Raw genomic sequence first — 113,572 nt, forward strand, 5'->3', positions numbered from 1 at the left:
CGCCCCACTGGCTCCATTGCGTCAACGGCAGCTTGTTGGTGCGTCCCGTCTGCTCCCACGGCAAGTTGTCGGGCACACGGACTTCCTCGATCCAGGGCTGGTCGCGCTTCCAGCCGCGCGACCGGATCTTGCTGGCCGTGCTCATGATCACGTCCGGCGCGCTGCCGCGCAGGTCGACCAGGCCATCCCCGTCGCCGTCGACGCCGTGGCCGAGATAGTCGGAAGGCAACATCTGCGTCTGGCCGATCTCGCCGGCCCAGGCACCGGTCACGTCGGCCGGCACCACACCGCGATCGATCAAGATCAGCAGCGGCACGATCTGCGGCCGGAACAACTGCGGGCGGCGGCAGTCATACGAGAGGCTCACCAGCGCATTCAGTGTGTGAAAAGCGCCTTGCACGGCGCCAAAATCGGTTTCCAGGGCCCAGAAGGCGGCAATGACCGGCGCCTGGACGCCGTATTCGCGATCCGCGCGGGCAAAGACCTCGGCATGTTTTTGCAGATTGGCCGCACCCTGCTTCAGCCGATGCGACGAGATCATGCGGTTCGAGAATTCGATGAAGGTCTGGGTGAAGACGCCCTGGGCGCGGTCGCGTGCCAACGTCTTCTCATCGAGGGTGGCGTTTTCCAGCGCGTCAAGGCCGGCAGCGCCGACGCCGGCTGCCCTGGCCTCCGCCGCCACGCCCTGCTTCCATGCCTCGAAATCGCCGCCGCATTGCTGTGCCGCGGCCGGCACGGCGCTCAGGAGCAGCGCCGCGAGAAGTCCAAAGCGCAATCGCATCGCCATCCTTCCGAAAAGATTACCAGCGGTTGCAGGCATTTGTTATTGGCTGTGTCGAAAAGCAGGCGGCAGGCCCGGTGTCAACGGGTGTTCTGCCGCAACCACTTCTTCCACGCGGCTTCGGAGCCGTTGAAGACGTTGATGTCGGCGTTTCCGGCCATGCCCGGCACGACGCCCGTTCCGGTATACTGCCAGAAGGTGAAGGGATGGCTGCCGTATTTCTGGCGCGGATGCCCGGCGACGGAGCGCAGCCAATAGGGGTAGCCGCGGAAACCCGACAAACCATTATCTTCGAAGAAGTCGACCGACGTGTAGATGATCGGCTTCTTGCCGTAGTGTTTTTCGACGATTTCGAGGAACGTGCTCATCTCGCTGCGTACCGTGGCAGGATCGGGCCGCAGCTTGCAGGTCGGCGATTTCGGGTTCCATTCCATGTCGAGAACTGGCGGCATCGCCGAGCTGTCTTTGGGCACGTTCTGGATAAACCAGCGCGCCTGGGTCGCGGCCGGCGTGCAAAAGTAGAAGAAGTGATAGGCGGAGCGGGGGATGCCCGAGGCCTTGGTGCGGCTCCAATGCTCGTTGAAAGCTTCATCGAACCGGTCTCCGCCCTCGGTTGCCTTGATGAAGGCGAAGGAGATGCCGCCGGCCCTGGCCGCCGGCCAGTCGATCGAGGTCTGGTATTTGGAGACGTCGGTGCCGTGGACGGCATAGCTCCACGGTGCGCCGCTGTCCCATTCATGCGGGTCGGAATCGGCAAAACGCGGCGCGCGTACCGCAACCGTCGGGGCACTGGACGACGATGGCGTCAGATCCTCGACCGTCGAGCAGGCACCAAGCAGCATCAGCGTGATGAGGACCGCGAAACGGCGCATCGCTACTTCCCGAGCCGGTTTCAGCCGGCCGCTGATGGGTCTTTCCGCGGGTGGCCCCTCGACCGGGCGCAGCGTGTCTGAAACCGACTTACGCGACGCGCCTGGATCTTCGTTTCATGCATTTCCCAAACCCTTGCGCAGTTTTGGGACGCATGCATTCAAGCCCCGCCGGACGGTCACCCCACAGGATCGCCCGGTCTGTCCAAGCGCGTCGCTTCGACGCGCTTGGCTCTTTTGTCTGTGCATGTCGTGGTCCCAAAACCGCTGCGCGCTTTTGGGCGACATGCACCTGTGATCGCCGATCATGGTTGATATTCGGTTGACGGCGCTCGACAGGAGCCGCGATTTTGCCGAAACAATGGCGGCAAATCGATGACATAGATCGAGCGCGCCGGGGGAACTCAAAATGCAGATCCTTTTGAAGTTCATCAAATGGCTGCTCGGCCTGGCTATGCTGGCCGCCGCGATACTCGCCGGCTGGCTGTATTTCGCGCCGCCGGAACTGATCCGCGTCGGTTCCGGCTATGCGGCCAAGATCGTCTGCTCGAACGTCTTCATCGCCGGGCGCGACGCCAACGACGTGCTCGCCGTCGATGTGCAGGCGCCGGGTCATCCGCTGCTGAAGCTGATGAGGGTGTCGGTGGACAAGGAGAAGGGAACGGTTTCGGCGGGCCTGTTCGGCGCGCTCGGCAAAAGTGTCGCGGTCGCTCGCGAGGGGCTCGGCTGCGCCTCGGTTCCCGACGGGGATATTGCCGCCGCCAAGGCTATCGCCGGCGCTCCACCGACGCCGGCGCCGCTGCCCGATGCGATGTGGCCGGAAGGCGACGATGTCGGTGCCTCCCAGGATCTCGAGGTCGTGAAGGTCCTCGACGATCCAGCAATGACCGGCGCCGGGATGCGGGCGGTGGTGGTGGTCAAGAGCGGCCGCATCGTCGCTGAGCGCTATGGCGACGGCTTTTCCGAGAAGACGCCACTATTGGGCTGGTCGATGACCAAGACGGTGAATGCGGCGATCGTCGGCACGCTGGTGAAGGGCGGCAAGCTGGCGATGACCAACCAGGGCCTGTTCGGTCCCTGGAAGGGAGATGGCCGCGCCATGATCAGCCTCGCCGACATGATGGCGATGTCGAGCGGGCTGGAATTCAACGAGGATTATGGCGACGTCGCCGATGTGACGCGTATGCTCTATCTCGAACCGGACATGGCGGGCTTTGCCGGATCCAAGCCGCTGACCGGCGAGGTCGGCAGGGTGTTTTCCTATTCGAGCGGCACGGCGGTGATGCTGTCCCGATTGTGGCAGGACGCGATCGGCGACAAGGACAAGGCGCTGGCCTGGCCGAGGGCCGCGCTGTTCGATCCGCTCGGCATGCACAGCGCGGTGCTTGAAGCCGACGAGCACGGCACCTTCGTCGGCTCGTCCTATCTCTATGCCACGGCACGCGATTGGGCGCGCTTCGGCCAGTTCCTGCTGCAGGGCGGCGTCTGGAACGGCAAAGAGATACTGCCCGCCGGCTTCGTCGACTGGATGCGGGAACCGGCAACTGCCTCGAAGGTCTACGGCAAGGGGCAATTATGGATCGAAGGACCGGGCGACGAAGAAAACCCCGGCGCCGGCATTGCCGCCGGCCTGCCCAAGGACACCTATTGGATGGAGGGGCATGACGGGCAAACGGTCGCCATCGTCCCCTCGGAGCAGTTGGTTGTGGTGCGGCTCGGCCTGACGCCGGCCAGGCTCGGCTACCGGCCGCAGGCAATGGTGGCGGCGCTGGTCAAGGCGCTGCATTAGGCTGTATCGATATTCAGGTCAGGCCAAGTCGAAAACGGCGGTTTCCTGCGCTTGCGGCCTTCGCCGGCCAAAGCACTCATGAGCGGTCGTGGCAGTTAAGGCTACGGCCGGCGTAGGCCGGTGCTCACGTACCCAAAAGGACGCTCCGCTCCGGTTCTCGGAACCCCCGTTTTCGACTTGGCCTGACCTGAATCTCAACACATCCTGGCTATCGACCTGGGCCGATCACGGCGAGCCACGCATAGCCGCGACAAAGCGTTTGGAAACGGAAGCTTGCGCCGGTTCTTCCAGATTCCGAATCCAGAACCGCGCGCAACGATTCACGCGGCTCGACGTGGAATTTTTTCAGCCAGCCGCGCAACAGCGTGCGGAACCAGCTGGGCAAGGTTTCCTGCTGGCCAAAATCGACGACGTGCAGCGAGCCACCCGGTGACAGGGCAGCAAGTGCCGCAGACACCGTCTTCTCCCAGCCGGGAATCATCGACAGCGAATACGAGATAAAGACGCGGTCGAAACTTTTGACGCCGAACAGCGCCTTTGCGTCGAAATCAGTGGCGTCGCCGCGCGCCAGGGTGACGCGGCCGGAGAGGCCTTCGCGCGCGAGGGCGGCGGTGGCCGTCTCCAGCATCTCGGCCGAAATATCGAGGCCGAAGAAGCGCGCGCCGGGATAGCGGCGGGCAGCGAGGACAATGTTGCGGCCGGTGCCGCAGCCAAGCTCGAGCACCGTGCTGCCGGCCGGCACATCCAGTCCGGCGATAAGCCGGTCGCGGCCAAGCAGATAATATTTGCGGGTCAGGTCGTAGATATGACGCTGCCAGCGGTAGACACCGTCCATCAGTTCGGCATGGCTGGCCGGCAATTCGGTCGTGCTCATGCGGACCGCTTCACATAGAGATGGAAGCCGCCATAGATGGCCGAGCGATCGCAGGCCGAAAACTCGCGCGAGGCGTCGTTCTCGTAGCGCCACTGGTCGAGCAGCGAATTCGAGACGCGGCCGGGCAGCAGGCTGGGTTCCGCTGCGGTGCGGAAGATGACGCGGGCGCCTGTCGAGGCGGTTCGGGTGATCTCGGCCCACAACCCGTTGAGCTGGCCGTCGGTCATCCAGTCCTGTGCATCGAGCAGCACGAAGCGGTCGACCGAGCCGGCATCCTTGCCGGCAAGGAACTCGATCAGATTGGCGTGGTGGATGGCAACGCGATCGACATTGTTGCGGATCGTCTTGTAGTTGCGCTTTTCGAGGTAGGTGGGCAGGGCGGCTTCGCCCGGATTAGGGTAGCGGCGGGCGAAAGCCTGCCAGGCGAAATAATTGGTCTTCAGCGGAAAATCGCAGGCGAGCTTTTCCAGTCGTGCCTTCAGCACGCTGGCCATGGTGCCGTCACCCGAGGTGATCAGCGAATCGTACTGGGCCGGCGGAATGCCGAGGCCGAACAGCGAGGCTTTTCGCGAGGTCGCCCATTTCAGCAGCGGTTTTTCGAAGACCGGCGCCAGCTCTTCGTCGAAGAAGCGGCGCTGATCGGCGATGCTCTTGGCGTCCATGATGCCGGCCGGGTCGACGCCGAAGAATTTTGCGGTGCGGTGGCCCATGGCGATGAACAGGCCAAGCAGGCCGGTCTGGTAGAAATTGCGGTCGAAGACAGCGATGCGGCGACGACCGCGCCAGTTGCGGCGCTCCCAATAATGGCGGCTGACGGGGTCGAGATGCGGTGCGATGAAGCGATCATAGGCCTGCGAATTGTGCCCGGTCCCAGCCGCACCGAAGAAACGGAACAGGTCGCCCTGCGACGGCAGGTGACGCACCGCTGCGAGCTTCATGCGGTTCAGCGCAATATGCGCGGCGTTGAGGTCGACGGCATCGATCCTTTCTGGCGACCGGGTGAGATAGGAGAGGATGTTACAGCCGCCGGAGGCAATGGTGACGATGCGGTGGCCCTTGCCGAGTTGCATCGCGTCCATGTCGATTTCGGGGTCTTCCCAGATCTGCGGGTAGACAAGGCCGGAGAACAGGAAGGCGAACAAGCGCTCGGAGATGCCAGCTTTCGACAGCGGGCGGTTCTGGTAGACGGCCTTGCCGACCTCCTTGCCGCGGCGAAAAACCAGTTCCCCAGAAATGTCCGTCATGGCAACGCGATTCCCCGTTTGCTTTGCCGCAAGCGGGTAACGCAGGTGGATGACAGGCCGGTGACAACCTGTTGAAGCGAGTTCAGGCCTCGCCAAATCCGCCTGCGGTGGGTGTCGTCACAATGACTGCCTCGCCGGCGTCGAGCACTGTTTGATCGCAGGCTTTCAGCGTCTCGATCGCGCCGGTCTTGCGGCGGACCTTGGTCGAACCGGTCTCGCCATCACCGCCGCCGTCCAGCCCCCGCGGCGGGTGGCTGCGATGCGAGGACAGGATCGCGCATTCCATCTTTTCGAGGAAGCGGATGATGCGCTTGGTGCCGTCGCCGGCATTCCATTTGCCTTTGCCGCCGGAGCCTTCGCGGATATGGAAATCCTCGAGCAATACCGGGAAACGCAGTTCCAGCACTTCCGGATCGGTCAGGCGCGAATTGGTCATATGGGTGTGGACGCCGGAGGTGCCGGCAAAGCCGCGTCCGTCGTTCATCCGGCCGGCCGGCGAGCCCGAGCAGATCGTCTCGTAATACTGGTACTGCTTGTTGCCGAAGGTGAGATTGTTCATCGTGCCTTGCGCATTGGCCATCGCCTTCATGGCGCCGAACAGCGCGTTGGTGACATGTTGCGAGGTCTCGACATTACCGGCCACGACTGCCGCGGGATAGGTGGGCCTAAGCATCGAGCCGTCGGGAATGATGATGTTGATCGGCCGCAGACATCCGGCATTCATCGGGATGTTGTCTTCGACCATGACGCGGAAGGCATAAAGCACCGCGGCTCGGGCGACCGGCTCTGGCGCATTGAAATTGTTCTTCATGACCGGCGACGTGCCGGTGAAGTCGACGGTGGCTTCGCGCTTCCGCCGGTCGATAGTGATCTTCACTGTGATCTTTTGCCCGGTGTCGGTCGGATATTCGTATTCGGAACTGTCGGGCAGCCGCTCCAGCACGCGGCGCACGCTTTCGGCGGCATTGTCCTGAACATGGCCCATGTAGGCTTCGACCACATCGAGGCCGAAATGCGCGACCATCTTGCGCAGCTCGGCGACGCCCTTTTCGTTCGCGGCGATCTGCGCCTTGAGGTCGGCGATGTTCTGGTGCGGATTGCGCGCCGGGTAGGGGTGGTCGGTGAGCAGCGTCTCCAGGTCCTTCTCGCGGAACCGGCCGCGATCGACGATGCGGAAATTGTCAAACAGCACGCCTTCCTCGTCGACGGTGGTGGCAAGCGGCGTCATCGACCCGGGCGCGGTGCCCCCGATGTCGGCGTGGTGGCCACGCGAGGCGACGTAGAAGAGGATGAGGGGTTCCTCCCCCTTTGAGGGGGAGGTGCCGCCGAAGGCGGCGGAGGAGGTCGCCGCGGCAGTGCTCGACACTCTTGTGGTGCCTCCTGAGATGACCCCACCGGGCCGCTCCGCGGCCATCCTCCCCTCAAGCGGGAGGGAAAAAACAGGCGTCACCACGGTGATATCAGGCAGATGCGTGCCGCCATTGTAAGGCGCGTTCAGCGCAAAGACGTCGCCGGGGTGAATGTCGCCGGCATTGAGCCGGATGATGGTCTCCACCGAGCGATCCATGGAACCGAGATGCACCGGCATGTGCGGTGCATTGGCGACCAGCGCGCCGTTCCGGTCGAAGACGGCGCAGGAGAAATCAAGCCGCTCCTTGATGTTGACGGAATAGGCAGTGTTTTGCAGCGTTACGCCCATCTGTTCGGCGATCGACATGAACAGGTTGTTGAAGACCTCCAGCATCACTGGATCGGCTTCGGTGCCGAGTGCGGCGTGCCGGCGCTTCTTCTCGACGCGCCGCATCAATACGTGGTCCTTGGCGGTGATCTCGGCCTGCCAGCCCGGCTCGACGACAATGGTCTGGTTCGGCTCGATGATCAAAGCAGGGCCGGCGATCTTGTTACCAGGCTTCAGCGTTTCGCGAGGGAAGATGCCAGCGTCGCGCCAGACGCCGTCGACAAAGATTTTCCGGTTCCCGGAAGGACTTGCGGCCATATCTGCAACAACTGAATCGCTTTCATCGCGGCCGGTGCCGCCGGTATCGGTACCTTCGACGCCGATCGATTCGACGATCATCGGCTTGTCGTCGTAGACAAAGCCGAACTGCGCCTTGTGCGCCGATTCGAAGTCCGTCTTGGCTTGCGCGATCGAGCCGTGACCAAAGTTCACAGGCAGCGCGGTATCGGTGCCGTCATAGCGGACCTGCAGCACCGGCTTCGAGGCGACCGCGTCTTCGGCGATGCCTTGTGCGGCGAGTTCGTCGATGACGGCTTTGCGCAGCGTTGCGATGAGTTCATCGATCGCCGCCCCGGAGTCCTCCACCAGCGGCTTCAGCAGCGCCTGCTGGCGTGACGCAAATACAGAGGACAGGCCGATGCCGTATGCCGATAGCAGGCCGGAGAACGGATGGATCAGCACCGCCTCCATGCCCAGCGCATCGGCAACCAGGCAAGCGTGCTGGCCGCCGGCGCCGCCGAAACAGTTCAGGAGGTATTCGGTGACGTCGTAGCCGCGCTGCACGGAAATCTTCTTGATGGCGTTGGCCATGTTTTCGACGGCGACGGTGACGAACCCCTCCGCGACGGCTTCCGGCGAGCGGCCGTCGCCGATCTCGGCGGCAAGCGCGGTGAATTTTTCGCGAACCGTCTGCACGTCGAGCGGTTCGTCCTGCCCTGGTCCAAAAATAGCCGGGAAGAACTCGGGCTGCAGCTTGCCCAGCATGACATTGGCGTCAGTGACGGCCAACGGGCCCCCGCGCCTATAGGCGGCCGGGCCGGGGTTGGCGCCGGCCGAATCCGGCCCGGCGCGAAAGCGGCCGGCCTCGTAATGCAGGATCGAGCCGCCGCCGGCGGCGACGGTGTGGATGCGCATCATCGGCGCACGGATGCGCACGCCGGCGACCTCGGTGTCGAAGGCGCGCTCGTAGTCGCCATCATAGTGGGCGACATCGGTGGAGGTGCCGCCCATGTCGAAGCCGATGACCTTGCCGAAACCGGCGAGTTTTGCCGTCTCGACCATGCCGACGACGCCGCCGGCCGGGCCGGATAACAGCGCGTCCTTGCCTTGGAACATGTCGGCGGCGGTGAGGCCGCCCGACGACATCATGAACATGAGGCGAGGGCTTTCCCTCCCCCCCGAGGGGAGGGTGGCGGCGAAGCCGCCGGGTGGGGTCGTTGCGGCAGTGCTCAACGTTCTGGCGGTGCCTTCTGAGATGACCCCCTCTGGCCGCTGCGCGGCCATCTCCCCCTCGAGGGGGGAGAGGACGCCGAGCTCCTTCGCCACCTTCTGCACATATCTTGACAGAATGGGCGACAGGTAGGCGTCGACCACCGTGGTGTCGCCGCGGCCGACCAGCTTGATCAGCGGCGAGACCTCGTGGCTGACCGAGACCTGGGAGAATCCGAGCTTTCGACAGACTTTGGCGACGGCCTTTTCGTGCTCGGGGTGTTTCCAGGCATGCATGAAGACGATCGCGACCGCATCGATGCCGTCCGCCTTGGCTTGCTCAATAGCCGGGCGTACGGAAGCAATGTCGAGCAGGCGCTCGATACTGCCGTCGGCGCGAACCCGTTCGTCGATTTCGACGACACGCTCATAGAGCTGTTCGGGAAGGATGATCTGCTTGGCAAAGATATCGGGCCTGGCCTGATAGGCGATCCTCAGCGCATCGCGGAAGCCTTTGGTGATGAGCAGCAGCACGCGGTCGCCTTTGCGCTCGAGAAGCGCATTGGTGGCGACCGTGGTGCCCATCTTGACATCGCCGATCAGCGCGGAGGGGATCGGGGCGCCGGGCTGGACGCCGAGCAGTTCGCGAATGCCCTGGATGGCTGCATCGGCATAGGCTTCGGGATTTTCCGAAAGGAGTTTCCTTGGATGCAGCCCGCCTTGCGGGTCCCGGCCGATGACGTCGGTGAAGGTACCGCCGCGGTCGATCCAGAAATCCCATTTTGCGGTCATGGCAGCGCCTCCGGGCATTTTCATTTAGGCATCCTGTTAGTGCTCAACGCTTTGTACTGCCAAGCGCTTGATGTTACACGCGGAAACGCAACGTTACGAAACTCATCATGCGCTGATGCATTGTGCCCTCGATCGTCGCCGGCAACGGTGGCGTGATTAGAGGAGAGATAATCATGAAGAAACTCATTCTTGCGTCGGTCTCGGCGCTTGCCTTGCTTGGCGTTGCGGCCTGCAGCGACAGCGGCACCGACAACACCACGACGCAGAGCACCAACCCGCCGGCATCCGACCAGACGATGAAGCCGGCTGCTCCTGACGCCAACAAGCCTGCCGAGCCGGCTCCGGCTCCGGCACCTGCGCCGGCTGCCCCGGCGCAGTAGTCAACGTGACAACCAAGAAAGGCCGGCCTCACACGCCGGCCTTTCTGCTGCTTACGATACCCGCGCATTGTGGCCGAGTGCGACGACGCGGGTTTGCGTGCAGCGGTTTCCGTCTGCCGATTTCCATGGGCAAGCACTAGCGCTAGCCGTCTCAGGCATTCCGCCAAATCGATTGGGCCAGCCCTGCGGCACTGTCTTGGCTTGATAGCGATGGGTGGTTGGTCCTATGAAGCCCCCATGTCGATTTGGGACCGCCTCGGCGACTTCGTCACACGCGTTTCATCTTCAGCGTCGTCAGGCGTCGCCGAAGTGGTCGAAGCCGTGCGTACGGTTTTCTCCGGCGATGCCGATTTGCGCCGGCGTGTCGCCTTCTCGGTGGCGATGATCGCGCTTTCGGCCAAGATGGCCAAGGCCGACGGCATCGTCACGCAAGACGAGGTGCGCGCCTTCCAGGAAATATTCGAGGTGCCGAAGGAACAGAGGCGCAATGTGGCGCGGCTCTACGATTTGGCCAAACGCGACATTGCCGGTTTCGAAACCTATGCCGAGCGGATGGCGCAGCTTTGCGGTTCGGGCCATACCAACTGCCTGATGCTGGAGGATATACTCGACGGGCTGTTCCACATCGCCAAGGCCGACGGGCTGGTGCATGAGCGCGAGGGCCAATTCCTGCACCGGATCGCCGAGATCTTCCGCATCGATGAGGCGCATTACCAGAGCATCCTGGCGCGGCATGTCAATCTGGGTGCCGCCGACCCCTATGTCGTGCTCGGCATCGAGCGTGGGAAGCCGTTCGAGGAGGTCCGCAGGCGCTACCGCAAGCTGGTTTCCGACAATCATCCGGACCGGCTGATCGCACGCGGCCTGCCGCAGGAATTCATCAAGATCGCGACGACCAGGCTGGCGGCGATCAACGCGGCCTATGAAATGATCGAGCGAGGCCTGCGGCACGCATGAGCGGCTTTCCGCCCGACGAGCCGAGCGCCGAGGTCAGGGTATCGCCGAATTTCGGACCAAGACGCGGGATGCCCGGACCCGATATGATCGTGCTGCACTACACCGGCATGGCAACCGGGGCCGCTGCCGAGGCATGGCTGTGCGATCCGGCCAGCGAGGTGTCGTCGCACTATCTGGTCCATGAGGACGGCCGCATTGTTCAGATGGTGAGGGAAAGCGACCGCGCCTGGCATGCCGGCAAGAGCTCGTGGTTCGGACAGAGCGACATCAACTCCTGCTCGATCGGCATCGAGATCGTCAATCCGGGGCATACGCTCGGCTATCGCAACTTTCCAAAACCGCAGACCGACGCGGTGATCGGCCTGTGTGCCGGCATCGTCGAGCGCTATTCCATTCCGGCCCAGCGGGTGCTCGCCCATTCCGACGTGGCACCCGGGCGCAAGGTCGATCCGGGCGAGAAATTTCCATGGAAGACCTTGTTTGCCGCCGGCATCGGCCATGTTGTGCCGGCAGCACCGATCCGGCGCGGCGCCGTGCTGAGGCCAGGCGATACCGGCGCCGATATTGAGGCACTGCAGTCGATGCTGGCGCTTTATGGTTATGGCGTCGAGATCACCGGCGCTTTCGACCGGCAGACCGAAATCGTGGTCGAGGCATTTCAACGGCATTTCCGGCAGCGCTTGGTCGACGGCGTGGCTGACGGATCGACGATCCGCACGCTGGAAAGGCTGCTTGCTTCCGTAAGGATAGCCTCTCTCAAATAACCTTTTGCCAGATTAAAAGTTACAATCTGTTACTCAAAGTGACTTGCGTCGCCTTCTTTGGCGCCAATTCCGTCGTCAAAGGCGATCCGTACAGATTGTCGGACGTCTATCCCCCCAGATGTTCCGATGTTGATTGAGGGTATCTGCGCGAAGTTCTTTGTGCGGATCAAACAGAACAGGATCACATGCAGAAATTGACCGTTTTAACGGCAGCCATTGCTGCCGGCGTAATGACTTTTGCCTTCAGTGCGGCAAACAGCGCACCGCTGAGCCAGCGGGCCGATCAGGGCTTCAGTGCCGCAGCCGGCAAAACCGCCATGCCGAAGGGTGGTGCAAAAGTAGAGAAGACCGCCATCGCGAAAGTGGAAAAAGCGGCCGCGGTAAGGACGAAAAAGCCAGTCTCCGCGAAAAGGCCAACCGCTGCGAGAAAGACAATCGCCAAACAGCATGTGAAGCGTAACCGCAAACGCATCGACCGCATGGCAACGGCGTCAGTCGCTCCGAAGAGCAGGCCAGCGCCCCAGGCGGCGGTTGTCGGCGACAGCGGACAGTATTCGGCGATCATTGCGCGTTATGCCGCCAGCTATGGCGTGCCGGTGTCGCTCGCCAATGCCGTCATCAAGATCGAAAGCAACTACCAGCCGAACCAGGTCGGCAGCGCTGGCGAGATCGGCCTGATGCAGATCAAGCCGGCGACGGCAAGAATGATGGGCTATAGCGGTTCGGTTCAGGGTCTCTACGATCCCGATACCAACATCAAATACGGCATGAAGTACCTTGCCATGGCGCGGGATCTCGGCGGCGGCACGACCTGCGGCACGATCCTGAAATACAATGCCGGCCACGCCGCCACACGGATGAACCCGGTGTCCGCAGCCTATTGCGGCAAGGTCAAGGTGCAACTGGCAGCGCTTGGAGCGCCCGCCTGACAAGGGATAACTTGCTTTTTCGTTTGCGTTTTTGGGCCCGAACCCCTTTATACGCCTTGCCAGCTGGCCGGGCGGCCGCACCCGCGAAGCCGAAAGGCTGCGGGTGAGGAAAGTCCGGGCTCCATGGAGACACGGTGCCGGTTAATGGCCGGCGGGGGCGACCCCAGGGAAAGTGCCACAGAAAGCAAACCGCCACGATCCAATCGTGGCAAGGGTGAAAGGGTGGGGTAAGAGCCCACCGCGCGACTGGCAACAGGAGCGGCACGGTAAACCCCACCGGGAGCAAGACCGAATAGGGACGGTGCGAGGGGAAACCCTCGAGGGCTGTTTCCGGCTCACCGTCCGGGTAGGTTGCGTGAGGCGCATGGCAACATGCGCCCAAGATGAATGGCCGCCGCGTTCTCGCCCCGCAAGGGGCGAGGGCCATACAGAACCCGGCTTACAGGCCAGCTGGCAGTTTTCTACCCATGTCGCGCAAGACAGCGAGGCTGCGGCCGATCGGTTGCTCGATCAAATCGAAGCCCGCTGGCAGCAAGTGGCCACTTATCCCTTCTCAGCTGCGCCGCGCGAAGACATCGCGCCCGGCATCCGTCACCTGATCGTCGGCGAATACCTCACCCTGTATCGTGTCGTCGAAGAGGCGACCGAAATCGTTCGCATCCTCCACGGCCGGCGCAAGATCGACGCCGGCTCAGCCACCGATTGCATCTAGCGACGCCTCGATCGCTTGCCAAAGCTCTTCCACCGGCTCGCAGCCGACCGACAGGCGAACGAAGCCGGGCGGAACGGCATCTCCCCTTTTTGATCGCCGTTCGGCCGAGGTGTGCACGCCGCCGAACGATGTCGCGGCCTGCATCAAGGCGCAATTGTTGATGAAATCCTCGGCCTTGTCCTCCGAGGCGAGCACGAACGAGATGAGAAAGCCGAAGCGCTCCATCTGGGCGCGGGCAAGATTGTGCGATGGGTCGCTCTCCAGTCCCGGAAAGCGCAAGCCGCTGATCGCGCGATGGTTTTTCAGCTGTCGCGCTATCATTTCGGCGGAAGTGCACATGCGGTCGAAGCGCACGTCCAGCGTTTCGAGACCGCGATGCACCAGCCATGCCTCGAACGGCCCGGGGATGGCGCCCGACGTCTCGCGCCAGTCTGTCACCCTCGAGATAATGTCCGCGTCGCGGCTGGCGACATGGCCGAACAGCACATCGGAATGGCCGTTTGGTGCCTTGGTGTCGGCAGCAATGACGATATCGGCGCCGAGATCGAGCGGGCGCTGGCCGAAAGGTGTCATCGTCGTGTTGTCGACCACAAGCACCGCACCCGCTCTATGCACGGCTTCGGCGACGGCTGCGATGTCGCATATGTCCAGGCCTGGGTTGGCGGGTGTTTCGACGAAGGCAAGCCGATAGCCGTCGAAGCCGCCTTCGAGGAAGCTCGACGTCGGCCGGACATCGTAGGCAACGCCGAAGGATTTCAGAAAACGGTCTGCCAGCGCTCGCGTCGTATGATAACCGTCGGACGGCAGCAGGATACGGTCGCCGGCTTTGAGCAGGCCGAAAAATACCGCCGAGATGGCAGCCATTCCCGAGGGAAAGGCGACGCATGGGGCGTCTTCCAAATGCGCCAGCATCTGCTCGACCGCATCCCAGGTCGGATTGCTGAAGCGGCCATATTGATCGAAGCCGGTGGCGTCGCCGGGCGCATGAAAGATGGCGGCCATGGTCAGGGGCAAGGGGATCGGGTCGCCCTTGGCCAGCCCGCCGCGGCGCAGATGGGGAAGTGCTGCGGCGCGTGACTTGGCTGTATCGGACATGATTTCAAACCTCGTTACTGACCGGAAAAGGAGATGCCGAGGCTATGCGCGGCAGCGATCCGCAGCAAGTCGGCTCCGGTGGGCCACACGGCTCTAAACGCTTCGTTAGGCTTAATAGACGATAAAGACGGGAGTGCCGTCAAAGCTGCTCTCCCCAGTTGTGGCAGGCGCGTTTTGAAGACTGTTCCCGTTGACGCCCATAACACCCCATGATATCCCATTCCGATACTCAAGCCTTCGTTCCGTGTCAGGGTGAAGCGTACGCCAATCGGGCAGCCGCGGCGGCTGCGCGTTTGCCTGCGTTCGCCCGTCATAACGAAGTGGGTTTTGGACGCCGACCGGGCTGGGGCGGCGCGGACAGGAAGATGCAGAGGGGTGCGGCGGCGCAAGCGGCCGTAACGCGTAATGGACCGGTTTCTGTCGAACGCGGTGAACAGGATCGATGCGAAGGGACGGGTGTCCGTGCCGGCGCATTTCCGTGCCGTTGTGCAGAAACGCGGCTATTCGGAACTTTATGCGCTACGCTGCCTGGATCGCCCGGCGATGGATGTCGGTGGGCTCGACCTGCTCGATCGCTACGAGCAGCGCATCGCCCAGGAAGACCCGTTCCTGCAGACGGCGGACGACATGTCGTTCTTCTGCCATGGCGATGGAACGTTTCTGAAGCTCGACCGGGACGGCCGTATCACGATGACCGATTTCATTCGCGAGCATACCGGCATTTCAGCGGAAGTGGCCTTCGTTGGCCGCGGCAATTTCTTTCAGATCTGGGAGCCCGGACGGCTCAGCGCCTATGGGACGGAAACACGCGCCCGGCTTTTGCGGCTTCGGCAGGGGACGAAGCCCGGGGAGCGGCCGGAATGATGGCGGGCGACGGCGATGAAGTTCATGCCGCTGGCGGACCAGCCCGCCACATTCCGGTCCTCCTTGCCGAAGTTCTGGAGGTGCTGGCCCCGACAAAAGGCGAGGTGATCGTCGACGGCACGTTCGGTGCCGGCGGCTACACCAAGGCCATTCTGGCAAGCGGAGCCTCGGTCGTCGCCATCGACCGCGATCCGGATGCGATCGCGGCGGGGCGGGCCCTTGAACAGCAGTCCGGCGGCAAGCTCAGGCTTGTCCAGGCACCGTTCTCGACGCTCGACGAGCAGGTTGAAAGTGCCGATGGCGTCGTGCTCGACATCGGCATCTCCTCCATGCAGATCGACCAGCCGGAGCGCGGCTTTTCGTTCCGGGCCGATGGACCGCTCGACATGCGCATGGCGCAGGCGGGCCTGAGCGCCGCCGACGTCGTCAACACCTTCAAGGTGGGCGATCTCGCCCGCATCTTCGGTTTTCTTGGCGAGGAACGCCATGCCGGGCGCATCGCCCGCATGATCGAAAGCCGTCGCGAAAAACGCCCCTTCGAGCGCACGCTCGACCTTGCCGATGCCATCGAGACGCATATCGGTCGCGCGCCGAAAGACAAGATCCATCCGGCCACCCGCGTTTTCCAGGCGCTGCGCATCTTCGTCAATGACGAACTCGGCGAACTGGCCAAGGCGCTGTTTGCCGCCGAGCGCGTGCTGAAACCGGGCGGGCGGCTTGCCGTGGTGACCTTCCATTCCCTGGAGGACCGCATTGTCAAGCGCTTCATCGCCGACAGAGCCGATTCAGCGACCGGATCGCGGCATCTGCCCGAGGCCCAGGCGCGCACCGCCACCTTCACCAAGAAGGGCGGCGGCGTGACGCCTGGCGATGCCGAGATATCAGCAAATCCGCGGGCGCGCTCGGCAAGGCTGCGCGCTGCGATCCGTACAGAGGCGCCGGCGCGTGCCGGCGATTTTTCGATTTTCGGCCTGCCAAAACTGCCTGGCCCAAAGCTTCCCGGCGCCGATCGACCGGGAGAGAGGTGAGCACGTGTTTCGTACCAGCGACATAGTCCTGATCGCCGTCATGGTTTCGGCGGCTGCCCTGACCTACAAGACCAAGCGCGAGGCCGAGGAGCAACTGGCGGCAGTGCACAAGATCCAGGCGCAGATCCGTTATGAAGAGGACACGATCGACCTGCTCAAGGCGGACTGGAGCCTGCTTACCCAGCCGTCGCGCCTGCAAAAGCTCACCGAAATCTACAAATCGCAACTCGGACTCGAGCCGGTCAATGCGCGGCAGATCGTCGGGCTGGACGATCTGCCGGCGAAGCCCGTCAACATCGAGGACCTTTCATCGCAGCGGCTGGGCGGCATGGCCGATGTCGGCGGCAAGGATCCCGTGGTGACCGGAGGCATCATCCAATGATCAGTGGATTTCCAATCGCCGCCAGATTTCCAAAGGTTGGGAGGCTGCTGAAGCGCGGTTCGAAGCCCGGTGCGGGCGGATCGATCGTGGTCGAAGGCGCCCGCAAGGCGACCGGTGGCAAGGGAAGGACCCGCATCGTCATGACGATGGCGGTGTTCTTCGGCATCTATTCTACCATTGCCGGGCGGTTGGTCTATCTGGGTTTCCAGAATCCCGACCTGTCGGGCGGCCCGCAGAGCCGGGTGACGGCATCGCGACCCGACATCGTCGACCGTAACGGCGAAGTGCTGGCGACCGACATCAAGACGGCGTCGCTGTTTGCTGAGCCGCGCCGCATCGTCGATGCCGACGAGGCGATCGAAAAACTGTCGACGGTGCTTCCCGAGATCGACTACGAGCAGACATACAACAAGCTGAAGAGCGGCGCCGGCTTCGTCTGGCTGCAGCGGCAACTGACGCCGAAGCAGCAGGCCGACATCATGCAGCTCGGCATCCCCGGCTTCGGCTTCCGCACCGAAAAGCGCCGGTTCTATCCGGCCGGCGAAACCTCGTCCTACATTGTCGGCCTCACCAACATCGACAATCAGGGCATCTCCGGCATGGAGAAATACATAGACGAACAAGGCTTGAGCGACCTTCAGGCGTCGGGCCTGGCGGTGGCCAAGGATTTGAAACCGGTGCAGCTCTCGATCGACCTGCGCGTCCAGCATGTCGTGCGCGACGAGGTCGCCACCGGCATGGAAAAGTACGACGCGATCGCGGCGGGCGCCGTCGTGCTCAACGTCAAGACCGGCGAGGTGCTGGCGATGGCCTCCGTTCCGGATTTCGATCCGAACAACCCCTATAATGCGCAGGACAAGGACCGGCTCAACCGAATGTCCGCAGGCCTCTACGAAATGGGGTCGACCTTCAAGAGCTTCACCACCGCCATGGCGCTCGATTCCGGCAAGATAACGCTGCAAAGCCGCTTCGACGCGTCGCGCCCGATCAGGATCGGCCATCAAACCATCCATGATTTCCATGCCAAGGGCCGGATACTGTCAGTTCCGGAAGTGTTCATCTACTCGTCCAATATCGGTTCTGCCAAGGAAGCCGAAGCGGTTGGCATCGACGGACACCGCGAATTCCTGCATCGCCTGGGAATCCTCGAGAAGATGCAGACCGAACTGCCGGAAGTCGCTCGGCCGACCGAGCCCAAGGTCTGGAAGCAGGTCAATTCGATCACCATCGCCTTCGGCCACGGCGTGTCGACGACTCCGCTACAGACAGCGGTCGGCTGCGCCGCGCTGATGAATGGCGGCTATCTGATGGACCCAACCTTCCTGCCTCGCACGCAGGAGCAGGCGATGGCGGTGGCCAAGAAAGTGGTCAGCGACAAGACGGTCGAGGGCATGCGCTATCTCTATGCACTCAATGCCGAAAAGGGATCCGGTCGCAATGCACGGGTGCCAGGATACCGGGTGGGCGGCAAGACGGGAACGGCGGAGAAGGTCGTCAACGGCCGCTACTCGAGGGAAAAGAATTTCAACGCCTTCGTTGCAGCTTTCCCGATGGACGATCCGCAATACATAGTGCTTACGATCGCCGACGAACCGAAGCCGGAAAAGCCCGGCATGGGTGCTACGGCCGCCTCGAACGCGGGCATCATGGCTGCAAACATCATCCGACGTGCGGCTTCCATGCTTGGCGTGAAGCCAGATTTCAGCCATGAAAATGGTGCAACGCTGGTTTCCTATCAGTGATTCTTCGGGCGCGCCGGCAACTGCGCGCTATTTTGTTGCGATGAACGGGGTTCGATGAAGCTGAAAAATCTAGCCGGTATCCTGCCTGTCGATGGGACAGCTCCCTTCGACATGGAGGTTACAGGGATTTCGTCGGATTCCCGCCAGGTAACAGAGGGCATCGTCTTTTTCGCGCTCACCGGCTCCAAGGCGGATGGCGCAGCCTATGCAGCCGACGCCGCAAGCCGCGGCGCTGCAGCGATCGTGGTCGGCAAGGGGAGTGCGGTCGCCGGGCTGCCAGTTCCGGTTCTTGTCGTAGACGATCCGCGCCTTGCGCTGGCGCAGAGTGCGGCCCGTTATTTCGGCAAGCAACCGCAAACCATGGTCGCGGTGACCGGAACCAGCGGCAAGACCTCGGTCGCCGCATTCACCCGGCAGATATGGGAGCAGGCGGGTTTCGCCGCCGCCTCGATCGGCACGACCGGCGTGGTGGCGCCGGGCCGCAACGAATATGGCTCGCTGACCACGCCGGATCCGGTGGCATTGCACAGGCTGCTCAAGGAGCTGGCGGAGGCCGGCGTCACCCACGCCGCGATGGAAGCGTCCAGCCATGGCCTCGACCAGCGCCGGCTCGACGGCGTCAAGCTTACGGCCGGCGGCTTCACCAATCTCGGCCGCGACCATATGGACTATCATCCGACGGTCGAGGACTATCATCGCGCCAAATTGCGTCTGTTCGACGCGCTGCTGCCGAAGGGCGCGCCGGCCGTCATCTTTGCCGACGACCCGTGGTCGGAGCCGACGATCAAAGCGGCGCATGCAGCGGGACTGAACGTGCTGACGGTCGGACGCCACGGCGATTTCCTGCGGCTGAAGCGGGTCGAGCACGAGCGCCACCGCCAGCGCGCCGAGGTTGAAGCGGACGGCGTTCTCCATGAAGTCGACTTGCCGCTGGCTGGCGACTTCCAGATTGCAAATGCGCTGGTGTCGGCCGGCCTCGCCATTTCGACTGGAACATCTGTTGCCAAAGCCTTGATGGCGCTGGAGAAATTGAAGGGCGCGCCGGGACGGCTCGACCTTGTCGGGACGGCCGCCAACGGGGCGCCCGTCTATGTCGACTATGCTCATAAGCCGGATGCACTGGAAAACGTGCTGGCTTCGGTGCGCCCCTTTACCACCGGCCGCGTCATCGTCGTATTCGGTTGCGGCGGCGACCGCGACCGGGGCAAGCGGCCGATCATGGGCGAGATCGCCACGAGGCTGGCCGATGTCGTCATCGTCACCGACGACAATCCCCGCTCGGAAGTCCCCGAGACGATCCGCGCCGCGATCCTGGCGGCTGCACCGGGGGCGATCGAGATCGGCGACCGGCGCAAGGCCATCCACCAGGCAGTCGGGATGCTTCACGCCGGCGATACGCTGATCGTGGCCGGCAAGGGCCATGAGGAAGGCCAGACCATCGGTGCCGAGACGCTGCATTTTTCCGATCACGAGGAAGTTCGCTCGGCGCTCAGGGAGCAAGCGGCGTGAGCTATCTGTGGACCTCCGAGGCGCTGGTTGCCGCCATGGATGGCCGGCCGCTCGGTCCGATGCCTGAAGGCATCGCCGGCATTTCCATCGACAGCCGCAGCCTGCAGCCGGGAGACGCCTTCTTCGCCGTCAAGGGCGAGGCCATGGACGGCCATGATTTCGTCACCGCCGCCATCAAGGCGGGCGCCGGCGTGCTGGTCGTCGCCGAGGGCAAGCTGCCGTCGCTGGGGCGGCTGACGGCACCGATGATCGTCGTGGAGGATGTGCTCGTCGCGCTGGAAAAGCTCGGCGTTGCGGCGCGCGCACGCTCAAAGGCGAGGGTGATTGCCGTGACCGGATCGGCGGGCAAGACCACCACCAAGGAAGCCCTGCGCCACGCTCTCTCCGCGGTCGGTACCGTGCATGCATCGGCCCAGTCGTTTAACAATCACTGGGGTGTGCCGCTGACGCTGGCGCGCATGCCGCAGGATTGCGATTTTGCCGTCTTCGAGATCGGCATGAACCATCCGGACGAGATCCGGCCTCTGGTCAAGATGGTCCGGCCGCATGTCGCCATCATTACGCTGATCGCGGCCGCTCACCTCGGCTTCTTCCGCAACCTGGATGAGATCGCCAAGGCCAAGGCAGAGGTTTTCGAGGGACTGGAACCCGGCGGTGCCGCCCTTCTCAACCGCGACGATGCGCGCTGGAAGCTGCTGGAGAAGATGGCGAAAGAGGCCGGCGTCGAGCATGTTTACGGATTCGGCGAGAATGCCCGGGCGACCTTCAAACTGATCAAATGCGAACTCGATGCCGATCATTCCGTGGTAACCGCCAAGATTGGCGGGCATGAGATCGTCGCCAGGATCGGCGCGCCGGGCCGCCATATGGTGCAGAATGTGCTGGCGGTGCTGGGTGCAGCGCATCTGGTCGGAGCCGACGTCACCAGGGTTGCGCAGGCGCTGGCCGATCTTTCGCCCGAACGCGGACGCGGCAAACGCTATATGTTGCGCCACCCCAAGGGGCCGATCACGCTGATCGACGAGAGCTACAACGCCAATCCGGCGTCGATGAGCGCTGCAATGGCGCTGCTCAACACGACGCCGGTGTCGGGCGAGGGCAGGCGCATTGCCGTGCTCGGCGATATGCTCGAGCTCGGCGGCCATTCGGCGAAATTGCATGCCGCCCTTGCGAACCTGATCGTCGGCACCGACACGCGCACAGTTTTTCTCGGCGGCCCGGAAATGCGGGCGCTGGCCGACGTTTTGCCCGGCGAGATCAGGACGGAGTACCGCGCCGGCGCGGAAGATCTGAAACCGGTGCTTCTGTCGGAGTTGAGGCCGGGCGACGTGGTTATGATCAAATCGTCGAAAGGCATCGGTTTTTCAAAACTGGTCGAGGCATTGCTCGGCAAGTTTCCGGCGGAAGCCACAAACAGCAGACAGACCTAGGATCGGTCCGGGGACGCAAGCGCATGTTAACACTGCTCGTCGAATTTGCGGACAAGATCTCGGTCTTCAACGTCTTCCGCTACATAACTTTCCGCACCGGCGGGGCGCTGATCACAGCGGCGCTGATCGTGTTCATCTTCGGACCGACCATCATCAATTCGCTGAGGCTGCGGCAAGGCAAGGGACAGCCGATCCGTGCCGACGGGCCGCAGACGCATTTCAAAAAGGCGGGAACGCCGACCATGGGCGGGCTGATGATCCTGTCCGGCATCATCGGTTCGTCACTGCTGTGGGCGAACCTGTCGAGCATCTACGTCTGGGTGGTGATGCTGGTGACGCTGGGGTTCGGCTCGATCGGCTTTTACGACGACTACCTCAAGGTGACGAAGCAATCGCATCTCGGCTTCTCCGGCAAAGCGCGGCTGGGGCTCGAATTTGTCATCGCAGGCATCGCCGCCTGGGTGATCATGCATAACGGCCAGGCGCCGTTCTCGTCATCGTTGACATTCCCTTTTGCCAAGGAGTTTCTCGTCAATCTCGGCTGGTTCTTCATCCCGTTCTCGTGCTTCGTCATCGTCGGCGCCGGCAATGCGGTGAACCTGACCGACGGCCTCGACGGACTGGCGATTGTGCCGATCATGATCGCGGCGGCGTCCTTCGGCGTCATCGCCTATCTCTCCGGCAACGCGGTATTCGCCGAATATCTTCAGATCCATTTCGTGCCCGGTACCGGCGAACTGGCGGTGGTCCTTGGAGCGGTGATCGGCGCCGGTCTCGGTTTCCTCTGGTTCAATGCGCCGCCGGCGGCGATCTTCATGGGCGACACCGGCTCGCTGGCGCTGGGTGGGCTGATCGGCACGGTCGCGGTGGCGACCAAGCACGAGATCGTGCTGGTCATCGTCGGCGGCCTGTTCGTCGTCGAGATATTCTCGGTCATCATCCAGGTCGGCTACTTCAAGATGACCGGCAAGCGCGTCTTCCTGATGGCGCCGATCCACCATCATTTCGAAAAGCTCGGCTGGACCGAAAGCCAGGTGGTGATCCGCTTCTGGATCATCGCCGTCATCCTGGCGCTGGTCGGCCTGTCGACCCTGAAGCTCAGATAGGAGGCCGCTTGATCCCCGCCGCATCCTTTTCAGGCAAGCGCGTTTCGCTCTTCGGGCTCGGTGACTCGGGGATTGCCACGGCGCGCGCGCTGATCGAGGGCGGCGCGGATGTGCTGGCCTGGGACGACAATCCCGATAGCGTCGCCAAGGCCGGCGCGGTCGGCATCACGACAGCGGACCTGCGCGGTGCGGACTGGGCGAGGTTTTCCGCCTTCGTGCTGTCGCCCGGCGTGCCGCTGACGCATCCCAAGCCGCACTGGACCGTCGAGCTGGCGCGGGGCTCAGGCGTGGAGATCATCGGCGACATCGAGCTTTTCTGCCGCGAGCGGATGCTGCTGGCACCGGCAGCACCTTTCATTGCCATTACCGGCACCAACGGCAAGTCGACGACCACGGCACTGACGGCGCACATCCTAAAATCGGCTGGGCGCGACACGCAGATGGGCGGCAATATCGGCCGCGCGGTGATGACGCTCGATCCGCCGCAGCCTGAACGGCACTATGTGGTTGAGTGCTCTTCCTACCAGATCGATCTTGCCCCTTCGATCAATCCGACGGCCGGTGTGCTGCTCAACCTGACGCCGGACCATCTCGACCGCCATGGCACGATGCAACACTACGCCTCGATCAAGGAGCGGCTGGTGGCCGGCAGCGAGACGGCAATCATCGGTGTCGACGATTCCTGGTGCGCCCAGATCGCCGATCGGCTGGAGCGGGCCGGCCGGCAGGTCATTCGGATTTCCAAGCGCCTGCCGCTGACCGACGGTTATTTCGCTGACGGCACCAACTTAATGGAAGCCGTGCACGGCCGCTACAGCCGTGTCGCCTTCCTCGAAGGCATCGGCTCGTTGCGCGGCCAGCACAATGCGCAGAACGCGCTGGCCGCCGCCGCCGCCTGCCTCAAGGTCGGGCTCGAGCTCGGCGAGATCCAATCCGGACTGGAGAGTTTCCCTGGGCTGGCGCACCGCATGGAGCAGGTCGGCCGCAAAGGGCATGTGCTGTTCGTCAACGATTCCAAGGCGACCAATGCCGATGCCGCTGCACCGGCGCTGTCGAGCTTTGCGCGTATCTACTGGATTGCCGGCGGCCTGCCGAAAGAGGGCGGCATCGAGCCGTTACGCGGCTTCTTCCCGCGCATCGCCAAGGCCTATCTGATCGGCGAAGCCGCACCGGCCTTTTCGGCGACGCTGGGCGAAGCGGTGCCCTACGAGATATCAGGCACGTTGGCGGCGGCAGTCGAACACGCCGCCCGCGATGCGGCCAGGGATAGTAGCGGCGAGGCAGTGGTGCTGCTGTCGCCGGCCTGCGCCAGTTTCGACCAGTTCAAGAATTTCGAAGTCCGCGGCGAGGCGTTCAGGCAAGCCGCAACCGCCATTGATGGCGTGAAGCCCATCGGAGGGACACGATAATGCAAAGCCGTCTCGACAAAAGCCCTGTGGCGACCTGGTGGTGGACGATCGATCGCTGGTTCCTGGCGGCGTTCCTGTCGCTGATGGGGCTCGGCATCGTTTTGTCCTTCGCCGCAAGCCCGGCGGTGGCCGAGCGCATCGGGCTCGACAGTTTCCACTTCGCGACACGCCAGATTATCTTCACCATTCCGGCGCTTGGGGTAATGCTGGCCGTCTCATTCCTTGAATCCAGGCAGATCCGGCGCATGGCGCTGGTCATGTTGTGCATCATGCTGTTTCTGATGGTGGCGGTGCTCTATATCGGCGTCGAGGTGAAGGGCGCGCGGCGCTGGGTGTCGCTAGCCGGCCTGTCGATCCAGCCGTCCGAGTTCCTGAAACCGGCCTTCGTCATCATCTGCGCCTGGCTGTTCGCCGAGCACAAGCGCCAGCCCGACATTCCGGGCAATTTGTTCGCCATGTTGCTGCTTGCACTGGTCATCTCGCTGCTGGTGGCGCAGCCTGACCTTGGGCAGACCATGCTGGTGCTCGGCACCTGGGGGGTGATGTTCTTCATGGCCGGATTGCCGTGGCTGTGGATCGTCGCGCTGGGTGCTGCAGGCGTCGGCGGCGTGTTCGCCGCCTATGCAGTGTTCCCGCACGTTGCCGGCCGTATCGACCGCTTCATGACCGGCGAGGGCGACACGTTCCAGGTCGACATGGGCCGCGAGGCGCTGATCAATGGCGGCTGGTTCGGCGTCGGGCCGGGCGAGGGCACCGTCAAACGGGTCATCCCCGACAGCCATGCCGACTTCGTCTTCTCGGTCGCCGGCGAGGAATTCGGGCTGATCATGTGCTTCTTCATCATGTCCATCTTCGGGTTCATCGTGCTGCGCGGCCTCAACACGGCACTCAAGGAGCAGGACGATTTCACACGCTATGCGGTTGGCGGCCTGGTCACGGTCTTCGGCCTGCAGTCGGTCATCAACATGGCCGTCAATCTGCAGCTGATGCCCGCCAAGGGCATGACGCTGCCGTTCATTTCCTACGGCGGTTCCTCGCAGATCGCGATCGCCATCTCGATGGGCATGGTGCTGGCGCTGACGCGCAAGCGCCCGGAAAAGCGCAAGCAGCTGGGCTTCATGCCGTCGCCGCGTGCGATGCCGGCGGAGTGAGATGGCGAAGGGGGTCATCCTTCTGGCGGCAGGCGGAACCGGCGGACATCTGTTCCCGGCCGAGGCGCTGGCGCACGAACTGACCGGGCGCGGCTGGGCGGTGCACCTGGCGACGGACGAACGCGCCGAGCGCTTTGCCGGGCAGTTCCCGGCGGCCGCCATCCATCCGATCCAGTCGGCGACGATGGGGTCGAAAAATCCTTTTGCCGTGCTCGCCGCATTTTGGAAAATCTGGCGCGGGGTGCGGCAGGCATCGGCCGTCATCGCCAGCATCAAGCCCGCCATCGTGGTCGGCTTCGGTGGTTATCCGACACTGCCGCCGCTTTACGCGGCGACCCGGCGCAAGGTGCCGACGCTGATCCACGAGCAGAACGCGGTGATGGGCCGTGCCAACCGGGCGCTCGCCGGCCGCGTCGACGCTATTGCCGGTGGTTTCCTACCGGAAGACACAAGTGCTACAGGCGTCAAGACGGTGACCACCGGCAATCCGGTCAGGCCGCAAGTGCTGGAAGCGGCGAAGACGCCTTATGCCGCATCGGCCGGTGAAGAGCCGTTCCGATTTCTGGTGTTTGGCGGCAGTCAAGGCGCGCAGTTCTTTTCCGATGCGGTGCCGGCGGCGATCGCCCGGCTTTCCGATGCACAGCGCAGGCGGCTGGCGATCACCCAGCAGGCGCGCGCCGACGATGTGCCGCGGGTGAAAGCGGCCTATGCCACGCTTGACATCGAGGCCGAGGTGTCGCCCTTCTTCACCGACATGGCGGCGCGGCTGGCGGCGGCGCATCTGGTGATGTCGCGCTCCGGCGCATCGACCGTATCGGAAATCGCGGTGATCGGCCGGCCGGCGCTGCTGGTGCCTTATCCGCACGCGCTCGACCACGACCAGGCGGCGAATGCGGCGGCCCTTGCGGCAGCGGGCGGCGCCGAGGTGCATCCGCAATCCACGCTTTCGGCGGAGCGGATCGCCGTGCTTGTCGGCGGGCTGATGGATGATCCAGGCAAGGCGGCGACAATGGCCGCGGCGGCGAAATCGTCCGGAAAACCGGATGCCGCGCGGTTGCTCGCCGATCTGACAGAGGCTATTGCGTCCAGGAAATCCGTTTCGGAATTCAGGAAGGAGACGCACGCATGAAGATGCCACAGACGATCGGCCTCGTGCATTTCATCGGCATTGGCGGCATCGGCATGAGCGGCATCGCCGAGGTGCTGCACAATCTCGGCTACAAGGTGCAAGGGTCCGACCAGGCCGACAGCGCCAATGTGCAGCGGCTGCGCGACAAGGGCATCGAATGCTTCGTCGGCCACCAGGCCGAAAACCTCGGCGAGGCCGAGGTGGTCGTCGTCTCCACCGCAATCAAGAAATCCAATCCGGAACTGAAGGCGGCGAGAGAGAAGTTGCTGCCGATCGTGCGGCGCGCCGAAATGCTGGCCGAGTTGATGCGGTTCCGCCAAGCGGTCGCGATCGGCGGCACGCATGGCAAGACGACGACGACTTCGATGGTGGCGACGCTACTCGAAGCCGGCGGGCTCGACCCGACGGTGATCAATGGCGGCATCATCAATGCCTATGGCACCAATGCCCGCATGGGCGACGGCGAATGGATGGTGGTCGAGGCCGACGAGAGCGACGGCACCTTCCTCAGGCTGCCGGCCGAGATTGCCGTCGTCACCAATATCGACCCCGAGCATCTCGATCATTACGGCTCCTTCGACAAAGTGCGCGAGGCGTTTCGTCAGTTCGTCGAGAATGTGCCGTTCTACGGCTTCGGCGTGATGTGCACCGACCATCCCGAGGTGCAGGCGCTGGTCGCCCGCATCGAGGACCGGCGCGTCATCACCTATGGCGAAAATGCGCAGGCCGACGTGCGCTTCACCAATCACCGCATGGACGGCCCGACCTCGGAATTCGACGTGGTGATCCGCGACCGCAAGACGCACGGCCAGATAACGATATCAGGTCTGCGGCTGCCCATGCCCGGACGTCACAATGTCTCCAATGCGACGGCGGCGATTGCCGTCGCGCATGAGCTCGGCCTTTCGGCTGAGGCAATCAAGAAGGGCCTGTCGTCCTTCGCCGGCGTCAAGCGGCGTTTCACCCATACCGGTTCGTGGAACGGTGTCGATGTGTTCGACGATTACGGTCATCATCCAGTCGAGATCACGGCGGTACTGAAGGCCGCGCGCAGCGCCACCAAGGGCCGCATCATCGCCGTTACCCAACCGCATCGCTTCACCCGGCTGCGCGATCTGTTCGACGAGTTTTCCGTCTGCTTCAACGACGCCGATACGGTAATGGTGGCGCCCGTCTATGCGGCCGGCGAGGAACCGATCGACGGCGTTACGTCCGACGCACTGGTGTCGCGCATCCGCTCCGGCGGCCATCGCGACGCACGCTACATCGAAGGTCCGGCGGCGATCGGGCCGATCGTTCGCGAGGTGGCGAAGCCGGGCGATTTCGTCGTTTTCCTCGGCGCCGGCAACATCACCCAATGGGCCTATGCGCTGCCCAGGGAACTCGGCGGGACCATCTCATGATGCGCGGCCAGGCGTTGATCGAGAAGCTTGGCGACCGGCTTGCCGGACTGCGCGGCCGCATCACGCCCAATGCCGAGATGGACAAGATCACCTGGTTCCGAGCCGGCGGGCTCGCCGACGCATTGTTCCAGCCGGCCGACGAGGACGATCTTGCCGCGTTCCTGAAGGCGGTGCCCGAGGAAATACCACTGACCATCGTCGGCGTCGGCTCGAACCTGCTTGTCCGTGACGGCGGCGTTGCGGGCTTCGTCATCCGGCTTTCGGCCAAAGGCTTTGGCGAGACCGAAGTGATTGCGCCGACCATGATCAAGGCGGGCGCCGCAACGCCCGACAAGCGTCTTGCGGCCGTTGCCTACGAGGCCGGCATTGGTGGCTTTCATTTCTACCACGGCATTCCCGGCGCCATTGGCGGAGCGCTGAGGATGAACGCCGGCGCCAATGGCGTCGAGACACGCGAGCGTGTGGTCGAGGTGCGGGCACTCGACCGCAAGGGCAATGTTCATACGCTGAGCAATGCCGACATGGGCTATGCCTATCGCCATTCAGCGGCGCCGTCGGGGCTGATCTTCACATCGGCGCTGCTCGAAGGCGTTCCAGAGGATAAGGCGGCGATCAAGGCCGCGATGGATGCTGTCCAGAACCATCGCGAGACCGTGCAGCCGATCCGCGAAAAAACCGGAGGCTCGACCTTCAAGAATCCCGAGGGCACCTCGGCCTGGAAGGAAATCGACAAGGCCGGCTGCCGCGGCCTGATGGTCGGCGGGGCGCAGATGTCGCCGATGCATTGCAACTTCATGATCAACACCGGAACCGCCACCGGGTACGAGCTTGAATATCTCGGTGAGACGGTGCGTGCGCGCGTGCTCGAAAAATCGGGCATCCGGCTGCAGTGGGAGATCAAGCGCATCGGTAATTTTCGGCCGGGCCATGCGGTCCAGGAATTTCTTGGGCAGTTGCTTTAGGCAAGTCGACCGCCGTTGCTTTTCGGACTCATGAATTCACATTTTGCTGCCGTTTTTGCGGAAAGTGAATCCATCGGAATCGTAAGCACTTGCCAGCGAATCAACTCTCTGATTCTCTGCCCTGAAGCGTTTCCTGATTTGAGTCGTTTCGACGCGTTGCTCGCGTTTCCGTCTGGGGGGCAACCTGCCGGGAGACTCGGACTCAATGTTGCGGAAACACGGAGCGAAGTTGCTCGGCGCGTATGAGTGTGCGCGATGCTTTTCGGGTCATGCACGATAGTGCAGGCCTGCTGCGAGAGGAAATGACGGGGAATGACAAGCAAGCACGTGGCCGTCCTTCTGGGAGGATTCTCGTCCGAGCGGCCCGTGTCCCTGTCGTCGGGCAAAGCCTGCGCCGATGCGCTCGAGGGAGAGGGCTACCAGGTCACCCGCGTCGACGTCTCGCGCGACATCGGCTCGGTGCTCAGCGCGCTCAAGCCTGACGTCGTCTTCAACGCACTGCACGGCCCTTTCGGCGAGGACGGCACCATCCAGGGCATCCTCGAGTACCTCGCCATTCCGTACACGCATTCGGGCGTGCTTGCCTCGGCGCTCGCGATGAACAAGGAACAGGCCAAGAAGGTCGCCAAGGCGGCCGGCATTCCGGTGGCGGAATCGAAGGTGGCCAATCGCTTCGCCATCCAGAACAAGCACCCGATGAAGCCGCCCTATGTGGTCAAGCCGGTCAACGAAGGGTCGAGCTTCGGTGTCGTCATCGTGCATGAAGGCCAGTCGCATCCGCCGCAGATCATCGGCTCGTCCGAGTGGAGATACGGCGATACGGTCATGGTCGAGCGTTATGTGCACGGGCGGGAATTGACCTGCGCGGTGATGGGCGATGTGGCGCTCGGTGTCTGCGAGATCATCCCGACCGGCCATTCCTTCTACGACTATGATTCAAAATACGTCGCGGGAGGATCAAAACACGAATGCCCGGCAAAACTTTCACCGAATATTTACCAAAAAATACAGACACTGGCACTCAAGGCTCATCAAGCTATCGGCTGTCGGGGCGTTTCCCGATCGGACTTCCGTTATGACGATCGTCACTCCGAAAACGGCGAAATTGTCTGGCTCGAGGTCAACACCCAGCCGGGCATGACGCCGACGTCTTTGGTGCCGGAAATCGCCGCGCAAGCGGGACACTCGTTCGGCGATTTGTTGAGTTGGATGGTGGAGGACGCTTCGTGTCTGCGTTGAAGTGGGGACAGGGCAGGAGGAAGGGCGCGGCCGGGCCGGCGCTGTTCGGCATGCCGTTGTCGTTCGACCATTTCGTGCTGCCGCGCCTGCTCCGCCGGCCGGTGCGCGTGCTGGCGCGCCTCGGCGAGGGCGACTTCGAAGCGCCGCCCTATTGCGCTGCCATGCTGTCGGCGGCGTTGCTTATTTCGAGCAGTGCCTATGGCGCCTATCTCGGCGGACATGCCGACGCCATCGTCCAGAGTGTCACCGCCCGAACCGGCTTTGCCGTCGATCAGGTCAAGGTCGTCGGCAACCGCGAAACATCCGAGATCGATATTCTCGACAGGCTGGAACTCGACGGCTGGACCTCGCTGATCGGCTTCGACGCCGAAACCGCGCGCGAACGCATCACCACGCTACCCTGGGTCGAAGCCGCGGCAGTGCGCAAGGTCTACCCGCATACGCTGGAAGTGCGCGTCGAGGAGCGCGAGCCGTTCGCGCTGTGGCAGCAAGGCAGCGCGCTTTCGGTCATCGAGAAATCCGGCGCCGTCATTGCGCCGTTCTCCGGCGGCAAGCAGATATTGCTGCCGCTGATCATCGGCACCGGCGCACCGGCCAAAGCGCCGGATTTCCTAGCGAAGATCAAGAATTATCCGGAGCTCGCCGCGCGGATCAAGGGCTATATCCGCATCGGCGAACGGCGCTGGGATCTCAAGCTTGAAAACGGCATCACGATCAAACTTCCCGAAGACGGCGAGGATCAGGCGATTGCCGACCTGGTCAGGATGGACCACGAGAACGGGCTTTTGACGCGCGACATCGCTGCCGTCGACATGCGCCTTTCCGATCGTCTGGTCGTCCAGCTGACGCCGGAGGCGGCGACACAGCGCGAGGCCGCGCTCAACGAAAAGCCCAAGATGCTGAAGCGCAAGCCGGAGACGAAAATATGAGCTGGCTTGGCGGCAATAGCGATGCTTCGGCGCGCCGGTCCGGCATCTTGACGGTGCTGGATGTCGGCTCCAGCAAGGTCTGCTGCGTGGTGGCCAAGCTCAAGCCGCGCGAGGATGGCAAGCTGCTGCGCGGACGCTCGCATCGCGTCCAGGTGATCGGCATCGGCCACCAGAAATCGCAAGGCGTGAAATCGGGCGTCGTCATCGATCTCGACCGCGCCGAGCACGCCATCCGTCTTGCCGTCGACGCCGCCGAACGCATGGCGGGACTGACGGTCGATTCGCTGATCGTCAACATGACTGCCGGCCGGTTGAAGAGCGAGGCTTTTTCGGCCACCATCAATCTCGGCGGCCATGAGGCCGACGAGGCCGACATCAAGCGCGTGCTTGCCGCCGGCGCCAAGCAGGCTCTGCGGGCCGAGCGCGAGGTGATCCATTCGCTTCCCGTAGCCTTTTCTCTGGATGCCGAGCGCGGTGTGCGCGATCCGCGCGGCATGGTTGGCGACCAGCTTGGCGTCGACATGCACGTGCTGACGGGCGACGCGGCGCCTTTGCGCAATCTTGAGCTCTGCATCAACCGCTCGCATCTGTCGGTCGAGCGCATGGTGGCGACGCCTTATGCCAGCGGGCTTGCCGCGCTGGTCGACGACGAGCTCGAAATGGGCGCGGCCTGCATCGACATGGGCGGCGGCACGACGACGATCTCGGTATTTTCGGAAGGCAAGTTCGTCCACGGCGACGCCATCGCGATCGGCGGCAACCACGTCACGCTGGATATGGCCAAGGGCCTGTCGACCTCGCTCGATGCCGCCGAAAGGCTGAAAGTGATGCATGGCTCGGCGCTGCCTGGCAGTGCCGACGACCGCGACCTGGTTTCCATCCATCCGATCGGCGAGGACGGCGAGGTGCCGTTGCAGATCCCGCGCTCGGTGATGACACGCATCATCCGCGCCCGCATCGACGAGACGCTGGAATTGCTGCGCGACCGCCTGAACAAGTCCGGCTACGGCAATGCCGTCGGCAAGCGTGTGGTGCTGACCGGCGGCGCCAGCCAGCTTGCCGGCCTGCCCGAAGCAGCACGCCGCATTCTCGGCCGCAATGTGCGCATCGGACGCCCGCTTGGCGTGGCAGGCCTGCCCGAGGCGGCCAAGGGGCCGGCTTTTTCGACGCCCGTCGGGCTTCTGATCTACCCGCAGATGGCGAGCTTCGAGAGCCGCCCGGCGAAGGGAATTTCCGGTCTTCGGATGACCGGAACAGGCGGAAAACTGCATCGAATGAGTCAGTGGTTGAGAGACAGTTTTTAATTTGACGGGGACAGCCCCATAGGCGGCCGCGGCGGCGAAGCGGCGGGAAAGGCAAAGGACGAAGACAATGACCATCAATCTGCAGAAGCCGGACATCACCGAGCTCAAGCCGCGCATCACCGTGTTCGGTGTCGGCGGCGGCGGCGGCAATGCCGTCAACAACATGATCACCGCCGGCTTGCGCGGCGTCGAATTCGTGGTGGCCAACACCGACGCACAGGCACTGACGATGTCGAAGGCCGAGCGGCTGATCCAGCTCGGCGCGCATGTCACCGAGGGTCTCGGCGCCGGATCGCAGCCTGAAGTCGGGCGCGCGGCGGCGGAAGAGTGCATCGATGAGATCATCGATCATCTCTCCAACACGCATATGTGCTTCGTCACTGCCGGCATGGGCGGCGGCACCGGCACCGGGGCGGCTCCCGTCGTTGCCCGCGCTGCCCGCGAAAAGGGTATCCTTACCGTCGGCGTCGTCACCAAGCCGTTCCACTTCGAAGGCCAGCGCCGCATGAAGACGGCCGACATGGGTATCGAGGAACTACAGAAATGCGTCGACACCCTGATCGTCATTCCCAACCAGAACCTGTTCCGGCTGGCCAATGACAAGACCACCTTCGCCGATGCCTTCGCCATGGCCGACCAGGTGCTCTATTCGGGCGTTGCCTGCATTACCGACCTGATGGTCAAGGAAGGCCTGATCAATCTCGACTTCGCCGACGTCCGCTCGGTCATGCGCGAAATGGGCAAGGCGATGATGGGAACCGGCGAGGCTTCGGGCGAGGGCCGCGCAATGGCCGCGGCTGAAGCCGCCATCGCCAACCCGCTGCTCGACGAGACCTCGATGAAGGGCGCCAAGGGCCTGCTGATCTCGATCACCGGCGGCCGCGACCTGACCCTGTTCGAAGTCGATGAGGCCGCAACCCGCATTCGCGAAGAGGTCGACCAGGACGCCAACATCATTCTGGGTGCCACCTTCGACGAGGAACTCGAAGGCGTTATCCGCGTGTCGGTGGTCGCCACCGGCATCGACAAATCGGCGGCCGAAATCGCTGCCGCGCCGATCGCCATCCGCGCGGCTCCGCCGAAGCCGGTCAGCCGCCCGGCGGCCCAGGTCACGGAAATGCGCCCGGCGCCTGTCCAGCAACCGATCTATGAACCACGTGCTGCCGATCCGGTCGCCGAGGCCATTCAGCTCGCCGAGGCGAATGCGGCAGCGATGGCGCAGGCCCGCCCGGCACCGGTCGCCCATGCGGAAGACTTCCGTCCGCAGAGCAAGATCTTCCAGGCGCCTCCCGCTCAGCCGCAGCCAATGATGCAGCCGGCGGTTCAGCAAGCGATGCAGCCCGCTCCGCATCGTGAAATGCCGCAGCCGGTTGCCGCGGCACCCCAGCGCATGCCGCGGGTCGAGGATTTCCCGCCGCAGGTGAAGGCCGAAGTGGAAGCCAAGGCCCGCCCGGCCGACCACGAGAACAGCGGCCCGATGGGCTTGCTCAAGCGCCTGACCAACGGCTTGACCCGCCGCGAAGAGGAACCTGCAAGACTGCAGCCGGCGCAGCCTCGCGAACCGAAACTGCGCCAGGCGCCGGCGGAAGTGCGCCGCCTAGCCAGCCAGGATCCGCAGCTTTACGCACCGCGTCGCGGCCAGCTGGATGAGCAGGGCCGCCTGACGCCGCAGAGCCGGGCTGTCCAGGAAGACGATCAGTTGGAGATTCCCGCCTTCCTGCGCCGACAGGCCAATTGATCTGTTAACGGTTCGTAACAGTTGTTAACAGGCGAGCAGGAAACTGTTCGCCTGTTAATATTAAAAATACTTTTAAAACAAAGACTTATGCGGCAATCCCGCGCTGGGCCGCGGTTACAACGAGTAAGAAACCGTGATTTGGAGTCTCCCCGCGGGACCATTATCTTCGCCACCGACCAAAGTCGGTTTGCTGGGAGTCTCGGGGAAGTGGCCCTGCCTGCCGATCAATTAAGAGCCGCGCCCTCAGGGCAGATGAAGCGGACCTAGGCAGTACGGGCTATGGGGATTGTTTTGCACGACTATCAGACGACACTTAAATCGCGTGCGACGCTGACCGGCATCGGCGTTCACAGTGGCAATCCGGTCACTGTCCATTTCCTGCCGGCAGACGCCGATACGGGTGTCGTCTTCCAGCTTTCGAATGCAAACGGAAGCCACGAATTTCGCGCGCTCGTTTCCGAGGTCGGTGCCACCGACCTCTGCACCATGCTCGGCGATCCGCAAGGCGAGCACATCGCCACCGTCGAGCACCTGATGGCGACGCTTTTCGGGCTTGGGATCGACAATCTCGTCATCGAAATCGATGGCCATGAGGTGCCTATCCTCGACGGCAGCGCAGTGATGTTCGTCGAGGCCATTGACCAGGCAGGCATCGAAACGCTGCCGGTCAAGCGTCGCTACATCAGGGTGGTCAAGCCGGTTCGTATCGAGAACGGCGCCTGCTGGGCGGAGTTCCGGCCCTATGACGGCACGCGCTTCGAGATCGAGATCGATTTCGAAAGCCCGGCGATCGGGCGCCAGCTTTTTGCATCCGACATGAACGCCGACATTTTCCGGCGTGACGTCGCGCGGGCCCGCACTTTCGGTTTCATGAAGGACGTCGAGCGGCTGTGGGCGGCCGGCTATGCGCTCGGCTCCTCGTTGGAAAACTCCCTGGTGATCGGCGACGACAACCGCGTGATCAACATCGGAGGCCTGCGCTATCCGAACGAGTTCGCGCGCCACAAGACCATGGATGCGATGGGCGATCTGGCGCTCGCCGGCGCCCGGTTCATCGGCTGCTTCCGCTCCTATCGTGGTGGCCACAGGCTGAACGCCGCTGCGCTGCGCCGTCTATTGTCGGACCGTTCGGCTTTCGAGATCGTCGAGACGACGCGCCGCGAGCGCGGGCGTACCGCGGAGATGAGCGCCGTCAACGCACCCCTCTATGCGCCCTGGATGATCTGATTCTTAAGGTCTTACGGCCCACGTTGCGGTCAAGCTGTGTTGCATGGATGCATCACTGGCCGGCCAAATTACACGGCTTTCCAGGTGGCGCCAAACCGCCACAAAAATGTGCGATTGGCCGGGGATAGCGTTGCCGGGCAAGGCAATTATGGTTTATGGCTGCTGCCGTCGACTGAAATGACGCCGAAAGGGCGGAATCCAAACATGTTTTTCAAGCGAGTTGGTCAATCGAAGGCGCTGCGGCGGGCTGTTTTCCTGGCGCTTTCGGTGGTCGTTCCATCGCTGTTTCTGTCGGCCTGCATGTCGTCCGAGAAGGACGTCGACCTGTCGACCTATGTCGATCAGACCGAGCCGGCCGACGTGCTCTACAATCAGGGTCTCGCCAATCTGAATGCCGGGCGACTGCAGGAGGCAAGCCGCAAGTTCGATGCCGTCGACCGCCAGCATCCATATTCCGAATTCGCCCGCAAATCGATGGTGATGGGTGCCTTTGCCGACTACCGTCAGGGCAATTACGATGAGGCGATCGGTTCGGCCAAGCGCTACCTGACCCTCTACCCGTCGACCGACGATGCAGCCTATGCCCAATATATTATCGGGCTGAGCTACTACCGCCAGATCAAGGACGTCACCCAGGACCAGAAGGAAGCGCGTCTTACCGCGCAGACGATGCAGGACCTGGTGACGCGCTGGCCGACTTCCGAATATGTCGATGATGCCAAGGAGAAGATCCGCTTCGCCAACGATCAGCTCGCAGGCAAGGAGATGCAGATCGGCCGCTACTATCTCGAGCGCCGCGAATACATCGCGGCCGTCAAACGGTTCCGCAACGTCGTGGAGAACTATTCCAACACACGCCATGTCGAGGAAGCGCTGGCGCGTCTTACCGAGAGCTACTATGCGATGGGGCTGACGTCGGAAGCACAGACCGCTGCGGCCGTGCTCGGCACCAACTATCCCGACAGCCAGTGGTACAAGGACTCCTACAAGCTCCTGCAGAGTGGTGGGCTCGAGCCGCGCGAGAATGCCGGATCGTGGATCTCCAAGGCCGGGAAGCTGATCACCGGCGCCTGAGCGGCGCGTCACCATGCTCTCCAGACTGTCGATCCGCGATATCGTTCTGATCGAAAAGCTGGACATCGACTTCTCGTCCGGCCTTTCGGTCCTTACCGGCGAAACCGGCGCCGGAAAATCTATCCTGCTCGACGCTTTGTCGCTGGCGCTTGGCGCCCGCGGCGACGCTTCGCTGGTGCGGCATGGCGCGGCACAAGGCCAGATCATCGCCGTGTTCGACGTACCGCGCAACCACGCGGCTCGCATGCTGCTTGCCGAGAATGCCATCGAGGACGACGGCGACATCATCCTGCGCCGCGTCCAGACGGCTGACGGCCGCACGCGCGTGTTCGTCAATGACCAGCCGTCCAGCGTGACGCTGATGCGCGACATCGGCCGTGCGCTGGTCGAGATCCACGGCCAGCATGACGAGCGCGCTTTGGTCGATCCCGGCGCCCATCGCGAGTTGCTCGACAGTTTCGGCGGCCATCTCGGCGCTGCTCGGGCAACCGGCGAGGCGTGGCGGCATTGGCGTACCTGCGAGCAGGAATTTTCACGGCACCGGGCCAAAGTCGAGGCAGCTGCCCGTGAGGCCGATTATCTGCGTGCTGCGGTCGCCGAATTGACCAGGCTCGATCCGCAACCGGGCGAAGAGACCGAACTGGCCGAACTGCGCGCCTCGATGATGCGTGCCGAAAAGATCGCCTCGGAAATCCACGATGCGCAGGATGTGCTCTCGGGCCCGTCCTCGCCCTTGCCGCAACTGGCCAGCCTGCTCAGGCGGCTGCAGCGAAAGGCGACCGAAGCGCCGGGGCTGCTCGAGGACGTCGTCAAATCGCTCGACGAAGCGATGCTGTCGCTCGACGCGGCGCAGTCGGGCGTCGAAGCAGCACTTCGCGCGACCGAATATGATCCGCAGCGGCTGGAGAAGGCTGAGGAGCGGCTGTTTTCGCTGCGTGCCGCCTCGCGCAAGCACAGCGTCGCCGTGGATGACCTGGCGCAATTGCGTGACACCATGGCTGCCGACCTTGCCGATCTCGACGCCGGCGAGGAGCGCCTGCATGCGCTGGAGAAACAGGCTGCAGCGGCGCGCCAGGCCTACGACATTACGGCGGCCCAGCTGTCGTCGTTTCGCCATGCGGCGGCCGTCGGGCTGACCAAGGCGGTAATGGCCGAACTGCCGGCGCTGAAGCTCGAACGGGCCGAGTTCATCGTCGAGATCGCAAGCGATGCCGAGAGCCGCATGGAAGAAGGCATCGACCAGGTCGAGTTCTGGGTGCGCACCAATCCCGGCACCAGGCCCGGCCCAATGATGAAGGTCGCTTCCGGCGGCGAGCTTTCGCGCTTCCTGCTGGCGTTGAAAGTCGCGCTGGCCGATCGCGGGTCGGCGCCGACTTTGGTCTTTGATGAGATTGACACCGGCGTCGGCGGCGCGGTTGCCGACGCCATCGGCCAGCGGCTGGCGCGGCTGGCAAAACGCGTGCAGGTCCTTTCGGTCACGCATGCACCGCAAGTGGCCGCGCGCGCGGCGACGCATTTCCTCATCTCCAAATCAGGCGGTGCCGACCGGGTCTCGACCGGCATCGCCGAGATGGACCGGGCGGCACGGCAGGAAGAGATCGCACGCATGCTCGCCGGCGCCACCATTACAGACGAGGCGCGCGCGGCGGCCGAGCGGCTGCTGCGGGAGAACACCGCGGCAGCCTAGAGCGGTTCATCCTTCCGGAAACGCCGAACCGCTCTACCTCTTTGTTTTGCGCAATTCCGGACGGAAAACCGTTTCACAGTTTTCCTGGAATTGCTCCAGACGAGTTCGTTTCCGGCGCTCGCGACCTGAGTCAGGGTATGGCGCCATCCTGCTGTTCAGGAATGATTTTCGGCGTCTGGTCTCTCCCTGACGAGAGAATCCTGTTCTATTGTGTCGCGCCACCGTGGAGGGAGCAGTGCATGGACGAAAAACCAGTCGGTTCGCTCAGCGAAAGCGAGGCGGCAAGCGAGTTGATGCGGTTGGCGCAGGAGATCGCCGAGCACGACCGGCGCTACCATGGCGAGGACGCGCCGATAATCACGGATGCGGAATATGACGCGCTGACCCGGCGCAATCTCGCCATCGAACAGCGGTTCCCGCATCTTGTGCGCGAGGATTCGCCCTCGCGCAGGGTCGGCGCGCCGCCGGCGGAAGGTTTTGCCAAGGTGCGGCACGCGGTACCGATGCTCAGCCTGGCCAAGGCCTATACCGACCAGGACGTCGCGGACTTCATAGAACGGGGCCGGCGATTCTTTGATCGCGACAAGGATCTGAACATCGCCTTCACGGCAGAGCCGAAGATCGACGGGCTATCGGCTTCCCTGCGGTATGAAGGCGGTGTGTTCGTGCAGGGGGCAACGCGCGGCGACGGCGTCGTCGGCGAGGACATCACCGCCAATCTCAAGACCATCGCCGACATTCCCAAGACCTTGAAGGGATCGGGCTGGCCCGAGGTCATCGAAATACGCGGTGAGGTCTATATGACCTACGCGGAATTCGAGGCGCTGAAGCAACGCTCGGCGGCGATCGGCGGCCAGGATTACGTCAATCCGCGAAATACGGCGGCCGGGTCGCTCCGTCAGAAGGACCCGTCCGTTACCGCCAGCCGCAACCTCAAATTCTTTGCCTACGCCTGGGGCTATACTTCGAAGGATCCAGCTCCGACCCAATACGATTCCGTGCAAAAATTCGCGGAATGGGGGTTCAAGGTCAGTCCACTGATGGTCCGGGCAAAGTCGGTCGACGAACTGATCGCGCATTATCACCTCATCGAGGCCCAGCGCTCCTCGCTTGGCTATGACATCGACGGCGTGGTCTACAAGGTCGATCAATTGGAGCTGCAGCGCAGATGGGGCTTCGTCACCGGCGAACCACGCTGGGCCATCGCTCACAAATTTCCGGCCGAACAGGCGATGACGACCGTGCGCAGGATCGACATTCAGGTCGGCCGTACCGGTACGCTGGCGCCGGTTGCCCGGCTTGCCCCCATCACGGTCGGCGGCGTCGTGGTCGAAAATGTCACGCTTCACAACGAAGACTACATCAAGGGTCTGGACAGCAACGGCCAGCCGATCCGCGACGGCAACGACATACGTATCGGCGACACGGTGGTCATCCAGCGGGCGGGGGACGTCATTCCGCAGATCGTCAGCGTCGTCGTCGACAAGCGTCCGCCAGACGCCGTGCCCTACGAATTCCCGCACAAATGCCCGATCTGCGGCTCGCCGGCAACGCGCGAGATCAACGAGAAGACCGGCAAGGAAGATTCCCGCCGACGTTGCACCGGCGAGCTGATCTGCCCCGCCCAGGCCGTGGAAGGATTGCGTCACTTCGTGTCACGCGGCGCCATGGATATCGAAGGCCTGGGCGCTGAAAACATTGACCTGTTCTTCAATGCCGGGTTGGTCAAGACAGCAGCCGATATCTTCACTCTCCGGGATCGCCGTCCCGCCGTCATCAAGGCATTGGCGGAGCGGCGGGAGGAGCAGGCCAGACAGCGTGAGGCCGCATCGGGCAAAACGCGGAAGAATGTACGCGGTGTCGAAGAACGCAACTATGAAGGTCTCGACAAGCTCTTCGCTGCCATCGACGCTCGCCGCGAACCGGAACTCGATCGCTTCATCTTTGCGCTGGGCATCCGCCATATCGGCGAAACGACGGCCGCTGTGCTCGCCCGAACCTTCTCGACGGTCGAGGAGTTGATCCGCATTGGCAAGGAGACAGCAGCGGCAGCCGATCCACACAGCGTTTTTCCTTCGATCAACGGCATCGGCGATAGCGTGATAGGCGCTCTTCGCGATTTCTTCGGCAATGAACGCAACGACGCCGTGCTTGAAGCGCTGCTCACACAGGTCCACCCGAAGCCGTACATCGTGAACGTCTCAGCCGATAGTGCGGTCGCCGGCAAGACGATCGTGTTTACAGGCACGCTCGAAAAGATGACGCGCCCCGAGGCCAAGGCGATGGCTGAACGTCTCGGCGCGAAGGTCGCCGGCTCGGTTTCCGCGAAGACCGACCTCGTCGTCGCCGGGCCCGGTGCTGGCTCCAAGCTCAAGCTGGCTGCCGAACACGGTATCGAAGTCATCGATGAGGATGCCTGGCTCGAGCGGATCGGCAAGGGCTCGTGATGCCGGCTGAATTCAATGGTTTCGGTGGCAAGGCCATTCCCTTCCTCAAGGCACTGGATTTTCATCAGAGCCGGGAGTGGTTTTTGGAAAACCGCGAGCTCTTCGAGCGGGACCTGCGCAATCGCTTCGGCGATCTGGTCGAGGCGCTCTCCGAGCGCTTCACGGCATTGGGGCTCGGCCTGCGCGGCGACCGCAAGAAGTCGCTGTTCCGGATTAATCGCGACGTGCGTTTCGCCAAGGACAAACGGCCTTACAACCGGCATCTGTCGGCGATCCTTTCGCCCGACGGCACCAAGATGGAACAGGGCGTGTTTTACATCCACATCGGGCTCGAGCGCTGCTTTGCCGCTGTTGCCTGGTGGCAGCCCGGACCGGAGCTATTGCTGGCGCTGCGCAACGCCATCGCAAAGCGGCCCGCTGAGTTCCGCACGCTCGTCGCGGCGCTGAAGAAGAATGATCTCGAGCTCGACCCGGACGGCTGTATGAAGCGCACGCCGCGCGGCTTCGAGCACGTTATCGAGCCCGATCTCGTGGCCGCCATCCGCAACCGGCATTTCGCCGTCCGGCACGCAATCGAGCCGGCGGATATCTACGGAGCTGGATTGGTCGACGAACTCGTCGACTTCGTCATGCGGGCAAAACCGCTGCTCGACTGGGGCAGGGCGATCGAAGGCAAGGCTTCGCAGCGCTAGCGGAAAAGTCAGACGGTCAGCTGCGCCGCGCAGTGTAGAGGCTGGTGGTCATGTTGCGGGTTATGGAGCCTTGGAACTCGTCGCGGACGATGCGACCCAGCTCCGCCAGGATTGCTTCGCGGTCACTGCGGATGTTGATATTGGAAAAAGTGGCATAGAGGGCGACCGTCTGGTCAGGATCGAGGACGAGCGACCAGACACTTGTCCGATGTTCGATGGCATCGAACGCGCCGGTTCGCTCCAGTGCCGCCACGCGGGCCTCGGCATCAAGGGCGAACGGAATACCATTTGAGCCCGCCGACGGGCTCGAAGGCCCGTCAAGCAGCGCCTTGGTCGCATCATGAAAGGGATCGGGGCGACTGTCGTCGCCGAATACATTCCAGACCATTGCCCACCAGCCGCCCGGCCGAAGCAGCTCTGCGACCTTGATCAGCGCCGTGTCCTCATCCAGCCAATGAAAGGCAGTGGCGCTGACACCGAGATCAAAACCGGCCTTCTCAAGGACGGCATCCTCAAACGCAGAGACGCTCACCGAGAGCGCCTTGTCCTGAATAGTCTCGCAAAGGAAAGTCGCGAGGCGGGAATCCGGCTCAATGGCGAGCAACGGGCTCGCGCCCAGTTCGAGTAAGCGGCGCGTTGCAGTTCCTGTACCTGCGCCAATCTCGAACGTCGCCGTGCCATGCGCGAGACGGCACCGCTCACATAGAATTTCGAATACCCAATCAGGATACCCAGGTCGCGTCGCGTGATAGCTGCCGGGATCGGCGCCGAAGGCCAGGCGGCCGAATTTTGGATCGATGAAAAATTCGCTCATTGGAACCACCTGTCCGGCCCAGCAGGTTGGTCTATGGCCGTCGCTTCGGCAAGGACCGATCGTCGCCAACGAATATGCGCTCAGGTACCAAGCCTCTGATTTTGTCCACAAGTCTGGAAGCGAACTTGCCGCGATGCTTCAGCTATCATTTCCGCTGATCGTTTGCCTCAAGCGAATTGGTGTGACAAGCCGGACCGCCCTCTCTACATACGGCCCTTCCCAAGGAGCGGTCGATGTCGGCGGAAGCAATCTCCGAAAACGGTGCGAGAAGCGATTTCTGGGACGGCGTGCGGCTGAGCATGCCCGTCGTGGTGGCGTCGGCACCGTTTGCATTGCTGTTCGGGGCGCTCGCCGTCGACAACGGCTTTTCCGTGATCGAGGCGTTCTTGATGAGCGCGACGGTGTTCGGCGGCGCCAGCCAGATGGTCGGCATCGAGCTGTTCGGGCAGCATGTCGCGCCGTGGCTGATCGTGCTGTCGATCTTCGCCGTGAATTTTCGGCATGTGCTCTATTCGGCCGGTATCGGCCGGCGAATCGCGCATTGGCCGCTGGTGCAGCAGGCGATAGGCTACTTCGTGCTGACCGATCCGCAGTTCGCGGTGGCCGAGCGCAAGGCGGAGGCCGGCGAGACCGTCGGCTTTGCCTGGTATATGGGGCTCGGGCTGCCGGTCTACGTGTTCTGGGTCATCGAAAGCGCGCTCGGGGCGGTGTTCGGCAAACTTATTCCCGACACCCACGCGCTGGGCATCGACTTCCTGCTGCCGATCTATTTTCTCGGCCTGGTCATGAGCTTCCGCAAGCGGCCGCTGTGGCTGCCGGTGGTCGTCGCAAGCGCTGCCGCCTCCATCATTGCCTACAAGACGGTCGGCTCGCCCTGGCATGTCTCCATCGGCGCGCTGGCCGGCGTGCTGCTCGCCGTCATCCTGCCGCCCCGCCACAGCGGCGTGGAGGTACGACCATGAGCACGACGTTGTGGATCATCGTCGCCGCTTCGATCGCGACCTATTTGACACGCATTGGCGGTCATCTGGTGATCTCACGCTTCGACCATATCCATCCGCGTGTTGAGGCCGGGCTGAACGCCGTGCCGGCGGCGGTGCTGACCACGCTTGTGGCGCCGGCAGCGCTGAGCGCCGGACCGGCGGAATGGGGGGCCTTGGTCGTCGCCGGCCTGGTCTCGCTGCGCGGCGGCCTTATGGCGATGTTCCTGGCGGGTGCTGCCGTGCTGATCCTCGCGCGGCAGGTCGTCGGCTGATCGACTTTTGCCTTGGCGGCGAGAGCACACATGCGCTTTACCGCAGCGACTATTGCGGCGCTGACCCGCGACAGGCTCAGCCGGATCGCCTCCGATCTCTTCTGGTGGGCGCGACGGACGGCGTCGCTATAGAGCGCTTCGCGCTGCTTCGGCGTCAATGCGCTTAGATCGGTCGGCTGGATGCCGAAGGGCTCACGCGACATTTCCATCTCGCCAGGTTTGCCGTGTTCATCGGCAGCTACACCGGCGATTTACGGGAAAGGCATAATCAGCTAAAATGAATAATTAAGATCGTTATGTTCTCCAGGAGAGATGTATGGACTTGGCCGATCTGCGCATCTTCCGCACGGTGGTGCGCGAGGGCGGAATCACCAGGGCGGCGGAAAAACTGTTTCGCGTGCAATCGAACGTGACCACACGCATCCGGCAGCTCGAAGAGGATCTCGGCGTGCAGCTGTTTATCCGGGAGGGCAAGCGCCTGCACGTATCGCCCGCCGGTCACAAATTGGTCGGGTATGCGGATCGGTTGCTGGCGCTTGCAGAGGAGGCGCGAACGGCGATGCTTGATCCACGCCCGCGCGGCACGCTTCGCCTAGGTGCCATGGAGAGCACCGCCGCGGCACGGCTTCCAAGTCTGCTCGCCGAATATCACGCACGTCATCCCGACGTGGAAATCCAGTTGCGCACCGGCAATCCGCAGGTTCTCGCGACGGCCATGCTTGCCGGCGACCTCGATGCAGCGTTCGCCGCCGAGCCGATCGCCGACGCTCCGTTCGAAAAGCTGCCCGCATTTCACGAGCAGCTGGTCATTGTCTCGGCGGCATCGCGCGTTTCGATCGACGACCGCCTGGACATGCCCAAAACAATGATAGCCTTCGAGCACGGCTGCCCGCACCGCCGGCGGCTGGAACAATGGTATGCGCGAAGAGGGTTCATGGCCGAGAAAACCATCGAGCTTGGTTCATACCATGCCATCCTTGGTTGCGTGGTGGCTGGCATGGGCATAGCGCTGATGCCGAAAAGTGTGCTTTCGGGTTTCCCAGAGAGCCACTGGCTAAATCTGCACGAACTGCCCGCTGACGAAGACAACGCCGTCACGGTGTTGTTTTGGCGCAAGGGAGCCGATTCTCCCAACGTCACGGCTTTGCAGGGACTGCTTGCGGAGCAAAGTCTGTCACTCGGCGTTGCGGCCGCGGCTATTGCTTGAAGTCGTGCGGCAGAGGGGCGGTTGCTTTTTCCAGCCAGGCCAGCGTTTCGCCGTCGAGCATCGGTCCAATCTCGGCCAGTACGCGCGCATGGTATTCGTCAAGCCAATGCAACTCGTCGCGGGTTAAAAGGTCCGATCGGACCAGCCGCTTGTCGATCGGCGCCAGCGTCAGTGTCTCGAAGCCGTGCATGGCGATGTCGCCGCCCTCGATTGCCTCGGCCGGTGTCACCAGAATCAAGTTCTCGATGCGGATGCCGTAGGAACCTTCCTTGTAATAGCCGGGCTCGTTGGAGAGGATCATGCCGGCTAGCAGCTTTTCGGTGCCGGTCTTGGCGATACGTTGCGGGCCCTCATGCACGGCAAGATAGGACCCGACACCGTGCCCGGTACCATGGGCGAAATCGCAGCCGTGTCTCCATAGCGCCAGGCGCGCCACCGCATCGATTTCGGAGCCGCGCGTGCCCTGGGGAAAGCGCAGCATGGAGATGCCGATCATGCCTTTCAGCACCAGCGTGAAGCGTTCGCGCATCTCTTCGGTCGGCGCGCCGATCGGCACGGTGCGGGTGATGTCGGTGGTGCCGTCCTGGTACTGCCCGCCGGAATCGAGCAGGAACAGCTCGCCATCCCCCAGCTTGCGATTGGTGGCGCGGGAGACGCGGTAGTGCATGATGGCGCCGTTAGGGCCGGCGCCGGAGATGGTGTCGAACGATACGTCGCGCAGCGGCATCTGCGTTTCTTCGCCGGTCTGACGGCGCGTCTCCTCAAGCCTGGTGACAACGGCGATTTCGTCGAGCGTGCCGGGCTTCTGGCGGTCGAGCCAGCACAGCAGCTTGGCGACCGCGGCGCCGTCGCGGCGATGTGCGGCGCGGGCGCCGGCGATCTCAGCTTTGTTCTTTGTTGCGCGTGGAATGCGGGCCGGATCGGCCGTGGCAATGACGGTGCCGCCATTATCCTCGACCAGCATTCTGAGCTTGTCCGCCGCGAGAACCGGGTCCAGCGCGATTTTTGCGCCGCCCTTGGCCCGGGTGACGATTGCCGATCCGAATTCACCTGGTTCGTGCAATTCGGCGAGCTGCGTCAGGTAGGCCGCAACGGTGCGCGAAAACTTGCGCTGGTCCATGAAAAGCAGATGCGAGCCGTCGGCGGCCAGCACGGCAAAGCCGAGCGCCAGCGGTGTGTGCGGTACGTCACCGCCACGGATGTCGAAGGCCCAGGCAATCGAGGAGGGGTCGGTCAGCACGGCATGGGTGGCGCCATCCTTCTCGATGGCCGCTGCCAGCCGCACCAGCTTGTCCTTAGCCAGTTCGCCGGCAAAGCCGATCGGGTGGATCTCGACCGGCGCCAGTGGCGGTCCAGGCTGGTCCTGCCAGATCGCGTCGATCGGATTCTCTTCGAGCGGCACCAGTGTCGCGCCGGATTTCTCGGCCGAGGCTTTCAGCGCCTTGACGTCGCTGATCGTATGCAGCCACGGATCGAAGCCCAATCGCACGCCCTTGCCGAGATTGTCCTTGATCCAGTTGGCCGGCGGGTTGTCGACAAGGCTCTCGATCGAAAAGATGTCGAGATCGACCTCCTGGCGCACCTGCAGCGTGTAGCGCCCGTCGACAAACATGACGGCGCGCTCGCCAAGTACAATGACGACACCGGCCGAGCCGCTGAAGCCGGTCAGCCATTTCAGCCGTGCCGAGCGGTCGGCGACATATTCGCCCTGGTGCTCGTCGGCACGGGGCACGATGAAGCCATCCAGCCCGTTCGACGCCAACCATTGGCGCAGCATTGCCACGCGCGGCTTGCCAACGGCCGGATCGCCGGCGGAATCGAAGGACTGGAACATGTCGGCTCTCCTCGAATGATGGCGCGACCGTAGCGCATGACTTCGAAAATCGGAATCGATTTTCGGAACGATCATCCCTGGTCGCCGCAGTGTCTTTTTGTGCATGGAGGCCATGCAGAATCGGCGATTTCAAAAAGCGTCAGCAGAGCTTACCTTCTTAACGTGGAGGAAAAGTCCTGTTGCCCTGCAAAGGAGACCGTCATGTCCTCGATTTCAGCCAGACGCGGATTTTTCAGAAACGCTGTGAAAGCGCTGATCGAAGCTCGCCAGCGCGAAGCGAGCCGGTATGTGAGCGGCGTTCTGCTTGGCTTTGATGACGAAACGCTGAAAGCTCACGGCTACGATCGCGAACAGCTGAAGAAAGCGGCGAACTCGCGCTAGGTCCGAGCAGGTTCCGGCTTGCGTTGAAAGCGTCGCGCCTCAGCGCTTGAGGTGAATCGTCACCCAGCCCTCGCGGTGCAAGGTGCGGACGTGCCGGAATTTCTGGCGGACATAGGCCGCGATTACCGCATCGCGCTGGCGCTCGAGGATGCCCGACAAAACAATCGAGCCACCGAGCGCGATATGCCCGGCCATTTGCGGCGCCAGACGCATCAGCGGCCGCGCCAATATGTTGGCGACGATCAGGTCGAAGGGCGCACGCGCGGCAAAGATCGGATGATGAAAACCGGGCGCCGCTACCGTTTCAATGAGCCCCTTGACGTGGTTCAGCCGCGCATTGGCAGCGGCCACCTTGACGGCGACCGGGTCGATGTCCGTTGCCAGCACCGGAACATGCGCGAGCTTGGCCACCGCGATGGCGAGCACCGCGCTGCCAGTGCCAAGGTCGAGCGCGTTGCGCGGATGCTCGCGCTGTATGACCTGCTCCAGCATTTCGAGGCAGCCGGCGGTGGTGCCGTGATGGCCGGTGCCGAAGGCAAGGCCGGCCTCGATCTCGATGGCGAGTTCGCCGCTGTGGCGCTTCCTGCGGTCATGCGCGCCGTGGACGAAGAAGCGCCCGGCCCGTACCGGCTTCAATCCCTCCAGCGAGCGCGCCACCCAGTCGATGTCGGGCAGCGCTTCTCGCTCTATCGGTTTCGACAGCGACAGTCCGGCCAGGATGTCCCTAAGCCGTGCCTCGACCGCATCGACGTCGTCGTCGGCATAGAGCGATACTTCGTGGATATCGCGGTCCTCGTCGACCTCGAGCACCGCAACCGGCAGGCCCTCTTCGTCGAACGCCGCACCGAGCGCCGCGAAGATGCGATCAGCCTCGATCTTGCCCGCGGTGAAATACAAACGCGTCTGCGTCATTCCCGGATACGTCAACCTTCCGCCGCCAGCCGCTTGAGCTTGGCGATGGCGGCGTCCGGGCTTTCGCCATAGGCAATGGTGCCGGCGAAATCGCCCTTGCCGTTGAGCAGCAGCACCGAAGCGGTGTGGTCCATCGTGTAGTCGCCGTCGTTCGTGTCGACTTTCTTCCAGTAGATGCCGAAGGACTTGGCCATGGCGTGGACCTTGTCCGGATCGCCTGATATGCCGAGGATGCGATCGGAGAAATTGCTGACATAGGTGTTCATGATTTCGGGCGTATCGCGCTCCGGGTCGACCGTAACGAAATAGGCACGCAGGTTCTTGCCGTCGTCGCCCATCGTCTTCAGCCAGCCGGCCAACTCGAAAAGCGTGGTTGGGCAGACTTCCGGACAGTGCGTGAAGCCGAAGAAGACGACGCTGGGGTGGCCGCGAAACGCGGCTTCGGTGACCGGCGCGCCCTTCTGGTCGACCAGCGTGAACGGTGCTCCGAACGGCTCGCCGCCATAATGTCCGCGGTACCAGTCGAAGGTGAGCCAGCCGATTCCGGCGGCCATCAGGACGAGAATACCGACCAGAATTGAACGCATCATCAGTGAAAGTCCGTCGTTATTCCATCGGGCGCCGGGTTGGCGCCGTGAAGGCCCTGGCTTGGCGAACACTCTTAGCGGTTCGGTCGCGCCGACGCAAAGATGTCGCGTTGCCGCAACCGGCAATCCTGTGGGAGGCGATCTGCTTGCAAAGCGCTGCCGTTCGTCCCACCTGAGGTCGGCAAAATTTGAACCGCAGGAGGCCTCTTTGCGAAAACTGATTGGCGGCGCGTTAGCCGCATGCCTTGTCATTGGCGCCGGCGCGGCCGCCGCCGAGGAAGTCGGCAAGGTCGGCGTCGATTGGCTCGGCAACGATATCATCGTCGAGGCGATCAAGGATCCGAAGGTCGAGGGCGTGACCTGCCACGTCTCCTATTTCGACCGTGGCATGATCGACCGCCTGCAGAAAGGCAACTGGTTCGAGGACCCGTCCGATTCCTCGATCTCCTGCCGCCAGACCGGGCCGATCACCATTGGCGACATCGACATGAGCGAGGCCGGCGAGGAGGTGTTCAAGCAAGGCATCAGCCTGATCTGGAAAAAGCAGGTGGTGAACCGCATCTACGACAAGGCCAACGAGACGCTGATTTACCTGTCGCATTCACGCCAGGTGCAGGATGGCTCGGCAAAAATGTCGGTCACCACCGTGCCGCTCTACGGCCAGAACGTGGTGTGGACCAGCGGCAAGCCGAAATAGAGACTGAAGGTGCTACAGGGTCCTTGGCGCGTCCAAACGGATGCGCGGCGCTGCACTCGGCTTGCGAGACTATGCGCGCGGGCGTAAAGCGCGCGCATGGACCGTCCCGAACACCTTGTCCTGAAAGATCCCGAGCCGCGCATCCATCCGACGGCGGAGCTGAAGGCGTGCAAGCTTGGACGCTACGCGTCGATCGGCGAGCGGGTCATCCTGCGCGAGGTGACGGTCGGCGACTTTTCCTACTTCGAGCGCCACGCCGAGGCGATCTATACGACGATCGGCAAATTCTGCTCGATCGCCGCCAACAGCCGCATCAATGCGCTGGAGCATCCGGTCGAGCGGCTGACGCAGCACAAAATCAGCTATCGGCCCAACGAGTACTTCCGCTGGCTGGGTGTCGATCAGGCATTCCGCGACCGGCGGCGGGCGAGAGCCGTCAGCATCGGCCATGATGTCTGGATCGGCCATAGCGCCGTGATCATGCCTGGCATAGTGATCGGCAACGGCGCGATCGTCGGTGCCAACGCGGTGGTGACGCGAGACCTGCCGGCCTATGCAATCGTCGCCGGCGTTCCGGCCAGGCCATTGCGGCAGCGCTTCAGCGCGGGAACTGCGGCCCGGATCGAACGTCTTGCCTGGTGGGACTGGCCGGTCGAGAAACTGGCCAGGGCAGTCCCCGACATGCAGGCCTTGCCCATCGAGGCTTTCCTCGACCGCTGGGAAAACGACGCCGCCTGAGTTCGGGCTATCTGCAAGCGGTCCGACGGCCTGCGCGATCTGCTCCTCCAACAATGTACCCGCGACCTTCCGCCGCGAGGGAACCAGGAGCGGCTGCCAACTGTTTCTGCAGACACAATGAACTCGGCTTCCGTCCGGGTTCGTCGCCCGGCTGCTGAGGGAGTTTGAATGATTGAGAAGCTTTTCACCAGGATCGCCAACAACGTCGCCCATTTTGCCGGCCTGCCGCCGACGTTTGCCGTCTGTTTCCTGATCATCGTCGTCTGGGCTGCAAGCGGGCCGATGTTCGGCTTTTCGGACACGTGGCAGCTCGTCATCAACACCGGCACGACGGTCGTCACCTTCCTGATGGTGTTTCTCATTCAGAACACCCAGAACCGCGATGGCGCCGCGATCCAGGCGAAGCTCGACGAATTGATCCGGGTCAGCACAGCCCAGAACACCTTCATCGGTATCGAACACCTGACTGAGACCGAAGTCGAAGAGATCCGCAAGAAATGCGAACAGGCAGCGAAGCGGCATGATCAGAAGCTTGCCGAGTTGGCAGCCGAGAAAGCCATGGCGAAGAAGCGGAACACGAAGAAGCATGCGGCGGCGTGATATAAAGGTCCGGCGCATACCTGCGAACATCGGATCCGATTCTTTGCTACGGTGATCTTCGGTTCGGGATCATGCGCTGCGTGTCATGAATGCCGCGAAAGCATCCTTGTAGTCCGGATGCCAGCGCGACAGAGCAGGACGGTTCTCAATGATGTCGCCAATCGCCCAGGCCATGCGCTTTTCGTCCATGGACCGGGTCGCCTCGTTATCGGGACACAGGATGTAGAAATCGCCACGCAACAGCGAGGCCAGCATGAAGTCGATGACCTGCTCGCCGGTCCAGGCTCCGGCCGGCTTTTCGGCGGCGCCTTCGGTCAGGCCGGTAAAAGTGAACCCGGGGATAAGCAGATGCGCCGCGACACTGGCGCCCGGCTCGTTGCGCAGCGCGTGCGCCAGGCCTTCGGTATAGGTCTTCACGCCCGCCTTGGAAACGTTGTAGGCGAGGTTGCCGGGCGGCGTGGTAATGCCTTGCTTGGAGCCGGTGTTGACGATCAGGCCGGGCTTTCCCGCCGCCAGCATGCGCGGCGCGAACGCCTCGACGCCATGGACGACGCCCCAGAAATTGATGTCCAGCAGCCGTTTCCAAGCGTCGCGGCTTTCCCACGGCTTGCCGGGATTGTTGCCGACGCCGGCATTGTTCATCAGCAGCGAGACGTCGCCGAAAGTGCCGGACGTCCTTTCGGCGAGGCGGTCGAGCTCGTCGGCTTTCGAAACGTCGGTGGCAATGGCAATCACGGCGCTGTCGCCGGCGATGGCGGCGACGGCGCGCCGGGCCTCATCGAGGCGTGCGCCGCCGATATCGGCCAGCACGATCTTCATGCCCATCGCCGCCAGCCTTTTGGCGGCGGCAAGGCCGATGCCGCTGGCCGCGCCGGTAACGACGGCGACATTGCCTGAGGCAAGTGCGGGCAGGGCGGTCTGGATCTCGGCGTCGGTGGTCATGATTTTCTCCTGTTCTGGCCGCGGCGAACTTAGCGCGGAACGAGACTCGCGCAAGCCGGTGCCGGCATCTTCGGGTTGACCGCGTCGGCGGGCGCTGCGCATGCTGATATCGAAAAAGGAGACCTGACGATTGACCGACTGGATCGAGATCCTGAAAGAACAGACCGCAACCGGCGACCAGATGAGCCGCGAGGTGCCGCAGATGCTCGCCAATCCCGACATCAGCGAAGCGCAAGTGAAAACGCTGTTTTCGGCGCTCGAAAAACAGGCCGAATTTGTCGAAAAGCTGCGCATGGCGCTGGAAAAATTCGGCCATGATTTTTCAGTGATCAAGGCGGCCGAGCGGCTGGAGGAGCGCTACGCCGACCTTGCCGCTTCGGTAGCGGAAAAGCTGAAAGCAATGCGAGGCTAGAGGGGGCCTATTTCTCGATCAGCCGCTCGAAGCGCCTGTCCGGCACGAACCAGATCATCGCCACCAGGACATAGATCGAGACACCGATCCAGTGATTGACGAAGGTCAGCGCGATGGCGGAAAGATAGAGGACCAGCGAGATCTTTCCCTTGAGGTCATTGCCCAACGCCCTGGCGAAGAGAGTCTCGTTGCCGTGCAGTCGATGCAGGGCCAGGGTGAGGATGTTGAAGCCGATGGCGCAGAGCGCCAGGTCGACGCCATAGACGGCAACCGGCACCGGCGCGAAATGGTTCTCACCCATGAAGGCTGTCGTCGCCGGCATCAGCGATAGCCAGAACAGCAGGTTGAGGTTCGCCCACAGCACGCGGCCGTCGACCCGCTGCACGGTATGGAACATGTTGTGCAAATTATTCCAGTAGATGCCGACATTGATGAAGGACAGCACATAGCTGAGGAATATCGGCCAGACTGGTGCCAGCGCGGAAAAATCCTCGCCATGCGGCACCTTCAATTCCAGCACCATGATGGTGATGATGATGGCGACCACGCCATCGGTGAATGCCTCGACTCGTCCCTTGCCCATGAATCTCCCCTGACAATCCGCTGAAGTTAAAAGAGGATCTCGCTCAGCGCCATCGGCAAAGATGCCAAACTTGTCAGGAGCAAGCCGGGGAGGGGGAACGGCTGACGCGAAAAAGGCGTTAGGATGTCAGATCCCGAACAGCAAAAGGTCGAAAAAATGACAGCTCACGCTCAAGTCATGACGCGCGATCACGAACTCGGCGGCCGCGCTGCAGCGGCCGCCGTGGCCGCCATGATTGCGGCCCTTTTCGCCGGCAGCACGGCGCTGACGCCACTTTACATCATCTACAAGCAGGTCTTCGGCTTCTCGCAGATCACTTTGACGCTGGTCTACGCCGTCTATGTCATCGGCAATCTGGCAGCGCTTCTGATGTTAGGGCGTGTGTCCGATGTCATCGGGCGCCGTCCAATGGCATTGGCCGGGATGGCGGTGGCCGTCGTCAGCGCGGTGGTTTTCCTGTTCGCCGAAAATGTCGCCTGGCTCGACATCGCCCGAATTCTGAGCGGACTGGGAATCGGCGTCGGCGCGGGCACCGGCACCGCCTGGCTCGCCGAATTGCTCCCGACCGACGACAAGTCACAGGCGGCGACGATTGCCACCAGCACCAATTTTCTCGGCCTCGGCCTCGGTGCGCTGGGGGCCGGGTTGCTCGCCGAATACGCGCCCTGGCCGCTCAGGCTGACATTCGTCGTCTACCTGGCGATGCTCGCGACTGTAACCCTGCTGGTCTGGCGCACGCGGGAAACCGTTTCGCGGCCGGGGAAACTGGCTGACGTTTCGATGCGGCCGCGGCTTTCCGTGCCCGATGACATCCGCGCAAGTTTCGTTGCGCCGGCGGTGACCGGCTTTGGCGCAATGGCGCTGGTCGGCTTTTATGCAGCACTCGCACCGAGCATTTTGGCGCAGCAGCTGCAGGTAACCAACCATGCCGAAGCCGGCGCTCTGTTCTTTGAATTGGCAATCGTGACGGCCGCCACCATTGTAGTGACGGCACGTCTTTCGAGCCGAGCCGCGATGTTCGCGGCGCTTGCGCTGATGATCCCAACCGTCGCGCTGATTGTTGCGGCGCAGGTCTTCGCCTCGATGGCCATAATGATTGCCGGGACCGCCTTGTGCGGCGTGGCGGCAGCGCTCGGCTATCGCGGCGGCTTGCAAGTGGTGAACGAGATCGCGCCGGCGGCCCGGCGCGCCGAAGTCGTCTCGGCCTTCTTCATCTGCTGTTTTTGCGGCAACGCGCTGCCGGTCATCGGCATCGGCGTTCTGTCGACGGTGGCAGGTGCGACCGTGGCAAGCCTGGCCTTTGCCGGCATGATTGTCGTCTTTTCCCTGGTCGCTCTCGGGTTTGGCGCGAAATACGCGCGCTGAGCCGACCTTTCAGCCGTTCGGTGTCTCGGGCGAAAGATGCGCGCGCTGGCGCGGTACGCCGAGGCCGGTATCCGGCGGTTCGCCGGCAGCCGGCCGGCTTTCGATCATGTGCAGGCTGGGCCAGCGGCCGAAGCGATAATAGGCCGCGGCCAGCACGAGCGAGGTTATAGAGCCGGCCGGAAAGCTCCACCACAACGCTTCCTCACCGATCGCACTTCGAAAGAAATAGGCGAAGCTGGTGCGCACCAGAAGTACCGAGATCACCAGGATGATCAGCGGCGGCATCACCGCGCCCGTGGCACGCACAGTGGCGAAGAGCACGATGGTGATGCCGAACAGGATGAAGGACCAGGATGCGACCTTGTTGATGTGAGTGGCGATGTCGATCGCTGCACTGTCGCTGCTGAGGAAGAGGCTGAGCACCGCGCGATCGAATACGAACAGCAGCGCGACAAGCACGCCGGTAAGCACAAGGTTGAAGCCGACGCCGGACGCGGCGATGCGGCCGATCCGGTCCCAGCGCCCGGCGCCGACATTTTGCGCCGCCATGGACGAGACCGCGGCGCCGATGGCGAGCGCCGGCATCTGGATATAGGTCCAGAGCTGGGCGGCTATGCCGTAGGCAGCCGCGACCTGCGAGCCGTAGGCATTGACCATGCCCATCACAGTCAGCGCCGCGGACGAGACGACGATCATCTGCAGGCCCATCGGCACGCCCTTGAAGACGACAATGCGCAGCAGCGCCGGGTCCGGCCGCAGCAGAGCAAGATTGACGCCGGCCAGCCGCAGCGGGTGCTTGCGCGCATAAAGCACGATCAGGATGGCAAGCACGCTTACCGTCTGGCCGATCAGCGTCGAGGTGGCCGAGCCGGCGATGCCGAGTTCGGGGAACGGGCCGATGCCGAGAATAAGCAACGGGTTCAAAATGACGTCGAGCACGACGGCCAGCGCCATGAATAGGAAAGGCGTGCGCGAATCGCCGGCGCCGCGCAGCACCATCATGACGAAGGACAGCAGGTTCATCATCGGTACGGCGAGAAAAATGATACGCAGATAGGAACGCGCCAGCGGCAACGCATCGGCCGGCGTGCCGAGCGCATTGAGGATTGTATCGACCCAGATCCAGCCGCAGACCGCGAACACCACCGAGACAAGGAAGAAGAAGGTGGCACTGGTGCCGACGATGCGGCGGGCTTCGGGCAGATCGCGGGCGCCGACCGATTGCGCGACCAGGATGGTCGCCGCCATGCCGATGCCGAAGACGGTGCCGAGGATGAGAAACAGCACGAGGTTGGCATTGGACGTGGCGGTCAGCGCCGCTTCGCCGAGGAAACGACCGACCCAGACCGCATTGATTGAGCCGTTGAGCGACTGCAGAACATTGGAGCCGAGCACCGGCAGGGCGAACAGCAGCAATGTACGCGGGATAGGTCCACTGGTGAGGTCGCTGGTCCGCCGGCGTGCGGGCATCTTGTCGTCCATGGCAGGCAACTCGGCGAAGGCTATCTTGAGTCCGGTCCGCAATGATTGCCGATTTAACGAGACAGGTCGACGCAGCGTTGCGAATTCCGCCTGGCGTGCCTTGATCCAATCATGTTCTCAAAGCTTCCGGAATCGTATATTGATCCTGCACGCGTGGGGCCGCATCTTTCCTAGATCTCATGGGCAAGCCGGGGGTTCATGTCCGATATTCCGCTGTTTTTTGAGCGCCTGAACCGGCGTGCGTTTCTTGGTGCATCCGCTTTGGGCGCGGCCTCCGTGGCTCTTTCGGCGTGCACCACGACGGACGTAGCGGCGCCGCCAGTGACCGCGGCGCCAAGCGATCCGGCTTTCGGCGATGCCGCAAGTATGTATGCGGCGCGCGTCGACGAGGGCTATCAACTGCCGGCAATCCCGGTAGCCAAGGTCGATCCGAAATTCGTGCGCCAAATCGTGTCCGATCCGACCGGAGAAAAACCCGGCACGATCGTCGTCGATACCTCCGAGCACTTCCTCTATCTGGTGCGCGACGGCGGCAAGGCAATTCGCTATGGCGTCAGCCTCGGCAAGGCCGGTTTCGGACCGGCAGCGCCGTGGTTCAGGCGAGGAAGAAGTGGCCGGTCTGGACGCCGCCGCCGGAGATGATCCAGCGCCGGCCGGAACTTGCGAAATACAAGGACGGCATGCCGCCCGGCCCGCACAGCCCGCTGGGCGCACGCGCGCTATATCTCTTCCGCGACGGCAAGGACACGATGTACCGGCTGCACGGCACGCCGGAGTGGGATTCCATCGGGAAGAACGCTTCCTCCGGCTGTGTGCGCTTCATGAATCAGGACATTATCGACCTCTACAGCCGCGTCGACGGCGTCGCGCCGGTCTTCGTGCGCCCGAACCTGTCGGCCGCCGGGAAGATCGCCGCCGTGTCGGACAGGACGGCCGAGCCGATCGATGCGGGCGTGCCAAAGGACGCGGAGATGTTGAGGTAAGTGCCTTCGACGGATCATCAGTCTTAGGTTTTGCAAACCCACTAGAACACAATCCTTGTGCCGGCGAGCCGCAACTGAAGGGCCCGACCGTTCGATCGTGCCAGGCAGGCGGACGCGTTAGGCGCGTCCGCCAGCCAGGGGGTGTCGCTACTTCCCGGCGAGGCCTGGAAGCGTGACCTGATAGACCAGGAACATCGTGTCGACATCGGCGCCATCTTCGGCCTTGTAGGCCGCGCCGACCTGGAAGCCGTCCTGGGTGAGAAAGTCATTGTCGTTGGCGACGAACAGGAAATAGTCGTCGGGCCGTGTTGGATCGAGGACGCTCACCACCGACATCGCCTCCCACTTCTCCGAAAGGTTGTTGCGGTCATTGGGCGCGCCATTGTGCAGCCCGAAGTGGCCGAGCTCGGTCTTGTCGTTGATGTCGATGAACGGCGTCAGCTTGGCCGGCGTCACCGAGGGATCGAGCTCACCTTTGGGCGCAACCGGCTTGTCCTTGTCGAACTCGGTGCCGGCGATGTCGGTTGCCGCCGACACATCGACGACGCTGATCTCGCGATAGAGCGAGGTGTCGCCCTTCACCCCCTGGCCGTTGCCGCTGTCGCGCGCCAGCATCAGGAAGGTCTTGTCCGACAGAGCCACGATTTCGCTCTGCGCGGCAATCTTGGTCTTGCCCTTGGCATCGGTGAACACCGGCAGCGGCACAACATATTCATGCGCAAGCTTGAGTTGGGCCGGATCCGAGGCATCGTAGACCAGCGCGCGCGTGTTCTGGCGCGTCGAAGCGGAATCGCCGCCATCCTGTCTGGGGGCCGATTGCAGCACAGCGATCAGGAACTTCCCGTCCGGCGTCAGTGCCATGCCTTCGAGGCCCTGGTTGTTCTGACGGCCGGTTTCGGGATCCGTCGGATCTGGGTCTGCCGCGCCCGGTCCCGGATTGTTGGACGCGAAGTTCGGCGTTCCATGACGCATCGGGACAAGCGCCGCCGGCGACTGCGTTGCCGACATCAGACGCCCATCGGCGGAGAAGTGGTAGATGTTCGGACCATATTCGTCCGAGATGAACATGGTGCCGTCGGGCAGCCGCACGATCGCCTCGTTATCGAGCGCGAGCTTGCCGTTGGCTTCGGGCAGGATCGGCATGTCGTCGGTCGCGGCGCGCACGCCGTTGAGCGGATCGAGGCCGGTTGCGTCGGCGCCCTTGTCGTCGGTCAAAAGCATGGTGTCGGCAAGGGTTGCCTTGAGGCCCGACTGTTCCTGGCCGGCGGCTGGTGCCGCACCCGGTGCGATCTGGGCGAATTCGATGGCAATCGTGTTGATGCGCGGACGGTAATCGGTGGTGCCGACGACATTGTAGCCACGATCCGGCAGCAGCCACAGCGAGCCCTTATAGCCATCGGCGCCATGCGTCCAGCCGGCAGCGTCGATCGCCATGCCCGAGCCGGAGCCAAACGTCTCGCCGAACTTGTCCCTTTGGCTGGCCGGGATGCGACCGACACCGACCAGGCCCTTGTTGACGAAGCTGACGCCGCCGACGGTCGCTGCGTTTTCAGCCAAGGCCGGAGTCAAGGCGGTGAACATCGCCAGCGCGACCGCGAGGGACGCGTTTCGGTGCAGGTTTTTCATGGAAATCCTCTTTGTGACAAAACAGCCGAAGCGGGCGTCGCATCGACATGCCGCCAGCGCTTTCCGAAAAAGGTCTAGGACGCGAACATGATACTTGCGTGACAGAGGGCGCTTGTTCCTTCGTCCCTTGTGGGAGCAGGTGGATCGGCGCGCAGCGCCGAGACGGAAGAGGGGTGCTGGACGGAGTGCCTCGGTGCCGAGCTGGAGCACCCTCATCCGACCGAGCTGAGCCTGTCCTCTGGCTTGCCGAAGGCAAGACCCGTGGGCTCGGCCACCTTCTCCCCAAGGGGAGAAGGGAAGTGCCGCGATTCAATCGCTGTCGCGCGCGATCAGTTCCAGCGGCCAGACTTCACGGATGATGCGTGCGCCTTCGGCGCCGGCGTAAGCCGGAATCGATGCCAGCAGCATTTCGGCCAACCGCTCGCCCATCGGCTCCAGCGCCGGTCGGAAGCCGGTCAGCGCCGGCGAAAAATAGCGGCAAAGCGGCGTGTCGACGATGACGATCACCGCGACGTCGTGGCCGGGCCTGATGCCCGCCTCGGCCAAAGCCTTGCAGCCGCCAAGCGCCATCGCGTCGTTGTTGAAGATGATGGCCGTCGGCGGGTCCTTGGAGCGCATGACCTTCGGCGTCACGGCGTAGCCGCCGGCCTCGTTGATGAAGCCGTCGGCGATCAGTTCGGGGTCGAACTCGATGCCGTGCCGCCGCAACGCCTTGCGATAGCCGGCGAGGAACAGATAGCCGAAATTGAGGTCGAGCGACGGGCGGATGGCGGCGATGCGGCGGTGACCGCGCGCGACGAGACGATCGACCGCGTCAGCCCCGGCTTTTTCGAAATCGAGGTCGAGCGAGGGATAGGAATCGCCGCCGGTGCGGCTGCGGCCGAGCGTTGCGAACGGGAAACCGGCCTGGGTCAGATAGTCGATGCGCTCGTCCTCGCGCCGCGTCCAGGCCAGCACCACCGCATCGGCCCGCCGCGTCTCGACGACACGGCGCAGGCGCTCCTGCTGATAGTCGCCCGGCGCGCCCATCACTACGATCAGGTCGAGGCCGCTTTCGGCGAGCTTGGCCTGCAACCCGGTCAGGAACGGAATGAAGAACGGCTCGCCATATTCCTGGTCGCCCGGATGCGGCTGCAGCATGAAGGCGATCGAATGGGTAGCGCCGCGCCGCAGGCTGCGGCCGGACTGGTTCGGTGAATAGTTCAGCTTCTTGGCCGCATCGAGCACGCGCTGACGCGTGTCGGCATTGACGTCGGCGCGGCCGTTGAGCGCGCGCGACACCGTGCCGATGGAAATATTCAGGTGACGTGCAAGGTCGTGAATACTGGACGCCAAAGGACAGTTCTCCCCCCTTGCTTGGCTAGCACCGGCCGCTCTTCAGGCCAAGCCGGCATCACGTTTTTCGCTATCGGCCAATTGACATTCTACGCCATCGGGTGTGTTCTCGTAAACGTTTACGGAAGAACGTTTGCGGCCCTGCCGTGAACGCCGTGACGATCGGTCTGGAGGGGCCGAGAGGGAGGAGTGCTGGATGATCAATGTCGTCCTGGTCGGCTGCGGCGCGATGAGCAAAGCCTGGCTCGATGCGGCCAAGCAGATCGACGGGCTCGCCATTGTCGGCCTGGTCGATATCGACGCCGAAAGGGCGCGGGCAAGGGCGCGCGAATACGAGCTTTCCGGCGCCGTCATCGGAACCGAGCTCGACGCCGTGCTCGACCAGACCAGGCCCGACGCGGTATTCGACGTCGTGGTTCCCGCCGCCCGCCGCGAGGTCGCGCTTTCCGCCTTTGCCCACCATTGCCATCTCTTGACCGAAAAGCCGCTGGCCGACAGCCCGGACAATGCGCGTGCCATTGTCGAGGCGGCCCGCAGCGCCGGCCGCATCCATGCCGTCGTGCAGAACCGCCGCTATGTCGCCAATGTCAGGCGCATCCGGCGCTTTCTCGATTCCGGCGCCATTGGTGCGCCAACCAGCATCCACGCCGATTTCTTCGTTGCGCCGCATTTCGGCGGTTTTCGCGAAGAGATGCGCCATGTGCTGCTGCTCGATATGGCGATCCACACATTCGATGCGGCCCGCTACATGGTGGCCGGCGAACCGGCCGGCGTCTATTGCCACGAGTGGGAGCCGGCCAACTCCTGGTATCGGCAAGGGTCGTCGGCAACCGCAAGCTTCGACCTCGGCAGCGGCAAGCTGTTCACCTATGCCGGCAGCTGGTGCGCGGCCGGCTTCCGTACCAGCTGGGACAGCACATGGCGGATCGTCGCCGAGCGCGGCAGCATTGTCTGGGACGGCGCGGACGGACTGAAGGCGGAAGTCGTGCGGCCGGTCCGTGAAGGCCTGTTCGACCGCACCGAACCGATAGCCGTGCCGCCGCTCGACCCGGCAGATCGCGTCGGCGGCCATCTCGGCATCATCCAGGATTTCGTCCGCGCCGTCGAGACCGGCACCGAGCCGGAGACGCGCGGCGCCGACAACATCAAGAGCCTGGCCATGGTTTTCGCTGCGATCGAGAGCGCCGAAACCGGGCGCCGGGTCGCCATCGCTGCACAGGAAGGATCATGATGCCAAACCCGCTGCTCGACATCAGGATCGGCACAATGGTGCGGGCCAATCTGGACGACCTGGCCGCCTATGTCAGGCAGATTCTGCCGCTCGGCTTCGAGAGCATCCAGCCGTTTTTCTGGCAGACGCTGGGCGGCAAGGACATTCCGCGGCTGTCAGGCGAGATCCGCGAGGCGATCGGCGATGCCGATGTCGTCGTCTCGTCGATCGGCGTGTTCGGCAATCCGCTGGAGAGCGGCGAAGTCGATCGCGGCGTCCTCCAGGCCTGGGAAACGATCATCGACAACGCGCATCTGTTCGGCACCAACTTGGTCAGCGGCTTCACCGGCCGCATCCGCGGCAAGCCGCTGCCCGACAGCCTGCCGCGTTTCCGCGAGGTCTGGGGGAAGCTGGCAAAGCGGGCCGCCGACAAGGGCGTGCGCATCGCCTTCGAGAACTGCGCCATGGACGGCAACTGGGCCAGCGGCGACTGGAACATCGCCCACAATCCGGACGCCTGGGAGCTGATGTTCAACGAATTGCCGGACGACAATCTCGGCCTGGAGTGGGAGCCCTGCCACCAACTGGTCTATCTGATCGACCCGATCCCGCAGATCCGCAAATGGGCGCCGCGTATCTTCCACGTCCACGGCAAGGACGCGACGGTGCGCTGGGACGTGATCCGCGAACATGGCGTGTTCGGTCGCCTGCCGTTCGTGCAGATGCGCACCCCTGGCTTCGGCGATAGCGACTGGACGCGGGTGATCAGCGAGCTGCGGCTGGCCGGCTACAAGGGCGCCATCGACATCGAGGGCTGGCACGACCCGGTCTACCGCGGCGATCTCGAGATCACCGGCCAGGCGCAGGCACTGGATTATCTCCAACAATGCCGGGGAGGCGCGAGCTACCTGCCGAACCCGGTGTGAGGCTAATGCATGTCGCGCAAAAGTGCCCAGCGGTTTTGCGATAACGACATGCATAAAAACAGGACAAGCCGGCGGGAGGTGCCGGCCAGCGAAAGATTGCGGCGCAATGCCGAAGCGATCGTCAAAACCCCTCGGCTAGCGAGGGAACAAAGGGAGGATAAGTGCATGAGCATTACGATGAGAAGGACAGTTCTGCGCTCGACCGTCGCGGCGGCCGCGATGGCGCTCGCCGCCGCGCTCTCGACCCTGCCGGCGCAGGCGCTCGATGCCCAGTGGTGTAAGGATGTCCATATCCGTTTCTTCGTCGGCGGCGCCGAGGGCGATGCCTTCGGCACCATCGTCTATAATGGCGCCAAGCAGGCGGCGGCCGATCTCGGGCCGAAGGTCGACTACATCTTTTCCCAGTGGGATGTCGAGAAGATGGTGCAGCAATTGCGCGAGGCTGTCGCGGTCAAGCCCCAAGGCATCGCCATGATGGGCCACCCCGGCGACGCCGCGATCATGCCGCTGGCCGAACAGGCGCACAAGGACGGCATCAAGATGATGTACCAGAACGTGCCGGTGCCGACGGTCACGGCGGCGTTCGGCGGCGGCTATGTCGGTGCCCAGCAGGAGCAGCAGGGCCGCGCGCTTGGCGCCGAGGCGGTCAAGCTGGCCGGGCTCAAGGCCGGCGACAAGGCAATCATGATCGGCCCGTTCGAGAACGAGAGCCGCGGCGCGCGAGAACGCGGCACTGTCGCTGCCCTCAAGGAAGCGGGCGTCGAGGTCATACAGCTCTCCTCGCCACCGAGCGGCGAATGGGCTTCCGACCCAAATCTGGCCCTTCCGGTGATCACCGCGGCACTGCTCAACAATCCCGACGTCAAGGCGGTTGGCTATCCCGGCGGACAGATGCTGGGCAACGTCCCGACTTACATGCAGGCGGCGGGCAGGAAGCCGAGCGATATCTTCAACTTCGGCTTCGACACCAGCCCGCAGATCGTCGAGGGCTTCAAGGGCGGCTGGGTGCAGCTGACGGCCGACCAGCAGCCGTTCCTGCAAGGCTATCTGCCGATCCTCAGCCTCTGCCAGCAGGTTGTGCTGGGTCTCGCACCGATGAATGTCGACACCGGCGCCGGCTTCGTCACGCCGCAGAATTACGAGATCGTCGCCGAGCTCGCCAAGCAGGCGCTGCGCTGACCTCCCAAGCCGCCGGCCGGGATCAAGCCCGGCCGGCGGGACCGCCGGCGAAAAGGCCGGCACGCGACAATCAAGCGAGGATCGCCATGGCCGAACGCATCATCGAACTGCGCGACATCAGCAAGTCCTACGGCCAGGTCTATGCGCTGGGCGGGGTCAATCTCAGCGTCGATCGCGGCGAGGTGGTCGGCCTGATCGGCGACAACGGCGCCGGCAAGTCGACGCTGATCAAGATCCTGTCCGGCGTGGTCAAACCGACCAGCGGCGAGATTCTCGTCCGCGGCAAACCGGTGACCGGATGGAGCCCTGCGCGCTCGCGCGACGCCGGCATCGAGACGGTGTTCCAGGACCGGGCGCTCGCCGTGCAGCAGACAATCGTGCGCAACATCTTCATGGGCCGCGAACTCACCGGCTGGCTTGGCTGGCTGAAGGTCAACAAGGAGATCGCGGAGGCGAGCCGGCTGATGCGCGAGATCGGCTTCACCTCGAAAGTGTTCACGCCACAGTCGATCGTCGGCCAGCTCTCGGGCGGCGAACGCCAGGGCGTGGCGATCGCGCGGGCCATCTATAAGAAGGCGGAGCTGATAGTCCTCGACGAACCGACGACCGCGCTATCGCTGACCGAGACCGCCAAGGTCTTCCACTTCGTGCGCCAGGTGCGGGCGAGCGGGCGCTCGATCCTGTTCATCGGCCACAATATCCACCACGTCTTCGATATCGCCGATCGCTTCGTGGTGCTGGATCGCGGCAAGGTCGCGCTCACCGCCGACCGCAGCGAGGTCAAATCGGCCGACGACCTGATCAATTTCATGGAAGACGTCGCCCACCCCAGCGGATTGCCGGGGTTGCACGACGCGGGCGATGCGGGGAGGGCGGCACGATGAGCAAGACCATGGAACCCGATCTGCAGAGCCCCCTCGGCGGCACGCATGGCGAAACCGCCGGGAAAGAGTGGAGACACCCGTCCGACAACTGGCTGCGCGGGTTCATCCTCGACAACCGCGCCTCGCTCGGCACGCTTGCCGTGTTCATCGTCATGATGGCGGTGTTCATGATCGCCAACCCGATCGTGTTCACCACCTGGTATCTCTACAGTTCCGTGCTGACCACGCTGCCGGTGGCGCTGTTCGTAGTTGTGCCGCTGGTCTTCGTCGTCACCTGTGGTGAGATCGACCTGTCGTTTCCGGCGACAATGGGCTTTGCCTCCTGGGTGTTTGCGCTGGTCGTGCAGGCCGGCTACGACCCGTTCCTCGGCATCGCCGCCGCAATGGTCACCGGCATGCTGCTCGGCTTCCTGGTCGGCTCCCTGGTCGTCTATGGCGGGTTGTCGTCGCTGATCGCCACGCTCGGCATGAATTTCCTGCTGCGCGGCCTGATCCAGATCATCAACGAGGGCAGGTCGACGGCACTGACCGGCCTTGCCGACAGCTGGGCCTACAAGATCTTCTCCAGCCAGCTTTATGGCATTCCGGTGCAGATCTTCTGGGCCGTCGGCTTCGTCGTGCTGTCGGCGCTGCTCTACAACCGCCACCGCTTCGGCGCGCAGGTCAAGGTGGTCGGCGACAATCCAGACAGCGCCCAGCAGATGGGTATCGACGTCAAGCGCGTGCGCGTAAAAGTGTTCGTCTTCGTCGGCATCGGCGCTGCGATCGCCGGCACGTTTTCGGTGATGATCAACTTCACCTGGTGGCCGACGGCGGGGGACGGATACCTGCTGCCGGTGCTGGCATCGGTGTTCGTCGGCGGCACGCCGACCTGGGGTGGCATCGGCACGGTCGTCGGCGGCGCGATCGGCGCGGTCACGGTCTCTTTCATCCAGACCGGCGTCGTCGCGGCTGGACTGAGCGGCTTCTACGTCCAGTTCTTCAACGGGCTGATCATCATCCTGTCGCTGCTCGGCCATAAGTGGAACCAGGCGCGGTATCGGTGACCGGCGGCCTCACACTCCCGTGACAAATCCGTCCAGTACGCGTTTCTGGCCGGCTTTGTCGAAGTCGATGGTCAGCTTGTTGCCTTCGATGGCCGAGATGTTGCCGTTGCCGAATTTCTGGTGGAAGACGCGGTCGCCGACGCTGAAGGGGGACGGCGTGTCGGCGACGGATTTGGCGACCAGCTCGCCGTCGATGGTGCGGCCCTTGACCGAGGTGCGGCCGGCGCCGTAGCCGGAGTCGGTTTCGCCATAGCCGATGCGCTCGACTTGATGGCCGGAGCGCGTGCCCCAATTGCGGTCGGTGGCTTCGGTGCGGTTGGCTTGAGCGCGCTGCCAGCCCGGCGTCGCATAGGTGCTGGAGAAAGCGCCGGATTTTTCGGCGCCGTTATTGCCGCCGATGTTGTCGAAGCGCGATGCCCCATAAGGGTTCTGCCTGCCTGCACCTTGGCCGCCACGACCGGAGGCGAACGAGCCGCCACCATAGGCATTGCCGTAGCCGCCATAGGAGTTGCCGCTCTCGGAAACTTCGACATGGGCTTCCGGCAGCTCGTCAAGGAAGCGCGACGGGATGGTCGATTGCCAGAGGCCGTGGATGCGGCGGTTGGAGACGAACCAGATGTGCAGGTTCTTCTTGGCGCGGGTCAGGCCGACATAGGCGAGGCGGCGTTCCTCCTCCAGCCCTGAGCGGCCGCCCTCGTCGAGGGAACGTTGGTGCGGGAACAGGCCTTCTTCCCAGCCGGGCAGGAAGACGGTTTCGAATTCGAGGCCCTTGGCCGAATGCAGCGTCATGATGTTGACGGCGTCGAGCTCGGCGTTCTGCTCGGCGTCCATCACCAGCGCGACATGTTCGAGGAAAGAGCGCAGCGATTCATACTCCTCCATGGAGCGGATCAGTTCTTTTAAGTTCTCGAGCCGACCGGGCGCTTCAACCGAGCGGTCGTTCTTCCACATGTCGGTGTAGCCGCTCTCCTCCAGTATGGTCTCGGCGAGCTCGGTGTGCGGCGTGGTTTCCAGCGCCTTCTGCCAGCGCTCGAAATTGGCCGACACCTCGCGCAGTGCCGCGCGCGGCTTCGGCTTCAGCTCGTCGCTCTCGGCAAGTTTTGCCGCCGCCTCCAGCATCGGGATGCGCAGCGCGCGTGCGGTATCATGGATCTGGCGGATGGTGGCCTCGCCCAAGCCGCGCTTCGGCACGTTGACGATGCGCTCGAAAGCGAGGTCGTCGGCGCCTTGCGCGACGACCCGGAAGAAGGCCAGCGCATCGCGGATCTCGAGCCGCTCATAAAAGCGCGGGCCGCCGATGACGCGATAGTTGAGGCCGAGCGTGACGAAGCGGTCCTCGAATTCGCGCATCTGGAAGGAGGCGCGGACGAGAATCGCCATATCGTTCAAATTGTGCTTCTGGCGCTGGTAGGCCTCGATCGTCTCGCCGACGGCGCGGGCCTCCTCCTCGGAATCCCACGCGGCGTGGACATGCACCTTCTCGTCGTCCTCGGCGATCTTTTCGGTGAACAGCGTCTTGCCGAAACGGCCCTCATTGTGGGCGATGAGGTGGGAGGCGGTGCCCAGGATGTGCGCGGTCGAGCGGTAGTTGCGCTCCAGCCTGATGATGGTGGCGCCGGGAAAATCCTTGTCGAAGCGCAGGATGTTGTCGACCTCGGCGCCGCGCCAGCCATAGATCGACTGGTCGTCGTCGCCGACGCAGCAGATATTTACGGTGGACAGGCGCGGGCTTCCCTCCCCCTTGAGGGGAGGGTGGCCGGGCGAAGCCCGGTCGGGTGGGGTCCGTGCGGCAGTACTCGACCTACCGGCGGCAGTGCTCGACGCCCTAGCGGTGCCTTCTGCGGCAACCCCCTCCGCCCGCTTCGCGGGCACCTCCCCCTCAAGGGGGGAGGATTGCGGCCGCTGCGCCAGCAGCCGCAGCCACATGTATTGCGCGGTGTTGGTGTCCTGATACTCGTCAACGAGGATGTAGCGGAAGCGCTTGTGGTATTCCTTCAGCACGTCCGGATTGGCGCGGAAGATGCGGATCGGGTGGCACAATAGATCGCCGAAGTCGCAAGCGTTCAGCGTTTGCAGCCGCTCCTGATAGGCTTTGTAGAGCTCGCGGCCCTTGCCGTTGGCGAAGGCACGGGCATCGCCCTCGGGGATGTCGGCGGGACCGAGGCCCTTGTTCTTCCAGCCGTCGATCATCTGAGCGAACTGCTTGGCCGGCCAGCGCTTGTCGTCCAGCCCTTCGGCCTGGATCAGCTGCTTGATCAGGCGCACCACGTCGTCGGTGTCGAGAATGGTGAAGTCGGATTTGAGCCCGGCCAGCTCGGCGTGTCGGCGCAGCAGCTTCACTCCGATCGAGTGGAAAGTGCCGAGCCATGGCATGCCCTCGACATTGCCTTCGCCGATCAACAGGCCGATGCGCTGCTTCATCTCGCGCGCCGCCTTGTTGGTGAAGGTGACGGCGAGGATCTGCGAAGGGAAGGCTTTGCCGGTGGCAAGGATGTGGGCGATGCGGGTGGTGAGCACCCGCGTCTTGCCGGTGCCCGCGCCGGCAAGCACCAGCACCGGGCCTTCGGTGGTTTCCACCGCCAGCCGCTGCTCGGGGTTGAGGCCGTTGAGATAATCGGGCGCGTTGTTCTGGTTGCTGCGGGCAGCCATGGCGCGCGCGGCAATGCCCGACGGGGCCACGGGCCGCGCGTTCGGTTCGTCAAAAAAGGGCATGTCTTCCGAAAAGCCGGACATCTCTCCCCGAATGTAGTGATTCGGCAGCGAAAGGCCAGAAGCGTCTCCGTTTTGTTCTCTGTCCAGTCGGTAGACTCACAAATCTGAATGGGTCTGCTAACCAAAACGCCGGGCATGCGATGGGCCGGCGCCGCAAAACGCCGAGCTTGCTTGACAGGGGAGGCGGGCCGGAGAAAGTTGTGCTCGGGGCAGGAGCGCAATGCCGGGTTGCCCATGGACGCGTCGCGGAGCGCACCAGTCGAAGGAGCACCGTCTTGGCTGTGGTCATCACCTCCCTGATCCTTTTCCTCATCGGCCTGGCGCTTGGCGGCGGCGGCATCTGGCTCGTGACGCTGGGCGGCAGCTGGTATTACGTCATCGCCGGTCTAGCTTTCCTTGTCGCGGCCTGGCTGCTCTACAGGCGCAGAACCACGGCGCTGTGGCTCTACGCGGCGATCGTGCTCGGCACGCTCGCCTGGGCGGTCTGGGAGATCGGCTTCGACTGGTGGGAACTCGGTCCGCGCGGCGGCATCATCGTGCTTGTCGCGCTATGGCTGTTGACGCCATGGGCGCGGCGCGGGCTTACCGGTCCCGACGGACGCGCACCACTTATCCTCGCCGTGCTGGCATCGCTTGCCGTCGCCGGTTATTCGATGACGGTCGATCCAAAGGATATTACGGGTGAACTCAACACCGACAAGGTGACGCCGACGGCCGATCTCGGCGGCAACGTGCCGCCCGGCGAATGGCACTATTACGGCCGTACGCCCTATGGCCAGCGCTATTCGCCGCTCGACCAGATCACCCCCGAAAACGTCGCCAATCTGCAGCCGGCCTGGACCTATCGCACCGGCGACGTGAAAGGGCCCGACGACATCGGCGAGACGACCTATCAGGTGACGCCGCTGAAAATCGCCGACACGCTCTACATCTGCACGCCGCATAATTTCGCCATCGCCATCGACGCCGCGAGCGGTAAGGAGAAGTGGCGCTTCGATCCGCAGGTCAAGCTCAACAAGGACCGCCAGCACCAGACCTGCCGCGGCGTGTCCTATTATGCCGACGCCAAGATCGCTGCCGGCCAGCCCTGCGCCACGCGCATCTACCTGCCTACATCCGACGCCCGGCTGATCGCGCTCGACGCGGCGAATGGCCAGGTCTGTCCTACATTTGCCGAAGGCGGCACGCTGAACCTGCTCGCCAACATGCCATATCCGAAGCCGGGCTATTATTATTCGACGTCGGCGCCGCTGATCGTCGCCAACAAGATCATCGTCGGCGGCGCGGTCAACGACAATTATTCGACGCAGGAGCCGTCCGGGGTCATCCGTGCCTACGATGCCGACACAGGCGCGCTGTTGTGGAACTGGGATTCCGGCAATCCAGACCAGACGACGCCGCTGCCGCCGGGCCAGACCTACACCAACAACTCGCCCAACATGTGGTCGACGGCAAGCGCCGACGAAAAGCTCGGCCTGCTTTATGTGCCGCTCGGCAACAAGACGCCGGACCAGCTCGGCGCCGGGCGCAGCGCCAATGACGAGAAATTCTCCTCGTCGATCACCGCGCTCGATCTCAACAGCGGACAATTGCGCTGGGTGCGGCAGACCGTGCATCACGATCTCTGGGACATGGACGTGCCGGCGCAGCCGACGCTGGTCGACATCACCACGGAAAGTGGCGTGGTGCCGGCGCTGGTCGGGCCGACCAAGCAGGGCGACCTCTATGTTCTCGACCGGCGCAGTGGCGAGCCGATCGTTCCGGTCAAGGAAGTGCCGGCGCCGGGCGGCGCGATCGAGGGCGATCATACCTCGCCGACACAGCCGATCTCGGACCTGAGCTTCAGTCCGAAACCGCTGACCGGCGCCGACATGTGGGGCATCACCATGTTCGACCAGCTGGCCTGCCGGATCGAGCTCCGGAAGCTGCGTTATGAGGGCCGCTATACCCCGCCATCGCTGCAGGGCTCGCTGATCTACCCCGGAAATTTCGGCACCTTCAACTGGGGCGGTGTGGCAGTCGATCCGGTCCGGCAGGTGATGTTCGGCATGCCGACATACCTGGCGTTCATCTCCAAACTGGTGCCGCGCGCCGACGTGCCGCCGCCCGGTGACACCAAGGGCAGCGAACAAGGCCTGAACCGCAATGAGGGTGCGCCTTACGCAGTGATATTGAAGCCGTTCCTGTCGCCGCTCGGCATTCCCTGCCAGGCGCCGCCCTGGGGCTATGTGGCGGGTGCCGACCTTCGGACCGGCAAGATCGTCTACAAGCATCGCAATGGCACCGTCTACGACATGACGCCGCTGCCGCTGCCGTTCAAGGTCGGCGTGCCCGGCATTGGCGGGCCGATGATCACTGCCGGCGGCGTCGCCTTCCTTAGTGCGGCGGTCGACGACTATGTGCGCGCCTATGACCTGACGACCGGCAAACAGCTCTGGCAGGCGCGGCTGCCTGCCGGCGGGCAGTCGACACCCATGACCTACACGGTAGCCGACGGACGCCAGTTCGTCGTCATCGTTGCCGGCGGCCACGGCTCGGTCGGCACCAAGCCGGGCGATTATGTGATGGCCTATACGCTGCCGAAATAGAGAAGTTCCTTCAGAGCCCGAGATGCCCTTTCAGGTCGGGTACCGATGCAAGGACCTCATTGGTCAGCTGCGGGCCGGCTGCTGCCTCGGCCTGCTGGACCAGCATCGTGCCGGCCTGGCTGATTTGTGTCAGCGTAAGGCCTGATGCCTTGAGTATGGCGACGCCGTTGATCAGCGCGCCGGTCTTTTCGCCGAGAGCGCCGCCGAGCGCGCCCTCCAGCGAGGACAGGAGGCCACCACCGGAAGCCGCGCCGGGAGCCATGACATCATATTGCTTGGCCAGGGCGTCGGCTCCCGGGATTCTGGCAAAGAAGCTGGACAGGGTCGTGCCTTCCGCCTCGTGTTCAAGCACCGAGAAAATCGTGCCGGCGATCTTTTCCGTCAAAGCCTGGTTGAGACCGGATTTCTGGGAGACGGTGTTGATGATGTCCTGAACGTCCATGATCTTTCCTCAGGCCTTGGTGTTTGCGGGCGGGTGCCGGTTGACGCGGATCTTGATCAACGATCGTTTGAAGGCGGGGAAGGCAGTGAACCGCAGCGCCAGCAAAGCCATGGCGGCGAGGGCGAACCCACTTGCCAGAAGCGGGGAGAGAAAGGTCATGGGCGTATTCCTTCGTCGTCAATCACGCATTCTTTTCCCGCCAAATGGCCATTCTCGTTCGCCAGATGGCCCGAATGAGGCATAGCCCGGTAACTTCTTTTTACATCGTGGTGCGTGCATTTAGCATTGCCACAAAGGACCAAAATTTAACGACAGTGCGGCGCCGGGCATCACGGTCGTCGTGCAGGGACTTTTGGCAGCCTCACTCAGCCGTGACTGGACCAGGCAAGCTTCGGCTCTATGTTGCCGCGGGGGCCCACGAGGAGCGCGCCATGACAACACCTGCCGGACCCACTGCCGCCAAGCCTGTCATTACCCAGGCGATGATCGATGCCTATGACGAATACACGCATCTGACGCTCGACCGGCGGCGCTTCATGGAGCAATTGACCAGGCTTGCCGGATCGGGTGCGGCAGCTGCCGCGATCGCGCCGCTGCTGGCGGCGAACTCGGCCCAGGCGGCAATCGTGGCGGAAGACGATCCGCGTGTGAAAGGCGAGGACATCAGCTATCCCGGCAGCGGCGGCGAGATGAAGGGCTATCTGGTCAGGCCGGGAGACCAGACCGGCAAGCTTGGTACCGTCATCGTCGTGCATGAGAACAGGGGTCTCAACCCGCATATTCGCGACGTGGCGCGGCGCGTTGCGCTGGAAGGGTTCGTAGCACTCGCGCCGGACTTCATGACACCGCTCGGCGGCACGCCGGACGACGAAAACAGGGCACGTGACCTGTTTTCCCAGCTCGATCCAGCACAGGTCGCCGCCAATGCCGTGGCAACGGTCGCCTACCTCAAAGGCTACAAGGACGGCAACGGCAAGGTCGGCGCCATCGGCTTCTGCTGGGGCGGCGGCACGGTGAACATGCTGGCCGTCAACGCGCCGGACCTCGCCGCCGCCGTCGCCTATTACGGCATGCAGCCAAAGGCCGAGGACGTGCCGAAGATCAAGGCCGCGCTCATGCTGCATTATGCCGGCCTCGACACCCGCACCAATGCCGGCATCGATGCCTTCAAGAAGGCACTCGACGCGGCTCATGTCGAATACTCGGTCTATGTCTATGAAGGCGCCAACCATGCCTTCAACAACGATACGTCGGCGGCCCGCTACGACAAGAAGGCGGCTGACCTCGCCTGGGGCCGGACGATCGCTTTCCTCAAGGAGAAGCTGGCCTGATCAGGTGGGCGCCGGCGCCGGTTTGTGAAGGGCGACGCCGGCCACCACCAGCGCGATGCCGATGCAGTCGGTGAGGCTCGGCACCTGCCGCAGCACAATGACGCCGATCAACGTCGCGGTGACCGGCAGCAAAGACAGCATCAGCGCGAAGCTGGAGCGCGGCAGCCGCGACATGGCAAGCTGGTCGCATATATAGGGGATGACCGACGAGCAGATGCCGACGCCGACCGCCGCAAGCAGCAGCGGCGGCGCCGAGAAAGCCGGCAGAGCATCGGCGAAACCGATCGGCAGAACGACGAGAAGGGCGACCGCCATGGCGGCACCCAGCCCGACGATGCCATCGCCGGCGCCGCCGCGCGCGACGCGGTGGCCGAGCACGATGTAGCCAACGAACAGCGTGCCGTTGAGAAAGGCCCAGAACAGACCGACGGGATCGCTCGACCATTTGACGTCGATCAGCAACAGGGTGCCGGCGACAGCGATTGCGAGGGCGGCGAGATTGCGCGGGCTTCTGAGGCCAACAAGCGCAACGCCGATAGTGCCGACGAATTCGATCGCCGCCACCAGCGAGATCGGCAGCCGGTCGAGCGCCAGGTAAAACGAGCAATTCATCACGCCAAGGCAGACGCCGAAGGCCAGAAGCAACAACCGCGTCGAGCGATCGGCGCGGGCGAAGACCGCCCATGGCCGGGTCAACGGGGCAAAGACGAGTGCCGCGGTGGCGATGCGCAGCCAAGCCATGCCGAGCACGCCGACATGCGGGAACAGCAGCACCGCGAAGGCCGGTCCGAGATAGTGGAACACGGCGCTGACGCCGAACCAGAGATGCGGCGGGACCGCGTTTGCCAAGGTAAAGGCGGGGCCGGCGAGTGCCGGACTTGCTGCGGGGGCTTGCGTCCGATCTTGCATGGGATCAGTATCGCAGGCGATTTTTGCCATTGATAGGGATGATGGCCGGTCATTGCGGCTATTTGCTTTCCGAAATCAAGGAGTATTCCGCTGAAACGCCTTCGAAATGAAAATACCGATCTGGGCCCGGCGGATCTGAAAATCCTGCGCCTGCTGGAAAAGGACGCGCGCACCAGCACCGCCGAACTGGCGCGATCGGTCGGCCTGTCGGCGCCGAGCGTGGCCGAGCGCATCAAGCGGCTGCAGGAAAGCGGTGTGATCGAGGCCTATACGGTGCGCATCAATCCGGCCGCGCTGGGCATGAAGCTGTCGGCATGGCTGCGCATCAGGCCGGTGCCGGGGCAACTCGCCGTCGTGGCCGAAATCATCCGCGACCTGCCGGAAATCGCCCAATGCGACCGGGTCACTGGTGAGGACTGCTTCATCGCGCTGGCGCATGTCGCCTCGGTGGCCGAGCTCGAGCGAGTGATCGACCGGATCATTCCCCATGCGATGACCAACACGGCGATCATCCAGTCGTCGCCGGTGGTGCCGCGCTCGCCGCTGGGGGCGGTGAAGCGCCAGCTTTGATGCTTGGGGTCGTTCGTCAGCACGTCGTCCGCTTAACTCGAAACGTCGCGCCGCCCCTTCATCGCCCTGCGGGCACTTCTCGGACGCTGTCATCAATGGTTTCGTCAATTGCCAGCGTTTGCTGAAAGAGCGCCGAGGCTGCGGCCAACCCTTTTCCCCGTCACTATAAGCTGAGAAGGTGGCGGCAGCCGGATGAAGGGCAGCGCAACCAGAAATACAAACCGGACGGCCGGTCTGTTTCTTCCCGCACCGTTCAGGCGTGGCCGCGTTTGATCCGCGCCTGCTTCAGGATGGCGCGCCAGCGGATCATGGCGAAGGGAATCGGCTCGTTGTTGTTGGCGATGTGGAAGATCTCGTTGTTGAGGTTCTTCAGCGAGCGCCAGAAATCATAGTCGGTGATGCGTGGATCAGCCGCCAGCCTGTCCGCCTCGACCTTGATGTCGGTTTTCATGCACGTTCCCCGAACCGCTGCTGCTCCGCCGCCCGTATCGCAATTCGATGCGGATGGTTTTCCAACGCCGCGCTGAGTCGTTCAACGTCTCAATTCGGCTTGTTCACGTTAAAACCTCGGTAAGGTTAACGGCGGTTGGCCAGTGGTTCAAGCGCTCTCTTGGTTCAAGCCGGCTTACGACGAATACCGATCGAGCGGCCGGCGCGCTCCGGCATCGGCAGGGCAGCATGGGCGGCGCGCATCGCTTCCACCCTGGCCAGGACGTCAGCGGGGAAGGGCGCGACCCTCGGGCCAGCCATGTCGACATGCAGCGACAGCGTTTCGGAGGTGGCGGCGAGCCAGCCGTCGAGATGGCGGATTTCCTGGTAGGCCCTCAGCCGCTTCTCGTCATGGTCCAGCAACTGGAACGAGACTGTGACCTTGTGGTCGAGATGCAATTCCTGGACGTAGCAGACATGGACTTCCGCGGTGTAGATGGTCAGCCGCCGTTCTTTCACATAATCCGGCCCCATCCCCATCATCTCGAAGGCTTCGTCGGAGCACCGGTCGAACAGCACGTTGTAATAGGCCATGTTGAGATGGCCGTTGTAGTCGATCCAGGCCTCCTCGATGTCCATGGCGCGAGAGACGAAAGGGGCGGGGATGGGCATTGGAAACTTCCTTCTCGTCATGCCGGGATGAGCGTGGACTGGACAGAGCGTGGTTGGTGAGACTACGCATCCCTAGATGCAGAACAAGGGTGGACGCTGGTCCATTCGCGGAGGAATCGATGGCTCTAAGCGACCTCAATCCGGTCGAGCGCAACGAAGAAGGCATCGCCGCCGTGCTCGGCATCCTGAAGCAGCAGCTCGGCGAGCGATTCCAGACCGGCCAGGCGATCCGCGCCCAGCACGCGCACACCACGACCTATATTCCGACGCAGGCGCCGGACGGGGTCGCCTTTGCCGAGACCACGCAGGAGGTGCAGGAGATCGTGCGCGCGTGCGCGGCACATCGCGTGCCGGTGATCGCCTTCGGCATCGGGTCTTCGCTGGAAGGCCACACCAACGCGCCGGGCGGGGGCATCTCCCTCGATACGTCACGGATGAACCGGGTCATAGCGGTCAATCCGCAGGACCTCGATTGCACCGTCGAGCCCGGTGTGACGCGCGAGGATCTGAACCGGCACCTGCGCGACACCGGCCTGTTCTTTCCGATCGATCCGGGCGCCAACGCTTCGCTCGGCGGCATGGCGGCGACGCGGGCCTCGGGCACCAACGCCGTGCGCTACGGCACGATGCGCGAAAACGTCCTGTCGCTGACTGCGGTGATGGCCGACGGTGAAGCAGTGACGACCGGCAAGCGCGCCAAGAAAAGCTCGGCCGGCTACGATCTGACACGGCTGCTGATCGGCTCGGAAGGCACGCTCGGCATCATCACTCAGCTGACGTTGAAGCTGCAGGGCATTCCGCAGGCGATTTCGGGCGGCGTCTGCCCGTTCCCCAGTGTCGAGGCGGCGTGCAATGCGGTGATCGCGACCATCCAGATGGGCATTCCGGTGGCGCGCATCGAATTGGTCAACGCGCTGCAGATGCGGGCGATGAAGACCTATTCAAAGCTTGATTATCCGGAGAGCCCGTGCCTGTTCGTCGAGTTCCACGGCAGCGATGCCGGCGTCGCCGAGCAGGCCGAAACCTTCGGCATGATCGCCGAGGAAAATGGCGGCGGTCCGTTCCAATGGACCAGCGTCGCCGAAGAGCGGACGAAATTGTGGAAGGCCAGGCACGATGCCTACTGGTCGTCGCTGACGCTGCGGCCGGGTGCCAAGGGCCTGTCGACCGATGTCTGCGTGCCGATCTCGCGCTTTGCCGAATGTGTCACCGAGACCGAGGCGGATATCGCCGAGATGGGCCTGATCGCGCCGATCGTCGGCCATGCCGGCGACGGCAATTTCCATGTGCTGGTGCTGATGGACGTGGACGATCCGAAGGAGATCGCGCTGGCGGAAAAATTCGTGGCGCGGCTCAACATGCGCGCTATCGCGATGGACGGCACCTGCACCGGCGAGCATGGCATAGGGCAAGGCAAGATCGGCTTCCTGCGGCACGAGCTTGGCCATGGCGTCGACATCATGCGCACGATCAAGCAGGCGCTCGACCCGCTGAATATAATGAACCCCGGCAAGATATTGCCTGGAAAGGGCTGACCTTCAGGCCGCTGCCGTGCCCCCATTTGCCTCTTTATCGACACGCTGATGCGGGTAGAGTGCCACTGACTTTCAACCAAAACTATCCAGGAGCTCATGCTCGCACGCCTGTTCGTGATCTTCGGTGGGCTTCTTGTGCTGGTGCTGTGTGCGGCGCTGGTGGTGCCGTACTTTGTCGACTGGACGGGTTACCGTGCCGATTTCGAGCGCGAGGCCAGTGCCGTCCTCGGTCGCAAGGTGACCGTGCAAGGCGATGCGACGGCGAGGCTGCTGCCGTTCCCCTCGGTGACGTTCTCGAATGTCGCCGTTGCCGGTGGCCCCAACGGCCAGCCGGCGATGACCGTCGAAACCTTTTCGATGGATGCAGAACTCGCGCCATTCCTGCGCGGTGAAGTGCTAATCTTCGACATGCGGCTGGTGCGGCCGAAGGCGACGATCGACATCGCCGCCGACGGCACGGTCGACTGGACTATACGGCCATCCTCGCCCTTCGATCCCGGTCAGATTTCCATCGAGAAGCTGACGGTGACGGAAGGACAGATCGCGCTCAGCCACGCCGCCGGCGGGCGCAGCCATCTTATTTCCGAGATCAACTCAACGATCTCGGCCAAGTCGCTGGCCGGCCCCTGGAGGCTGGACGGCTCACTGTTGCTGGACGGGTTGCGGACCACGATCGCCGCTTCCACCGGCAAGGCCGAACCGGACGGGCAAATGCGGCTCAGGCTCAAGGCCGATCCGGATGCCTATCCGCTGGTCATCGAGACCGACGGCAATGTGGGCCTCGTTGAGGGCGCCGCCGTCTATTCGGGCCAGTTCAAGATATCGGGCGCAGACCGAACCGCGGCGCGGCCGCGCGGCACCGGCGGCGAGGCGCTGAAGGTCAGCGCCGGCAAACCGGACCCGGGCTTCAGGCTGAACGGCAAGTTTTCGCTCGACCACCAGAAGCTCGGCGTCGACGAATTCCGCTTCGAGACCGGGCCGCTCGACAATCCCTACACCGCCGACGGCAAGGCTGCGGTCGACCTTGGGCTGAAGCCGCATTTCTCTATCGAGGCCAATGGCGCGCAGGTGCAGTTCGACGAGGCCGTCGGGGCGGCGGCCGGGGCCGGATTGACGCTGTCCGAACGGGTGGTGGCGCTCGAGCAGGCGCTGCTCGATCTGCCGAAGCCGACCATACCGGGCACGGTCGAGGTGAAACTGCCGGCGGTGGTCGCAGGCGACACCACGGTTCGCGACGTGCATCTGTCCGCCGAGCCGGCCGAAGGCGGCTGGGCGGTAAAATCGCTGGCCGCCACGCTGCCCGGCCGCGCCAAGCTGGAAGCCAATGGCATGGTCAGCGTCGAGGACCATTTCGGTTTCACCGGATCGCTGCTTCTGGCGGTGGCGCAGCCCTCCGGCTTTGCCGCCTGGCTGTCGAAGGACGTCGACGAGGCGATCCGCCGTTTGCCGGCCGCCGGCTTCAAGGCCAAGGTGGATTTGAGCGAAAAACACCAGGCCTTCAGCGATCTCGAACTCATCCTCGGCAAGGCGAAGTTCTCCGGCCGCATCGATTCCAACCAGCCCGACGAAACCCGTCCATCGGTGCTGATGCAACTCGAAGGTGGCGAACTCGACGTCGACGGGCTCGCTGCCTTCGCCTCGATCTTCGTCAGCGACAAGGGCGCCAACCGCTTTTCCGATCGCGACCTCGATTTCCAGATCAAGGCCGGGCCGGTCAGCGCCGGCGGCTTGACCGCCGATAGCGTCGATACTTCACTTAGATTGCGTGAGGGGCTGCTTGAGATCGACCGCCTGTCGGTCGGCGGACTTGCCGGCGCCTCGATCAGTGCCACCGGCCGGATCAAGGATTTCCCGGCGAGCCCGACCGGCAAGCTCGACGCCTCGGTGGTCGCCGTCGACCTCAAGCCGCTGATCGACGTCGCCGTCCAGCATTATCCAGACAACGCGGTGCTGAAGTGGCTGGCGGAGCGCGCGGCTGCCTATCCCGAGCTGTTCCAGGATGCGCGTATCGACGCGGTCACGAGTGCCGCAGACAATGGCGATGGTACGACCGGACTGGCCATGAGCGCACAGGGCAAGGCCGGTGGCTCGGCCTTTTCGGCGTCGTTGTCCGGCAAAGGGGCGCTCGACCGGCCTCTCGAAGCGCCGGTGACGCTGACCTTCAACGCAAGGAACGCCGACGCCACCGCGCTTCTGGCGCTTTACGGTCTGCCGGCACTGCCGCTCGGCATGCTCGGCGAGGCGACCACCGACGTCTCGGCCAAAGGCACGCTTGGCGGCGGCCTGGCGACACGATTCAGCCTGGCCGGCAATGACTTCAAAGCTGGTTTCGACGGGACAATTGCCGACACGCCTCAGGGCGCGGCCGCCAAGGGCAAGGTCAGCCTTGAAACGGCCGACATCTCGCCATGGCTGATGACGACCGGCGTCGGCCTGCCCGGCATGGAGACCGGCATGTCGACGTCGCTTGCTGCCGATGCCGACTACGGCAATGGTCTCCTGGTGCTGAGCGGGCTCAGCGGCGCCGTCAACGAAGCGGCGGTTTCCGGTGACGTAAATATCGACATCAAAGAGGGGCTGCCGCATCTTGCCGGCGCGCTGTCGCTGGACGAGCTGGACCTCGATCCGATGGCGGTGATGCTGTTCGGCGACCAGGCTTTCCTTGTCAATGACAGGACCTGGCCGACGGCACCGTTCAGCCAGAAATCCAGTCTGCCATTTACCGCCGATCTCGATCTGACGGCGGCGTCGCTTGCCGCCGGCCCGCTTGCCACCGCCTATGACGCTGCGCTTTCGCTGCAGCTCGACCAGGAGGGCATCCGTGTTTCCGACCTCAAGGCAAAATTCCTCGGGGGCGAGTTGAGTGGCCTGTTCGAGCTCAAGAACAATGACGGCACCGGGCTTTTCTCCGGTCAGATGAAACTCGCCGGCTCCGATTTGACAGCTGTGCTGCCGGAGGCCGGCATCAGCGGAAGCGGCGATTTCTCGGCGGCGCTTTCGACCAGCGGCAAATCGGTCGACGCGATGGTCGCGGCGCTGTCCGGTTCCGGCACGGCGACGCTGAAGGGTATGACTATTGCCGGCTTTAATCCCGATGCCTTTGGCGCACTTATTGCCAAGGCCGACCCGATCGGGCGCGATATCGACGCATCGAAGACTGCCGGTTTTGTGCCGCAGATCGCCGCGGCGGGCAGTTTTCCGGCGCAGGACACCGATATTGCCTTCACCATCGCCGGCGGCACGCTGAGAGCACCGCCGGTCAAATTGGAAAGCCCGGGCGCGACGCTGTCCGCCGACATCACCGCCGATCTGAACACCAGCACCGTCGATGCCAAGGGCGAGATCGCCTATCGACCCGGCGATGAGGCGCTGGTCGGCTCCGAACCGATTTTGAATTTCAGCGTCGACGGTCCGTTCGGCGCCACCAAACGGCAGTTCGACAGCGAGCCGCTGGCCCAGTTCCTGACCCAGCGTGCGCTGGAAAAGGAGCAGCAGCGAGTCGAAGCCATGCAAGCCGCACTGCTCGAGAAACAAAGGCTGCGGCGTGAGGTGCGCTACTACGCTGCCTTGCAAACCGAGCGTGAAAGAGCGGCGGCGGAACGGCGCAAGCAGGAGGAGGAAGCGGCGCGGCTGAAGGCTGAGGCCGACGCCAGGGCAAAGGCCGAAGCCGAGGCTCAGGCCCAAGCCGAAGCGGAGGCGAGGGCGCAGGCTGAAGCCAAGGCGAAGGCTGAAGCGGACGCCAGGGCAAAGGCCGAAGCCGAGGCGCAGGCCCAAGCCGAAGCGGAGGCCAGGGCGCAGGCCGAAGCCAAGGCGAAGGCGGATGCAGCAGCGAAGGCCGAAGCCGAGGCGAGGGCGAAAGCCGAGGCGGCTGCAAAGGCCAAAGCGGATGCTGAAGCCAAAGCCAAGGCGGCGCAACAGGCTGCCGAGGAAGCCGCGCAGGCCGAAGAACAGCAACGCCAAAGGGCGGAAGAGGCGTTGCGGATCGCCTCGGAAGAGAAGGCAAGGCTCGACGCCGAACGCAAGGCCGCGGCGGAGCGAGCGGAACGGGCGCCACCGGCCACAAATAACGTGCCACCGCCAGTGCAGCCCCCGCCAAAGCTCAAGTTCGATCCCTCGTCGATCGACGATCTGCTAAAATCGCTGAATGGCGGGTGACGGCGTATCCTTTATATATCGGGTCCAGCAAGCAAGCGCTTCAGCATCGGCTCGATCCGCCCGAGTTCGTCGAGATGAGCGGCTGACAGATCGGCGAGACTGTCGTCGGCGCGCTCGGTCAGCCGCAGCAGCACGCGGCGGTGGTCCTCCTCGTCGTGCTCCCTCGCGACGAGCCCGGCTTCGCAAAGACGGTTGACCAATTCCACTGCGCTGTGATGGCGGATGCGCAGGCGCTCCGCGAGGTCGCCAATGGTCACCGGCCCTCCGCCGGGAAACCCTTTGATCGCAAGCAGGGCCTGATGCTGGCGTGGTGTCAGGCCGGCTTCCTGCGCCTGGATTTGGCTGAATTCGAGAAAGCGGCGGATCAGGTAACGAAATTCGGACAGCCTCTGGTAATCGGCCGGCCCGATCGTTGCGCCGCGCTTTTGTGGCTTCGAAGTGTCTGCCATCGAATCCTTTCCGACAAAGCCGCAAACGGGCCTTGAACATTTATATCGTGTTACGATACAGAACGCACCAACATGGCTCGTGCCCGCCATCATCGGTGGCACGGCCGGCGACCCATCCGCAAGTCGGCACGCCGTCAGAAAGCAAGGTTTGCAAATGAAGTCCGATCACGCCAACCCGGGCCATCTGCGGGATTTTACCACCGATGCCCGGGTGCTGCTCATTGCCGGCATAGCGGTGGTGGTGGCGACGGTGGGGCTGTTTGCCGGCATTGCCTTTTTGAAGCTGATCCGGCTTGCCACGAACATCGCCTATTTTGGCCAGTTCACGCTCGCCGACCTGAAACTGCAGGATACGCCGTTTGGCTATGCCTCGGTATTTGTTCCGGTCATCGGGGCATTGATCATCGGTGTGATGGCTCGCTTCGGCTATGACAATATCGCCGACATGCTGGATGGCCGCACCATAGCGACCGCTGCGCTCACCCTGTTGGTGGTGAAGGCGATCATCTGGTCGGTCGCACTCGGCTCGGGAACGTCGGGAGGTGTGCTGGCGCCGCTGCTGATCATGGGCGGGGCGATGGGCGCGGTCCTCGCCGGCTTCCTACCGGCCGCCGATCCGGGCTTCTGGGCGCTGCTGGCGATGGCGGCGACGATGGGCGGCACCATGCGTGCGCCGCTGACCGCCACCTTCTTTGCGGTCGAACTGACCGGCAACACCCATGTCCTGGTGCCGCTGATCGCGGCAACTGCCACTGCGCACGCGGTGACCGTGCTGTTGATGAAGCGTTCGATCCTCACCGAAAAAATCGCACGGCGAGGGCATCACATGGTTCGCGAATACCGTGTCGATCCGTTCGCCCTGACCAGGGTGCGCGAGGTGATGACCAGCGACGTCGAGAGTGTGCCGGCGACAATGACGCTGCACGGCGCGGCAGCGTTCCTGACGGCGCCGGAGACACGACATCCGAGCTTTCCGGTCGTCGATGAAGAGCGCCACGTGCTTGGCGTCATCGACCCGCCGGCGATCCTGCGCTGGAGACGCACCGGCAAGCACCGCACGACGACGCTTGGCGAACTGCTGGCCGGCAGCAAGGTCACGCTGGCCTATCCGGATGAGTATCTCGAGGGTCTCTCCGACAAGCTGCTGATGGCGAACGTGTCCCATTTGCCGGTCGTCACGCGAGAAAATGCCCGGCTGGTGGGCTATGTCGGCTGGAAGGACCTGATGCGCGTCAGATCGAAGGAACAGGCCGAAGAACGCGACCGCTCGGCTTTGCTGGGCTTCCGTATCCGGCGCAGGAAACAGGATAGCGTTGCCTGAAGGCTAAAACTTGCCGCGCTTGGCCCAATCCAGCACATAGAGCCTGAGCGCCGAGGAGAGGTTCGCATCGCGCGGGCGGCTCTCGTCGATTTCGGCGACAAGCGCGGCGAGCGTCAGTTTTCGCACGGCCGCAATAGCGATCAGGTCGTCGTAAAAAGGCTTTTCGAGCGAATAGCTGGTGCGGTGGCCGCGAATCGTGACCGAGCGCTTTTCGACCGGGCTCACGCGACGATCCTATTCACATTCAAGCATCGGATTTGTCCGAATCGCCCGATTTTTCGCGGCGATGGCCGGCGACGAACTTATCGACCTTGTCGGCGATCAGGCGGTCGCGATCCCGGCTGGTTTTGGAACGGCCATGCAGCGCCCGGTTCTGCTCGGCCAGGCGCTCCTTCTCGGTTCGCGCCTTCTGCTTGCGTGCCTGACGGAGATTGACGATCTCGGCCATGTCACGCCGCCCGTCGGGTCATTTCTTGCGGAAGGCGTCGAGCGACACCACGTCGGCGCCCTTGGCACCGGCGTCGGCCGCGGCAGGCTTCTTTTCCACCTCAGCGTTTTTCTTCTTCGTCTCAGGCTTTTTCTCGGCGACGATGGCCAGCGGCTCGGGAGCAGGCTTGGCCTTTGTCTCCTGTTCCGCCGGGGTATCGGTCTTGACGTCGAATTCGAGCTCGAAGTTGACGGATGGATCGTAAAAGCCGCGCACTGCCGAGAACGGGATTTCCAGTTTCTCCGGCACGTCGGAAAACGACAACCCGACTTCGAAGCCGGTGTCGCTCACCTTCAGGTCCCAATACTGGAACTGGATGACGATGGTCATCTGTTCGGGATAGCGCTCGCGCAGCCGCGACGACACGCGCACGCCCGGCGCGCCGGTGAGAAAGGTGATGAAGAAGTGATGGTTGCCCGGGAGACCGGTGCGCGCGACCTCGGCCAGGACTTTGCGCATGACGCCGCGCAACGCCTCCTGGGCCAGAATGTCGTAGCGGATGTGGTCGTCGGCCATGTGGCTGTCGGGTTCCGTTGAATCGTCCTGATAGCTGTAATCAAGCTTGAGCGCGGCGTAAACCGGATATAGATCGCCTGCGTGCGGAAGCGAAGCCCATCGGCGACGATTTGATCGTGAAACGGCTTTGATCGTCAAGCGCTGGCGAGCGCGCCCTGTTTACCAGCCACAGGCTGCCGCTTGCCGAAGGCGCGCAGGAAGGTGCGCACGCCATTTGTCGCCGACTGCACCACCTCGTCCTCGGTCGGTGTGCCGCCGAGCATGAACGTCGTCTGCAACTCGGCATTGGCAAGCGCCATGAACTGGCGCGCTGCGACATCGGGATCGTCGATATCAAGGAAGCCGGCATGAGCGAGGCGGGCGAAGCGGGCGGCGATCGCCGGCCATGTCCTGCCCGGTCCTTCTTCGCGCCATTCGGCGAACAACTCGGGATAGCGCCCGCCCTCGGTCTGGATCAGCTTGCGCAGGAATTTGCCGTCGCGGTTGCAAATGCAGTTGTGGGTCATCCGCACAGCAAAGGCGATGAGGTCGGCCTCGAGATCCTTCGGCTGATCGGGAAAAGTGGAAACCGTGGCAAAGATGCCGGCGTTGCAACGTTCGGTGAGGTCGCGGACGATGGCAACGAAGAGTTTTTCCTTGTCGCCGTGATGATTGTAGATGGTCTGGCGGGAGACGCCGGCCTCGGCGGCAATCATGTCGATATTGGCACCGGCGAAGCTTTCGCGGCAGAAGACCGAGGTGGCGGCGTCGACAATCGACATCCGCTTGGCCTCATGGCCCCGTGGCGGGAAAATGTCAGGAGAAACGTTGGCCTTCATGCAAAACTATATAGAGGTGGTTGACGAATTAGACAAGCCTGTCTAAATTTGTGGACTGCACGAAGGGAGTTTCGTTCCGCAGAAGAGTCGGAACTCCACGGGATGGAACGTCCTAGGGTTACGCGCCGGTCCTCGGCGGCAACCAGAATTCGAAAGAGCCTGCTATCATGAACGCCAAATTCCTCCGCATTGCGGTCGTGCTCGGCCTATTGTCCGCGATCGGCCCGTTTGCCATCGACATGTATCTTCCGGCCCTGCCGTCAATCGGCGAGGATCTGCATGCCGGCACTGCCGCGGTGCAGATGAGCCTGCTGATCTTCTTTCTTTCCATGGGCTTCGGCCAGATCGTCGTCGGACCGATCTCCGACATGGTCGGCCGCAAGCTGCCGCTCTATGGCGGCCTGGCGCTGTTCATGGTCGGCGGCGTCGGCTCGGCGCTGGCTCCCTCGATCGAATGGCTGATCGCCTTCCGTTTCCTGCAAGGGCTCGGCGCCAGCGCCGGCATGGCCGTGCCGCGCGCGATCGTTCGCGACCTGCATACCGGCACCGAGGCCGCCAAGTTGATGTCGCTGCTGATGCTGGTGTTTTCGGTGTCGCCGATCCTGGCGCCGCTGACCGGCAGCCAGATCATCGAGAACTTCGGCTGGCGCGCCGTGTTCTGGACGGTGACGGGCGCGGCCGTGCTCGCCACCATCCTGCTGGCGACATCTCTCAAGGAGACGCGGCCGGTCGAAGAGCGCGCCGGTTCGTCCTTCGGGACGGCACTTTCCGGCTACCGCTTCCTGATGGGCGACCGCAACTTCCTTGGCCTGACAGCCATCGCCGGCTTCGGCATTGCGAGCTTCTTCGTCTATCTGTCGAGCTCGTCCTTCATCCTGATCGACCATTATGGCCTGTCGCCTTCGGTTTACAGCGTGTTCTTCTCGATCAATGCGGTTGCCTTCATCGGCATGTCGCAGCTGACCGGGTTGCTATCGGAGCGGTTCGGGCTGCAGCGCGTGGTGCGCGTCGCGGTGACCGGCTATGCGACAACGATGGTGGTGCTGTTCGCGGTGATGGCATCGGGTGTCGACCGGCTCGACGTAATGGCGGCGCTGCTGTTCATCGGCTACGGCTTTCTCGGCCTGGTCATCCCGACAACGTCGGTGCTGGCCATGGAAGAGCATGGCGAGATCGCCGGCACCGCTTCGGCGCTGATGGGCACGCTGCACTTCGCCATCGGCGCGGTCGCAATGGGCGTCGCCGGCGTGTTTTTCGACGGCACGCCGCTGCCGATGGTGGCGGGCATCACGCTGTGCGCGGCGATCTCCTTCACACTGGCCAAGATAACACTCGGCCGCAGCCGGGACGTTGCGGAAGCGCCGGCGGAGTAAGCTTCACCTATCGAGACAAAAAGGCCGGGCGATGTTCCCGGCCTTTTCACGTTTGCGGTCCCGGTTCAAAGCAGCCTATACCTATACGACGGGTTCAAGACATGCAGCTTAGACATCTCAAGACCTTCGTGGCGGTCGCCACCACCTTGAACATCACGCGCGCCTCCGAGCGGGTTCATCTTGCCCAATCGAGCGTGACCGAACAGATCCAGGCGCTGGAAGCCGATCTGGGCACGTCGCTGTTCGACAGGTCACGGCGTGGCTTGAAGCTGACGGCGGCAGGACAGCGCCTGCTGGACTACGCAAACGATCTCCTCGACCTTGCGGACGAAGCCCGTTCCGCTGTCGCCGACGCGAGCGGTACGGTTGCCGGTCGCCTGACGGTCGGTGGCCCGGAGACGCTTTGCTCGACACGCTTGCCGGCTTTGCTGGGGGAATTCCATCGGCGTCATCCCGATGTGGAACTGGACCTCAGGGCGAACGATAGCAGTGGGTTGCGTGCCGGCGTGACAAGCGGGGCGCTGGACGTATCGTTCCATTTCGGAGCCGTCCCGGCGGCGGCGCCGGATCTGCGAAGCGAGCAGATAGCCGAGGAAGAGCTCGTCGTCATAATGCCGGCAAATCACCGGTTGGCCGGATATTCTGCCATAAGGTCCGACGACCTGACTGACGAGGCCTTCCTCGTCACCCAGCCCGGTTGCGTCTATAGGCGGATGTTCGACGAAACGTTTGCCGCAACATTGCCTGACCGTCCAAAACTCGTCGGCGAGTTCGCCAGCATGGGTGCGATACGGGGCCTTGTTGCAGCCGGTCTTGGATGCGCGCTGGTTCCGCGTCTCGTGACTTCCGCGGCCGACGCCGATATCGGTGTGTTGCCTTGGGCCGGAAGCAGCGCGGTGACGCCAGTCACCATGATATGGCGCCACCGGCGCATTCAAGCGCCGGTGCTGCGGCTGTTCCTCGCAATGGTTCGCGAAATTTGGCCATCGCTAGACCAGCCGCTGGCCACCATCGACATGAAGCACCGTTCCGGTGATGAAGCCGTTATGCATCAGGGACGTGATGGCCTGGGCAATGTCGGCTGCCTGCCCGATCCGGCCGACGAGCAGGCGCTTTGCCATGCCGTCCAGCGCAGCCGTCTTTCCGCTGCCGGCGACGGCATCCCAAATCGGCGTGTCGACCCAGCCCGGCGAGACGACGTTGACGCGGATCGGCGCCAGTTCGACGGCAAGCGCGTAGGCGAGTGAGCCAAGGGCCCATTAACGGCTGCCACCACCGAGCCTTTCGCCGCCGGACGATAGGCGGCGATGCCCGAGGTCAGCGTGATCGATCCCCTGGGCGTCAGACGAGGCGCGCCATGTTTGGCAAGAAGAAGCGGTCCGACGACCTTGGAATCCATCACTTCCCGCGCCAAGGAGATGTCCATCTCGGGAAGCAATACATAGACGCCGGTGACGTCGGCGGCGGTCGAGACGATGTGGTCGAGCGTACCGACATCCTGGAACAGGCGTCGGACCTCGTCCTCACTTGTGACGTCGGCTGCGATCGTCCTCAGCCTTTCCGGGTGAGGCAAGCGCTGCCGTGCGGCCGACAACCGGTCCTGGGAGCGGCCGACGATCGTAACCTCAGCGCCGGCGGCAAGCCGCTGTTTGGCCAGCGAAAGCCCCATGCCGGAACTGCCGCCAACGATCAGGATGCGTTCGTGTTTTGGTGTGGTTTCCTGGTTCATCTTGTCTCCATCAGGTAGCTCGCCGGGCATGACCACACGCGGCGAGAAACTGAGGCCTTGTCCCGCAAAGGCATGAGAGAAGGGAAACAGGAAGATACGAATGCTGCCATCGGAGATTCCGATAATGGGAAGCCCTTGGGCTTTCGCCTCAGCCTGAGACGCCTCAGCCTGAGACGTTGATGAAACATTCGCCGGTGCGATCGATGCGGTCAGCCAGGGATTGGTATAAACGCCGCGGCGCCTTGGGTCTGTCAGGGCGCATAAAAAAAGCCGCCGGCCAACCTGCAGCTGCGCCTATCAAAAAAGGGAGAAATGGAGGTTTCTGTTGCCAGGTACCTCCGAACCCCGCCTAGAAGTGCGAACCACTAGGGCTTGAATTGAAGCTATCGCACCGCTTACGCGGCGAGACGTGCTTCCGCATAGTTGTCGTTGGCAACTATAAGTTTAGCCCGATAACGGTGGTACAATGCCGGGCAAAAGTACGATCTTTACACCTTCGTCGATCCTATTTCGCCCCCAGCAAAAGCCGCTCCTGAGCAGCGGTTTTTGGTGGAGGCGCCGGGTACCGCCCCCGGGTCCGAACGGCTTATTTCATCGCCTGTTTATCGCCATAGTCGGTCGAGCCGACGAAGCGAATATAGGGACTGGCGGTGGAAAATGAAAGGCCGGAATGCCACTTTCGTCCGTACCAAAGTGGATCATGAAGGGTTGACTTGCAGCCGGTCTCAACCGAAGCTTTGTGGCGGTGAGGAGACCTAGCGCATACTTGCGGCAGCGCGCCACAATCCTCATCAACCGGATCCCGTGGCGCCGACGAGGGGAAATCGATGGCCGATTATCTTGCAGACGTAAAGAAATATGATGCGGCGGCGGATGCCGACGCGGTCGCCAAGATCGTCAAACATCTGGGCATCGCGCTCAGGAACCGCGATTCCTCGCTGGTGTCCTGCACCGACCCGGAGGAACTGAAGCGCGTCAGGAACAGCTGGGTCGCCGGCAAGCTCGGCGTCACCGACGGCGCCAAGGCAGATGCGGCTATCGAAAAGGCCTGCAAGGCGATGGCGGCCGACAACAGCAAGAGCCGGGTGACGTTCTACTACCTTGTCGCCAGGGATCTGGGCATGCTCGGCTCGCTCTGAGCAACCTCGCCGCTGATGCTGGTGAGCCTTCTGCTGGAATCGTCTCGCTTTGCTGTGTTCGGCCGACGGTCATTCGGCTATGATGGCTGACAACCCGAATCGGACCGGAGCCGATGCGCCAGTATCTCGACCTTCTGAAGCATGTGCTGGAAAACGGCGCTGATCGCGGCGACCGTACCGGCACCGGAACGCGCTCGGTATTCGGCTACCAGATGCGCTTCGACCTGGCCCGCGGCTTTCCGGTCACCACCACCAAGAAGCTGCACCTGAAGTCGATTGTCCACGAGCTTTTGTGGTTCCTGGCCGGCGACACCAACATCAAATATCTCAACGATCACGGCGTCTCGATCTGGGATGAGTGGGCCGACGAGAACGGCGATCTTGGCCCGGTCTATGGCAAACAGTGGCGGTCGTGGCCGGACGACCATGGCGGCGCCATCGACCAGATTGCGAATCTTCTGAAGGAGATACGCAAAAATCCTAATTCGCGGCGGCTAATCGTTTCGGCGTGGAACCCGGCCGAGGTGGAGGCCATGGCGTTGCCGCCCTGCCATTGCCTGTTCCAGTTCTATGTTTCGGAAGGCAAGCTTTCCTGCCAGCTCTATCAGCGTTCGGGCGATATTTTTCTCGGTGTGCCGTTCAACATCGCTTCCTATGCTTTGCTGACGCTGATGGTGGCGCAGGTGACCGGATTGAAACCCGGCGATTTCATCCACACGCTCGGCGATGCGCATCTTTACTCGAACCATTTCGAGCAGGCGCGCGAGCAATTGCGGCGCACGCCCAAGGCGTTGCCGACGCTATGGATAAACCCCGAGGTGAAGGAAATCTTTGCTTTCCGCTTCGAGGATTTCCGGCTCGACAACTATTTCGCCGACGCGACGATCAAGGCACCGATCGCGGTCTAGCACCATAGCTGACCGTCCATATCGAAATTGCCTACTGCGGCTACGCCCTTGGGCGTGTCAGCATTCAACTTGATCGGCCGACGTCGACCTGACGCAATCCCTGGTCGCTGTTTTTATGCAATATTTCCTTCGGCCTCGATACCGCTGTATCCAACGAAGATTATCGCAGGCCAGGAAAACCTCAGCCCAGAAGACCGTGGCCGGTAAAGAACCTTTCCTTGTTATGTTCACATGGATATATCGATAGACGGCTTCGGGCGATCCGGGACGAGGAGAGTTTCATGCTGACGCGCAAGGGTTCGACGACGATTGCCAAAGTCGGTCTCGCCGCCATGCTGATGGTCGTGGTGCCGGCGGCCTATGCCGATGACAAGGTGGTCGTGTTTGCTGCGGCGAGCCTCAAGGAAGGGCTCGACGCCGTCAACAAGGCCTGCGAGGCCGACGTCGGCGAGGTGGCAACCATTTCCTACGCGGCGAGCTCGGCGCTGGCCAGGCAGATCGAAAGCGGCGCGCCGGCAGACGTGTTCATCTCGGCCGATCTCGACTGGATGAAATATCTTTCCGACAGGAAGCTGACCAAGCCCGAAACCGAAGTGAAACTGCTCGGTAACCAGATTGTGCTGGTTGCGCCGCGGGATTCCAAGGTCGAGACCAGGATTGAAAAGGGGTTCGCTCTTGCCGGGCTCGTCGGTGACGGCAAACTTGCCATGGGCGATGTCAAGGCGGTGCCGGCCGGCAAATACGGCAAGGCAGCCCTCGAATCGCTCGGTGTCTGGTCTTCCGTCGAAGGCCAAGTGGCGCAGGCCGAGAATGTGCGCGCCGCTCTAAAACTGGTGTCGACCGGCGAGGCAGCACTCGGCATCGTCTATGCCACGGATGCGCATGCGGAGCCTGGCGTGAAGGTGGTCGGCACTTTCCCCGCGGGTACCCATCCGCCGATCATCTATCCAGTCGCCCAGCTTGCGGATTCGGAGAGTAAGGATACCCCGGCATTCCTAAAATGCCTGCAATCCGCCAAGGCTGGCGAACTCTTCAAGGCGCAAGGTTTTACCGTGCTCGCGCCGAGCAATTAGGGCAACGCGCTGACGCATGAACTGGCTGCTGGATCTTACTCCCGACGAATGGAACGCGGTCCGGCTGTCGATCAAGGTGGCGACCGTGGCGATGATAGCCAGCCTGCCGCCGGGCGTAGCAATCGCCCTTGTGCTTGCCCGCGGCCAGTTCTGGGGCAAGACGCTGCTCAATGGTCTGGTGCATCTGCCGCTGATCCTGCCGCCGGTGGTGACTGGCTATTTGCTGCTTTTGACTTTCGGCAAGCGCGGTCCGGCCGGGGCTTTCCTGGCCGAGCACTTCGGCATCGTTTTTTCCTTTCGATGGACGGGCGCCGCGCTCGCCTGCGGCGTAATGGGTTTTCCGCTGATGGTGCGGGCGATCCGGCTGTCTATCGAGGCCGTCGACCGCAAAATCGAGGCGGCCGCCGGCACGCTCGGCGCCAATCCGCTATGGGTATTCGGCACGATCACCCTGCCGCTTATCCTGCCCGGCCTGATCGCCGGTGCGATCCTCTCCTTCGCCAAGGCGATGGGCGAATTCGGCGCGACGATCACCTTCGTCTCCAACATCCCGAACGAGACGCAGACGCTGCCGTCGGCTATCTACACTTTCACGCAGGTTCCCGGCGGCGACGCCGGAGCGCTCAGGCTGACGCTGATCTCGATCGTCATATCGATGGCGGCACTCGTGGCCTCGGAAGTGCTGGCGCGGCGTGTCGGCCGGCGGATGGACATCGAATGACGGTTCAGGTCGACATCAGCCACCGGCTTGGCGGTTTCGCCGTCAATGCCCGCTTCGAGAGCGCCGGGCGGCTGACTGCGCTGTTCGGGCCTTCCGGTTCCGGAAAGACGACGCTCATCAATTTGATTGCCGGGCTGATCCGCCCCGACAAAGGCCGTATCGCGGCCGAGGGCCGCGTGCTGGTCGATAGCGACGCCGGCCTGTTCGTGCCGAAACACAAGCGGCGGATCGGCATGGTGTTCCAGGATGCGCGGCTGTTTCCGCATATGAGCGTGGCGAGCAATCTGCGCTATGGCCGTTGGTTCACGCCGGCTGCCGAGCGCTACGCTGATATCGATGGCGTGGTCGAATTGCTCGGCATCGGTCATCTGCTCGACCGGCGGCCGGCAAAACTCTCCGGTGGCGAGAAGCAGCGCGTGGCAATCGGCCGGGCGCTGCTTGCCAGTCCGAAATTGCTGCTGATGGACGAGCCGCTGGCGTCGCTCGACGAGGCGCGCAAGGCCGAGATCTTGCCTTATATCGAGCGGCTGCGCGACGAGACGAAAATTCCGATCGTCTATGTCAGCCACTCGATCGCCGAAGTGGCGCGGTTGGCGAGTGACGTCGTGGTGCTGATGCAAGGCAAGGTCGCCGCTACCGGTCCGACCGGAGCGATCATGCAGCGTCTGGATCTATTGCCGGCCGAAGAGCGGGGCGAGGGCGGTGCCGTGCTGGATACCGCTGTTCTGCGCCACGACGAGGCGTTTGGCATGACCGTGCTAGGCTCATTGGCGGGCGAGATCCGGGTGCCGCTTCTGGCAACGCCGGTCGGTGCGCCAGTGCGCGTCCGCATCCGTGCCCGCGACGTGATGATCGCCACCGAGCAGCCGGTCGGCCTCAGCGCGCTCAACATATTGCCGGGCACGATCGTGGCGATAGAGCCGGGCGAAGGGCCTACGGTCGAGATCGGCCTCGACTGCAATGGCGCAACCGTGCTTGCCCGCATCACCGAACAGTCACGGCAGACGCTGGGGCTCCAGCTTGGTCGAAAGGTCTTCGCCGTGGTCAAGACAGTGAGCTTCGACCGGGCGAACACCGGCGCCGGGTTCCCGGCCGAGGCGGATGGGTGAGCGGCCGATGATTCGCTATATCGTTTTAGAATAGCGGTATCGCTGCAGAACTTGTAGAATAGCGTCACCGCGGAGGAGCAAATGCCGTCGCTGAGTTTGCGGATAAATCTCGATCCAGATGGCCGCATCGGGCCGGGCAAGATCGAGCTTCTGGAACAGATCGCCGCCTTCGGCTCGATTTCGGCCGCGGCACGCGGCATGGAGATGTCCTACAAGCACGCATGGGATCTGGTCGAAGACATGAACCGGGTGTTCGGTAAGCCGCTGGTTGCGGCACAGACGGGCGGCAAAAAAGGCGGTGGCGCTCAGTTGACGTCGGTCGGGCTTGCTGTGGTCAGCCGCTTCCGCGCGATCGAGCGGGCTGCGTCTTCAGCAGCGGCGGCGCATATGGAGGCGCTGCAGGCCGAGATCGACGCAGCGTGAACTCGGCGGAATTCACGCCGCGCTCGATCCCTGCTACTCCTCCGGCTCGCCCGGCTTGCGCAGCAGATAGGTGTCCATGATCCAGCCTTTTTTCCGGCGGGCCTCCTCACGGGTGCTCACGATCTTGTCGCCAACGTCGCCAATCCGGCCCGAGATGACGATCTCGTCGGGGGTGCCGAGATAGGCCCCCCAGTAGACGGTGACGTCCTTGTCGTCCAGCGTGTTGAAGGCGCATTTGCCGTCCAGCATGACGATGGTGCTGCCGGCGTTTTCGGGCAGACCTTCCTCGGTGAGCCGGCGGCCGGTGGTGATCAAAATGGCGTCGCCAATTCGGTTCAATGCCATTTTGTGGCTGGCGGCGAGTGCCTGGATGGCGGTGATGCCAGGGACGACCTCCAGCTCGAACGCGATATTGCCTCTGAGGCGCACGCGATCCAGGATGCGCAGCGCGCTGTCGTAGAGCGATGGATCGCCCCAGATCAGGAAGGCGCCGCAGCCATCTTCGGGGAGTTCGTCGCGGATCAGGCCTTCGTAGATCACGGCGATCGCTTCGTGCCAGTCGTCGACGGTCGAGCGGTAGGAAGGCGCCGGTTCGGCGCGCACCGGCACCTCGAATTCGACACGGCGCGAGTTCGGATTAGTGACGAAGCGGTCGCAGATCTGGCGGCGCAATTCGGCGAGATCGCTCTTCTTGGCGCCCTTGTCGGGAATGAACAGCACGTCGGCCCGATTGAGGCCGTTGATGGCCTGGACCGTTATGTGCTCCGGATTGCCGGCGCCGATGCCGATGACGAGAAGCTTGCGCATGGGCCAACTCCTGCCCGATCGGAACCGGTGTGTCCAGACCGACACGACATGCCGGCAGGCGCCGGCGCATTTGCCGAAAGGCTTTGAAACGCCACATTGAACAGCTAGAGTCATGTTGGCATTCTCGCCGGGGGAGTCTCCATGTTCCGTTACGTCCTGACCGCAGCCTTGGCGCTCTCGGCTACGCCTGCGCTCGCCAATGATTCGGTCGCCGAACTCGGCACTGGTGGGCTGATCCTTTCGCGCAGCGATGCGGTGGCGATGGAAAGCGAGGATCTCTACATCTCGCCGGAAAAGGTGACGGTCGACTACGTCTTCCGCAACAACACCGACAAGGATGTCAATGCGATCGTCGCCTTCCCGATGCCCGACATCGAAGGCGACCCCGAAGAAATACCGGCAATTCCGGACGCGCAGAGCGATAATTTCCTCGGCTTCGAAGTGACGGTCGACGGGGTGCCGGCAAAGCCGCAGCTCGAGCAGAAGGTGTTCGCGCTCGGCATCGACATCGGCGCTGACCTGAAGGCGCAGGGCGTGCCGTTCTATCCGTTCGGCGATGCGGCCAAGGCAGCGCTGGCAAAGCTGCCGCAAGCGGTCACCGACGACTGGGTCAATCGCGGCATCATCATCGAGGACACCGCCGACGACGGTTCGGGCATGAAGACCGTCTATACGCCGTTCTGGCAATTGCGCTCGACCTATTGGTGGCGCTCGACCTTTCCGGCCAACAAGGCGGTCCATGTCTCGCATCGCTACAAGCCGAGCGTCGGCGGCACCTCCTCGGTCAGCTTCTTCTATGACGGCCAGTTCCAGGGCCAGTATGCCGCCTACAAGACACGCTACTGCATGGACGATGCCTTCGAGAATGCCGTGCGCAAGGCAGCCAAGGACGATCCCGACGGCTACCCCAAATATTTCGAGAACCGCATCGCCTATATCCTGACCACGGGCGGCAACTGGGCCTCGGGAAACATCGGTACGTTCAAGCTGACCGTCGACAAGGGCGATCCGAAGAACCTTGTCTCGTTTTGCGGCGAAAACGTCAGGAAGATCGGACCGACCACGTTCGAGATGAAGGCGCAGAACTTCTACCCCGAGCACGACATCGACATATTGCTGCTGGAGCCATCCGATGGCGGGAACGGCGGCTGATGGATCTCGCGATTTATGTCGCCATCGCCGCGAACGGCGTGATCGGACGCGAGGGTGGGTTGCCGTGGCGGCTTTCCACCGATCTCAAGCGGTTCAAGGCCGATACGATGGGCAAGCCCATCATCATGGGTCGCAAGACCTATGAAGGCATCGGCCGGCCATTGCCGGGCAGGCTCAACATCGTGGTGACACGAGACAGGGCATGGCGCGCCGAGGGCGTCGAAGTCGCGCACTCGATCGAGGACGCGATCACGCTGGCGACGGTGCGCGGGCGCTGCATGGCCGGCGCCGACGAGATCTGCGTCATCGGCGGCGGGGAGATCTACGCTCAGGCGCTGCCGTTGGCTGATCGGCTGCACGTGACCCATGTTCTGGCCACGGTCGAAGGCGATGCCCATTTCCCGCCGATCGATCCGGCGCGGTGGCGGATCGTCCGCTCGCAAGACGTGGCGGCTGGCGAAAAGGACAGCCATGCGACGCGCTATTCGGTTTACGAGCGGCGGCGCGACGTGCATTGAAGACGACAAAGGATCGCGACAGGTCTAAATGGACCCAAAAGGCGGACAGTGGCGGCAGCCGATCGCGTTGAAAGCGTGCCGTTGCATCCCTATAGAAGAATAATATTGGATTTTGCGCCGGTGAGCCGGCGCTTGAGGGAATTCCAAGCGAAAGGACACCCATGCCCTGGAACGACAAGAGCGGCGGCGGCGGCCCGTGGGGCGGCGGCAACAATCAGGGGCCTTGGGGTCAGGGACCCAAGGGACCCAGCGGCCCACAAGGCTCGCCTCCCGATCTCGAGGATATCATCCGGCGCGGGCAGGACAGGTTGCGGCGCGCGCTGCCGGGCGGCGGTGGCGCGAGCCCGGCCGTGTTCGGGCTGATTGCCGCGGCGCTGGTGGTGCTATGGGCGTTCAAGGCGGTCTACACTGTGCAGCCCGACGAAGTTGCGGTCGAGCTCAGGTTCGGCAAGCCGAAGGCGGAGCTCTCGCAGCCTGGCCTGCATTTCCATTGGTGGCCCATCGAAACGGTCGAGACCGCCAACATCGCCGAGCAGCTTGTCAGTATCGGCGGCGGCAGTTCCAGCGGCAATGGCCTGATGCTTTCCGGCGACCAGAACATCGTCAACGTGCAGTTCTCTGTGGCCTATCAGGTCTCCGACCCTAAGGCCTATCTGTTCGACGTGTCCGACCCGGACGGCATGCTGCAGCAGGTCGCCGAAAGCGCGATGCGCGAAGCGGTCGGCCGGCGCCCGGCGCAGGACATTTTCCGCGACGACCGGCAAGGCATTGCAGCGTCGGTGCGTGAGATCATCCAGACGACGCTGGACGGCTACAAGGCCGGCCTCAACGTCAACGCAATTTCGATCGAGGACGCCGCGCCGCCGCGTGAGGTGGCAGACGCGTTCGACGAGGTGCAGCGGGCCGAACAGGACGAGGACAAGTTCGTCGAGCAGGCCAATCAGTATTCCAATCAGAAGCTCGGCCAGGCGCGCGGTGCGGCCGCACAGATCCGCGAAGACGCGGCCGCCTACAAGAACCGGGTCGTGCAGGAGGCCGAAGGCGAGGCGCAGCGCTTCATCTCGGTCTATGACGAATATGCAAAGGCGCCGGAAGTGACGCGCAAGCGGCTCTACCTGGAGACGATGGAGAGGGTGCTGAAGGATTCGAGCAAGGTCATCGTCGAGCAGGGCAATGGGCAAGGGGTGGTTCCCTACCTGCCGCTGCCGGCATTGCAGCAGAAGGCGCCGGCACCGGCCACCGGAGGAAACCAGTGATGGCCAACCGTCTTCCCGTCATTGCGGTCATCGCCGCGGTCATCCTGTTCCTGCTCTATTCGTCGGTCTTCGTCGTCAATGCGCGCCAGCAGGCGCTGGTGCTCAGGTTCGGCGAAATCGTCGACGTCAAGAACCAGCCGGGCATCTATTTCAAGGCGCCATTCTCCTTTTTCGATGCCGACACCGTGCAGCTGATCGAAAACAGGGTGCTGCGCTTCGACCTCGACAACATCCGCGTCCAGGTCTCGGGCGGCAAGTTCTATGAGGTCGATGCCTTTATCGCCTATCGTATCTCGGACCCGCGTGTGTTCCGCGCCGCGGTCTCCGGCCAGATCGAACTGGCCGAGGCCCGGCTGAGGACGCGTCTCGACGCCGCCTTGCGCCGCGTCTATGGCCTGCGAGACTTCGAGGCGGCGCTCTCGGAAGAGCGCGCCGTGATGATGCGCGAGGTGCGCGATCAGCTGAGGCCCGATGCCACCTCGCTTGGCCTGCAGATCGAGGATGTCCGCATCCGCCGCACCGATCTCACGGCCGAAGTTTCGCAGCAGACCTTCGACCGCATGAAGGCCGAACGTCTCGCCGAAGCCGAGCGGCTGAGAGCGCGCGGCAACGAAGCAGCGCAGCGGATCAGGGCTCGCGCCGACCGCGAAGTGGTGGAAATCGTCGCCGAAGCGCAAAAAGAGTCTGAAATCCTGCGTGGTGAAGGTGAAGCCCAGCGCAGCGCCACGTTTGCCGGTGCCTATCAGCGCGATCCGGCCTTCTTCGATTTCTATCGGTCGATGAATGCCTATGGCACGGCGCTGAACAGCACCGGAACGACAATGGTGCTGTCGCCGAATTCCGAGTTCTTCCGCTTTTTCCGCGACCCGGACAGCAAGGAAACGCCTGCGGCACCGGCGGCACCACCGCCTGCCGCTCCCGCCGCACCGGCGCCACAGCCAGGCACCGGCCAGTAGGGCCGGTGCAGGGGCGCCGGCGTAACGGAGGATTTATCCTCTGGCCGTAGCCATAGCCGCAAACGTGCCTTATTTCTTGCCAACATGACGCGGACCGGCATTTTTGCCGAAGCGGTTTTTTCAGAACACCCGGAGGCCTTTCGATGACATCCACCACCCTTCTGCGTGCAGCGAGGCGGACGTTCATCGCCGGGGCCGCTGCGCTTCTGGTCGGCGCCGTTGCCGTTCCCTCGTTCGTGGCGCCGACGATGGCAGCCGACGGGCCGCCCTCGGTTGCCGATCTCGCCGCCGGCCTGCTTGGCGCCGTGGTCAACATCTCGACGTCGCAGACTGTTAAAGGCACTGAGGGGCCGGGCGCAGTGCCGATGCCGCAGTTGCCGGAAGGCTCGCCTTTCCAGGACTTCTTCGACGATTTCTTCAAGAACCGTGGCGGCGACAAGGGCGGCGGCGGGCAAAAGGTGCAATCGCTGGGCTCCGGCTTCGTGGTCGACGCCGAGCAGGGCATCGTGGTGACCAACAACCACGTCATTGCCGATGCCGACGACATCGAGGTGAATTTCTCCGATGGGGTGACGCTCAAGGCGACGCTGGTTGGCACCGACACCAAGACCGACGTCGCGGTGCTGAAGGTCGATCCGAAAGGGCACAAGCTGACGGCTGTGAAGTTTGGCGATTCCAACAAGATGCGTGTCGGCGACTGGGTAATGGCGATTGGCAATCCGTTCGGTCTCGGCGGCACGGTGACGGTCGGCATCGTCTCGGCGCGCAATCGCGACATTAATTCCGGTCCCTATGATGATTTCATCCAGACCGATGCCGCGATCAACCGCGGCAATTCAGGTGGACCGCTGTTCAACAGCAGCGGCGAGGTCATCGGCATCAACACGGCAATCATCTCGCCGTCGGGCGGCTCGATCGGCATCGGCTTCTCGATCCCGTCGCAGCTTGCCTCGGGCGTCGTCGACCAGCTTCGCCAGTTCGGCGAGACGCGGCGCGGCTGGCTTGGCGTGCGCATCCAGCCGGTGACCGACGACATTGCCGAGAGCCTGGGCATGGCGACCGCCAAGGGCGCGCTGGTCGCCGGCGTCATCAAGGGCGGGCCGGTCGACAACGGCACCATCCAGGCCGGCGACGTCATCATCAAGTTCGACGGCAAGGACATCCATGAAATGCGCGACCTGCCTCGCGTCGTGGCGGAGAGCCCGGTCGGCAAGGCCGTCGACGTGATCATCGTGCGCAAGGGTGTCGAGCAGACCGTCAAGGTGACGCTCGGCCGGCTCGAGGATGGCGAGAAGCTTGCCAGCGGCGGTGAAAACGGCAACACCGACCAGGACGACGCCGACAAGGCGCCTGCGGTTTCGACGGCTTCCGTGCTCGGCATGACGATCGGCGAGCTCAATGACGAGACGCGCACGAAGTTCGGCATCGCCGCCGACGTCTCCGGCGTCGTCGTGACCGACGTCTCCAAGGATTCGGCGGCGGCCGAACGCGGCATCCAGCCGGGCGAGGTGATCACCGAGATCGCGCAGGAATCGGTCGCAACGCCCAAGGACGTCATGGACCGGATCGGTGCGCTGAAGGAGCAGGGGCGCAAGAACGCGCTTTTGATGCTGGCGTCGAAGACCGGCGAGCTGAGGTTTGTGACAATCCGGATGGATTGAGTCCGGAAGAGCCTGCAACACTCTGATGTTGAAAGGAAAAGGGCGGCTACCGGGCCGCTCTTTTTCTTGCCTGCCAGTCTGTGCGTGACAGCCTGTAGAAGACATGTCGCCTGAGTGCGGTGTGGTTGTCCGGAACACCTGGATGGTCGAAGTCGGAGGCGGGGTCGGGGATCATGCCCAGGCGCTCCATGACGGCAATGGACCGGCTGTTATCCTGACTGCGAAGGACACGATTTCATCGAGGCCAAGTCTTTCAAAGCCATAGGTGAGCCAGGCTTCGGCTGCTTCGGTGACATAGAAGCGGCCCCAGAATTCGGGTGCCAGCCGCCAGCCGATCTCGATCGTGCCGGGCGGCAGGAATGGCAAATGATCGGTTCGGGTTACGCCGACGAAGCCGATGCATTCACCTGTGGCTGCGATCTCAGCGGCCGCGAAGCCGAAGCCGTCGCGATCGATAGCCGCGCGCAACTCCTCCATCTTGGCGTCAGCCTGGGCGCGGTCGCGGCGAAACGGAAAGAACTCCATGACCAACTCGTCGGAATTGATGCGATGGAAGAGCTCGCGGTCACGATCTTCCCAGTTGCGCAGGATCAGGCGCTCGGTGCGGATCGGCGTCATTCGACAAATTCCTCCCGGCGATAACCCTGCAGATAAAGCAAGGCGGTGAGGTCGCCGTGGTCGATGCGGATCTTTGCCTCGGCTGCTACGGCCGGCTTGGCATGCAAGGCGACGCCGATGCCGGCAAGACGGATCATGTCGAGATCGTTGGCGCCATCGCCGACGGCAATGGCATCGGCAGGTGTCAGGCCGAGGCGGGCGGAAATCTCGATAAGGGCTTCGGCCTTGGCGGCGCGGCCGAGGATCGGTTCGGCGACCAAGCCGGTGAAGCGGCGATCCTGCTCGATCAGGCGGTTGGCGCGATTTTCGTGAAAGCCGAGCAATGCTGCGATGCGGGTGGTGAAGATGTCGAAACCACCGGAGATCAGCGCCGTCCAGGCGCCGCTGGCCGCCATCGTCTGGACGAGCGTGCGGCCGCCGGAGGCAAGCGTCAGGCGATTGTCGATGATGCGGTCGATGATTGCGGCATCGAGACCCTTGAGCAGCGCCACGCGCTCGCGCAAGGCCGGCTCGAATGCAATCTCGCCGTTCATCGATCGCGCGGTGATGGCGGCGACACGATCCTTGACGCCGATCTCGTCGGCAAGCTCGTCGATGCATTCCTGGTCGATCATCGTCGAATCCATGTCGGCGATCAGGATCTTCTTGCGCCTGTTCTCAGCTGGCTGGACGGCCACGTCGATCGGTTTGGAAGCAAGCGCGGCATGCAGGCGCGCCGTTATTTCGGAAGCGTCGGCGGTCTCCGGCAAGTCGAGCTCGCAGGCGATGCCTTCGGCCAGCCAGCGAACAGCGCTTGCGCCGACCGACCGCGAGGCCATATTCGCTAGCGTCGACGTCAATGCGCGGCCGGCGGGATGGGATAGAAGCGTGGCGATCAGCGGCATCGAAAATTCCAGCGGACAGGCGGGCGAAGGCCGCGTGAAGAACGCGATCCTGATAGCCGGGCCGACCGCCAGCGGCAAGTCGGCGCTCGCACTCGACCTCGCCGAGCGCAATGGCGGTGTCATCGTCAACACCGATTCCATGCAAGGCTATTCGGTGCTCGACGTGCTGACGGCGCGGCCTGGTCCTGCCGAACTCGCCCGCGTCCCTCACTTTCTTTATGGACACGTCGATCCGTCCACTGCCTATTCCACCGGCGCCTGGTTGCGTGATGTCACGAAGCTGATGGACGACGGCACGCTCTCGGAGCGGCCAGTGATTTTCGTCGGCGGTACCGGGCTTTATTTCCGGGCGCTCACGGAAGGTATCTCGGAGATGCCCGACATTCCGAAGTCGATCCGCGATCGCTGGCGCTACGAACTCCAGGAACAGGGCGCAGTGAGATTGCACCGCATCCTGTTGCGCGAGGATTCTGCGGCCGGCATGATGCTGAGGCCGACGGATGGCCAGCGCATCGTGCGGGCGCTGGAGGTGCTCGACGCATCGGGCCGTTCCATCCTGGAATGGCAGGCCGCGCGTGGCCGGCCGTTGATCGACAGGAGCAGCGCGCGCTTTTTCGTCATCGAGCCGGAGCGAGCGGCGCTGGTGGAGCGGATCGATGCCCGCTTCGACCGCATGCTGGACAAGGGGGCACTGGACGAGGTGAAGCAGCTTTCGGCGCTCGGCCTCGATCCCGACCTGCCGGCGATGAAGGCGATCGGTGTTCGCGAGCTCCAGGCCGCGCTGGCCGGCGCCATCAGTTTTCCCGAGGCTATCGAGCGCGCGAAGATCGCGACGCGGCAATATGCCAAACGGCAGACGACCTGGTTCAGGCACCAATTGGGCCCGGAATGGCAGAGATTGCGTCCGGGTGAGGGGATCGACTCGATGCCCTCACCCCCTCCTTCGAGCGCAACCTGAAAAGTCGACACCGAGGGGCCATTTCGCGTTGAAGTTGTCCAGGTTAACTGTCCGTAAGTTCCCGCATGCCATAAGATCGATAGGAACTTTCCAACGGGGAGCAGATGCGTTTCCATAAGGCGGAATCAGCCTTTTTTGTGTTTATTTTTGTGATCCTGGCCGCCGGCCTGGTGACGCTTTACGCCTATGGGCTCCTGCAAACCCTGGCCGCCGACATTAGCAATACGCCTTCGGAACTCGATGAAATCATCTATCTCAACAAGCTGCTGTTTGCGACCGGCGTGCTGCTGGCGACTGCGCTGTTCTTCGGCATTTTCTTCATCTACCCGCTGATCCGAAAGCAGGCGACGGAAGAAGGCAAGCTGCGTGCCATGACCGTTTCGCTCAGCGCGCGTTCAGAGACGCTGGAGCATGCGGCGCTCACCGACAGCCTTACCGGCATGCAGAACCGGCGCTACTTCGACGATGCGCTGAAGGAATATCTCGAAGAGTTCCGCCGTATCGAGAAACCAGTCGGGCTGATGATCCTCGACCTCGACCATTTCAAGCAGGTCAACGACAGCCACGGCCACGATGTCGGCGACGAGGTGTTGCGGGCGGTCGCAAACTGTCTCAAGGACATGACACGCTATCACGACGTGGTGGCGCGCCTCGGCGGCGAGGAGTTCGCGGTGGTCACGCCCAATATGGATGCCGAGCTGCTATCCAAATTCGCCGAGCGCATCCGCAAGGCGATCGCCAACATGTCGGTGCTGACAGGCAATGTCCGACTGAAAATCACCACCAGCGTCGGGCTTGCTGTCTGGGATCGCAAGGAAACCGCCGAGGAGTTCTATCGCCGCGCCGATCGCCAGCTCTATGAGGCGAAGAGGCAAGGGCGCAACCGCGTCTGCGCCTGAAATTCCGTCGTCAAATTCGTGATGTGGAAATTCGTGATGCTGGCCGTCTGGTATCGTTTTTCGCGTTTCCGGTGCACGCAGACCGATGTCACCCAGTCAAGCTGAGATGCTGCCTTTGTGGGGCTTGTCGGAAATAGAGGTGTTGCCGTGACTAAATCCGACCTCTCAGATCGTTATCGGGGCTATATTGCATGTCTAAACAAGCAGGATTGGCCAAACCTGGGGCGGTTTGTCCATGATGAAGTGACCCACAACGGTCGCAAGCTCGGATTGTCCGGCTATCTCGAAATGTTGGTGAGAGACTTCGACCAAATTCCGGACCTTTACTTCGACATTCAGCTATTGGTTGCCGATCCGCCTTATGTAGCGAGCCGGCTAAGCTTCGACTGCGCGCCAAGGGGAACGTTCCTTGGGCTCGATGTGAGCGGGAAAAGAATTTCGTTTGCCGAGAACGTATTCTATGAGTTTCAGAGAGGGAAAATTGGCCAGGTGTGGTCAATTATAGACAAGACAGCCATCGAAGCTCAGCTGTGATATCTGCGAGCGCTGCCTAAAAGTCGCTCGGCTCGATCATTCTGGCGGACGCAGCCCGAAGGTCGCCGGCTTGAGGCCGTATCGCAAGTCGAAATCGTCGTTCCGCTGGGTGCGTGCGGCCGACGGCTTTCGATAGTCCGAATCGCCGGCCTGCCGGCCCGGATCGACGACTTCCGCGAAAGGCATTGCCTGCTGTGATTTCGGCATGTTGCGCAGCCGTTCGACGATCGCCACTAGGTCGACCTCGTCGCCGGTTTCGGACGGCAAGGCATTCTCGCGTTTGGCGGTGCCTGGGATCAAATCCTCGGAGAGTTTTTCGAACTTCATCCGCATCGTCGTCGCCACGCCTTCTCCGAAGGCGATGGCCTCGCGCTGGCCCATGGAAGACAGGAACGCCAGCGTCGAGGCCGAGGAATCGGCGATCGCCGAGCGGATGATCGCCTGGTCCTGCTCGTTGGCGAGCCGCATGGCAAAGAACGTCGAGCACTGCGACAGGATGGTCGGGTCGAGTTCGCCCGGGCGCTGGGTGACGACGCCGAGATAACAGCCATATTTGCGGCCTTCCTTGGCGATGCGCGACAGCGCGTGCCGCGTAGGCGCGAAACCGAGGCGCGCATCGGCCGGCATATAGCGATGCGCTTCCTCGCACAGGAAGAGCAGCCGCAAGCGGCCTTCGCTCCACAATGCCAGGTCGAAGGCCAGCCGCGCCAGCACCGAGCAAACGGAATTGACCACCTCGGACGGCATGCCGGCCATTTCGAAGCAGGTCACCGGGCGGCCGTGATGCGGCACGCGGAAAATGTTGCCGATCGTCTCGTGGATGGTGTCCTCGATCAGGCGCGAGTTGAACATGAAACGGTAGCGCGGATCGGATGCCGCCGATTCGATACGTGCCTTCAGTGACTTGAGGGTCGGGCGATCGTTCTTGCTTTCCAGCAATCCCATGCGCTCGTCGACCAGCTTGATGAGGTCGGCAACGCGATAGGGCACCGGCGCGTCGGCGGTCAGCGCGTCGGTGCTGCGCCGTAGGTAGTTGCCGGAGTTCGGATTGCGGTAGAGGTTCTTGGCCGCGGGGATGAGATCGCGCAAGGCGTCGACCTCTTCCGGGACCGTCTCGCGGCCGCGAAACAGCACCTCGGCAAATTCCTCGAGCTTGAACATCCAGAAGGGCAGGTCGAGCGTCGTCGAATCGACCCTGACGCAATGTTCGGGCAACGATGCGGCGAACTCATTGTGTGGATCGAGGATGAGCACGCGCAGATCGGGCCGGGCGGCGATCGACTTGCGCAAGAGCAGCGACACGGCGGTCGATTTGCCAACTCCAGTGGTGCCGACAATGGCGAAATGGCGCGCCAGCGTATCATCGATGGCGATATTGGCGTCGATGGCCTCGTCCTGCGACAGCGTGCCGATGGTGATCGAATGACGACCGGCGAGATCGTAGACGGCCTGCAGGTCGCGGCTGCGGATACGATGGGCAATGGCGCCGATATGCGGGTAGGTTGTGATACCGCGGTCGAAGATCGGCTTCGCGCCGGGTTCGGCACCGTCGCGCACCTCGCCGATCAATTCGATGCTGACCTCGATCGGATTCTGGCCCTCGCTGCTCCAGGCACGATCCGACTTGCCGATTTCATAGACAAGGCCGACGGTTCGTGATGTGCCGAGATTGATCGAGATCATCTTGCCGACGCTCCACAGGCCGGTGACCGTGCCTTCGATGTCGTCGGCATAGGCGCTGATGGTGGCGCGCGCGCCGTCGCATTGCACGACATTGCCCAGAATGCGCTTGTCGTTCTGCTCCGCCCTGCGGCGCTCCAGCAAAGTCGGTTCCCCAATGGAGGCTTCGCGTTCAACGAGCATGGACAGGCCGGTCCCCTTTTCCCAAGCGATGAGCCTAGGCGAACGGGGTTAAGGTGGGATGAGGCCGGATGGTTTAGCGGACATTAAGGAGTTTGCGAAAACTGGACGAAACGGGCGTTGCCTCGCAAAAAAATTTCGATATATTGGATTAATGGATGATATAGCGAACGACATATCCTCTACTATCGGCAGAAGGATACACACCGAAAGGGTGGCTCGCAGCTGGTCCCTGGCTGAATTGGCGGAGCGGTCCGATGTCTCGAAAGCCATGCTGAGCACGATAGAGCGCGGCATGACCAGCCCGACGGCGGCACTCCTCGTGCGCATCGCGGCCGCCTTTGGCATGACGCTGTCCACATTGATCGCAAGGGCGGAATTGCAGGGCGGTGGCCTGCTTCGCGAAGGTGACCAGCCGCTGTGGCGCGATCCGGCTACGGGTTATGTGCGGCGGCATCTTTCGCCGGTCTCCGACATGCCGCTCGAACTGATCCGGGTCCAGTTGCCGGCCGGCGCCAAGGTAAGTTTCCCGGCGGCGTCCTATGCCTTCATCAGGCAACAGATATGGCTGATCTCCGGGCGCCTCGAATTCACCGAGGGCGACATCGTTCACAAGCTCGAAACCGGCGACTGCCTGGCGCTCGGCGCGCCATCAGATTGCGTCTTCCACGCTCCGGGGCCGGACGCCGCCGACTATCTGGTTGCGTTGGCCAGGCGCTGAGGTGAAGGCACGCCGTCCGAAACGCTCCGACAATGGTGGACCGCCGCTCGACGACTATGACGGTCCGCCCTGGGGCAAGGGCGATCCCTATGTCTTTCTTGCCTGGCGGACCGCCCATGCCCAGGCATGGAAAGCGCCGAGCCGCGAGATCATGCTGATGCGGCTGGACAAGGCCGAGCGGCTGGGCCTGACCTATGAGGAATACACGCTCGAACTGCTGGAACGCGGGCGACATCTGCAAGAGGAAGACGCCGATCGCATCGCGGAAATCCGCCGGGCCAGGAGGCGGAAGCGGACCAGTCATTTCGACTGACGGGTGGCGAAGGGGAAACCACATGAGTTCGATCGAAATCAGGCCACTCAGCAATACTGACGGAACGCAAAAAATGCTGGCGGATCTGCTGATCGGGACAGTCGCTGCCGGCGGCTCGGTCAGCTTCATGCATCCGCTGGCGCCGGAGATGGCCGCGGCCTTCTGGAGCAAGTCCCTTCAGGCGGCCGCCAAAGGCGAAAGGGCGGTGCTTGGGGCCTGGAACGGCGAGGCTCTGGTCGGCACAGTCACCTTGCTGCTCGACTGCCCTCCCAACCAGCCGCACCGGGCCGAGATCGCCAAGCTGATGACCCGCCTCGATTGCCGCGGCAAGGGCATAGCAACCCGCCTGATGGAGGCGGCGGAAGCCGTTGCCGTGGAGAAAGGCCGCACGTTGTTGGTTCTTGACACGGCAAAAGAGGAGGGGGCTTCCGGCCTCTATGAAAAGCTCGGCTTCACGCTGGCCGGCGAAATACCGGATTATGCGCTGAAGCCGCATGGCGGGCTCACAGCCACCCTCATCTACTGGAAACGGATTGGTTCAGCCTGATCCGGCCCGTGCAGATTCGCCGTTGACAGCGGCGTCAAACCAATTCTATTGTCCGCCACCATGAAAAAGGCACTCATTCTCGTAGGAAAGCGCGTGGGCGAGGCGGTGTAACCGCCGGGCGATGACCTCCCATGCGCAAGACACAGGCTCCCTCGGGGGCCTTTTTTATTGCCCGAAACACGACTAAACGACGAGCAATCGCCTGATGGCGAACAGTACGGGACCAGACCGATGAGCAGTGGACAGAATGAGCGGCGCGACATGCCAAGAACTGAAATGCCAAGAACTGAAATGACCGGCGCCGAAATGGTGGTGCAGGCGCTGAAGGACAATGGCGTCAAGCATGTTTTCGGCTATCCGGGCGGCGCGGTTCTGCCAATCTACGATGAAATCTTCCAGCAGGACGAGGTCGAGCACATCCTCGTCCGCCACGAGCAGGGCGCGGGCCACGCGGCGGAAGGCTATGCGCGCTCGACCGGCAAGGCCGGCGTCATGCTGGTGACCTCGGGGCCGGGCGCCACCAATGCGGTGACGCCATTGCAGGACGCGCTGATGGACTCGATCCCGCTGGTCTGCCTGACCGGCCAGGTGCCGACTTCGCTGATCGGCTCGGATGCGTTCCAGGAGTGTGACACGGTCGGCATCACGCGACCCTGCACCAAGCACAACTGGCTAGTGAAGGACGTCAACGAGCTCGCGGCAACGATCCACGAGGCCTTCCATGTGGCAACGACAGGGCGCCCCGGTCCGGTCGTCGTCGACATTCCGAAGGACGTTCAGTTCGCCAAGGGTATCTATGTCCCGCCGCAGACGGCGCCGCGCACCAGCTACCAGCCGAAGGTCCAGGGCGACCTGGAAAAGATCAAGGCGGCGGTCGAGCTGATGGCCGGCGCCAGGAAGCCGATCATCTATTCGGGCGGCGGCGTCATCAATTCCGGCCCGGAGGCGAGCCATCTGCTGCGCGAGCTGGTCGACCTGACCGGCTTTCCCATCACCTCGACGCTGATGGGCCTCGGCGCCTATCCGGCGTCGGGCAAGAACTGGATGGGCATGCTCGGCATGCACGGCACGTATGAGGCAAACATGGCGATGCACGATTGCGACGTCATGCTCTGCATCGGCGCGCGCTTCGACGACCGCATCACCGGGCGGCTGACGGCGTTTTCGCCGAATTCGAAGAAGATCCACATCGACATCGACCCGTCCTCGATCAACAAGAACGTCCACACCGACGTGCCGATCATCGGCGATGTCGGGCGTGTGCTGGAGGATCTGGTGCGGCTGTGGCGGGCAACCGCCAAGGCCGACAAGAAAGCGCTTCACCCGTGGTGGGAGCAGATTGCCAAATGGCGCGCCCGCGATTCGCTCGCCTACAAGATGAACCACGAGGTGATCATGCCGCAATATGCCGTCCAGCGGCTCTATGCGCTGACCAAGGACCTCGACACCTACATCACCACCGAGGTCGGCCAGCACCAGATGTGGGCGGCGCAGCACTATCATTTCGAGAAACCGAACCGCTGGATGACCTCCGGCGGATTGGGCACGATGGGCTACGGCCTGCCGGCGGCGCTCGGTGTGCAGATCGCGCATCCGGATGCGCTGGTCATTGATATCGCCGGCGACGCTTCGGTGCAGATGACGATGCAGGAGATGAGCGCGGCGGTGCAGCACGAGGCGCCGATCAAGATCTTCATCCTCAACAACCAGTATATGGGCATGGTGCGGCAATGGCAGCAGCTGCTGCATGGCAACCGGCTGTCGCATTCCTACACCGAGGCGATGCCGGATTTCGTCAAGCTCGCCGAAGCCTATGGCGGCCACGGCATTCGCTGCGACAAGCCGGACGAGCTCGATGACGCCATCAAGGAGATGATCGCGGTCAAGAAGCCCGTCCTCTTCGACTGTCGCGTGGCGACGCTCGCCAACTGCTTCCCGATGATCCCGTCCGGCAAGGCGCATAACGAGATGCTGTTGCCTGATGAGGCGACCGACGAAGCTGTGGCCAACGCGATCGACGCCAAGGGCAGGGAACTGGTGTAGCCTGGTTCGAGGAAGCTGTGCGGAAACAGCAGATTAGCGCAAAAGTTTTAAATCGAGATTCATGTCATGAACGCACAGTTGCAACCGACCGGCTCGGCCTATTTCATCGCCAAGGAGACGGAAAAACCAGAGAACCACACGCTTTCGGTCCTGGTCGACAATGAGCCGGGCGTGCTTGCCCGGGTCATCGGCCTGTTTTCCGGACGTGGCTACAACATCGAGAGCCTGACGGTCTCGGAAACCGAGCACGAAAAGCACCTGTCGCGCATCACCATCGTGACGCGCGGCACGCCGCACGTGCTGGAGCAGATCAAGCACCAGCTCGAGCGCATCGTGCCGGTGCACCGCGTCGTCGATCTCACCGTGCGGTCGCAGGAATTTGGACAGGAGCGGCCACTGGAGCGGGAACTCGCGCTGGTCAAGGTCGCCGGCACCGGCGAAGCCCGCGTCGAGGCGCTCCGGCTCGCCGATGCATTCCGCGCCAGCGTCATCGATGCCAACACCGAGCATTTCATCTTCGAGATCACCGGCAAGGGGTCCAAGCTCGATCAGTTCATCGCCATCATGAAACCGCTCGGGCTCGTCGAGATCTGCCGCACCGGGGTGGCGGCGATGAACCGCGGCCCGCAAGGGATGTAGTCATCCAGCTTGGCTCTGTCTCATCGCTTTGCCACCGATCGCATTGATTTAGGGAAACGGCATGACCTTCGATGCATTCCTTGCTCTGCTGGTTTATGCCTTCGTGACCTCGGTCACGCCGGGTCCGAACAATTTCATGCTTCTGGCCTCGGGTGTGAATTTCGGCTTGGTCAAGACTGTGCCACACATGCTCGGCATCGGCTTCGGCTTCCTCGTGCTGTTGCTTGCCGTAGGCTTCGGGCTTGGCGCCGTGTTGACGGCCTTTCCGGTGCTGCATACCGGGTTGAAGATCGCCGGCGGCCTTTACCTGCTTTATCTCGCCTGGAAGATCGCCATGTCGCGGTCGCTCGGCGGCGAAGGCGAGGCGAAGGGCCAGCCGATGCGCTTCATCGAGGCTGCGGCTTTCCAGTGGGTCAATCCCAAGGCCTAGGTGATGGCGATTACGGCCATGGCCGTCTATACGAACCCGGAGCGCCCGTTTGTGTCCGTGGTGCTGATCGCGGCTGCGTTCGCCGTCGTCATGCTGCCGAGCATTTCGACCTGGGCCGGTTTCGGCATGGCGCTGCGCGGTTTTCTGGCAGATGCGGTGCGGCTCAAATGGTTCAACATCGCCATGGGCATGATGCTGGCGGCTACGCTGTGGCCGATGCTGCGTTAGCTGCCGTTTTATTGTGCACTGCACATTAAATCTTCGTAATGACGGGTTTTGGCCCTTTTTCGCCTTCGGCATCCTCTATTATCTGGCAAAAGCGCGGCAATCGGCTGCGAGTTGAGCTAGACTACGGCCACCGGATAGCGGCGTGTCGGATCGAGAGGCCTTTTGTCGATGCGCGGAAAGATCGTATTTGCGGTGATCGCTGCAGCCTGCGTTGCCGCGGCGTGGCTCTATCTTTCGCCCAGCGCAATGAGCGACCTTCAGCATCTGGTGTCGGCGAAGCAGACGGCGGCGGACAAACCCGCTGCAGCGGCAAGTGCCGCGCGTTCGACTTCGGTGGTTGCCGCCACCGCCTCGACGGCCGATTTTCCGGTCCGGCGCTATGCCATCGGCTTCGTGTCCTCTCCTGCCGTGGTCAGCATCAACGCACGGGTCTCGAGCCAGATCGTCGCAATCGCGGTCAAGGACGGACAGATGGTGAAGGCAGGCGACCTTCTGTTCTCGCTGGACGATCGCTCGTTGAAGGCGCAATTGGCACGCGATCAGGCGACGCTCGCAAAAGATCAGGCGCTGCTTGCCAGCGCTACGGCCGATCTTCTGCGGGCCAAAAATCTTGTCGCCAGGCAGGCCGGCACACAGCAGACCTACGATCAGGCTGTCGCGGCGCAGAAATCCGCAGCGGCCACCGTCGACGCCGACAAGGCAACGATCGATGCGGACCAAATCCAGCTTGGCTTCGCCACGATCAGGGCGCCGATCTCCGGCAGGCTTGGCGCGGTCAGCGTCGCCGTCGGCGATCTCGTCACCACCAGCAACAGCAGCAGCACGTCGACCCCGCTGGTGACGATCACGCAGGTCGACCCGTTGCAGGTGAATTTCAATCTCCCCGAAAGCGATCTTGCGTTACTGCACAAAGCGCTGGCGGCGCCGCAGCAAGGCGCGGTGACGCTGACCAAGGATGGCGACCCGAAGCCGATCGGCAGGGGAACCCTGGATTTCGTCGATTCCTCCGTCGATACCGCGTCCGGCACGATCGCAACGCGGGCCAGCGTGCCCAACGCCGATCTTTCGCTGTGGCCGGGCCAATATGTCAATGTCGTGCTCGATGCCGGCATTATGCCACAAATGACGTCGGTTCCGACGGTTGCCGTCCAGCCCAGCCAGAAGGGACCGTTCGTCTATGTGATCAAGCCGGACAACACCGTTGAAATGCGGCCGGTGCAGGTCGCGCTGACAGAAGGCGCCAACACCGCGATCAGCCAAGGATTGAAAAGCGGCGAGCGTGTCGTCGTCGAAGGCCAGACCAAGCTGAAGAACGGTGCGGCGGTGCGCGAAGGCAAGGCTTCGACCGGCACCGGCGACCAGGCGGCTCCGAAGGTCGCCGAGGCTGACCGGACGGGCGGAACACAGCCATGATTTCCGAATTCTGCATCCGCAGGCCGGTCGCAACGCTGCTCATGTCGTTCGCTCTGGTTCTGGGCGGGCTATTTGCTTACAAATTCCTGCCGGTGGCGGCACTGCCAAGCGCGGAATTTCCGGTGGTCAACGTCTCGGCCTCGCTGCCCGGGGCCTCGCCGGAAACCATGGCGACCTCGGTGGCAACGCCGCTGATCAAGCAGTTTGCCACCATCGCCGGCATCGATTCGATTTCGACGACCAACTCGCTCGGCTCGACCTCGATCGCCATTCAGTTCGTGCTCAACCGCGACATAGACGACGCCGCCGCCGACGTGCAGGCGGCGATCGCACGCACGCAACGACAATTGCCGCCGGAGATGACCAGCCCGCCGAGCTATCGCAAGGTCAATCCAGCCGACGCGCCGATCCTGCTGATGTCGCTGGTCAGCGACACCATTCCGCTGACCGATCTCGATGCCTTTGCCGAGAATGTGATTTCGCCATCGCTGTCGACAATCGATGGCGTTGCGCAGGTTTCGATCTACGGCCAGCAAAAATATGCCGTACGCGTCCAGATCGATCCGACGGCGCTCGCCGCGCGCGGCATCTCGATCGACCAGCTGCAGACGGCCATTGCCTCGGCCAACAGCAACACGCCGCTCGGCGTGCTCAAGAACAACAAACAGCAACTGACGATCACCGCGAACACGCAGCTGACCAACGCGGCGGGATTCTCCAACATCATCATCGCAACCAAGAACGGACATCCGGTGCGGCTCGGCGAGGTGACCCGCGTCATCGATTCGGTCGAGACCACAACGACGGCAAGCTGGTACGACGGCACCCGCGCCATCATCATGGCGGTGCAGCGTCAGCCGGATGCCAATACCGTCGACGTCGTCGACCGCGTCAAGGCGATGCTGCCTTCCTTCGAGGGTCAGATGCCGGCGGCGGCGAGCATCCAGTTGCTCAACGACCGCTCGACGTCGATCCGCGAGGCGGTGTACGACGTGCAGTTCACGCTGCTGCTCACCATCGCGCTGGTGGTGATGGTGATCTTCCTGTTCCTGCGCCGGGTGACGGCGACGGTCATCCCGGCAGTGGCGGTGCCGATTTCGCTCATCGCCACGCTGGGTGTGATGTACCTGTTCGGCTTTTCCATCGACAACGTCTCATTGATGGGGCTGACGCTGGCGGTCGGCCTTGTCGTCGACGATGCCATCGTCATGCTGGAAAATATTTTCCGCCATATGGAGGAGGACGGGCTCTCGGCCCTCGAGGCGTCGCTCAAGGGCGCGCGCGAGATCGGCTTCACCATCATCTCGATCTCGATCTCGCTGGTCGCCGTGTTCATTCCAGTGCTTTTGATGGGCGGCGTGATCGGGCGCATCTTCAACGAATTCGCGGTGGTGGTGACGGTCGCCATCCTGGCGTCGATGTTCGTCTCGCTGACGCTGACGCCGATGCTGTGCTCGCGGCTGTTGTCATTATCGAAAGCCGAGCAGAAAGCAGCGCATGGCGGGGACCACAGACAAAACGTCTTCATGCGGGGCTATGACAGGCTGCTGACATTCTGCCTGCACCACAATTTCCTTGTCTTCCTTGTCTTCCTCGTGACCGCCGGGCTGTCGGTGTGGCTGATCCAGATCTCGCCGAAGGGCTTTTTCCCGCAGGAGGATATCGGCCAGGTCTCAGTAACGACCATTGCGCGCCAGGATATTTCGTTTGACGCCATGGTGAAGCTGCAGGGGCAAGTGGCGGATGTCTTCACCCATTCGCCCTACGTCGCGCATGTCGGCTGGTCGGCGGGCAGTGGAAGCAATGCGCTCAACCAGGGCCAGCTGTTTGTGCAGCTGAAAGACAAGGACCAGCGACCGAACATCGACAAGGTGCTTTCGGATCTGCGGCGCCAACTTGCCAACGTGCCCGGCATCGAAACCTACATGCAGCCGGTGCAGAACCTGCGGCTCGGCGCGCGTTCTTCGGCGAGTGCCTACCAGCTTGCCGTGCAGGGCCTCGATACCCGCCTGACGAACGTCTGGGCGCAGAAGCTGACGGACGCGATGGCTGCCGATCATGCTGCCTTCACCGACGTCACCAATGACCTGCAGAACAACGCACTGCAGGCGACGCTGGTGATCGACCGCGACAAGGCGGCGACGCTCGGCGTCGATACCGACACGCTGCGTTCCAGCCTTTATGGCGGTTTCGGCACCCAGCAGGTGTCGACCATCTTCGGCTCGGCCGACAGCTATGACGTGATCATGGAACTCGACCCGAAGATCGAGTGGTCGCCCGAGCGGATGCTGGCCATCAAGGTGAGAACGGCGAGCGGCAGCCTGGTGCCGCTCGGCGCGTTCGCCCGTGTCGATCGGACCGCTGGTGCGCTGACCGTCAACCAACTCGGCCAGCTTCCGGCTGTGACCATCTCCTACAATCTGCCGCAGGGCGTGGCCCTCGGCGACAGCGTGAGCCACATCAATGCGCTGAAGGAAAAGATCGGCATGCCGCCGACGATCTCGACCACTTTCTCGGGCACGGCGAAGACCTTCCAGGATTCGCTTTCCAACCAGGGACTGCTGATCGGTGGCGCGATCCTCACCATCTATATCGTTCTCGGCATGCTCTATGAGAGCTTCATCCATCCGCTTACCATCCTGACCGGGCTTCCGTCGGCGGTGCTTGGCGCGCTGGTGGCACTGCGGCTGGCGGGGATGGACCTGTCGGTGATCGCGGTGATCGGCATCCTGATGCTGATCGGCATCGTCAAGAAGAACGGCATCATGATGATCGACGTGGCGCTCGAGCTTAGGCGCGAGGGGTTGTCGCCTGTCGAATCCATCCACAAGGCCTGCCTGATGCGCTTCCGACCGATCATGATGACCACGCTTGCCGCGCTGATGGGTACCATCCCGATCGCGCTCGGCACCGGCGCCAGTGCGGAACTGCGCCAGCCTCTCGGCGTGGCGGTGGTCGGCGGTCTCGTCGCCTCGCAGGCACTGACGCTGTTCGTCACGCCCGTCATCTACGTCTACATGGAGCATTTTTCCGGCTGGCTGGTCAGGCTTTGGGCGCGGCGCCGGGGCGAGCCGAGGCCGGTCGAAGCGGTCGACCAGCCGTCACTGTTCGACGAGGAGGAAGAACCAGTGCCGCAAAAGGCGGCAGCCGAATAGCGCTGGCCCAAGCCGTGGTGCTTGCGGCCGGGGGTCCGCGATCGTAATTTGACGCCATGCCGCATAATCACCACCATGACAACGAGCTTGATCCTTTTGCGGCGCGCGTGCGCGCGCTGGAGACGATTCTCACCCGCAAAGGCCTGATCGATCCGGCGGCGATCGATGTCATTGTCGACACCTACGAGACCAAGATCGGGCCGCGCAACGGCGCAAAGGTGGTGGCGAAAGCCTGGGTTGATCCCGCGTTTGCCGCATGGCTGAAGTGTGACGCGACGGCAGCAATCGAATCGCTCGGCTACACCGGCCGGCAAGGCGAGCACATGCAGGCGGTCTTCAACACGGCCGACACGCACAACCTCGTCGTCTGCACGCTATGCTCCTGCTATCCGTGGTCGGTGCTCGGCCTGCCGCCGGTCTGGTACAAGGCGCCGCCCTACCGTTCGCGCGCAGTGATCGATCCGCGCGGCGTGCTCGAGGAATTCGGGCTGATCTTGCCGGCGACGACAACAATCCGGGTGTGGGATTCGACCGCCGAGCTTCGCTATCTGGTGGTGCCTATGCAGCCAAGGGGCACCGAGGGCTGGGATGAGGCACGGCTCGCCGATCTTGTGACGCGCAATGCCATGATCGGCACCGCGTTGGCGCGGGAGCCGGCATGAACGGGCCGCAGGATCTCGGCGGCCAGATGGGTTTCGGGCCGGTCGCGCCAGAACCGGACGAACCCTATTTCCATACCGATTGGGAAAGGCGGGCGCTGGGCGTGACG

99 protein-coding genes, 2 other RNA genes and 6 pseudogenes (2 of these 107 running past the window's edge) are annotated in these 113,572 nt (G+C 63.2%); 75 read left to right on the forward strand and 32 right to left on the reverse strand.

From position 1 onward, the window contains the following. Positions 1–781, reverse strand: the 5' portion of a protein-coding gene (locus NKJ17_RS06440; protein ID WP_352687555.1) for a lytic murein transglycosylase. Its footprint begins 392 nt before the window's first position; only the first 781 of its 1,173 coding nucleotides appear in the window; it begins with the start codon at positions 779–781; its stop codon lies off the left edge, out of view. Between the two features lie 80 nt (positions 782–861). Next, entirely contained in the window at positions 862–1,653 is a 792-nt protein-coding gene (locus NKJ17_RS06445) for a glycoside hydrolase family 25 protein (RefSeq protein ID WP_352505585.1), read from the reverse strand. 406 nt (positions 1,654–2,059) lie between these two features. Here NKJ17_RS06445 and NKJ17_RS06450 point away from each other — a divergent pair, with 406 nt between their 5' ends. Continuing rightward, a complete protein-coding gene (locus NKJ17_RS06450; protein ID WP_352505586.1) occupies positions 2,060–3,439 on the forward strand; it encodes a serine hydrolase domain-containing protein in 1,380 nt (459 codons plus the stop codon). A 208-nt stretch (positions 3,440–3,647) separates the two neighbouring features. On the opposite strand, the gene NKJ17_RS06455 is transcribed toward NKJ17_RS06450, so the two are convergent. From NKJ17_RS06455 to NKJ17_RS06465, 3 genes are all read right to left on the reverse strand, one after another. Then, complete coding sequence (locus NKJ17_RS06455) at positions 3,648–4,313, reverse strand: class I SAM-dependent methyltransferase (protein ID WP_352505587.1); 666 nt, start codon at positions 4,311–4,313, stop codon at positions 3,648–3,650. After that, entirely contained in the window at positions 4,310–5,557 is a 1,248-nt protein-coding gene (locus NKJ17_RS06460) for a BtaA family protein (RefSeq protein ID WP_352505588.1), read from the reverse strand. Before NKJ17_RS06460 ends, NKJ17_RS06455 begins: the two co-directional genes overlap by 4 nt. Positions 5,558–5,639: 82 nt before the next feature. Further along, entirely contained in the window at positions 5,640–9,515 is a 3,876-nt protein-coding gene (locus NKJ17_RS06465) for a hydantoinase B/oxoprolinase family protein (RefSeq protein ID WP_352687654.1), read from the reverse strand. Positions 9,516–9,688: 173 nt separating this feature from the next. Here NKJ17_RS06465 and NKJ17_RS06470 point away from each other — a divergent pair, with 173 nt between their 5' ends. The 6 genes and pseudogenes from NKJ17_RS06470 to NKJ17_RS06495 form a co-directional block, all read left to right on the forward strand. After that, a complete protein-coding gene (locus NKJ17_RS06470; protein WP_023721215.1) occupies positions 9,689–9,895 on the forward strand; it encodes a hypothetical protein in 207 nt (68 codons plus the stop codon). A gap of 237 nt (positions 9,896–10,132) precedes the next feature. Beyond that, the gene (locus NKJ17_RS06475) at positions 10,133–10,852 is read left to right on the forward strand and encodes a TerB family tellurite resistance protein (RefSeq protein WP_352505589.1); all 720 of its coding nucleotides are present in this window, start codon (positions 10,133–10,135) and stop codon (positions 10,850–10,852) included. Further along, positions 10,849–11,616, forward strand: coding sequence for an N-acetylmuramoyl-L-alanine amidase (locus NKJ17_RS06480; RefSeq protein ID WP_352687558.1), 768 nt, complete (start codon positions 10,849–10,851; stop codon positions 11,614–11,616). Before NKJ17_RS06475 ends, NKJ17_RS06480 begins: the two co-directional genes overlap by 4 nt. A gap of 185 nt (positions 11,617–11,801) precedes the next feature. After that, a complete protein-coding gene (locus NKJ17_RS06485; RefSeq protein WP_352687560.1) occupies positions 11,802–12,545 on the forward strand; it encodes a lytic transglycosylase domain-containing protein in 744 nt (247 codons plus the stop codon). Positions 12,546–12,604: 59 nt separating this feature from the next. Next, positions 12,605–13,003: RNase P RNA component class A (gene rnpB, locus NKJ17_RS06490), an RNA gene on the forward strand. A gap of 20 nt (positions 13,004–13,023) precedes the next feature. Further along, a pseudogene (locus NKJ17_RS06495) lies at positions 13,024–13,257 on the forward strand (type II toxin-antitoxin system RelE/ParE family toxin); the annotation flags it as partial. On the opposite strand, the gene NKJ17_RS06500 reads toward NKJ17_RS06495, so the two are convergent. Next, positions 13,237–14,352, reverse strand: a complete 1,116-nt coding sequence (locus NKJ17_RS06500; protein WP_352687562.1) for a cystathionine gamma-lyase — start codon at positions 14,350–14,352, stop codon at positions 13,237–13,239. The pseudogene NKJ17_RS06495 and the gene NKJ17_RS06500 sit on opposite strands and share 21 nt — an antisense overlap. A gap of 405 nt (positions 14,353–14,757) precedes the next feature. Between NKJ17_RS06500 and mraZ the strand changes: the two genes are divergently transcribed. The 21 genes from mraZ to NKJ17_RS06605 all read left to right on the forward strand — a co-directional run bounded on the left by mraZ (position 14,758) and on the right by NKJ17_RS06605 (position 40,804). Then, positions 14,758–15,216: a division/cell wall cluster transcriptional repressor MraZ gene (mraZ, locus tag NKJ17_RS06505; protein ID WP_352687564.1), complete on the forward strand. Its 459-nt coding sequence runs from the start codon at positions 14,758–14,760 to the stop codon at positions 15,214–15,216. Continuing rightward, positions 15,213–16,244: a 16S rRNA (cytosine(1402)-N(4))-methyltransferase RsmH gene (gene rsmH, locus NKJ17_RS06510; RefSeq protein WP_352687566.1), complete on the forward strand. Its 1,032-nt coding sequence runs from the start codon at positions 15,213–15,215 to the stop codon at positions 16,242–16,244. The genes mraZ and rsmH overlap by 4 nt, the downstream gene beginning before the upstream one ends. 4 nt (positions 16,245–16,248) lie before the next feature. After that, positions 16,249–16,626 carry a cell division protein FtsL gene (gene ftsL, locus NKJ17_RS06515; RefSeq protein WP_254818995.1) on the forward strand — a complete coding sequence of 126 codons (378 nt, stop codon included), beginning with the start codon at positions 16,249–16,251 and terminating at the stop codon, positions 16,624–16,626. Further along, complete coding sequence (locus NKJ17_RS06520) at positions 16,623–18,368, forward strand: peptidoglycan D,D-transpeptidase FtsI family protein (RefSeq protein ID WP_352687568.1); 1,746 nt, start codon at positions 16,623–16,625, stop codon at positions 18,366–18,368. Before ftsL ends, NKJ17_RS06520 begins: the two co-directional genes overlap by 4 nt. A 54-nt stretch (positions 18,369–18,422) precedes the next feature. Beyond that, positions 18,423–19,877 (forward strand): UDP-N-acetylmuramoyl-L-alanyl-D-glutamate--2,6-diaminopimelate ligase, encoded by a 1,455-nt coding sequence (locus NKJ17_RS06525; RefSeq protein ID WP_352687570.1) that lies wholly within the window; start codon positions 18,423–18,425, stop codon positions 19,875–19,877. Beyond that, positions 19,874–21,307: a UDP-N-acetylmuramoylalanyl-D-glutamyl-2,6-diaminopimelate--D-alanyl-D-alanine ligase gene (locus NKJ17_RS06530; protein ID WP_352687572.1), complete on the forward strand. Its 1,434-nt coding sequence runs from the start codon at positions 19,874–19,876 to the stop codon at positions 21,305–21,307. Before NKJ17_RS06525 ends, NKJ17_RS06530 begins: the two co-directional genes overlap by 4 nt. Positions 21,308–21,330: 23 nt before the next feature. Further along, positions 21,331–22,413 carry a phospho-N-acetylmuramoyl-pentapeptide-transferase gene (mraY, locus tag NKJ17_RS06535; RefSeq protein WP_352687574.1) on the forward strand — a complete coding sequence of 361 codons (1,083 nt, stop codon included), beginning with the start codon at positions 21,331–21,333 and terminating at the stop codon, positions 22,411–22,413. A gap of 8 nt (positions 22,414–22,421) precedes the next feature. Continuing rightward, positions 22,422–23,822 carry a UDP-N-acetylmuramoyl-L-alanine--D-glutamate ligase gene (gene murD, locus NKJ17_RS06540; protein ID WP_352687576.1) on the forward strand — a complete coding sequence of 467 codons (1,401 nt, stop codon included), beginning with the start codon at positions 22,422–22,424 and terminating at the stop codon, positions 23,820–23,822. Further along, positions 23,822–24,973, forward strand: coding sequence for a putative lipid II flippase FtsW (gene ftsW / locus NKJ17_RS06545; protein WP_023676765.1), 1,152 nt, complete (start codon positions 23,822–23,824; stop codon positions 24,971–24,973). The genes murD and ftsW overlap by 1 nt, the downstream gene beginning before the upstream one ends. Position 24,974: 1 nt before the next feature. Further along, positions 24,975–26,102 (forward strand): undecaprenyldiphospho-muramoylpentapeptide beta-N-acetylglucosaminyltransferase, encoded by a 1,128-nt coding sequence (gene murG / locus NKJ17_RS06550; protein WP_352687578.1) that lies wholly within the window; start codon positions 24,975–24,977, stop codon positions 26,100–26,102. Further along, positions 26,099–27,505 carry a UDP-N-acetylmuramate--L-alanine ligase gene (gene murC / locus NKJ17_RS06555; RefSeq protein WP_254818988.1) on the forward strand — a complete coding sequence of 469 codons (1,407 nt, stop codon included), beginning with the start codon at positions 26,099–26,101 and terminating at the stop codon, positions 27,503–27,505. The genes murG and murC overlap by 4 nt, the downstream gene beginning before the upstream one ends. Continuing rightward, the gene (murB, locus tag NKJ17_RS06560; protein WP_352687580.1) at positions 27,502–28,467 is read left to right on the forward strand and encodes a UDP-N-acetylmuramate dehydrogenase; all 966 of its coding nucleotides are present in this window, start codon (positions 27,502–27,504) and stop codon (positions 28,465–28,467) included. The genes murC and murB overlap by 4 nt, the downstream gene beginning before the upstream one ends. A gap of 312 nt (positions 28,468–28,779) precedes the next feature. Beyond that, positions 28,780–29,706, forward strand: a complete 927-nt coding sequence (locus tag NKJ17_RS06565; RefSeq protein ID WP_254818986.1) for a D-alanine--D-alanine ligase — start codon at positions 28,780–28,782, stop codon at positions 29,704–29,706. Beyond that, complete coding sequence (locus NKJ17_RS06570) at positions 29,694–30,635, forward strand: cell division protein FtsQ/DivIB (RefSeq protein ID WP_352687582.1); 942 nt, start codon at positions 29,694–29,696, stop codon at positions 30,633–30,635. Before NKJ17_RS06565 ends, NKJ17_RS06570 begins: the two co-directional genes overlap by 13 nt. Then, positions 30,632–31,939, forward strand: a complete 1,308-nt coding sequence (gene ftsA, locus NKJ17_RS06575; RefSeq protein ID WP_254818984.1) for a cell division protein FtsA — start codon at positions 30,632–30,634, stop codon at positions 31,937–31,939. The genes NKJ17_RS06570 and ftsA overlap by 4 nt, the downstream gene beginning before the upstream one ends. 67 nt (positions 31,940–32,006) lie before the next feature. After that, positions 32,007–33,677, forward strand: a complete 1,671-nt coding sequence (gene ftsZ / locus NKJ17_RS06580; protein ID WP_254818983.1) for a cell division protein FtsZ — start codon at positions 32,007–32,009, stop codon at positions 33,675–33,677. Between the two features lie 279 nt (positions 33,678–33,956). Next, on the forward strand, positions 33,957–34,904 hold the full coding sequence (lpxC, locus tag NKJ17_RS06585; protein ID WP_352505603.1) for a UDP-3-O-acyl-N-acetylglucosamine deacetylase: 948 nt from the start codon (positions 33,957–33,959) through the stop codon (positions 34,902–34,904). Positions 34,905–35,108: 204 nt separating this feature from the next. Beyond that, the gene (locus NKJ17_RS06590) at positions 35,109–35,978 is read left to right on the forward strand and encodes an outer membrane protein assembly factor BamD (protein WP_254818981.1); all 870 of its coding nucleotides are present in this window, start codon (positions 35,109–35,111) and stop codon (positions 35,976–35,978) included. Between the two features lie 13 nt (positions 35,979–35,991). Then, the gene (gene recN, locus NKJ17_RS06595) at positions 35,992–37,665 is read left to right on the forward strand and encodes a DNA repair protein RecN (protein ID WP_352505604.1); all 1,674 of its coding nucleotides are present in this window, start codon (positions 35,992–35,994) and stop codon (positions 37,663–37,665) included. A gap of 239 nt (positions 37,666–37,904) precedes the next feature. Then, positions 37,905–40,112 carry an NAD-dependent DNA ligase LigA gene (gene ligA / locus NKJ17_RS06600; protein ID WP_352505605.1) on the forward strand — a complete coding sequence of 736 codons (2,208 nt, stop codon included), beginning with the start codon at positions 37,905–37,907 and terminating at the stop codon, positions 40,110–40,112. Then, positions 40,112–40,804, forward strand: a complete 693-nt coding sequence (locus NKJ17_RS06605; RefSeq protein ID WP_352687585.1) for a DUF2461 domain-containing protein — start codon at positions 40,112–40,114, stop codon at positions 40,802–40,804. The genes ligA and NKJ17_RS06605 overlap by 1 nt, the downstream gene beginning before the upstream one ends. Positions 40,805–40,820: 16 nt before the next feature. On the opposite strand, the gene NKJ17_RS06610 is transcribed toward NKJ17_RS06605, so the two are convergent. Next, positions 40,821–41,618 carry a class I SAM-dependent methyltransferase gene (locus NKJ17_RS06610; protein WP_352505607.1) on the reverse strand — a complete coding sequence of 266 codons (798 nt, stop codon included), beginning with the start codon at positions 41,616–41,618 and terminating at the stop codon, positions 40,821–40,823. A gap of 233 nt (positions 41,619–41,851) precedes the next feature. Here NKJ17_RS06610 and NKJ17_RS06615 point away from each other — a divergent pair, with 233 nt between their 5' ends. The 3 genes from NKJ17_RS06615 to NKJ17_RS06625 all read left to right on the forward strand — a co-directional run bounded on the left by NKJ17_RS06615 (position 41,852) and on the right by NKJ17_RS06625 (position 44,080). Continuing rightward, positions 41,852–42,580: an AzlC family ABC transporter permease gene (locus NKJ17_RS06615; RefSeq protein ID WP_352687587.1), complete on the forward strand. Its 729-nt coding sequence runs from the start codon at positions 41,852–41,854 to the stop codon at positions 42,578–42,580. After that, the gene (locus NKJ17_RS06620) at positions 42,577–42,873 is read left to right on the forward strand and encodes an AzlD family protein (RefSeq protein ID WP_254818975.1); all 297 of its coding nucleotides are present in this window, start codon (positions 42,577–42,579) and stop codon (positions 42,871–42,873) included. The genes NKJ17_RS06615 and NKJ17_RS06620 overlap by 4 nt, the downstream gene beginning before the upstream one ends. 322 nt (positions 42,874–43,195) lie before the next feature. Further along, positions 43,196–44,080, forward strand: a complete 885-nt coding sequence (locus NKJ17_RS06625; RefSeq protein ID WP_352505610.1) for a LysR family transcriptional regulator — start codon at positions 43,196–43,198, stop codon at positions 44,078–44,080. Here the strand turns inward: NKJ17_RS06625 and NKJ17_RS06630 are convergent. Continuing rightward, entirely contained in the window at positions 44,070–45,914 is a 1,845-nt protein-coding gene (locus NKJ17_RS06630; RefSeq protein WP_352505611.1) for an aminopeptidase P family protein, read from the reverse strand. The genes NKJ17_RS06625 and NKJ17_RS06630 overlap by 11 nt on opposite strands. A 36-nt stretch (positions 45,915–45,950) precedes the next feature. Between NKJ17_RS06630 and NKJ17_RS06635 the strand changes: the two genes are divergently transcribed. Beyond that, on the forward strand, positions 45,951–46,295 hold the full coding sequence (locus tag NKJ17_RS06635; protein WP_254818972.1) for a hypothetical protein: 345 nt from the start codon (positions 45,951–45,953) through the stop codon (positions 46,293–46,295). A gap of 39 nt (positions 46,296–46,334) precedes the next feature. Here NKJ17_RS06635 and NKJ17_RS06640 read toward each other — a convergent pair whose 3' ends face one another. Further along, positions 46,335–47,207 carry a 50S ribosomal protein L11 methyltransferase gene (locus tag NKJ17_RS06640; RefSeq protein WP_352687590.1) on the reverse strand — a complete coding sequence of 291 codons (873 nt, stop codon included), beginning with the start codon at positions 47,205–47,207 and terminating at the stop codon, positions 46,335–46,337. 11 nt (positions 47,208–47,218) lie between these two features. Continuing rightward, positions 47,219–47,797, reverse strand: a complete 579-nt coding sequence (locus NKJ17_RS06645; protein ID WP_352505613.1) for an SCO family protein — start codon at positions 47,795–47,797, stop codon at positions 47,219–47,221. 205 nt (positions 47,798–48,002) lie between these two features. On the opposite strand from NKJ17_RS06645, the gene NKJ17_RS06650 reads away from it, so the two are divergent. From NKJ17_RS06650 to NKJ17_RS06660, 3 genes are all read left to right on the forward strand, one after another. Further along, positions 48,003–48,491: a CreA family protein gene (locus tag NKJ17_RS06650; protein WP_254818969.1), complete on the forward strand. Its 489-nt coding sequence runs from the start codon at positions 48,003–48,005 to the stop codon at positions 48,489–48,491. Positions 48,492–48,587: 96 nt separating this feature from the next. Next, positions 48,588–49,229 (forward strand): DapH/DapD/GlmU-related protein, encoded by a 642-nt coding sequence (locus NKJ17_RS06655; RefSeq protein WP_352505614.1) that lies wholly within the window; start codon positions 48,588–48,590, stop codon positions 49,227–49,229. A 168-nt stretch (positions 49,230–49,397) separates the two neighbouring features. Next, positions 49,398–49,829, forward strand: a complete 432-nt coding sequence (locus NKJ17_RS06660; RefSeq protein ID WP_031211766.1) for a low affinity iron permease family protein — start codon at positions 49,398–49,400, stop codon at positions 49,827–49,829. Between the two features lie 69 nt (positions 49,830–49,898). Here the strand turns inward: NKJ17_RS06660 and NKJ17_RS06665 are convergent, their stop codons facing one another. Continuing rightward, entirely contained in the window at positions 49,899–50,771 is an 873-nt protein-coding gene (locus NKJ17_RS06665; protein ID WP_352687592.1) for an SDR family NAD(P)-dependent oxidoreductase, read from the reverse strand. A 130-nt stretch (positions 50,772–50,901) separates the two neighbouring features. Between NKJ17_RS06665 and NKJ17_RS06670 the strand changes: the two genes are divergently transcribed. After that, positions 50,902–51,183, forward strand: a complete 282-nt coding sequence (locus tag NKJ17_RS06670) for a hypothetical protein (protein WP_029351415.1) — start codon at positions 50,902–50,904, stop codon at positions 51,181–51,183. Positions 51,184–51,190: 7 nt separating this feature from the next. On the opposite strand, the gene NKJ17_RS06675 is transcribed toward NKJ17_RS06670, so the two are convergent. Beyond that, positions 51,191–51,766 carry a TMEM175 family protein gene (locus NKJ17_RS06675; RefSeq protein WP_352505617.1) on the reverse strand — a complete coding sequence of 192 codons (576 nt, stop codon included), beginning with the start codon at positions 51,764–51,766 and terminating at the stop codon, positions 51,191–51,193. Positions 51,767–51,922: 156 nt separating this feature from the next. On the opposite strand from NKJ17_RS06675, the gene NKJ17_RS06680 reads away from it, so the two are divergent. Next, entirely contained in the window at positions 51,923–53,131 is a 1,209-nt protein-coding gene (locus NKJ17_RS06680) for an MFS transporter (protein ID WP_352687594.1), read from the forward strand. A 9-nt stretch (positions 53,132–53,140) separates the two neighbouring features. Here the strand turns inward: NKJ17_RS06680 and NKJ17_RS06685 are convergent, their stop codons facing one another. Next, positions 53,141–54,613: an MATE family efflux transporter gene (locus tag NKJ17_RS06685; RefSeq protein ID WP_352687596.1), complete on the reverse strand. Its 1,473-nt coding sequence runs from the start codon at positions 54,611–54,613 to the stop codon at positions 53,141–53,143. 198 nt (positions 54,614–54,811) lie between these two features. Between NKJ17_RS06685 and NKJ17_RS06690 the strand changes: the two are divergent. Further along, positions 54,812–55,596, forward strand: a pseudogene (locus NKJ17_RS06690) (L,D-transpeptidase). A 147-nt stretch (positions 55,597–55,743) separates the two neighbouring features. Here the strand turns inward: NKJ17_RS06690 and NKJ17_RS06695 are convergent. Beyond that, positions 55,744–57,222: an esterase-like activity of phytase family protein gene (locus NKJ17_RS06695; RefSeq protein ID WP_352505620.1), complete on the reverse strand. Its 1,479-nt coding sequence runs from the start codon at positions 57,220–57,222 to the stop codon at positions 55,744–55,746. A gap of 309 nt (positions 57,223–57,531) precedes the next feature. After that, a complete protein-coding gene (locus NKJ17_RS06700) occupies positions 57,532–58,557 on the reverse strand; it encodes a LacI family DNA-binding transcriptional regulator (RefSeq protein ID WP_352687598.1) in 1,026 nt (341 codons plus the stop codon). Between the two features lie 196 nt (positions 58,558–58,753). Between NKJ17_RS06700 and NKJ17_RS06705 the strand changes: the two genes are divergently transcribed. The 5 genes from NKJ17_RS06705 to NKJ17_RS06725 all read left to right on the forward strand — a co-directional run bounded on the left by NKJ17_RS06705 (position 58,754) and on the right by NKJ17_RS06725 (position 63,802). Beyond that, positions 58,754–59,788 (forward strand): Gfo/Idh/MocA family protein, encoded by a 1,035-nt coding sequence (locus NKJ17_RS06705; protein WP_352687600.1) that lies wholly within the window; start codon positions 58,754–58,756, stop codon positions 59,786–59,788. After that, on the forward strand, positions 59,788–60,693 hold the full coding sequence (locus NKJ17_RS06710) for a sugar phosphate isomerase/epimerase family protein (protein WP_502896055.1): 906 nt from the start codon (positions 59,788–59,790) through the stop codon (positions 60,691–60,693). Before NKJ17_RS06705 ends, NKJ17_RS06710 begins: the two co-directional genes overlap by 1 nt. Positions 60,694–60,858: 165 nt before the next feature. Next, positions 60,859–61,872, forward strand: coding sequence for a substrate-binding domain-containing protein (locus NKJ17_RS06715; RefSeq protein ID WP_352687603.1), 1,014 nt, complete (start codon positions 60,859–60,861; stop codon positions 61,870–61,872). A gap of 86 nt (positions 61,873–61,958) precedes the next feature. Continuing rightward, complete coding sequence (locus tag NKJ17_RS06720) at positions 61,959–62,756, forward strand: ATP-binding cassette domain-containing protein (RefSeq protein ID WP_352687605.1); 798 nt, start codon at positions 61,959–61,961, stop codon at positions 62,754–62,756. Then, positions 62,753–63,802 (forward strand): ABC transporter permease, encoded by a 1,050-nt coding sequence (locus NKJ17_RS06725; RefSeq protein WP_352687607.1) that lies wholly within the window; start codon positions 62,753–62,755, stop codon positions 63,800–63,802. Before NKJ17_RS06720 ends, NKJ17_RS06725 begins: the two co-directional genes overlap by 4 nt. A gap of 9 nt (positions 63,803–63,811) precedes the next feature. Here NKJ17_RS06725 and NKJ17_RS06730 read toward each other — a convergent pair whose 3' ends face one another. Then, the gene (locus NKJ17_RS06730) at positions 63,812–66,535 is read right to left on the reverse strand and encodes an ATP-dependent helicase (RefSeq protein WP_352687609.1); all 2,724 of its coding nucleotides are present in this window, start codon (positions 66,533–66,535) and stop codon (positions 63,812–63,814) included. 254 nt (positions 66,536–66,789) lie between these two features. Here NKJ17_RS06730 and NKJ17_RS06735 point away from each other — a divergent pair, with 254 nt between their 5' ends. Continuing rightward, a complete protein-coding gene (locus tag NKJ17_RS06735; RefSeq protein WP_352687611.1) occupies positions 66,790–69,102 on the forward strand; it encodes a glucose/quinate/shikimate family membrane-bound PQQ-dependent dehydrogenase in 2,313 nt (770 codons plus the stop codon). Between the two features lie 10 nt (positions 69,103–69,112). Here NKJ17_RS06735 and NKJ17_RS06740 read toward each other — a convergent pair whose 3' ends face one another. Then, positions 69,113–69,544: a hypothetical protein gene (locus NKJ17_RS06740; protein WP_352687613.1), complete on the reverse strand. Its 432-nt coding sequence runs from the start codon at positions 69,542–69,544 to the stop codon at positions 69,113–69,115. Between the two features lie 9 nt (positions 69,545–69,553). Beyond that, positions 69,554–69,703, reverse strand: coding sequence for a hypothetical protein (locus tag NKJ17_RS06745; protein WP_352687615.1), 150 nt, complete (start codon positions 69,701–69,703; stop codon positions 69,554–69,556). A 272-nt stretch (positions 69,704–69,975) separates the two neighbouring features. On the opposite strand from NKJ17_RS06745, the gene NKJ17_RS06750 reads away from it, so the two are divergent. Beyond that, a complete protein-coding gene (locus NKJ17_RS06750; RefSeq protein ID WP_352687617.1) occupies positions 69,976–70,875 on the forward strand; it encodes a dienelactone hydrolase family protein in 900 nt (299 codons plus the stop codon). Here the strand turns inward: NKJ17_RS06750 and NKJ17_RS06755 are convergent, their stop codons facing one another. Then, positions 70,876–71,784: an EamA family transporter gene (locus NKJ17_RS06755; RefSeq protein ID WP_352687619.1), complete on the reverse strand. Its 909-nt coding sequence runs from the start codon at positions 71,782–71,784 to the stop codon at positions 70,876–70,878. A 90-nt stretch (positions 71,785–71,874) separates the two neighbouring features. Here NKJ17_RS06755 and NKJ17_RS06760 point away from each other — a divergent pair, with 90 nt between their 5' ends. Beyond that, entirely contained in the window at positions 71,875–72,354 is a 480-nt protein-coding gene (locus tag NKJ17_RS06760) for an Lrp/AsnC family transcriptional regulator (RefSeq protein WP_352687656.1), read from the forward strand. A 253-nt stretch (positions 72,355–72,607) separates the two neighbouring features. Here NKJ17_RS06760 and NKJ17_RS06765 read toward each other — a convergent pair whose 3' ends face one another. After that, entirely contained in the window at positions 72,608–72,805 is a 198-nt protein-coding gene (locus NKJ17_RS06765; protein ID WP_352466944.1) for a hypothetical protein, read from the reverse strand. Positions 72,806–72,969: 164 nt separating this feature from the next. Further along, on the reverse strand, positions 72,970–73,455 hold the full coding sequence (locus NKJ17_RS06770) for a thioesterase family protein (RefSeq protein WP_352687620.1): 486 nt from the start codon (positions 73,453–73,455) through the stop codon (positions 72,970–72,972). Positions 73,456–73,574: 119 nt separating this feature from the next. Here NKJ17_RS06770 and NKJ17_RS06775 point away from each other — a divergent pair, with 119 nt between their 5' ends. Then, positions 73,575–74,990 carry an FAD-binding oxidoreductase gene (locus tag NKJ17_RS06775; protein ID WP_352687622.1) on the forward strand — a complete coding sequence of 472 codons (1,416 nt, stop codon included), beginning with the start codon at positions 73,575–73,577 and terminating at the stop codon, positions 74,988–74,990. Positions 74,991–75,086: 96 nt separating this feature from the next. After that, positions 75,087–79,145, forward strand: a complete 4,059-nt coding sequence (locus tag NKJ17_RS06780; protein ID WP_352687623.1) for an AsmA family protein — start codon at positions 75,087–75,089, stop codon at positions 79,143–79,145. Between the two features lie 11 nt (positions 79,146–79,156). Here NKJ17_RS06780 and NKJ17_RS06785 read toward each other — a convergent pair whose 3' ends face one another. Continuing rightward, positions 79,157–79,594, reverse strand: a complete 438-nt coding sequence (locus NKJ17_RS06785; RefSeq protein ID WP_352687624.1) for a MarR family winged helix-turn-helix transcriptional regulator — start codon at positions 79,592–79,594, stop codon at positions 79,157–79,159. Positions 79,595–79,748: 154 nt separating this feature from the next. On the opposite strand from NKJ17_RS06785, the gene NKJ17_RS06790 reads away from it, so the two are divergent. Then, positions 79,749–80,915, forward strand: a complete 1,167-nt coding sequence (locus NKJ17_RS06790) for a chloride channel protein (protein WP_352687625.1) — start codon at positions 79,749–79,751, stop codon at positions 80,913–80,915. Positions 80,916–80,918: 3 nt separating this feature from the next. Here NKJ17_RS06790 and NKJ17_RS06795 read toward each other — a convergent pair whose 3' ends face one another. From NKJ17_RS06795 to NKJ17_RS06810, 4 genes are all read right to left on the reverse strand, one after another. After that, on the reverse strand, positions 80,919–81,140 hold the full coding sequence (locus NKJ17_RS06795; RefSeq protein ID WP_254818946.1) for a ribbon-helix-helix domain-containing protein: 222 nt from the start codon (positions 81,138–81,140) through the stop codon (positions 80,919–80,921). Positions 81,141–81,159: 19 nt separating this feature from the next. Then, the gene (locus tag NKJ17_RS06800; protein WP_352687627.1) at positions 81,160–81,363 is read right to left on the reverse strand and encodes a DUF4169 family protein; all 204 of its coding nucleotides are present in this window, start codon (positions 81,361–81,363) and stop codon (positions 81,160–81,162) included. Positions 81,364–81,381: 18 nt separating this feature from the next. After that, a complete protein-coding gene (locus NKJ17_RS06805; protein WP_254818944.1) occupies positions 81,382–81,918 on the reverse strand; it encodes an SspB family protein in 537 nt (178 codons plus the stop codon). Positions 81,919–82,052: 134 nt separating this feature from the next. Beyond that, entirely contained in the window at positions 82,053–82,736 is a 684-nt protein-coding gene (locus tag NKJ17_RS06810) for a TetR/AcrR family transcriptional regulator (RefSeq protein ID WP_352687629.1), read from the reverse strand. A 167-nt stretch (positions 82,737–82,903) separates the two neighbouring features. Between NKJ17_RS06810 and NKJ17_RS06815 the strand changes: the two genes are divergently transcribed. Together NKJ17_RS06815 and NKJ17_RS06820 are read left to right on the forward strand one after the other, a co-directional pair. Next, positions 82,904–84,109 carry a multidrug effflux MFS transporter gene (locus tag NKJ17_RS06815; protein ID WP_023676705.1) on the forward strand — a complete coding sequence of 402 codons (1,206 nt, stop codon included), beginning with the start codon at positions 82,904–82,906 and terminating at the stop codon, positions 84,107–84,109. A 101-nt stretch (positions 84,110–84,210) separates the two neighbouring features. Further along, positions 84,211–85,074: pseudogene (locus NKJ17_RS06820) on the forward strand (LysR family transcriptional regulator); the annotation flags it as partial. Between the two features lie 24 nt (positions 85,075–85,098). Here the strand turns inward: NKJ17_RS06820 and NKJ17_RS06825 are convergent. Then, a pseudogene (locus NKJ17_RS06825) lies at positions 85,099–85,838 on the reverse strand (SDR family oxidoreductase). A gap of 311 nt (positions 85,839–86,149) precedes the next feature. After that, positions 86,150–86,505: a transfer-messenger RNA gene (gene ssrA / locus NKJ17_RS06830) on the reverse strand. A 160-nt stretch (positions 86,506–86,665) separates the two neighbouring features. On the opposite strand from ssrA, the gene NKJ17_RS06835 reads away from it, so the two are divergent. The 6 genes from NKJ17_RS06835 (at position 86,666) to NKJ17_RS06860 (ending at position 91,211) form a co-directional block, all read left to right on the forward strand. Then, positions 86,666–86,977 (forward strand): DUF2853 family protein, encoded by a 312-nt coding sequence (locus NKJ17_RS06835; protein ID WP_254818940.1) that lies wholly within the window; start codon positions 86,666–86,668, stop codon positions 86,975–86,977. A 113-nt stretch (positions 86,978–87,090) separates the two neighbouring features. Beyond that, a complete protein-coding gene (locus NKJ17_RS06840; RefSeq protein WP_352505637.1) occupies positions 87,091–87,885 on the forward strand; it encodes a thymidylate synthase in 795 nt (264 codons plus the stop codon). 281 nt (positions 87,886–88,166) lie between these two features. After that, positions 88,167–88,958, forward strand: coding sequence for a molybdate ABC transporter substrate-binding protein (gene modA, locus NKJ17_RS06845; protein ID WP_502896044.1), 792 nt, complete (start codon positions 88,167–88,169; stop codon positions 88,956–88,958). A 16-nt stretch (positions 88,959–88,974) separates the two neighbouring features. Then, a complete protein-coding gene (gene modB / locus NKJ17_RS06850; protein ID WP_254818937.1) occupies positions 88,975–89,679 on the forward strand; it encodes a molybdate ABC transporter permease subunit in 705 nt (234 codons plus the stop codon). Next, positions 89,676–90,788 carry a molybdenum ABC transporter ATP-binding protein gene (gene modC / locus NKJ17_RS06855; protein WP_352505638.1) on the forward strand — a complete coding sequence of 371 codons (1,113 nt, stop codon included), beginning with the start codon at positions 89,676–89,678 and terminating at the stop codon, positions 90,786–90,788. Before modB ends, modC begins: the two co-directional genes overlap by 4 nt. 81 nt (positions 90,789–90,869) lie before the next feature. Beyond that, a complete protein-coding gene (locus tag NKJ17_RS06860) occupies positions 90,870–91,211 on the forward strand; it encodes a winged helix-turn-helix domain-containing protein (protein ID WP_023676697.1) in 342 nt (113 codons plus the stop codon). A 33-nt stretch (positions 91,212–91,244) separates the two neighbouring features. Here NKJ17_RS06860 and cobF read toward each other — a convergent pair whose 3' ends face one another. Next, on the reverse strand, positions 91,245–92,018 hold the full coding sequence (gene cobF, locus NKJ17_RS06865; RefSeq protein WP_352505639.1) for a precorrin-6A synthase (deacetylating): 774 nt from the start codon (positions 92,016–92,018) through the stop codon (positions 91,245–91,247). 141 nt (positions 92,019–92,159) lie between these two features. Between cobF and NKJ17_RS06870 the strand changes: the two genes are divergently transcribed. The 5 genes from NKJ17_RS06870 to NKJ17_RS06890 all read left to right on the forward strand — a co-directional run bounded on the left by NKJ17_RS06870 (position 92,160) and on the right by NKJ17_RS06890 (position 97,561). Next, positions 92,160–93,170 (forward strand): DUF4424 domain-containing protein, encoded by a 1,011-nt coding sequence (locus NKJ17_RS06870; protein WP_352505640.1) that lies wholly within the window; start codon positions 92,160–92,162, stop codon positions 93,168–93,170. Then, complete coding sequence (locus NKJ17_RS06875) at positions 93,170–93,688, forward strand: dihydrofolate reductase (RefSeq protein WP_352505641.1); 519 nt, start codon at positions 93,170–93,172, stop codon at positions 93,686–93,688. The genes NKJ17_RS06870 and NKJ17_RS06875 overlap by 1 nt, the downstream gene beginning before the upstream one ends. A 161-nt stretch (positions 93,689–93,849) precedes the next feature. Then, positions 93,850–94,944 carry an FtsH protease activity modulator HflK gene (hflK, locus tag NKJ17_RS06880; protein WP_023676693.1) on the forward strand — a complete coding sequence of 365 codons (1,095 nt, stop codon included), beginning with the start codon at positions 93,850–93,852 and terminating at the stop codon, positions 94,942–94,944. Beyond that, a complete protein-coding gene (gene hflC / locus NKJ17_RS06885; RefSeq protein WP_352687631.1) occupies positions 94,944–95,900 on the forward strand; it encodes a protease modulator HflC in 957 nt (318 codons plus the stop codon). Before hflK ends, hflC begins: the two co-directional genes overlap by 1 nt. A 143-nt stretch (positions 95,901–96,043) precedes the next feature. Beyond that, positions 96,044–97,561, forward strand: a complete 1,518-nt coding sequence (locus tag NKJ17_RS06890; RefSeq protein ID WP_254818931.1) for a DegQ family serine endoprotease — start codon at positions 96,044–96,046, stop codon at positions 97,559–97,561. A gap of 46 nt (positions 97,562–97,607) precedes the next feature. On the opposite strand, the pseudogene NKJ17_RS06895 reads toward NKJ17_RS06890, so the two are convergent. Together NKJ17_RS06895 and serB are read right to left on the reverse strand one after the other, a co-directional pair. After that, positions 97,608–98,179 (reverse strand): annotated as a pseudogene (locus NKJ17_RS06895) (GNAT family N-acetyltransferase). Beyond that, positions 98,176–99,063 carry a phosphoserine phosphatase SerB gene (gene serB / locus NKJ17_RS06900; protein ID WP_352687633.1) on the reverse strand — a complete coding sequence of 296 codons (888 nt, stop codon included), beginning with the start codon at positions 99,061–99,063 and terminating at the stop codon, positions 98,176–98,178. Before serB ends, NKJ17_RS06895 begins: the two are co-directional and overlap by 4 nt. On the opposite strand from serB, the gene miaA reads away from it, so the two are divergent. The 3 genes from miaA (at position 99,053) to NKJ17_RS06915 (ending at position 101,454) form a co-directional block, all read left to right on the forward strand. After that, the gene (gene miaA / locus NKJ17_RS06905) at positions 99,053–100,021 is read left to right on the forward strand and encodes a tRNA (adenosine(37)-N6)-dimethylallyltransferase MiaA (RefSeq protein ID WP_352687659.1); all 969 of its coding nucleotides are present in this window, start codon (positions 99,053–99,055) and stop codon (positions 100,019–100,021) included. The two genes, serB and miaA, sit on opposite strands and share 11 nt — an antisense overlap. A gap of 104 nt (positions 100,022–100,125) precedes the next feature. Beyond that, a complete protein-coding gene (locus NKJ17_RS06910) occupies positions 100,126–100,920 on the forward strand; it encodes a GGDEF domain-containing protein (RefSeq protein WP_254818928.1) in 795 nt (264 codons plus the stop codon). Positions 100,921–101,067: 147 nt separating this feature from the next. Beyond that, entirely contained in the window at positions 101,068–101,454 is a 387-nt protein-coding gene (locus NKJ17_RS06915) for an ester cyclase (protein ID WP_352644624.1), read from the forward strand. 36 nt (positions 101,455–101,490) lie between these two features. Here NKJ17_RS06915 and NKJ17_RS06920 read toward each other — a convergent pair whose 3' ends face one another. Next, positions 101,491–103,317, reverse strand: coding sequence for an ATP-binding protein (locus tag NKJ17_RS06920; protein WP_352687635.1), 1,827 nt, complete (start codon positions 103,315–103,317; stop codon positions 101,491–101,493). A 151-nt stretch (positions 103,318–103,468) separates the two neighbouring features. Between NKJ17_RS06920 and NKJ17_RS06925 the strand changes: the two genes are divergently transcribed. The 10 genes and pseudogenes from NKJ17_RS06925 to nthB all read left to right on the forward strand — a co-directional run. Next, positions 103,469–104,035, forward strand: a complete 567-nt coding sequence (locus NKJ17_RS06925; protein ID WP_352644620.1) for a helix-turn-helix domain-containing protein — start codon at positions 103,469–103,471, stop codon at positions 104,033–104,035. A 1-nt stretch (position 104,036) separates the two neighbouring features. Then, entirely contained in the window at positions 104,037–104,348 is a 312-nt protein-coding gene (locus NKJ17_RS06930; RefSeq protein WP_352475319.1) for a hypothetical protein, read from the forward strand. A 22-nt stretch (positions 104,349–104,370) separates the two neighbouring features. Next, the gene (locus NKJ17_RS06935; protein ID WP_352687637.1) at positions 104,371–104,895 is read left to right on the forward strand and encodes a GNAT family N-acetyltransferase; all 525 of its coding nucleotides are present in this window, start codon (positions 104,371–104,373) and stop codon (positions 104,893–104,895) included. A gap of 291 nt (positions 104,896–105,186) precedes the next feature. Then, positions 105,187–106,938, forward strand: a complete 1,752-nt coding sequence (locus NKJ17_RS06940; RefSeq protein WP_352644617.1) for an acetolactate synthase 3 large subunit — start codon at positions 105,187–105,189, stop codon at positions 106,936–106,938. Between the two features lie 66 nt (positions 106,939–107,004). Then, positions 107,005–107,577, forward strand: a complete 573-nt coding sequence (ilvN, locus tag NKJ17_RS06945) for an acetolactate synthase small subunit (RefSeq protein WP_023676680.1) — start codon at positions 107,005–107,007, stop codon at positions 107,575–107,577. Between the two features lie 61 nt (positions 107,578–107,638). Further along, a pseudogene (locus tag NKJ17_RS06950) lies at positions 107,639–108,235 on the forward strand (LysE family translocator). Positions 108,236–108,403: 168 nt separating this feature from the next. Next, positions 108,404–109,648: an efflux RND transporter periplasmic adaptor subunit gene (locus tag NKJ17_RS06955; RefSeq protein ID WP_352687639.1), complete on the forward strand. Its 1,245-nt coding sequence runs from the start codon at positions 108,404–108,406 to the stop codon at positions 109,646–109,648. Continuing rightward, positions 109,645–112,803, forward strand: a complete 3,159-nt coding sequence (locus NKJ17_RS06960; protein ID WP_352687641.1) for an efflux RND transporter permease subunit — start codon at positions 109,645–109,647, stop codon at positions 112,801–112,803. Before NKJ17_RS06955 ends, NKJ17_RS06960 begins: the two co-directional genes overlap by 4 nt. Before the next feature lie 56 nt (positions 112,804–112,859). Then, positions 112,860–113,465, forward strand: coding sequence for a nitrile hydratase subunit alpha (gene nthA / locus NKJ17_RS06965; RefSeq protein ID WP_352505654.1), 606 nt, complete (start codon positions 112,860–112,862; stop codon positions 113,463–113,465). After that, positions 113,462–113,572: the beginning of a nitrile hydratase subunit beta gene (nthB, locus tag NKJ17_RS06970; protein ID WP_352505655.1), read on the forward strand. The gene runs 549 nt beyond the window's last position; the window shows 111 of its 660 coding nt (coding positions 1–111); it begins with the start codon at positions 113,462–113,464; its stop codon lies beyond the right edge, outside the window. The genes nthA and nthB overlap by 4 nt, the downstream gene beginning before the upstream one ends.

The sequence above is a fragment of the Mesorhizobium sp. M0208 genome (assembly GCF_040322015.1).
GTDB lineage: Bacteria > Pseudomonadota > Alphaproteobacteria > Rhizobiales > Rhizobiaceae > Mesorhizobium.

Excerpts from the sequence above, each read along its gene's own strand:
- NKJ17_RS06445 (WP_352505585.1), bottom strand. The coding sequence starts at position 1,653 with ATGCGCCGTTTCGCGGTCCTCATCACGCTGATGCTGCTTGGTGCCTGC.
- NKJ17_RS06450 (WP_352505586.1), top strand. The coding sequence starts at position 2,060 with ATGCAGATCCTTTTGAAGTTCATCAAATGGCTGCTCGGCCTGGCTATG.
- NKJ17_RS06455 (WP_352505587.1), bottom strand. The coding sequence starts at position 4,313 with ATGAGCACGACCGAATTGCCGGCCAGCCATGCCGAACTGATGGACGGT.
- NKJ17_RS06460 (WP_352505588.1), bottom strand. The coding sequence starts at position 5,557 with ATGACGGACATTTCTGGGGAACTGGTTTTTCGCCGCGGCAAGGAGGTC.
- NKJ17_RS06465 (WP_352687654.1), bottom strand. The coding sequence starts at position 9,515 with ATGACCGCAAAATGGGATTTCTGGATCGACCGCGGCGGTACCTTCACC.
- NKJ17_RS06470 (WP_023721215.1), top strand. The coding sequence starts at position 9,689 with ATGAAGAAACTCATTCTTGCGTCGGTCTCGGCGCTTGCCTTGCTTGGC.
- NKJ17_RS06475 (WP_352505589.1), top strand. The coding sequence starts at position 10,133 with ATGTCGATTTGGGACCGCCTCGGCGACTTCGTCACACGCGTTTCATCT.
- NKJ17_RS06480 (WP_352687558.1), top strand. The coding sequence starts at position 10,849 with ATGAGCGGCTTTCCGCCCGACGAGCCGAGCGCCGAGGTCAGGGTATCG.
- NKJ17_RS06485 (WP_352687560.1), top strand. The coding sequence starts at position 11,802 with ATGCAGAAATTGACCGTTTTAACGGCAGCCATTGCTGCCGGCGTAATG.
- NKJ17_RS06500 (WP_352687562.1), bottom strand. The coding sequence starts at position 14,352 with ATGTCCGATACAGCCAAGTCACGCGCCGCAGCACTTCCCCATCTGCGC.
- mraZ (WP_352687564.1), top strand. The coding sequence starts at position 14,758 with ATGGACCGGTTTCTGTCGAACGCGGTGAACAGGATCGATGCGAAGGGA.
- rsmH (WP_352687566.1), top strand. The coding sequence starts at position 15,213 with ATGATGGCGGGCGACGGCGATGAAGTTCATGCCGCTGGCGGACCAGCC.
- NKJ17_RS06520 (WP_352687568.1), top strand. The coding sequence starts at position 16,623 with ATGATCAGTGGATTTCCAATCGCCGCCAGATTTCCAAAGGTTGGGAGG.
- NKJ17_RS06525 (WP_352687570.1), top strand. The coding sequence starts at position 18,423 with ATGAAGCTGAAAAATCTAGCCGGTATCCTGCCTGTCGATGGGACAGCT.
- mraY (WP_352687574.1), top strand. The coding sequence starts at position 21,331 with ATGTTAACACTGCTCGTCGAATTTGCGGACAAGATCTCGGTCTTCAAC.
- ftsW (WP_023676765.1), top strand. The coding sequence starts at position 23,822 with ATGCAAAGCCGTCTCGACAAAAGCCCTGTGGCGACCTGGTGGTGGACG.
- murG (WP_352687578.1), top strand. The coding sequence starts at position 24,975 with ATGGCGAAGGGGGTCATCCTTCTGGCGGCAGGCGGAACCGGCGGACAT.
- murC (WP_254818988.1), top strand. The coding sequence starts at position 26,099 with ATGAAGATGCCACAGACGATCGGCCTCGTGCATTTCATCGGCATTGGC.
- murB (WP_352687580.1), top strand. The coding sequence starts at position 27,502 with ATGATGCGCGGCCAGGCGTTGATCGAGAAGCTTGGCGACCGGCTTGCC.
- NKJ17_RS06565 (WP_254818986.1), top strand. The coding sequence starts at position 28,780 with ATGACAAGCAAGCACGTGGCCGTCCTTCTGGGAGGATTCTCGTCCGAG.
- ftsA (WP_254818984.1), top strand. The coding sequence starts at position 30,632 with ATGAGCTGGCTTGGCGGCAATAGCGATGCTTCGGCGCGCCGGTCCGGC.
- ftsZ (WP_254818983.1), top strand. The coding sequence starts at position 32,007 with ATGACCATCAATCTGCAGAAGCCGGACATCACCGAGCTCAAGCCGCGC.
- lpxC (WP_352505603.1), top strand. The coding sequence starts at position 33,957 with ATGGGGATTGTTTTGCACGACTATCAGACGACACTTAAATCGCGTGCG.
- NKJ17_RS06590 (WP_254818981.1), top strand. The coding sequence starts at position 35,109 with ATGTTTTTCAAGCGAGTTGGTCAATCGAAGGCGCTGCGGCGGGCTGTT.
- recN (WP_352505604.1), top strand. The coding sequence starts at position 35,992 with ATGCTCTCCAGACTGTCGATCCGCGATATCGTTCTGATCGAAAAGCTG.
- ligA (WP_352505605.1), top strand. The coding sequence starts at position 37,905 with ATGGACGAAAAACCAGTCGGTTCGCTCAGCGAAAGCGAGGCGGCAAGC.
- NKJ17_RS06605 (WP_352687585.1), top strand. The coding sequence starts at position 40,112 with ATGCCGGCTGAATTCAATGGTTTCGGTGGCAAGGCCATTCCCTTCCTC.
- NKJ17_RS06610 (WP_352505607.1), bottom strand. The coding sequence starts at position 41,618 with ATGAGCGAATTTTTCATCGATCCAAAATTCGGCCGCCTGGCCTTCGGC.
- NKJ17_RS06615 (WP_352687587.1), top strand. The coding sequence starts at position 41,852 with ATGTCGGCGGAAGCAATCTCCGAAAACGGTGCGAGAAGCGATTTCTGG.
- NKJ17_RS06620 (WP_254818975.1), top strand. The coding sequence starts at position 42,577 with ATGAGCACGACGTTGTGGATCATCGTCGCCGCTTCGATCGCGACCTAT.
- NKJ17_RS06630 (WP_352505611.1), bottom strand. The coding sequence starts at position 45,914 with ATGTTCCAGTCCTTCGATTCCGCCGGCGATCCGGCCGTTGGCAAGCCG.
- NKJ17_RS06635 (WP_254818972.1), top strand. The coding sequence starts at position 45,951 with ATGACTTCGAAAATCGGAATCGATTTTCGGAACGATCATCCCTGGTCG.
- NKJ17_RS06640 (WP_352687590.1), bottom strand. The coding sequence starts at position 47,207 with ATGACGCAGACGCGTTTGTATTTCACCGCGGGCAAGATCGAGGCTGAT.
- NKJ17_RS06645 (WP_352505613.1), bottom strand. The coding sequence starts at position 47,797 with ATGATGCGTTCAATTCTGGTCGGTATTCTCGTCCTGATGGCCGCCGGA.
- NKJ17_RS06655 (WP_352505614.1), top strand. The coding sequence starts at position 48,588 with ATGGACCGTCCCGAACACCTTGTCCTGAAAGATCCCGAGCCGCGCATC.
- NKJ17_RS06660 (WP_031211766.1), top strand. The coding sequence starts at position 49,398 with ATGATTGAGAAGCTTTTCACCAGGATCGCCAACAACGTCGCCCATTTT.
- NKJ17_RS06665 (WP_352687592.1), bottom strand. The coding sequence starts at position 50,771 with ATGACCACCGACGCCGAGATCCAGACCGCCCTGCCCGCACTTGCCTCA.
- NKJ17_RS06675 (WP_352505617.1), bottom strand. The coding sequence starts at position 51,766 with ATGGGCAAGGGACGAGTCGAGGCATTCACCGATGGCGTGGTCGCCATC.
- NKJ17_RS06680 (WP_352687594.1), top strand. The coding sequence starts at position 51,923 with ATGACAGCTCACGCTCAAGTCATGACGCGCGATCACGAACTCGGCGGC.
- NKJ17_RS06685 (WP_352687596.1), bottom strand. The coding sequence starts at position 54,613 with ATGGACGACAAGATGCCCGCACGCCGGCGGACCAGCGACCTCACCAGT.
- NKJ17_RS06695 (WP_352505620.1), bottom strand. The coding sequence starts at position 57,222 with ATGAAAAACCTGCACCGAAACGCGTCCCTCGCGGTCGCGCTGGCGATG.
- NKJ17_RS06705 (WP_352687600.1), top strand. The coding sequence starts at position 58,754 with ATGATCAATGTCGTCCTGGTCGGCTGCGGCGCGATGAGCAAAGCCTGG.
- NKJ17_RS06710 (WP_502896055.1), top strand. The coding sequence starts at position 59,788 with ATGCCAAACCCGCTGCTCGACATCAGGATCGGCACAATGGTGCGGGCC.
- NKJ17_RS06715 (WP_352687603.1), top strand. The coding sequence starts at position 60,859 with ATGAGCATTACGATGAGAAGGACAGTTCTGCGCTCGACCGTCGCGGCG.
- NKJ17_RS06720 (WP_352687605.1), top strand. The coding sequence starts at position 61,959 with ATGGCCGAACGCATCATCGAACTGCGCGACATCAGCAAGTCCTACGGC.
- NKJ17_RS06725 (WP_352687607.1), top strand. The coding sequence starts at position 62,753 with ATGAGCAAGACCATGGAACCCGATCTGCAGAGCCCCCTCGGCGGCACG.
- NKJ17_RS06730 (WP_352687609.1), bottom strand. The coding sequence starts at position 66,535 with ATGTCCGGCTTTTCGGAAGACATGCCCTTTTTTGACGAACCGAACGCG.
- NKJ17_RS06740 (WP_352687613.1), bottom strand. The coding sequence starts at position 69,544 with ATGGACGTTCAGGACATCATCAACACCGTCTCCCAGAAATCCGGTCTC.
- NKJ17_RS06745 (WP_352687615.1), bottom strand. The coding sequence starts at position 69,703 with ATGACCTTTCTCTCCCCGCTTCTGGCAAGTGGGTTCGCCCTCGCCGCC.
- NKJ17_RS06750 (WP_352687617.1), top strand. The coding sequence starts at position 69,976 with ATGACAACACCTGCCGGACCCACTGCCGCCAAGCCTGTCATTACCCAG.
- NKJ17_RS06755 (WP_352687619.1), bottom strand. The coding sequence starts at position 71,784 with ATGCAAGATCGGACGCAAGCCCCCGCAGCAAGTCCGGCACTCGCCGGC.
- NKJ17_RS06765 (WP_352466944.1), bottom strand. The coding sequence starts at position 72,805 with ATGAAAACCGACATCAAGGTCGAGGCGGACAGGCTGGCGGCTGATCCA.
- NKJ17_RS06770 (WP_352687620.1), bottom strand. The coding sequence starts at position 73,455 with ATGCCCATCCCCGCCCCTTTCGTCTCTCGCGCCATGGACATCGAGGAG.
- NKJ17_RS06775 (WP_352687622.1), top strand. The coding sequence starts at position 73,575 with ATGGCTCTAAGCGACCTCAATCCGGTCGAGCGCAACGAAGAAGGCATC.
- NKJ17_RS06780 (WP_352687623.1), top strand. The coding sequence starts at position 75,087 with ATGCTCGCACGCCTGTTCGTGATCTTCGGTGGGCTTCTTGTGCTGGTG.
- NKJ17_RS06785 (WP_352687624.1), bottom strand. The coding sequence starts at position 79,594 with ATGGCAGACACTTCGAAGCCACAAAAGCGCGGCGCAACGATCGGGCCG.
- NKJ17_RS06790 (WP_352687625.1), top strand. The coding sequence starts at position 79,749 with ATGAAGTCCGATCACGCCAACCCGGGCCATCTGCGGGATTTTACCACC.
- NKJ17_RS06800 (WP_352687627.1), bottom strand. The coding sequence starts at position 81,363 with ATGGCCGAGATCGTCAATCTCCGTCAGGCACGCAAGCAGAAGGCGCGA.
- NKJ17_RS06805 (WP_254818944.1), bottom strand. The coding sequence starts at position 81,918 with ATGGCCGACGACCACATCCGCTACGACATTCTGGCCCAGGAGGCGTTG.
- NKJ17_RS06810 (WP_352687629.1), bottom strand. The coding sequence starts at position 82,736 with ATGAAGGCCAACGTTTCTCCTGACATTTTCCCGCCACGGGGCCATGAG.
- NKJ17_RS06815 (WP_023676705.1), top strand. The coding sequence starts at position 82,904 with ATGAACGCCAAATTCCTCCGCATTGCGGTCGTGCTCGGCCTATTGTCC.
- NKJ17_RS06835 (WP_254818940.1), top strand. The coding sequence starts at position 86,666 with ATGGCCGATTATCTTGCAGACGTAAAGAAATATGATGCGGCGGCGGAT.
- NKJ17_RS06840 (WP_352505637.1), top strand. The coding sequence starts at position 87,091 with ATGCGCCAGTATCTCGACCTTCTGAAGCATGTGCTGGAAAACGGCGCT.
- modA (WP_502896044.1), top strand. The coding sequence starts at position 88,167 with ATGCTGACGCGCAAGGGTTCGACGACGATTGCCAAAGTCGGTCTCGCC.
- modB (WP_254818937.1), top strand. The coding sequence starts at position 88,975 with ATGAACTGGCTGCTGGATCTTACTCCCGACGAATGGAACGCGGTCCGG.
- modC (WP_352505638.1), top strand. The coding sequence starts at position 89,676 with ATGACGGTTCAGGTCGACATCAGCCACCGGCTTGGCGGTTTCGCCGTC.
- NKJ17_RS06860 (WP_023676697.1), top strand. The coding sequence starts at position 90,870 with ATGCCGTCGCTGAGTTTGCGGATAAATCTCGATCCAGATGGCCGCATC.
- cobF (WP_352505639.1), bottom strand. The coding sequence starts at position 92,018 with ATGCGCAAGCTTCTCGTCATCGGCATCGGCGCCGGCAATCCGGAGCAC.
- NKJ17_RS06870 (WP_352505640.1), top strand. The coding sequence starts at position 92,160 with ATGTTCCGTTACGTCCTGACCGCAGCCTTGGCGCTCTCGGCTACGCCT.
- NKJ17_RS06875 (WP_352505641.1), top strand. The coding sequence starts at position 93,170 with ATGGATCTCGCGATTTATGTCGCCATCGCCGCGAACGGCGTGATCGGA.
- hflK (WP_023676693.1), top strand. The coding sequence starts at position 93,850 with ATGCCCTGGAACGACAAGAGCGGCGGCGGCGGCCCGTGGGGCGGCGGC.
- hflC (WP_352687631.1), top strand. The coding sequence starts at position 94,944 with ATGGCCAACCGTCTTCCCGTCATTGCGGTCATCGCCGCGGTCATCCTG.
- NKJ17_RS06890 (WP_254818931.1), top strand. The coding sequence starts at position 96,044 with ATGACATCCACCACCCTTCTGCGTGCAGCGAGGCGGACGTTCATCGCC.
- serB (WP_352687633.1), bottom strand. The coding sequence starts at position 99,063 with ATGCCGCTGATCGCCACGCTTCTATCCCATCCCGCCGGCCGCGCATTG.
- NKJ17_RS06910 (WP_254818928.1), top strand. The coding sequence starts at position 100,126 with ATGCGTTTCCATAAGGCGGAATCAGCCTTTTTTGTGTTTATTTTTGTG.
- NKJ17_RS06920 (WP_352687635.1), bottom strand. The coding sequence starts at position 103,317 with ATGCTCGTTGAACGCGAAGCCTCCATTGGGGAACCGACTTTGCTGGAG.
- NKJ17_RS06925 (WP_352644620.1), top strand. The coding sequence starts at position 103,469 with ATGGATGATATAGCGAACGACATATCCTCTACTATCGGCAGAAGGATA.
- NKJ17_RS06935 (WP_352687637.1), top strand. The coding sequence starts at position 104,371 with ATGAGTTCGATCGAAATCAGGCCACTCAGCAATACTGACGGAACGCAA.
- NKJ17_RS06940 (WP_352644617.1), top strand. The coding sequence starts at position 105,187 with ATGACCGGCGCCGAAATGGTGGTGCAGGCGCTGAAGGACAATGGCGTC.
- ilvN (WP_023676680.1), top strand. The coding sequence starts at position 107,005 with ATGAACGCACAGTTGCAACCGACCGGCTCGGCCTATTTCATCGCCAAG.
- NKJ17_RS06955 (WP_352687639.1), top strand. The coding sequence starts at position 108,404 with ATGCGCGGAAAGATCGTATTTGCGGTGATCGCTGCAGCCTGCGTTGCC.
- NKJ17_RS06960 (WP_352687641.1), top strand. The coding sequence starts at position 109,645 with ATGATTTCCGAATTCTGCATCCGCAGGCCGGTCGCAACGCTGCTCATG.
- nthA (WP_352505654.1), top strand. The coding sequence starts at position 112,860 with ATGCCGCATAATCACCACCATGACAACGAGCTTGATCCTTTTGCGGCG.